Annotated in this window: 105 protein-coding genes and 7 pseudogenes (2 of these 112 only partly in view); 60 read left to right on the top strand and 52 right to left on the bottom strand. The window is 71.0% G+C overall.

The annotated features are described in order from the left end of the window. Positions 1-1,322, top strand: the 3' portion of a protein-coding gene (locus AC067M_RS09510; RefSeq protein WP_478696441.1) for an SDR family NAD(P)-dependent oxidoreductase. Its footprint begins 178 nt before the window's first position; 1,322 of the gene's 1,500 nt are visible here — the last part of the coding sequence; its start codon lies beyond the left edge, outside the window; its stop codon occupies positions 1,320-1,322. A gap of 73 nt (positions 1,323-1,395) precedes the next feature. Here AC067M_RS09510 and AC067M_RS09505 read toward each other — a convergent pair whose 3' ends face one another. Together AC067M_RS09505 and AC067M_RS09500 are read right to left on the bottom strand one after the other, a co-directional pair. Continuing rightward, positions 1,396-2,154 (bottom strand): SDR family oxidoreductase, encoded by a 759-nt coding sequence (locus tag AC067M_RS09505; RefSeq protein WP_478696408.1) that lies wholly within the window; start codon positions 2,152-2,154, stop codon positions 1,396-1,398. 25 nt (positions 2,155-2,179) lie between these two features. Continuing rightward, the gene (locus AC067M_RS09500) at positions 2,180-2,629 is read right to left on the bottom strand and encodes a hypothetical protein (RefSeq protein WP_478696407.1); all 450 of its coding nucleotides are present in this window, start codon (positions 2,627-2,629) and stop codon (positions 2,180-2,182) included. A gap of 461 nt (positions 2,630-3,090) precedes the next feature. Between AC067M_RS09500 and AC067M_RS09495 the strand changes: the two genes are divergently transcribed. After that, on the top strand, positions 3,091-3,264 hold the full coding sequence (locus AC067M_RS09495) for a hypothetical protein (RefSeq protein ID WP_166662192.1): 174 nt from the start codon (positions 3,091-3,093) through the stop codon (positions 3,262-3,264). A gap of 54 nt (positions 3,265-3,318) precedes the next feature. Further along, entirely contained in the window at positions 3,319-3,810 is a 492-nt protein-coding gene (locus AC067M_RS09490) for an N-acetyltransferase family protein (protein ID WP_478696406.1), read from the top strand. Between the two features lie 21 nt (positions 3,811-3,831). Here the strand turns inward: AC067M_RS09490 and AC067M_RS09485 are convergent, their stop codons facing one another. After that, positions 3,832-5,175 (bottom strand): amidase, encoded by a 1,344-nt coding sequence (locus tag AC067M_RS09485; RefSeq protein WP_478696405.1) that lies wholly within the window; start codon positions 5,173-5,175, stop codon positions 3,832-3,834. 407 nt (positions 5,176-5,582) lie between these two features. After that, positions 5,583-6,284 carry a FadR/GntR family transcriptional regulator gene (locus tag AC067M_RS09480; protein ID WP_478696404.1) on the bottom strand — a complete coding sequence of 234 codons (702 nt, stop codon included), beginning with the start codon at positions 6,282-6,284 and terminating at the stop codon, positions 5,583-5,585. 163 nt (positions 6,285-6,447) lie between these two features. Here AC067M_RS09480 and AC067M_RS09475 point away from each other — a divergent pair, with 163 nt between their 5' ends. From AC067M_RS09475 to AC067M_RS09440, 8 genes are read left to right on the top strand one after another with little or no spacing between them, the layout of a single operon-like run. Beyond that, positions 6,448-7,536: a sugar ABC transporter substrate-binding protein gene (locus AC067M_RS09475; RefSeq protein WP_478696403.1), complete on the top strand. Its 1,089-nt coding sequence runs from the start codon at positions 6,448-6,450 to the stop codon at positions 7,534-7,536. Beyond that, positions 7,533-9,032 (top strand): sugar ABC transporter ATP-binding protein, encoded by a 1,500-nt coding sequence (locus tag AC067M_RS09470; protein WP_478696402.1) that lies wholly within the window; start codon positions 7,533-7,535, stop codon positions 9,030-9,032. The genes AC067M_RS09475 and AC067M_RS09470 overlap by 4 nt, the downstream gene beginning before the upstream one ends. Then, the gene (locus tag AC067M_RS09465) at positions 9,025-10,074 is read left to right on the top strand and encodes an ABC transporter permease (RefSeq protein ID WP_478696401.1); all 1,050 of its coding nucleotides are present in this window, start codon (positions 9,025-9,027) and stop codon (positions 10,072-10,074) included. Before AC067M_RS09470 ends, AC067M_RS09465 begins: the two co-directional genes overlap by 8 nt. Positions 10,075-10,103: 29 nt before the next feature. Next, entirely contained in the window at positions 10,104-11,468 is a 1,365-nt protein-coding gene (locus AC067M_RS09460) for an L-fuconate dehydratase (RefSeq protein WP_478696400.1), read from the top strand. Then, positions 11,465-12,220, top strand: a complete 756-nt coding sequence (locus tag AC067M_RS09455) for an SDR family NAD(P)-dependent oxidoreductase (protein ID WP_478696399.1) — start codon at positions 11,465-11,467, stop codon at positions 12,218-12,220. Before AC067M_RS09460 ends, AC067M_RS09455 begins: the two co-directional genes overlap by 4 nt. Next, entirely contained in the window at positions 12,217-13,203 is a 987-nt protein-coding gene (locus AC067M_RS09450) for an aldo/keto reductase (RefSeq protein ID WP_478696398.1), read from the top strand. The genes AC067M_RS09455 and AC067M_RS09450 overlap by 4 nt, the downstream gene beginning before the upstream one ends. After that, the gene (locus AC067M_RS09445) at positions 13,200-13,550 is read left to right on the top strand and encodes an L-rhamnose mutarotase (protein ID WP_478696397.1); all 351 of its coding nucleotides are present in this window, start codon (positions 13,200-13,202) and stop codon (positions 13,548-13,550) included. Before AC067M_RS09450 ends, AC067M_RS09445 begins: the two co-directional genes overlap by 4 nt. Beyond that, positions 13,547-14,386 carry an amidohydrolase family protein gene (locus AC067M_RS09440; protein WP_478696396.1) on the top strand — a complete coding sequence of 280 codons (840 nt, stop codon included), beginning with the start codon at positions 13,547-13,549 and terminating at the stop codon, positions 14,384-14,386. Before AC067M_RS09445 ends, AC067M_RS09440 begins: the two co-directional genes overlap by 4 nt. Here the strand turns inward: AC067M_RS09440 and AC067M_RS09435 are convergent. Further along, the gene (locus AC067M_RS09435) at positions 14,374-15,795 is read right to left on the bottom strand and encodes a lipase maturation factor family protein (protein WP_478696395.1); all 1,422 of its coding nucleotides are present in this window, start codon (positions 15,793-15,795) and stop codon (positions 14,374-14,376) included. The two genes, AC067M_RS09440 and AC067M_RS09435, sit on opposite strands and share 13 nt — an antisense overlap. 121 nt (positions 15,796-15,916) lie before the next feature. On the opposite strand from AC067M_RS09435, the gene AC067M_RS09430 reads away from it, so the two are divergent. Continuing rightward, positions 15,917-18,004, top strand: coding sequence for a SpoIIE family protein phosphatase (locus tag AC067M_RS09430; protein WP_478696394.1), 2,088 nt, complete (start codon positions 15,917-15,919; stop codon positions 18,002-18,004). 47 nt (positions 18,005-18,051) lie between these two features. Beyond that, positions 18,052-18,915, top strand: coding sequence for an Fpg/Nei family DNA glycosylase (locus AC067M_RS09425; RefSeq protein WP_478696393.1), 864 nt, complete (start codon positions 18,052-18,054; stop codon positions 18,913-18,915). 49 nt (positions 18,916-18,964) lie between these two features. Here the strand turns inward: AC067M_RS09425 and AC067M_RS09420 are convergent, their stop codons facing one another. The 3 genes from AC067M_RS09420 to AC067M_RS09410 form a co-directional block, all read right to left on the bottom strand. Continuing rightward, the gene (locus AC067M_RS09420) at positions 18,965-19,621 is read right to left on the bottom strand and encodes a zf-HC2 domain-containing protein (protein ID WP_478696392.1); all 657 of its coding nucleotides are present in this window, start codon (positions 19,619-19,621) and stop codon (positions 18,965-18,967) included. A 143-nt stretch (positions 19,622-19,764) separates the two neighbouring features. Beyond that, the gene (locus tag AC067M_RS09415) at positions 19,765-20,280 is read right to left on the bottom strand and encodes a hypothetical protein (protein WP_478696391.1); all 516 of its coding nucleotides are present in this window, start codon (positions 20,278-20,280) and stop codon (positions 19,765-19,767) included. A 137-nt stretch (positions 20,281-20,417) separates the two neighbouring features. Then, a complete protein-coding gene (locus AC067M_RS09410; protein WP_478696390.1) occupies positions 20,418-20,972 on the bottom strand; it encodes a sigma-70 family RNA polymerase sigma factor in 555 nt (184 codons plus the stop codon). A 211-nt stretch (positions 20,973-21,183) separates the two neighbouring features. Here AC067M_RS09410 and AC067M_RS09405 point away from each other — a divergent pair, with 211 nt between their 5' ends. Then, positions 21,184-22,338: a CapA family protein gene (locus AC067M_RS09405; protein WP_478696389.1), complete on the top strand. Its 1,155-nt coding sequence runs from the start codon at positions 21,184-21,186 to the stop codon at positions 22,336-22,338. Between the two features lie 93 nt (positions 22,339-22,431). Here AC067M_RS09405 and AC067M_RS09400 read toward each other — a convergent pair whose 3' ends face one another. After that, a complete protein-coding gene (locus AC067M_RS09400) occupies positions 22,432-22,893 on the bottom strand; it encodes a universal stress protein (RefSeq protein ID WP_478696388.1) in 462 nt (153 codons plus the stop codon). A gap of 227 nt (positions 22,894-23,120) precedes the next feature. Here AC067M_RS09400 and lysS point away from each other — a divergent pair. Together lysS and AC067M_RS09390 are read left to right on the top strand one after the other, a co-directional pair. Next, positions 23,121-23,531: pseudogene (gene lysS, locus AC067M_RS09395) on the top strand (bifunctional lysylphosphatidylglycerol synthetase/lysine--tRNA ligase LysX); the annotation flags it as partial. 130 nt (positions 23,532-23,661) lie between these two features. After that, positions 23,662-24,606, top strand: coding sequence for a polysaccharide deacetylase family protein (locus AC067M_RS09390; RefSeq protein WP_478696387.1), 945 nt, complete (start codon positions 23,662-23,664; stop codon positions 24,604-24,606). A 55-nt stretch (positions 24,607-24,661) separates the two neighbouring features. Here the strand turns inward: AC067M_RS09390 and AC067M_RS09385 are convergent, their stop codons facing one another. Next, on the bottom strand, positions 24,662-25,330 hold the full coding sequence (locus AC067M_RS09385) for a class F sortase (RefSeq protein ID WP_478696440.1): 669 nt from the start codon (positions 25,328-25,330) through the stop codon (positions 24,662-24,664). Between the two features lie 756 nt (positions 25,331-26,086). On the opposite strand from AC067M_RS09385, the gene AC067M_RS09380 reads away from it, so the two are divergent. Beyond that, positions 26,087-26,530: a hypothetical protein gene (locus AC067M_RS09380; protein WP_478696439.1), complete on the top strand. Its 444-nt coding sequence runs from the start codon at positions 26,087-26,089 to the stop codon at positions 26,528-26,530. A gap of 235 nt (positions 26,531-26,765) precedes the next feature. Here AC067M_RS09380 and AC067M_RS09375 read toward each other — a convergent pair whose 3' ends face one another. Both AC067M_RS09375 and AC067M_RS09370 read right to left on the bottom strand, forming a co-directional pair. Next, entirely contained in the window at positions 26,766-27,530 is a 765-nt protein-coding gene (locus AC067M_RS09375) for a bestrophin-like domain (protein WP_478696386.1), read from the bottom strand. A gap of 15 nt (positions 27,531-27,545) precedes the next feature. After that, entirely contained in the window at positions 27,546-27,674 is a 129-nt protein-coding gene (locus tag AC067M_RS09370; protein WP_478696385.1) for a hypothetical protein, read from the bottom strand. A gap of 754 nt (positions 27,675-28,428) precedes the next feature. Here AC067M_RS09370 and AC067M_RS09365 point away from each other — a divergent pair. The 3 genes from AC067M_RS09365 to AC067M_RS09355 all read left to right on the top strand — a co-directional run bounded on the left by AC067M_RS09365 (position 28,429) and on the right by AC067M_RS09355 (position 32,649). Beyond that, on the top strand, positions 28,429-29,418 hold the full coding sequence (locus tag AC067M_RS09365) for an SCO0930 family lipoprotein (protein WP_478696384.1): 990 nt from the start codon (positions 28,429-28,431) through the stop codon (positions 29,416-29,418). 277 nt (positions 29,419-29,695) lie between these two features. Then, positions 29,696-30,508 (top strand): SAM-dependent methyltransferase, encoded by an 813-nt coding sequence (locus AC067M_RS09360; protein ID WP_478696383.1) that lies wholly within the window; start codon positions 29,696-29,698, stop codon positions 30,506-30,508. Beyond that, the gene (locus tag AC067M_RS09355; protein ID WP_478696382.1) at positions 30,505-32,649 is read left to right on the top strand and encodes a putative bifunctional diguanylate cyclase/phosphodiesterase; all 2,145 of its coding nucleotides are present in this window, start codon (positions 30,505-30,507) and stop codon (positions 32,647-32,649) included. Before AC067M_RS09360 ends, AC067M_RS09355 begins: the two co-directional genes overlap by 4 nt. Before the next feature lie 54 nt (positions 32,650-32,703). Here the strand turns inward: AC067M_RS09355 and AC067M_RS09350 are convergent, their stop codons facing one another. Next, a complete protein-coding gene (locus tag AC067M_RS09350) occupies positions 32,704-33,549 on the bottom strand; it encodes a LysR family transcriptional regulator (protein ID WP_478696381.1) in 846 nt (281 codons plus the stop codon). A 124-nt stretch (positions 33,550-33,673) separates the two neighbouring features. On the opposite strand from AC067M_RS09350, the gene AC067M_RS09345 reads away from it, so the two are divergent. Next, a complete protein-coding gene (locus tag AC067M_RS09345) occupies positions 33,674-34,567 on the top strand; it encodes an NAD(P)H-binding protein (protein WP_478696380.1) in 894 nt (297 codons plus the stop codon). Between the two features lie 9 nt (positions 34,568-34,576). Here AC067M_RS09345 and AC067M_RS09340 read toward each other — a convergent pair whose 3' ends face one another. Continuing rightward, positions 34,577-35,461 carry a LysR family transcriptional regulator gene (locus AC067M_RS09340; protein ID WP_478696379.1) on the bottom strand — a complete coding sequence of 295 codons (885 nt, stop codon included), beginning with the start codon at positions 35,459-35,461 and terminating at the stop codon, positions 34,577-34,579. A gap of 120 nt (positions 35,462-35,581) precedes the next feature. Here AC067M_RS09340 and AC067M_RS09335 point away from each other — a divergent pair, with 120 nt between their 5' ends. The 5 genes and pseudogenes from AC067M_RS09335 to AC067M_RS09315 all read left to right on the top strand — a co-directional run. Beyond that, on the top strand, positions 35,582-36,253 hold the full coding sequence (locus tag AC067M_RS09335; RefSeq protein WP_478696378.1) for a succinate dehydrogenase: 672 nt from the start codon (positions 35,582-35,584) through the stop codon (positions 36,251-36,253). Between the two features lies 1 nt (position 36,254). Continuing rightward, a complete protein-coding gene (locus AC067M_RS09330; RefSeq protein WP_478696377.1) occupies positions 36,255-38,201 on the top strand; it encodes a fumarate reductase/succinate dehydrogenase flavoprotein subunit in 1,947 nt (648 codons plus the stop codon). Further along, positions 38,198-38,944, top strand: coding sequence for a succinate dehydrogenase/fumarate reductase iron-sulfur subunit (locus AC067M_RS09325; RefSeq protein ID WP_478696376.1), 747 nt, complete (start codon positions 38,198-38,200; stop codon positions 38,942-38,944). The genes AC067M_RS09330 and AC067M_RS09325 overlap by 4 nt, the downstream gene beginning before the upstream one ends. Positions 38,945-39,208: 264 nt before the next feature. Then, entirely contained in the window at positions 39,209-39,982 is a 774-nt protein-coding gene (locus AC067M_RS09320) for a GNAT family N-acetyltransferase (RefSeq protein WP_478696375.1), read from the top strand. Further along, positions 39,982-40,740: pseudogene (locus tag AC067M_RS09315) on the top strand (lysophospholipid acyltransferase family protein); the annotation flags it as partial. The gene AC067M_RS09320 and the pseudogene AC067M_RS09315, both read left to right, overlap by 1 nt. A 6-nt stretch (positions 40,741-40,746) precedes the next feature. On the opposite strand, the gene AC067M_RS09310 reads toward AC067M_RS09315, so the two are convergent. Continuing rightward, positions 40,747-41,487 (bottom strand): hypothetical protein, encoded by a 741-nt coding sequence (locus tag AC067M_RS09310; RefSeq protein ID WP_478696374.1) that lies wholly within the window; start codon positions 41,485-41,487, stop codon positions 40,747-40,749. A gap of 46 nt (positions 41,488-41,533) precedes the next feature. Here AC067M_RS09310 and AC067M_RS09305 point away from each other — a divergent pair, with 46 nt between their 5' ends. Continuing rightward, positions 41,534-42,583: an NAD-dependent epimerase/dehydratase family protein gene (locus tag AC067M_RS09305; RefSeq protein WP_478696438.1), complete on the top strand. Its 1,050-nt coding sequence runs from the start codon at positions 41,534-41,536 to the stop codon at positions 42,581-42,583. Positions 42,584-42,661: 78 nt separating this feature from the next. Then, positions 42,662-42,847, top strand: coding sequence for a hypothetical protein (locus AC067M_RS09300; protein WP_478696373.1), 186 nt, complete (start codon positions 42,662-42,664; stop codon positions 42,845-42,847). Positions 42,848-42,878: 31 nt separating this feature from the next. On the opposite strand, the gene AC067M_RS09295 is transcribed toward AC067M_RS09300, so the two are convergent. From AC067M_RS09295 to AC067M_RS09285, 3 genes are all read right to left on the bottom strand, one after another. Beyond that, the gene (locus AC067M_RS09295; RefSeq protein ID WP_478696437.1) at positions 42,879-45,236 is read right to left on the bottom strand and encodes an ATP-binding cassette domain-containing protein; all 2,358 of its coding nucleotides are present in this window, start codon (positions 45,234-45,236) and stop codon (positions 42,879-42,881) included. A 668-nt stretch (positions 45,237-45,904) separates the two neighbouring features. Continuing rightward, the gene (locus tag AC067M_RS09290; protein WP_478696372.1) at positions 45,905-46,918 is read right to left on the bottom strand and encodes an LLM class flavin-dependent oxidoreductase; all 1,014 of its coding nucleotides are present in this window, start codon (positions 46,916-46,918) and stop codon (positions 45,905-45,907) included. 34 nt (positions 46,919-46,952) lie between these two features. After that, positions 46,953-47,162 carry a BBE domain-containing protein gene (locus AC067M_RS09285; RefSeq protein ID WP_478696371.1) on the bottom strand — a complete coding sequence of 70 codons (210 nt, stop codon included), beginning with the start codon at positions 47,160-47,162 and terminating at the stop codon, positions 46,953-46,955. 59 nt (positions 47,163-47,221) lie between these two features. Here AC067M_RS09285 and AC067M_RS09280 point away from each other — a divergent pair, with 59 nt between their 5' ends. Next, positions 47,222-49,345, top strand: a complete 2,124-nt coding sequence (locus tag AC067M_RS09280; RefSeq protein WP_478696370.1) for an NACHT domain-containing protein — start codon at positions 47,222-47,224, stop codon at positions 49,343-49,345. A 60-nt stretch (positions 49,346-49,405) separates the two neighbouring features. Here the strand turns inward: AC067M_RS09280 and rpmF are convergent, their stop codons facing one another. From rpmF to AC067M_RS09260, 4 genes are all read right to left on the bottom strand, one after another. Next, the gene (gene rpmF / locus AC067M_RS09275) at positions 49,406-49,576 is read right to left on the bottom strand and encodes a 50S ribosomal protein L32 (protein ID WP_478696369.1); all 171 of its coding nucleotides are present in this window, start codon (positions 49,574-49,576) and stop codon (positions 49,406-49,408) included. Between the two features lie 87 nt (positions 49,577-49,663). Continuing rightward, positions 49,664-51,262 carry a sodium/solute symporter gene (locus AC067M_RS09270; RefSeq protein WP_478696368.1) on the bottom strand — a complete coding sequence of 533 codons (1,599 nt, stop codon included), beginning with the start codon at positions 51,260-51,262 and terminating at the stop codon, positions 49,664-49,666. Then, a complete protein-coding gene (locus AC067M_RS09265; RefSeq protein ID WP_478696367.1) occupies positions 51,256-51,750 on the bottom strand; it encodes a DUF485 domain-containing protein in 495 nt (164 codons plus the stop codon). The genes AC067M_RS09270 and AC067M_RS09265 overlap by 7 nt, the downstream gene beginning before the upstream one ends. 166 nt (positions 51,751-51,916) lie before the next feature. Then, on the bottom strand, positions 51,917-53,137 hold the full coding sequence (locus AC067M_RS09260) for a right-handed parallel beta-helix repeat-containing protein (RefSeq protein WP_478696366.1): 1,221 nt from the start codon (positions 53,135-53,137) through the stop codon (positions 51,917-51,919). A 199-nt stretch (positions 53,138-53,336) separates the two neighbouring features. Between AC067M_RS09260 and AC067M_RS09255 the strand changes: the two genes are divergently transcribed. Further along, positions 53,337-53,798 carry a phosphatase domain-containing protein gene (locus AC067M_RS09255; RefSeq protein WP_478696436.1) on the top strand — a complete coding sequence of 154 codons (462 nt, stop codon included), beginning with the start codon at positions 53,337-53,339 and terminating at the stop codon, positions 53,796-53,798. A gap of 45 nt (positions 53,799-53,843) precedes the next feature. Here the strand turns inward: AC067M_RS09255 and AC067M_RS09250 are convergent, their stop codons facing one another. Further along, positions 53,844-54,059, bottom strand: a complete 216-nt coding sequence (locus tag AC067M_RS09250) for a dodecin (RefSeq protein WP_478696365.1) — start codon at positions 54,057-54,059, stop codon at positions 53,844-53,846. Positions 54,060-54,272: 213 nt separating this feature from the next. On the opposite strand from AC067M_RS09250, the gene AC067M_RS09245 reads away from it, so the two are divergent. After that, the gene (locus AC067M_RS09245; protein ID WP_478696364.1) at positions 54,273-55,547 is read left to right on the top strand and encodes an extracellular solute-binding protein; all 1,275 of its coding nucleotides are present in this window, start codon (positions 54,273-54,275) and stop codon (positions 55,545-55,547) included. A gap of 9 nt (positions 55,548-55,556) precedes the next feature. Here AC067M_RS09245 and egtD read toward each other — a convergent pair whose 3' ends face one another. From egtD to egtA, 4 genes are read right to left on the bottom strand one after another with little or no spacing between them, the layout of a single operon-like run. After that, complete coding sequence (gene egtD, locus AC067M_RS09240; protein WP_478696363.1) at positions 55,557-56,519, bottom strand: L-histidine N(alpha)-methyltransferase; 963 nt, start codon at positions 56,517-56,519, stop codon at positions 55,557-55,559. Next, positions 56,516-57,307, bottom strand: coding sequence for an ergothioneine biosynthesis protein EgtC (gene egtC / locus AC067M_RS09235; RefSeq protein WP_478696362.1), 792 nt, complete (start codon positions 57,305-57,307; stop codon positions 56,516-56,518). Before egtC ends, egtD begins: the two co-directional genes overlap by 4 nt. Continuing rightward, positions 57,307-58,641, bottom strand: a complete 1,335-nt coding sequence (gene egtB / locus AC067M_RS09230; protein WP_478696361.1) for an ergothioneine biosynthesis protein EgtB — start codon at positions 58,639-58,641, stop codon at positions 57,307-57,309. The genes egtC and egtB overlap by 1 nt, the downstream gene beginning before the upstream one ends. Continuing rightward, entirely contained in the window at positions 58,638-59,945 is a 1,308-nt protein-coding gene (egtA, locus tag AC067M_RS09225) for an ergothioneine biosynthesis glutamate--cysteine ligase EgtA (RefSeq protein WP_478696360.1), read from the bottom strand. The genes egtB and egtA overlap by 4 nt, the downstream gene beginning before the upstream one ends. A gap of 286 nt (positions 59,946-60,231) precedes the next feature. Between egtA and AC067M_RS09220 the strand changes: the two genes are divergently transcribed. Beyond that, complete coding sequence (locus AC067M_RS09220) at positions 60,232-61,065, top strand: TIGR02452 family protein (RefSeq protein WP_478696359.1); 834 nt, start codon at positions 60,232-60,234, stop codon at positions 61,063-61,065. On the opposite strand, the gene AC067M_RS09215 is transcribed toward AC067M_RS09220, so the two are convergent. From AC067M_RS09215 to AC067M_RS09195, 5 genes are all read right to left on the bottom strand, one after another. Next, positions 61,050-61,496, bottom strand: a complete 447-nt coding sequence (locus tag AC067M_RS09215; RefSeq protein WP_478696358.1) for a type II toxin-antitoxin system PemK/MazF family toxin — start codon at positions 61,494-61,496, stop codon at positions 61,050-61,052. The two genes, AC067M_RS09220 and AC067M_RS09215, sit on opposite strands and share 16 nt — an antisense overlap. A 38-nt stretch (positions 61,497-61,534) precedes the next feature. Further along, on the bottom strand, positions 61,535-63,028 hold the full coding sequence (locus AC067M_RS09210) for a flotillin family protein (protein ID WP_478696357.1): 1,494 nt from the start codon (positions 63,026-63,028) through the stop codon (positions 61,535-61,537). A 133-nt stretch (positions 63,029-63,161) separates the two neighbouring features. Further along, positions 63,162-63,380: a hypothetical protein gene (locus AC067M_RS09205; protein WP_478696356.1), complete on the bottom strand. Its 219-nt coding sequence runs from the start codon at positions 63,378-63,380 to the stop codon at positions 63,162-63,164. Positions 63,381-63,415: 35 nt separating this feature from the next. Continuing rightward, positions 63,416-63,859 carry a chloride channel protein gene (locus tag AC067M_RS09200; protein WP_478696355.1) on the bottom strand — a complete coding sequence of 148 codons (444 nt, stop codon included), beginning with the start codon at positions 63,857-63,859 and terminating at the stop codon, positions 63,416-63,418. Between the two features lie 182 nt (positions 63,860-64,041). Then, a complete protein-coding gene (locus AC067M_RS09195) occupies positions 64,042-65,487 on the bottom strand; it encodes an amidase (RefSeq protein ID WP_478696354.1) in 1,446 nt (481 codons plus the stop codon). A 284-nt stretch (positions 65,488-65,771) separates the two neighbouring features. Between AC067M_RS09195 and AC067M_RS09190 the strand changes: the two genes are divergently transcribed. Beyond that, positions 65,772-67,160, top strand: a complete 1,389-nt coding sequence (locus AC067M_RS09190; protein WP_478696353.1) for a glycoside hydrolase family 43 protein — start codon at positions 65,772-65,774, stop codon at positions 67,158-67,160. A gap of 256 nt (positions 67,161-67,416) precedes the next feature. Here AC067M_RS09190 and AC067M_RS09185 read toward each other — a convergent pair whose 3' ends face one another. Continuing rightward, positions 67,417-68,526, bottom strand: coding sequence for a helix-turn-helix domain-containing protein (locus tag AC067M_RS09185; RefSeq protein WP_478696352.1), 1,110 nt, complete (start codon positions 68,524-68,526; stop codon positions 67,417-67,419). 610 nt (positions 68,527-69,136) lie between these two features. Then, the gene (locus tag AC067M_RS09180; protein ID WP_478696351.1) at positions 69,137-70,111 is read right to left on the bottom strand and encodes an alpha/beta hydrolase; all 975 of its coding nucleotides are present in this window, start codon (positions 70,109-70,111) and stop codon (positions 69,137-69,139) included. A 241-nt stretch (positions 70,112-70,352) separates the two neighbouring features. On the opposite strand from AC067M_RS09180, the gene AC067M_RS09175 reads away from it, so the two are divergent. Then, positions 70,353-71,321 (top strand): TerC family protein, encoded by a 969-nt coding sequence (locus tag AC067M_RS09175; RefSeq protein ID WP_478696350.1) that lies wholly within the window; start codon positions 70,353-70,355, stop codon positions 71,319-71,321. Positions 71,322-71,344: 23 nt separating this feature from the next. Here the strand turns inward: AC067M_RS09175 and AC067M_RS09170 are convergent, their stop codons facing one another. Continuing rightward, on the bottom strand, positions 71,345-72,244 hold the full coding sequence (locus AC067M_RS09170; RefSeq protein WP_478696349.1) for an FkbM family methyltransferase: 900 nt from the start codon (positions 72,242-72,244) through the stop codon (positions 71,345-71,347). Positions 72,245-72,518: 274 nt separating this feature from the next. Continuing rightward, positions 72,519-73,082 (bottom strand): NAD(P)H-dependent oxidoreductase, encoded by a 564-nt coding sequence (locus AC067M_RS09165; RefSeq protein ID WP_478696348.1) that lies wholly within the window; start codon positions 73,080-73,082, stop codon positions 72,519-72,521. Between the two features lie 118 nt (positions 73,083-73,200). Between AC067M_RS09165 and AC067M_RS09160 the strand changes: the two genes are divergently transcribed. The 3 genes from AC067M_RS09160 (at position 73,201) to AC067M_RS09150 (ending at position 76,550) form a co-directional block, all read left to right on the top strand. After that, positions 73,201-73,860, top strand: a complete 660-nt coding sequence (locus AC067M_RS09160; RefSeq protein WP_478696347.1) for a TetR/AcrR family transcriptional regulator — start codon at positions 73,201-73,203, stop codon at positions 73,858-73,860. Positions 73,861-73,955: 95 nt separating this feature from the next. Continuing rightward, positions 73,956-75,005 (top strand): LacI family DNA-binding transcriptional regulator, encoded by a 1,050-nt coding sequence (locus AC067M_RS09155; protein ID WP_478696346.1) that lies wholly within the window; start codon positions 73,956-73,958, stop codon positions 75,003-75,005. A 108-nt stretch (positions 75,006-75,113) separates the two neighbouring features. Then, positions 75,114-76,550, top strand: coding sequence for a benzaldehyde dehydrogenase (locus AC067M_RS09150; protein ID WP_478696435.1), 1,437 nt, complete (start codon positions 75,114-75,116; stop codon positions 76,548-76,550). Between the two features lie 87 nt (positions 76,551-76,637). Here AC067M_RS09150 and trxA read toward each other — a convergent pair whose 3' ends face one another. Further along, positions 76,638-77,018: a thioredoxin gene (gene trxA, locus AC067M_RS09145; protein WP_478696345.1), complete on the bottom strand. Its 381-nt coding sequence runs from the start codon at positions 77,016-77,018 to the stop codon at positions 76,638-76,640. Positions 77,019-77,152: 134 nt separating this feature from the next. On the opposite strand from trxA, the gene AC067M_RS09140 reads away from it, so the two are divergent. Continuing rightward, on the top strand, positions 77,153-78,583 hold the full coding sequence (locus AC067M_RS09140; protein WP_478696344.1) for a dihydrolipoyl dehydrogenase family protein: 1,431 nt from the start codon (positions 77,153-77,155) through the stop codon (positions 78,581-78,583). Between the two features lie 416 nt (positions 78,584-78,999). On the opposite strand, the gene AC067M_RS09135 is transcribed toward AC067M_RS09140, so the two are convergent. After that, positions 79,000-79,647: a peptide deformylase gene (locus AC067M_RS09135; protein ID WP_478696343.1), complete on the bottom strand. Its 648-nt coding sequence runs from the start codon at positions 79,645-79,647 to the stop codon at positions 79,000-79,002. A 162-nt stretch (positions 79,648-79,809) separates the two neighbouring features. Here AC067M_RS09135 and AC067M_RS09130 point away from each other — a divergent pair, with 162 nt between their 5' ends. Then, positions 79,810-81,252 (top strand): PepSY-associated TM helix domain-containing protein, encoded by a 1,443-nt coding sequence (locus tag AC067M_RS09130; protein WP_478696342.1) that lies wholly within the window; start codon positions 79,810-79,812, stop codon positions 81,250-81,252. A gap of 95 nt (positions 81,253-81,347) precedes the next feature. Here the strand turns inward: AC067M_RS09130 and AC067M_RS09125 are convergent, their stop codons facing one another. Then, on the bottom strand, positions 81,348-81,695 hold the full coding sequence (locus AC067M_RS09125; RefSeq protein ID WP_478696341.1) for a tetratricopeptide repeat protein: 348 nt from the start codon (positions 81,693-81,695) through the stop codon (positions 81,348-81,350). Positions 81,696-81,831: 136 nt separating this feature from the next. On the opposite strand from AC067M_RS09125, the gene AC067M_RS09120 reads away from it, so the two are divergent. Beyond that, the gene (locus AC067M_RS09120; protein WP_478696340.1) at positions 81,832-82,797 is read left to right on the top strand and encodes a pirin family protein; all 966 of its coding nucleotides are present in this window, start codon (positions 81,832-81,834) and stop codon (positions 82,795-82,797) included. A 131-nt stretch (positions 82,798-82,928) separates the two neighbouring features. On the opposite strand, the pseudogene AC067M_RS09115 reads toward AC067M_RS09120, so the two are convergent. From AC067M_RS09115 to AC067M_RS09100, 4 genes and pseudogenes are all read right to left on the bottom strand, one after another. After that, a pseudogene (locus tag AC067M_RS09115) lies at positions 82,929-84,596 on the bottom strand (heavy metal translocating P-type ATPase). Positions 84,597-84,705: 109 nt separating this feature from the next. Next, positions 84,706-85,002 carry a heavy-metal-associated domain-containing protein gene (locus tag AC067M_RS09110; RefSeq protein WP_478696339.1) on the bottom strand — a complete coding sequence of 99 codons (297 nt, stop codon included), beginning with the start codon at positions 85,000-85,002 and terminating at the stop codon, positions 84,706-84,708. Between the two features lie 206 nt (positions 85,003-85,208). Then, on the bottom strand, positions 85,209-86,054 hold the full coding sequence (locus AC067M_RS09105; protein ID WP_478696338.1) for a DUF5134 domain-containing protein: 846 nt from the start codon (positions 86,052-86,054) through the stop codon (positions 85,209-85,211). A 221-nt stretch (positions 86,055-86,275) separates the two neighbouring features. Then, the gene (locus AC067M_RS09100; protein WP_478696337.1) at positions 86,276-86,644 is read right to left on the bottom strand and encodes a BlaI/MecI/CopY family transcriptional regulator; all 369 of its coding nucleotides are present in this window, start codon (positions 86,642-86,644) and stop codon (positions 86,276-86,278) included. A 261-nt stretch (positions 86,645-86,905) separates the two neighbouring features. Between AC067M_RS09100 and AC067M_RS09095 the strand changes: the two genes are divergently transcribed. From AC067M_RS09095 to AC067M_RS09080, 4 genes are all read left to right on the top strand, one after another. Beyond that, complete coding sequence (locus AC067M_RS09095; RefSeq protein WP_478696336.1) at positions 86,906-87,283, top strand: hypothetical protein; 378 nt, start codon at positions 86,906-86,908, stop codon at positions 87,281-87,283. A gap of 791 nt (positions 87,284-88,074) precedes the next feature. After that, entirely contained in the window at positions 88,075-89,253 is a 1,179-nt protein-coding gene (locus tag AC067M_RS09090) for a PLP-dependent cysteine synthase family protein (RefSeq protein ID WP_478696335.1), read from the top strand. Beyond that, positions 89,250-90,551 carry an MFS transporter gene (locus tag AC067M_RS09085; protein WP_478696334.1) on the top strand — a complete coding sequence of 434 codons (1,302 nt, stop codon included), beginning with the start codon at positions 89,250-89,252 and terminating at the stop codon, positions 90,549-90,551. The genes AC067M_RS09090 and AC067M_RS09085 overlap by 4 nt, the downstream gene beginning before the upstream one ends. A 19-nt stretch (positions 90,552-90,570) precedes the next feature. Further along, a complete protein-coding gene (locus AC067M_RS09080; protein ID WP_478696333.1) occupies positions 90,571-90,738 on the top strand; it encodes a hypothetical protein in 168 nt (55 codons plus the stop codon). Between the two features lie 301 nt (positions 90,739-91,039). On the opposite strand, the gene AC067M_RS09075 is transcribed toward AC067M_RS09080, so the two are convergent. Then, entirely contained in the window at positions 91,040-91,738 is a 699-nt protein-coding gene (locus tag AC067M_RS09075; protein ID WP_478696332.1) for a sulfite exporter TauE/SafE family protein, read from the bottom strand. 121 nt (positions 91,739-91,859) lie between these two features. On the opposite strand from AC067M_RS09075, the gene AC067M_RS09070 reads away from it, so the two are divergent. The 4 genes and pseudogenes from AC067M_RS09070 (at position 91,860) to AC067M_RS09055 (ending at position 96,071) form a co-directional block, all read left to right on the top strand. After that, positions 91,860-92,117 carry a hypothetical protein gene (locus tag AC067M_RS09070; protein ID WP_478696331.1) on the top strand — a complete coding sequence of 86 codons (258 nt, stop codon included), beginning with the start codon at positions 91,860-91,862 and terminating at the stop codon, positions 92,115-92,117. Positions 92,118-92,297: 180 nt separating this feature from the next. Then, a complete protein-coding gene (locus AC067M_RS09065; RefSeq protein WP_478696434.1) occupies positions 92,298-93,773 on the top strand; it encodes an arabinofuranosidase catalytic domain-containing protein in 1,476 nt (491 codons plus the stop codon). A 74-nt stretch (positions 93,774-93,847) separates the two neighbouring features. Then, positions 93,848-94,168, top strand: a pseudogene (locus tag AC067M_RS09060) (non-reducing end alpha-L-arabinofuranosidase family hydrolase); the annotation flags it as partial. Between the two features lie 67 nt (positions 94,169-94,235). Then, positions 94,236-96,071 carry a family 43 glycosylhydrolase gene (locus AC067M_RS09055; RefSeq protein ID WP_478696330.1) on the top strand — a complete coding sequence of 612 codons (1,836 nt, stop codon included), beginning with the start codon at positions 94,236-94,238 and terminating at the stop codon, positions 96,069-96,071. 179 nt (positions 96,072-96,250) lie between these two features. Here AC067M_RS09055 and AC067M_RS09050 read toward each other — a convergent pair whose 3' ends face one another. Then, positions 96,251-96,757 (bottom strand): hypothetical protein, encoded by a 507-nt coding sequence (locus tag AC067M_RS09050; protein ID WP_478696329.1) that lies wholly within the window; start codon positions 96,755-96,757, stop codon positions 96,251-96,253. Positions 96,758-96,850: 93 nt separating this feature from the next. Here AC067M_RS09050 and AC067M_RS09045 point away from each other — a divergent pair. Both AC067M_RS09045 and AC067M_RS09040 read left to right on the top strand, forming a co-directional pair. Then, positions 96,851-97,015: pseudogene (locus AC067M_RS09045) on the top strand (pirin family protein); the annotation flags it as partial. Positions 97,016-97,479: 464 nt separating this feature from the next. Then, a complete protein-coding gene (locus AC067M_RS09040) occupies positions 97,480-99,474 on the top strand; it encodes a spermidine synthase (protein ID WP_478696328.1) in 1,995 nt (664 codons plus the stop codon). 292 nt (positions 99,475-99,766) lie between these two features. Here the strand turns inward: AC067M_RS09040 and AC067M_RS09035 are convergent. The 3 genes and pseudogenes from AC067M_RS09035 to AC067M_RS09025 all read right to left on the bottom strand — a co-directional run. Then, positions 99,767-99,919 (bottom strand): annotated as a pseudogene (locus AC067M_RS09035) (IS701 family transposase); the annotation flags it as partial. Between the two features lie 121 nt (positions 99,920-100,040). Further along, the gene (locus AC067M_RS09030) at positions 100,041-100,940 is read right to left on the bottom strand and encodes a GNAT family N-acetyltransferase (RefSeq protein ID WP_478696327.1); all 900 of its coding nucleotides are present in this window, start codon (positions 100,938-100,940) and stop codon (positions 100,041-100,043) included. 126 nt (positions 100,941-101,066) lie between these two features. Beyond that, positions 101,067-102,395: an IS701 family transposase gene (locus AC067M_RS09025; RefSeq protein ID WP_478696326.1), complete on the bottom strand. Its 1,329-nt coding sequence runs from the start codon at positions 102,393-102,395 to the stop codon at positions 101,067-101,069. Between the two features lie 152 nt (positions 102,396-102,547). Between AC067M_RS09025 and AC067M_RS09020 the strand changes: the two genes are divergently transcribed. The 5 genes from AC067M_RS09020 (at position 102,548) to AC067M_RS09000 (ending at position 107,764) form a co-directional block, all read left to right on the top strand. Further along, entirely contained in the window at positions 102,548-103,204 is a 657-nt protein-coding gene (locus AC067M_RS09020; RefSeq protein ID WP_478696325.1) for an SMI1/KNR4 family protein, read from the top strand. A gap of 777 nt (positions 103,205-103,981) precedes the next feature. Continuing rightward, positions 103,982-104,527 (top strand): hypothetical protein, encoded by a 546-nt coding sequence (locus tag AC067M_RS09015; RefSeq protein WP_478696324.1) that lies wholly within the window; start codon positions 103,982-103,984, stop codon positions 104,525-104,527. 208 nt (positions 104,528-104,735) lie between these two features. Further along, the gene (locus AC067M_RS09010) at positions 104,736-105,491 is read left to right on the top strand and encodes a DUF1775 domain-containing protein (RefSeq protein ID WP_478696323.1); all 756 of its coding nucleotides are present in this window, start codon (positions 104,736-104,738) and stop codon (positions 105,489-105,491) included. Positions 105,492-105,543: 52 nt separating this feature from the next. Next, a complete protein-coding gene (locus AC067M_RS09005; protein ID WP_478696322.1) occupies positions 105,544-106,083 on the top strand; it encodes an N-acetyltransferase family protein in 540 nt (179 codons plus the stop codon). A gap of 85 nt (positions 106,084-106,168) precedes the next feature. Next, a complete protein-coding gene (locus AC067M_RS09000) occupies positions 106,169-107,764 on the top strand; it encodes an alpha/beta hydrolase (protein ID WP_478696321.1) in 1,596 nt (531 codons plus the stop codon). A 117-nt stretch (positions 107,765-107,881) separates the two neighbouring features. Here the strand turns inward: AC067M_RS09000 and AC067M_RS08995 are convergent, their stop codons facing one another. Continuing rightward, entirely contained in the window at positions 107,882-108,532 is a 651-nt protein-coding gene (locus AC067M_RS08995; protein ID WP_478696320.1) for a YceI family protein, read from the bottom strand. Positions 108,533-108,792: 260 nt separating this feature from the next. On the opposite strand from AC067M_RS08995, the gene AC067M_RS08990 reads away from it, so the two are divergent. Then, positions 108,793-109,245, top strand: coding sequence for a hypothetical protein (locus AC067M_RS08990; RefSeq protein ID WP_478696319.1), 453 nt, complete (start codon positions 108,793-108,795; stop codon positions 109,243-109,245). Positions 109,246-109,350: 105 nt separating this feature from the next. On the opposite strand, the gene AC067M_RS08985 is transcribed toward AC067M_RS08990, so the two are convergent. Then, positions 109,351-109,524 (bottom strand): hypothetical protein, encoded by a 174-nt coding sequence (locus tag AC067M_RS08985; protein WP_478696318.1) that lies wholly within the window; start codon positions 109,522-109,524, stop codon positions 109,351-109,353. A 418-nt stretch (positions 109,525-109,942) separates the two neighbouring features. Here AC067M_RS08985 and AC067M_RS08980 point away from each other — a divergent pair, with 418 nt between their 5' ends. Continuing rightward, complete coding sequence (locus tag AC067M_RS08980) at positions 109,943-110,140, top strand: hypothetical protein (protein WP_478696317.1); 198 nt, start codon at positions 109,943-109,945, stop codon at positions 110,138-110,140. A gap of 71 nt (positions 110,141-110,211) precedes the next feature. Here the strand turns inward: AC067M_RS08980 and AC067M_RS08975 are convergent, their stop codons facing one another. Further along, positions 110,212-110,667 (bottom strand): tellurite resistance TerB family protein, encoded by a 456-nt coding sequence (locus tag AC067M_RS08975; protein WP_478696316.1) that lies wholly within the window; start codon positions 110,665-110,667, stop codon positions 110,212-110,214. 76 nt (positions 110,668-110,743) lie between these two features. Beyond that, positions 110,744-111,919 carry an acyltransferase family protein gene (locus AC067M_RS08970; RefSeq protein WP_478696315.1) on the bottom strand — a complete coding sequence of 392 codons (1,176 nt, stop codon included), beginning with the start codon at positions 111,917-111,919 and terminating at the stop codon, positions 110,744-110,746. Between the two features lie 138 nt (positions 111,920-112,057). Between AC067M_RS08970 and AC067M_RS08965 the strand changes: the two genes are divergently transcribed. From AC067M_RS08965 to AC067M_RS08955, 3 genes and pseudogenes are all read left to right on the top strand, one after another. Then, a complete protein-coding gene (locus AC067M_RS08965) occupies positions 112,058-112,447 on the top strand; it encodes a BlaI/MecI/CopY family transcriptional regulator (RefSeq protein ID WP_478696314.1) in 390 nt (129 codons plus the stop codon). Positions 112,448-112,459: 12 nt separating this feature from the next. Further along, positions 112,460-112,682, top strand: a pseudogene (locus tag AC067M_RS08960) (M56 family peptidase); the annotation flags it as partial. A gap of 68 nt (positions 112,683-112,750) precedes the next feature. Next, a protein-coding gene (locus tag AC067M_RS08955; RefSeq protein ID WP_478696313.1) for a WD40 repeat domain-containing protein crosses the window boundary here: on the top strand, positions 112,751-112,773 show its 5' portion. 1,657 nt of this gene lie beyond the right edge of the window; the window shows 23 of its 1,680 coding nt (coding positions 1-23); it begins with the start codon at positions 112,751-112,753; its stop codon lies off the right edge, out of view.

Genomic DNA, 112,773 nt, shown 5'->3' with positions numbered 1-112,773 from the left:
CTGTCAAGCAGCGCCGCCGCCAGGAGCGCCGCGCCGCCAAGACCGCGCACGACAAGGCGGTCACGGAGGCCACGGCTACCGGCTCCGCCCAGCGCATCGACGACGAGACGGAGGGCATCCTGCCCTCGTCGATCACGCAGGAGGGCAGGATCGCGGGAGTGCTCCAGCGCCCGCGCTCCTGCTACACCTGCAAGACCCGGTACGTGGAAGTCGACTACTTCTACCACCAGCTATGTCCCGACTGCGCCGGCGTGAACCGGGCCAAGCGCGACGTCCGCGCCGACCTCACCGGCAAGCGCGCGCTGCTCACCGGCGGCCGCGCCAAGATCGGCATGTACATCGCACTGCGGCTGCTGCGGGACGGCGCGCACACGACGATCACCACGCGCTTCCCCAAGGACGCCATCCGCCGCTTCAAGGCCATGGACGACTCGGCGGACTGGATGCACCGGCTGGAGGTCGTCGGCATCGACCTGCGCGACCCCGCGCAGGCCGTCGCCCTCGCCGACCAGGTCGCCGAGGCGGGCCCGCTCGACATCCTCATCAACAACGCGACGCAGACCGTACGCCGTCTGCCCTCCGCCTACGCCGCCCTCGTCGACGGCGAGAGCGCCCCGCTGCCCGCCGGTGAGCTGCCCGCCCACCACGTCATCGGTGCCTTCAACTCCGGCGCCGTCGACGGACTCGCCGCGCTGCCCGTCGGCATCAGCGGCCTCGACGCGCAGAAGGTCGCCGACCTCGCCCTGGTCGCGGGCAACGCCAGCGTCGCCCGGCACCTCGACGGCACCGCCATCGACGCGGGTGGCCTGGTCCCCGACGTCGTCGACAGCAACACCTGGGTGCAGACCATCGAGCAGATCTCCCCGGTGGAGCTCCTCGAGACCCAGCTGTGCAACTACACGGCACCGTTCATCCTGATCAGCAAGCTGCGGCCGGCGATGGCCGCTGCCGCGAGCAAGGCTTCCAGCAAGCGCGCCTACGTCGTGAACGTCTCGGCGATGGAGGGCGTCTTCGGCCGGGGCTACAAGGGGGCGGGGCACCCGAACACGAACGCCGCGAAGGCCGCGATGAACATGGTCACGCGGACCAGCGCGCAGGAGATGTTCCAGACCGACGGGATTCTCATGACGTCCGTGGACACCGGCTGGATCACGGACGAGCGGCCGCACTTCGACAAGCTGCGGCTCGCGGAGGAGGGGTTCCATGCGCCGCTGGACCTGGTGGATGGGGCGGCCCGGGTCTATGACCCGGTGGTGCGCGGTGAAGCGGGCGAGGATGTCTACGGGGTCTTCCTGAAGGACTACGCGCCGGGTAAGTGGTAGCGATGTCGGGTGCCGGTTGTCTGTGGCCGGGCGCCCACGCGGCGGAGCCGCACACCTCGCACAGCCCCCGTTCCTAGGGTGCTGTGCGGGCCCTGCGTACGTTCGTACCGCCATCCACCAGTAGGTCCGCCCCTGTGATCCACTGTGCCGCGTCCGATGCCAGCCACAGCACCGCTCGCGCCACGTCCTCCGGTTCGCCGATCCGGCCCAGCGGCAGGCCCGACGCGATGTCCGTCTCTCCCGGCTCCCAGACGAAGCGGGCCATCTCGGTGCGTACGAGACCCGGAGAGACGGAGTTGACCCGTACCCCCGGGCCCAGCTCGCCCGCGAGCTGCTGGGTGAGGTGGAGGAGGGCCGCCTTGCTGGTGCCGTAGGCGCCGACTCCCGGGCCGACGTGGGTCGCGCCCTCCGTGCAGATGTTGACGATCGCCCCGCCGTGCTCGCGCATCCAGCCGTGCCACGCGCACTGGACCAGTCGGAGCGGGGCCTCGACGTTGATGGTGAAGGCCTCGCGCCAGACGTCCGGGTCGGCGTCCATGAGGGGGCCGTACGGCTGGTTGGTCGCCGCGTTGTTGACCAGGATGTCCAGTCGGCCGAACGCGCGCAGGCACAGGTCCGTCAACGCACTGGTGTGCCCGTCGTCAGCGACGTTGCCGGCCAGGCCCACTCCGCCCAGCTCGGCGGCGGCGCGCCGTACCTCGTCCGCGTCCCGCGCGCTGACGCACACCAGGGCTCCGGCATCGGCGAGCGCCCGTGCCACCGCCCAGCCGATGCCCCGCGTGGCCCCCGTGACGACGGCGGCCCTGCCGCGTAACCCGTACGACGACGTCATCGGCGTACGGTCTCACGGCGCAGCCTCAATCGACAGCCCCGAGGCGTGAGTTGCGTGCCGCCAGCAGTTCCAGGACCGTGCGCCAGTCCTCCAGCACCCCGGCGTCGAACGCGGCGAGGCGGCCCTCCTCGTGGGCCTGGCGCAGGCTCAGCAGGTCGTCGTCGCCGGACGGGCCGTGCCAGGGGTGATGGAGTACGAGGCGGGCGACGCGTTCGCCGAGCAGCGCCCGTACGGCGTCGGCGGCGTGGGGGCCCGGGGTCGCCGCGCCGTCGGGCCGCAGCAGCCGGCCGACGAGGTGCACCAGACCGGACACCTGGAGTTCCTTGTCGGCGGGGCGATTTCGGCGCAGCAGCGCGGCCGTGCGCAGTGCGTGCTCGTGCAGGTCGACCGAGCGGCCCGCCCGGTCCGGGGTGCCCCGCACGCCCCGGCAGGCGTACAGCAGGTCCATCAGCTCCTCGACGCTGCGCAGTTCCATGCGTCAGTCCTCCCGCGAGACAGCCGTTGCGGTACGCCAGCAGATCATGGCGAGCTTTCGACCGAGCCAACGGCACCTGAACGGCCCGGCGCCCCTGAAGTCACTTTCGGCCGTTGTAGGCCGGTCGGGTGACTTTCAAACGGGGTCATCACGTGGCAAAAGGGTGCGCTTCGTGGCCAAATGCATGCGAGCGACTTGCGATGGTTACACCGATTTTTCAGCCCCATAGAGCGGCTGCCCGCTCATTTGGTTAGTCTGTTAGCCGACGGACAGCAATACCGGGTCCCACCCACACCCATGGTCCGTCATGGGACTCGCCGGTTCACAGCGGCCTGCTCTCCTATGAGTACCGGCGCCACCGCGTCCGAACCGCTTCGACCCAGACCCGAGCGGGCGTCAGGCGCAGGCACGCAGACTGGCCAGTACGCCCCGAGGGTGACCCGACACATAAGGAGTGCGCGGTGACACCGGAGAAGACGAATCGCGAACAGCGCCCCAAGGATCGACCTGAGCGCGCCCGCCGCCGCAGCGGCGAGCTCGGCAGCCTCGACGTGTGGGCGCGCTCGGCCCCCATCCGCCTGGCCGGCTACGAGGACGACCTCGCCGAGCCGCACATCCTGCCCAGCGTGGACTGACCGGGCAGGAGCCTTCGCGATCGCCGACGGCATGGGCGTGCGAGACTCACGCCCATGCTGATCAGGGAAGCCACCGCCGACGACTGGCCGCGGATCTGGCCGTTCTGGCACCGCGTCGTGGCCGCGGCCGAGACCTACGCCTGGGACCCGGACACCACCGAGGAAGCCGCCCGCGCCCTGTGGATGAACCCGGCCAAGCGTGTGTACGTCGTCCAGGACGACACCGACGACACTGCAGCCGTCGTCGGCTCCGCCTACCTCACTCCGAACTACGGCGGCCCCGCCGCCCGCATCGCCAACGCCGGCTTCATGGTCGATCCCGACCACGGCGGCCGCGGCATCGGCCGCGCCCTCGCCGAGCACGTCCTGGCCGAGGCGGCGGCCCACGGCTACCGGGGCATGGTGTTCAACGCGGTCGTCGAGACCAACCCGGCCGTCCGCCTGTGGACCTCCCTCGGCTTCACGATCCTCGGCACCGTGCCGGAGGCCTTCGACCACCCCCGGCACGGCCTCGTCGGACTGCACGTGATGTACAAGGCGCTGTAGGGATCACGACGACTCGGCCTCTCAGTCGAGCGGGGCCGTCCGCCGCCATGGGCGCAGCTCCTCCAACCGCCCAGCCAGCTCGAGGAGTTCCGCTTCCGATCCGGGGCGCCCCACCAGCTGTACGGCGCAGGGGGCGCCCGAGGCGAGCGTGCCGAGCGGCACCGACATCGCCGGCCAGCCGGTGAGGTTCCACGGCGGGGTCAGCGGCGAGTACGCGGCGTTGGCCACGAGGTTGCGCGCCCAGCCCCGCTCGTGCCAGGCCGCCGCCTTCGGGGAGCGACGGGCCAGCGCCGGCGTGAGCAGCACGTCGTAAGCGTCGAAGAACGGCTCCAGGCGCCGGCGCAGCGACTCCCTGCTTCCGCCCCGGCGCACCCAAGGCAGGAAGCGCCGGCCCACGGCTGCGTGCACGCGGGTGCGCCGGGCCAGCAGCCGCGGGTCGAGCCCCTGGGCGTCCACGGCCGTGCCCGCCGTCCAGTGCGCGAGTGAGGTCAGGCTCAGCGACTGCGGGTACGGCGGGTCGGCGCGCCGCACCTGGTGACCGGCCCTGATCAGCAGCCCGGCCGCCTCCCGCGCCGCGTCCGCGTACGGACGGCTGATGGTGACGCCGGCGAGCGGGCTGCGCAGCGAGAGGGCGATCCTGCGCGTGCCGGGCGCGGTACGGCGTACGACGTCGGTGTCCGCGAGGACCGACAGCAGCAGGCGCGCGTCCCCGACGGAGGTCGCCAGCGGACCGTTCTCCGACATGCCGAACCAGTCGCCCTCGCCGATCCCCGCGGGCACCACCCCGTGGCCCGGCTTGATGGTGACCAGGCCGCAGTTGGCCGCGGGGATGCGCAGCGAGCCCATGCCGTCGTTGCCGAGGGCGACCGGCACCAGCCCCGCGGCGACCGCGGCCGCGCTGCCGCCGGACGAGCCGCCCGCCGTGCGCGAGGTGTCCCACGGGTTGCGGGCGGTGCCGTGGACGCCGTCGGTGGTGCCGAAGACACACAGCTCCGGCACGTTCGTCAACCCCACGACCACCGCGCCCGCCGCCCGCAACCGGGCCACCGTGACATGGTCGTCACCGGCGGGCGTGTCCGGCGTCGCCGCCGACCCCACCCGGGTCGACTCCCCGCGCACGGCGAGGTTGTCCTTCACCGCCACCGGCACACCCGCGAGCGGCAGTTCGGCCAGGTCCGCACGGGCGCCCACCTCGTCCGCCTCGGCGAGCGCGGCCTGCGCCCGCACCGTACGGAACGCCCCCACGCGTCCGTCGACCCGTTCGATCCGGGCGAGGTGCTCGGCCACCACCTCACGGGGCGTGGCCCGCTCCTCGCGTACGGCGGCGGCGATCTCGGCGGCGGTCCGACCGACCCAGGTGGTCACGCGGGCTCCTCTGCGGTGAAGGAAGAGTGGGGCGTGCGTACTCGTGAGTATGCAGGGAGAACTGTGCCCCGGAGCGGGCGTGGCGTCGAGGGGGGAGGAGCGCCGGCAGCCGATCAGCGGGTCGGCTCGTGGGAGTGGTCCGACGTCGTTGTAGCCCGTGGCACGCCGGAGGCTTCCGCCAGAGCGCGCGGGACGGCCTGAATCGTGGTGGGCGGGCGCGATTTCGGCGCGGCGCTCTGGAGGAGGCGACGGCACGCGTGTGGTGTGGGAGGGGCTGTCGACCCAGCTCCCGCCGGGGTTGATCACCGCGGTGGTGGTGCGTGCCCACCTGGGCCGTACGAGCCCGGGCATGTCGCCGCAGGGACACACCTCCGGGGACAGCGCGTGAGAGGTGCGTCCCACCGGGCTCACGGGCCGAGTTGGGCCCGTAGCCACGCCTCGACCTCGCCCACGTGCGCGGCCGCCGCCGTGCGGGCCGCCTCCGGATCGCGGGCGGCCAGAGCGCGGTGGATGGCGGCGTGCTCGCGGCGGGTGCGGGCGAAGGCGCCCTCCTCCTGGTAGCCGCGCCAGACGCGGGCCCGGAAGGTGCGGGAGGACAGGCCCTCCAGGATCGCGGCCATGGTCTCGTTGCCGGCGGCCACCGCGATCTCGCGGTGGAAGGCGAGGTCGTGGGCGAGGATCACCTCCGGATCGTCGGAGGCGTTCATCGCCGTCAGGTGCTTCTCCACGGTCGCGAGCCCGTCGGGAGTGATACGGGCGGCGGCCAGCGCGGTCGCCGTCGACTCCAGGATCCGCCGGATCTCGAGGAGTTCCACCAGCCGCGGGCCACGGGACAGGTCGGCCACCACGCCGAAGGTCTCCAGCAGGTCACCCGCCTGGAGCTGGGTCACGTAGATGCCGGAACCGTGGCGGGCCTCCAGCACACCGAGGGCCGTCAGCGCGCGGATCGCCTCGCGCATCGAGCTGCGCGAGATGCCGATCTGGGCCGCGAGGTCGCGCTCGGTCGGCAGCCGCTGACCGGGCTCCAGGCGTCCCTCCGCGATCATCGCCTTGATCTGCTCGATGGCGCGCTGCGTCACCGTGCCCTTCTGCGGGGCCGTCTCCTCCACGCCATTCCTCCAGTCACCGGATGCGCCGCAGTGTAACCACCCGAGTGGTCGGACCACTATGGCCGAAAGGCGGGAAAGCTGGCGTCGAAGGGTGTTCCTGAGGGGAAGTGGTCTGATAAGTATGCGGGCATCTGCTCGAAGACGCTCACTGAGGAGCTGCCAGATGACCGGCAGGACAGTCAGGACAGGGTGGAAGCGGAACAGGACTCCGATCGTCGGCGCGGTGGCCGCGGCGGTCGGCGCCTCGCTCGTGCTCGGCGGGTGCGGCAGCACCAAGGACACCGGCGCCTCCGGCGCCGGAGGCGGGAAAGGCGACGGCACCGGCAAGGTCGGGGTGATCCTGCCCCTGCTGACCTCGCCGTTCTGGCAGTCGTACAACGACTACGTGCCCAAGATGGCCGAGTCGGAGGGCGTCGACACGCTGAAGACGGTCAACTCCAACAGCGACCCCTCCCAGCAGATCACCGACATCAACAACCAGCTCAACCAGGGGGTCGAAGGCCTGGTCGTCGCACCGCTCGACAGCGCCGCCATCGAGGCCGGGCTCGACCAGGCCGAACGCAAGGGCGTACCCGTCGTCGCCGTGGACGTGGCCCCGGACAAGGGCAAGGTCGCCATGGTCGTCCGCGCGAACAACGTCGCCTACGGCGAGAAGGCCTGCCAGTACCTCGGGAAGAACATCTCCTCCGGCAAGGTCGTGCAGATCATGGGCGACCTCGCCTCGGTCAACGGCCGCGACCGCTCCGAAGCGTTCCGCGCCTGTGTGAAGAAGAACTTCCCGAAGCTGAAGGTGCTGGAGATCCCCGCCAAGTGGGAGTCCGACACCGCGGCCTCGAAGCTGGACACCCTCCTCAACGCCAACCCCGACCTCAAGGGCATCTACATGCAGGCCGGCGGGGTCTACCTCGCGCCGACGCTGCAGACCCTCAAGTCGAAGGGGATGCTGAAGAAGGCCGGCCAGGCGGGGCACATCACGATCGTCTCCAACGACGGCATTCCGCAGGAGTTCGACGCCATCCGCAAGGGCGAGATCGACGCCACCGTCTCCCAACCCGCCGACGCCTACGCCAAGTACGGCATGTACTACATCAAGGCGGCGATGCAGGGGAAGACCTTCAAGCCCGGACCGACCGACCACGGCTCCACGATCGTCGAGCTGCCCAGCGGCATCCTCGAGGACCAGCTCCCGGCGCCCCTGGTCACCAAGGACAACGTCGACGACCCCGAGCTGTGGGGCAACACGGTCGGATGAGCACACCACTCGTTGAGGCACGGGGAGTCGTCAAGCGGTACGGCCCCACCGTCGCCCTCGCCGACGGCCGGCTCACCGTGCTGCCCGGCGAGTCCCACGCCCTCGTCGGCCGCAACGGCGCCGGCAAGTCCACCCTGGTCAACGTCCTCACCGGCCTCCAAGCCCCCGACGAGGGCGAGGTCCGCTTCGACGGCGACCCCGCGCCCGCGCTCGCCGACCGCGACGCCTGGCGCCGCAAAGTCGCCTGTGTCTACCAGCACCCGACGGTCGTACCCGAGTTGACCGTCGCCGAGAACCTGTTCATCAACCGCCAGCCGCTGCGCCGCGGTTTCATCAGCTGGCGTCGGCTGAAGACCGAGGCCGCCCAGCTCCTCGGCACCTGGGACGTGCGCGTCGACCCCGAGGCGCGCACCGCCGACCTCAAGGTCGAGGACCGGCAAATGGTGGAGATCGCAAGGGCGTTGAGCTTCGGCGCCCGTTTCATCGTCCTCGACGAACCGACCGCACAGCTCGACAACCGCGAGATCGAGCGGCTCTTCACCCGCATGCGCGCCCTTCAGGACTCCGGCGTCACCTTCCTGTTCATCTCGCACCACCTCCAGGAGGTTTACGAGGTCTGCCAGACCGTCACCGTCCTGCGCGACGCCCGTTGGATCACCACGGCGCCGGTCGCCGACCTGCCGAGGGCGGAGCTGGTGGAGGCCATGGCGGGGGAGTCCATCGAGGTGATCGCCGAACAGGGCCTGCGGGAAAAGGCCGTCGACGACACGGCCCACGTCCTGCTCGCAGCGCGCGGGCTCACATCGGACGCGTACGAGAACGTCGACCTCACCGTCCGTCGCGGCGAGGTCGTCGGCCTCGCCGGCATCAGCGGCAGCGGCAAGATCGAGCTCGCCGAGTCCTTCGCCGGCCTGTACACACCGACCCGCGGAACCGCTCAACTCGACGGTGAGCGCCTTCCCTTCGGGGACGTGCAGGCGGCCCTGGAGGCCGGAGTCGGCTGTGTCCCCCGAGACCGGCACGACCAGGGCCTGGTGACCGGCATGACCATCGGCGACAACGCCACCCTGAGCGTCCTGGAGCGGCTCGGGCGCCTCGGCTTCATCGGCACCGAGCGCAGGCGCGGCTTCGCCGCCGAGCTGATCGACCGTCTCGACATCCATGCCGAGGGCCCGGACCAGCCCGTCTCCGACCTGTCGGGGGGCAACGCGCAGAAGGTCGTCATGGCCCGCGCGCTCGCCTCCGACCCGCGCCTCCTCGTCCTCATCAACCCCACCGCGGGCGTCGACGTGAAGTCCAAGGAGTCCCTGCTCGCCCGCGTGGACAGCGCCCGCGAGGACGGCACCGCCGTGCTCGTCGTCTCCGACGAGCTCGACGACCTGCGCCGCTGCGACCGCGTCCTCGTCCTCTTCCACGGCCGTGTCGTCGCCGAGCACCCGGCGGGCTGGCGCGATCACGACCTGATCGCCTCCATCGAAGGAGTGGACCATGGCTGACACCAAGGCCGGCGCGGACGACACCGGGACCGCCCCGCCGCTCGCCGCCCTCGGCGGCCCGGCTGTGGCCAACGCCCGGACGGTCCTGCTGCGGCGGGCCCGCGAACTCGCCCTCCTGCCCGCCCTGTTGCTGCTCATGGTGCTCGGTGCCGTCGTCAACGACTCCTTTCTCACCGAGCGCAACCTGATCTCGATCCTCGGCGCCTCCGCCGCGCTCGCCATGGTCGTGCTCGCCGAGTCGCTGGTGCTCATCACCGGCAAGTTCGACCTGTCCCTGGAGTCGGTCGTCGGCATCGCGCCCGCCCTGGGCGCGCTGCTGGTCCTGCCCGCGGCCGCCTCCGGCTGGGGCACCGAACTTCCCGCCGGACTGGCCCTGTTGGCCGTCCTCGTCACGGGCGCGGCCGTCGGCGCCTTCAACGGCGTCCTGGTCGTGAAGTTCAAGCTGAACGCGTTCATCGTGACGCTCGCGATGCTGATCGTGCTGCGCGGACTGCTGGTCGGCGCCACCAAGGGAAAGACGCTCTTCGGCATGCCGGACTCCTTCTACTCCCTGGCGACCACCACTTTCCTCACGGTCCCGATGTCGGTGTGGCTGGCCGCGGCCGCCTTCGCGGTCGCCGGGCTCGTCCTGAAGTACCACCGCGTCGGCCGCGCCCTGTACGCCATCGGCGGCAACCCGGCGGCGGCCCGGGCGGCCGGCATCCGCGTGGAGCGCGTGATGCTGGGCGTGTTCGTGGTGGCCGGAGTGCTTGCCTCCGTGGGCGGCCTCCTGCAGACCGGGTATGTCGGCGCGATCAGCGCCAACCAGGGCAACAACATGATCTTCACGGTTTTCGCGGCCGCCGTGATCGGAGGCATCAGCCTCGACGGCGGCAAGGGCACCATGTTCGGCGCCCTCACCGGCGTCCTCCTGCTGGGCGTCGTACAGAACCTGCTCACCCTCGCCCAGGTGCCGTCGTTCTGGATCCAGGCGATCTACGGCGGCATCATCCTCGTCGCCCTCATGATCGCCCGAGTGACCACGGGCCGCGCCCAGGACTGACCCTCCGCCAACCGACTGAAAGGCACCCCGTGTCCCCGACCCCCGCCCGCGTCACCGCGGTCGACACCCACGACATCCGTTTCCCGACCTCGCGCGAGCTCGACGGCTCCGACGCGATGAATCCGGACCCCGACTACTCGGCGGCCTACGTCGTCCTGCGCACGGACGCCGAGGACGGGCACGAGGGGCACGGGTTCACCTTCACCATCGGGCGGGGTAACGAGGTCCAGGTCGCCGCGATCGAGGCACTGCGCGGCCATGTCGTCGGCCGGTCCGTGGAGGAGCTGTGCGCCGACCCGGGCAGCCTGAACCGTGACCTGATCGGCGACAGCCAGCTGCGCTGGCTCGGCCCCGAGAAGGGCGTGATGCACATGGCGATCGGGGCGGTGATGAACGCGGTCTGGGACCTCGCGGCCAAGCGCGCCGCCAAGCCCCTGTGGCGCCTCCTCGCCGACGGCGACCCCGAGTGGCTGGTCGCCCAGATCGACTTCCGCTACCTCACCGACGCCCTCACCCCCGACGAGGCGCTGGCCATCCTGCGCAGCGCCCGTGAGGGAAGACAGGAGCGACAGAACCTCCTGCTCCACCACGGGTATCCCGCCTACACCACATCGGCCGGCTGGCTCGGCTACGACGACGCCAAGCTCACCCGGCTCGCCGCCGAGGCGGTCGCCGACGGCTTCACCCAGATCAAGCTGAAGGTCGGCGCCGACCTCGACGACGACGTACGCCGTTGCCGCGTCGCCCGTCAGGTCGTCGGCCAGGACATCCGCCTCGCGATCGACGCCAATCAGCGCTGGGACGTCGAGGAGGCCGTCCGCTGGACCAAGGCCCTCGCCGAGTTCGACCCGTACTGGATCGAGGAGCCCACCAGCCCGGACGACATCCTCGGCCACGCGGCGATCCGCCGGGCCGTCGCCCCGGTCAGGGTCGCCACCGGCGAGCACGTGCAGAACAGGATCGTCTTCAAGCAGCTGCTCCAGGCGGGCGCCATCGACATCCTCCAGCTCGACGCCGCCCGCGTCGGCGGCGTCAACGAGAACCTCGCCATCCTGCTGCTCGCCGCGAAGTTCGGCGTCCCCGTCTGCCCGCACGCGGGCGGTGTCGGCCTGTGCGAACTCGTCCAGCACCTGTCGATGTTCGACTACCTCGCGGTCTCCTGCACCATCGAGGACCGCACCATCGAGTACGTCGACCACCTGCACGACCACTTCCTCGACCCGGTGGTGATCCACCGAGGTCACTACAAGGCGCCCGCGCTGCCGGGCTTCTCGGCGGCCATGCGCCCGGAGTCGATCGCGCGGTACACCTATCCCGGCGGCACCTTCTGGGCCGCCGACATCGAGGCCGGCATCGAGGCCGCCCTCAAGGCGAAGAAGGGGCACGCGGCATGAGCGACTTCGAGGGTCTTGGCGCCCTGGTGACGGGCGGCGCCTCCGGCATCGGCCGGGCCACCGCGGAGCTGCTGGCCGAGCGCGGCGCCCGGGTCGCCGTACTCGACCTGGACACGTCATCGGTCGAGAAGCCGCTGTTGCCGTACACGGCCGACGTCTGCGACGACGCCTCCGTGCGCGAGGCCGTCGCGGCCGCCGTCACCGACCTGGGCGGTCTGGACATCCTGGTCAACAACGCGGGCATCGGCGCCCAGGGCACCGTCGAGGACAACGACGACGCCGAGTGGCACCGCGTCCTCGACGTCAACGTCGTCGGCATGGTCCGCACGGCCCGCGCCGCCCTGCCGCACCTGCGCGCCTCCGCCCACGCGGCCATCGTCAACACCTGCTCCATCGCCGCCACAGCGGGCCTGCCGCAGCGGGCCCTGTACAGCGCGGCCAAGGGCGCCGTGTACGCGCTGACCCTCGCCATGGCCGCCGACCACGTCCGCGAGGGCATCCGCGTCAACTGCGTCAACCCCGGCACGGCGGACACCCCGTGGGTCGGCCGTCTCCTCGACGCGGCCGACGACCCGGCGGCCGAACGCGCCGCCCTGGAGGCCCGCCAGCCCACCGGCCGCCTGGTCAGCGCCGCCGAGGTCGCGGGCGCCATCGCCTACCTGGCGAGCCCCCTGTCCGGCGCCACCACCGGCACGTCCCTCGCGGTCGACGGCGGCATGCAGGGCCTGCGCCTTCGGCCGGTGGCCCAGTGACCGCCCTGGGCCGCAGCGGCGTCGAGGTCAGCGGCCTCGGCTTCGGCGCCGCCGTGATCGGCAACCTATACACCAAGGTCACCGACGAGCAGGCGTACGACACCGTGGCCGCGGCCTGGCGGCAGGGCGTCCGCTACTTCGACACCGCGCCCCACTACGGCCTCGGCCTCTCCGAGCGCCGCCTCGGCGCCGCCCTGCGCGAGCACCCGCGTGAGCAGTACACGGTCTCGACGAAGGTGGGCCGCCGCCTGGAACCCGCCGACGGCACCGGCGACGACCTCGCCAACGGCTTCGCCGTCCCCGCCACCCACCGCCGCGTCTGGGACTTCACCGCCGACGGCGTACGGCGCACCCTGGAGGCCGGCCTGGAACGCCTCGGCCTCGACCGCGTCGACGTCGTCTACCTCCACGACCCCGACGACCACGCCGAACAGGCCTTCCGCGAGGGCTACCCGGCCCTGGAGAAGCTGCGCGCGGAAGGCGTGATCGGCGCGATCGGCGCCGGCATGAACCAGGCGGAGATGCTCACCCGCTTCGTGTGTGACACGGACGTCGACGTGGTGCTGTGCGCCGGCCGCTACACGCTCCTCGACCAGAGCGCCCTCACCGCCCTGCTGCCCGCGGCACAGCGGCGCGGGACCTCCGTCGTGATCGGCGGCGCCTTCAACTCCGGCCTGCTGGCCGACCCGAGACCGACGGCGACGTACAACTACGCGCAGGCGCCCGCCGAGTTGGTGGAGCGCGCCGTGCGCCTGAAGACGGTCGCCGAAGCCCACGGCACGACCCTGCGCGCCGCAGCCCTCGCCTTCTGCGCCGCCCACCCGGCCGTCGCGAGCGTCCTCGTCGGCGCCCGCACGGCGGCGGAGGCCGACGACGGTGCTGAGCAGTTCCGGGCCCCTGTTCCCGCGGCGTTCTGGCAGGAGTTGCGGGAGAGCGGCCTTCTGCCCCCCGAGGCCCCCGTCCCCACCGAGGAGCCGTCATGAGAGTCGCCCGGCACACCAAGGTCCGCGCCGACCGGATCGACGCGTACGAGGCCGCCCACCGCGAGGTCCCGAAGGAGCTCACCGACGCCATCCGTGCCGCCGGCGCAGTTTCCTGGACGATCTGGCGGTGGGGGTCCCCGCGCGCGAGCGAAGCCGAGCGTGGGGGAGGCACCGGCCTCTTCCACGTCCTGGAGTGCGAGGACTACGCCCACCTCCTCGCCGAACTGGAGAAACTCCCGGTCAACGTGGCTCGGCAGGCCCGCATGGCCGAACCGCTCGACGTGGTGCACGACTACTCCGGCGAAGGGGCCGACGCCGGCCTGCCCGTCGTGTGGGAGCTGCCGTGACCGTCGACGCGCACCACCACGTCTGGGACCTGTCCGTCCGCGACCAGGACTGGATCGAGGGACCCGCACTCCAGCCACTGCGCCGGAACTTCACTCTCACCGACCTCGAACCCGAGGCCCGCGTGGCCGGCGTCGACCGCACGGTACTGGTGCAGACGATCACCGTGCCCGAGGAAACCCCCGAGTTCCTCGCCCTCGCCGCCGGCCACGACCTGGTCGCGGGCGTCGTCGGCTGGACCGACCTGACCCGCCCCGACGTGGCCGACGAACTGGCCCGGCTCCGCGAACTCCCCGGCGGCCGCCACCTCAAGGGCATCCGCCACCAGGTCCAGGGCGAGCCCGACCCGCAGTGGCTGCTGCGCCCCGACGTCCACCGCGGCCTCGCCGCCGTCGCCGACGCGGGCCTCGCCTACGACCTGGTCGTCCTGCCCCACCAGCTCCCCGCCTGCGCCGAGGCCGCCGCCGACCACCCCGGCCTCACCTTCGTCCTGGACCACCTCGGCAAGCCGCCCATCGCCTCCGGCACCCGTGAACCCTGGGCCACCGCCGTCCGCACCCTCGCCGCACTCCCCAACACCGTCTGCAAGCTCTCCGGCATGGTCACCGAGGCCGACCACGCCCACTGGACCGTCCACGACCTGCGCCCCTACGCCGACACCGTGCTGGAGGCCTTCGGCCCGGCCCGGCTGATGTTCGGCTCGGACTGGCCGGTGTGCACACTGGCGGCGACGTACGCCGACGTGCTGTCGGCGGCCGGCGAGTTGACGCAGGATCTGAGCCGCGACGAACGCACGCTCCTCTTCGGGACCACCGCCATCCGCGTCTACGACCTCTGAACCGACACCGCCAACCGCGTCGGCGGCAGAAACTCCCGCACATACGTCCGCTCCCAGCACGCGCCCGTCTCCCGCAGCTCCCGCCAGCTCGTGTAGCGGTAGCGGAAGAGGCGGGCGCGGACATAGCGCGGGGGCTCGTCGGGCGGGAACGGGGAGCGGCGCAGCAGCTTCAGGGTGTCCCGGTCGTTCTCCAGGAGCCGTTCGACCATGGCACCGAACCACGCCCCGGCGTACGCGGGGGAGAGGGCGGCGAACCACATCATCCAGTCCAGCCGGAGATGGTACGGCGCGTACTGGCGCGGCCAGTGCCGTGGATCGCCCGGCTTGCCCTTGAACTCGTACTCGCGCCACTCGGAGTCCTCGCGCGGGGCCTCGTCGTGCGTGCCCTCGACCACCACCTCGTAGCGGACGCGGCTCACGCTCCCGAACGCGCCGTAGGTGTTGACCAGGTGGAACGGGTCGAAGGAGCGGTTCATGACCTGGGCGCGGGAGATCATGTTCACGGCCGGGCGATAGCTCAGGAACACCAGCAGCGCGGCCACGGCCAGGACCACGACCTCGTACCAGAGCGGGGTGTCGGGCAGCGACGGCGCCTCGCCCGGCAGCCGTAGCGCCGACACGGCCAGCACGATGGTGATCCAGTTCAGCCAGGAGAAGTTGCCCGACAGGACGAGCCACAGCTGGGTGACGATCATCAGGCAGGCGGCCGCCGTGGCGATCGGCTGCGGGGTGAACAGCAGGACCGGCACCACGAGCTGCGTGAAGTGGTTGGCGGCCACCTCGACCCGGTGCAGCGGCCCCGGCAGGTGGTGGAAGAACCAGCTCAGCGGGCCCGGCATCGGCTGTGTCTCGTGGTGGTGGTCCAGGCAGGTCAGCTTCCGCCAGCACTCGTCGCCCCGCAGCTTGATCAGACCCGCTCCGAACTCCACCCGGAACAGGATCCAGCGCAGCAGGAACAGCACGAGGAACGGCGGGGCCACCTCGTCGTTGCCGAGGAAGACGGCGAGGAACCCCACCTCCAGCAGCAGGGACTCCCAGCCGAAGCCGTACCAGGTCTGGCCGACGTTGACGATCGACAGGTACAGCGCCCACGGCACCAGCCACAGCAGCATCGCCGCCCACAGCGGCACCAGGGAGTCCAGGCCCGCGATCAGCGCCACCGACACCGCGCAACCCGTCCAGGCGCAGACGGCGAAGAAACGGTCCGAGTAGTGCAGATGGAACAGGCTCGGCGCCCGCCGGAACGGCACACGCCCGACGAACCGGGGGATCGGCAGCATCCCTCGCTCGCCCAGCAGCGCGCGGAACTGAAGGGCCGCCGTGAGGAACGCGACCAGATACACGCAGGCCAGAGCCCGCTGGAAGACCAGCCGGCTCACCCAGTAGTCGGGTGCGGTGAACCACTCCACGGCCTCGCGCTCCTCTTCTGCTCTCCGGCCCCGTCACTCACCGTGTTCCATGCCTCGGACTGGGTAACCCAGGTGTCCCGCCCCACTCGAAGAATCGGGCAAATCCTGGCAAGGTGGGCGCATGGCTGATCGGGGAGCGAGCGCGCTGTCACTCCCGGACGACTGGGCCGCCCACCCGGATCCGATTCTCGCCCTCAACCGCATGGGCAGCTTCGACTGGGACCTGGACACCGGCCTGTTCCACATGGACGCCCGGGCCCACGAGATCTTCGACGTGCGCCCCGACGAATACGACGGCCGCCCGGAGAGCCTGGCTCCGCGGGTCCCGGAGGCGGAGGCCATCCGCCTGGACACCCTCATCGCCCAGGCCATCAAGGACGGCAGCGAGAACTACGGCGCCTACTTCCGCATCCGCCGCCGCGACGGCACCCTGTGCTGGACCCACACCCAGGGCTACATCCGCCGGGACGAGACGGGCCGCCCCCGCCGGATCATCGGCATCGTCCGCGACGCCACCGAGGAGCTGAGGGACCTCGCCGACCGCAGCGACGAGGCCGCCCTCGACGACGCCCGCCGCGAGCAGACCAACGTCGTCCAGCTCACCACGGCCGCCCTCGCGCACGCCCGCACCGTGCGGGACGTCATCGACGTCCTCAAGGACACCCACGGTCTCGCCCACCTCGGCGCGACCAGCCTCGTCATGGGCCTGGTCGAGGCGGGCCGCATCCGCCTGGTCGCCGAGGGCCCCGCGGGCAGCTTCGTGCCCGGCACCCTCGTCACCCGCATCGACGAGCCCTACCCCATGAGCGAGGTCGTGCGCACCCTCAGCCCCCGGTTCATCGAGTCGCCCGAGGAGTTCGCCGCCCGCTACCCCCTCCTGTGGCCGCACATCACCGACCTGAACATCACGTCGGCCGCCTACCTGCCCCTCATCGTCCAGGCCCGCCCCATCGGCGCCATGGGCCTGCTCTACAGCGACCGGCACGGCTTCACCCCCGAGGAACGCAACATCCTCGTCGCCCTCGGCAGCAGCATCGCGCAGAGCCTGCAACGCGCGATGTTCTACGAGCAGGAGAAGGACATCGCCCAGGGCCTCCAGCAGGCCATGCTGCCGCGCACCATCCCCAGCGTGCCCGGCGCCGACATCGCCGTCCGCTACCGGTCCGCCACGATCGGCGGCTCCCTCGGCCGGGACATCGGCGGCGACTGGTACGACCTGATCCCGCTGCCCGGCGGCCGGGTCGGTGCCGTCATCGGCGACGTCCAGGGCCACGACACGCACGCAGCCGCCGTCATGGGCCAGCTCCGCATCGTGCTGCGCGCCTACGCCGCCGAGGGCCACACCCCCGCCACCGTGACGGCCCGCGCCTCGGTCTTCCTGCACGAACTCGACACCGACCGCTTCGCCACCTGCCTCTACGCCGAGGCCGACCTGTCCACCGGCGTGGTCCAGGTGGTCCGGGCCGGCCACATCGACCCCCTCGTGCGGGCGCCTGACGGCACCTGCCGACGCGTCGCCGTCGCGGGCGGCCTGCCGCTCGGCCTGTCCGCCGAGTTCGGCAGCCTCGAATACCCGGTCACCACCCTCGAACTCGACCCCGGCCACACCCTGCTGCTGTGCACCGACGGACTGGTCGAACAGCCCGGCGTCGACCTCGACGACGGCATGAAGACCCTCACCGCCCTCATCGCCACCGGCCCCGACGACGTACGCGGCCTCGCCGACCGGCTGATCGACATCGCCGAGGAACGCGCCGGCGACGACGACGTGGCCCTGCTCCTGCTGCGCCGCCGGGGCGTGGACACCCCACGGCCCGGCGGCCGGCTCCAGCAACTCGTGACCCCCGGCGACCCCGAGGCCCTCACCGGTGCCCGGCACATGATCCGCGCCGCCGTCCGCACGTGGGGTGCGCGGGGCCGCGCCGACGAGATCGAGCTGGCCGCCGACGAACTCATCACCAACGCCCTCATGCACACCGAGGGCTCCGCCATCGTCACCCTGCGGGTCCTGGGCGACTCCGACCGCCGTCTGCGCGTCGAGGTCGAGGACTCCTCCAGCGCCCTGCCGCGCCGCCGCGAGGCCGGGGAGTCCGGCGTCTCGGGGCGCGGCCTGCTCCTGGTCGAGCTCCTCACGGACGAGTGGGGCGTGGAGGCACGGGGCGGCGGCAAGTGCGTGTGGTGCGAGTTCAGGGTGCCCGGCGGCGGCTGAGAGCATCCGGAGCTGAGGGTGTCGGTCCCCGGTGGCACTCTGGACGTATGCCGGAACTGCCCGAGGTCGAAGCGCTCAAGGACTTCCTGACCGAGCGTGTCGTCGGTCACGAGATCGTGCGCGTCCTGCCCGTCGCCATCAGCGTCCTGAAGACGTACGACCCACCCGTCACCGCCGTCGAGGGCCGCGAGATCGCCGCCGTGCACCGCCACGGCAAGTTCCTCGACCTGGAGACGGACGGCGGCCCGCACTTCGTGACCCACCTGGCCCGCGCCGGCTGGCTCCATTGGAAGGACCGCCTCCCCGACGGCCCGCCCCGCCCCGGCAAGGGCCCCCTCGCCCTGCGGGTCGCCCTGGAGACGGGCGAGGGCTTCGACCTCACCGAGGCCGGCACCCAGAAGCGGCTCGCGGTGTACGTCGTACGGGACCCGCACGAGGTCCCCGGCGTCGCCCGCCTCGGCCCCGACCCGCTCGCGGACGACTTCGACGCACGAAGACTCGCCGGGCTCCTCTCCGGGGAGCGTCGCCAGATCAAGGGCGCCCTGCGCGACCAGAGCCTGATCGCCGGCGTCGGCAACGCCTACAGCGACGAGATCCTGCACGCCGCGCGCATGTCCCCCTTCAAGCTGGCCGCCTCCCTGACCCCGGAGGAGACGGACGCCCTCTACACCGCCCTGCGTACCACCCTGACCGAGGCGGTGGACCGCTCCCGGGGTCTCGCCGCGGGCCGCCTGAAGTCCGAGAAGAAGACCGGCCTGCGCGTCCACGGCCGCACCGGCGAGCCCTGCCCCGTCTGCGGCGACACCATCCGCGAGGTGTCCTTCAGTGACTCGTCCCTCCAGTACTGCCCGACCTGCCAGACGGGCGGCAAGCCACTGGCGGACCGGAGGATGTCGAGGCTGCTGAAGTAGACAGCCGCCTGGTGTGCGGTCGGCGCGCCAGTGGCTGTGAGCCGGCACATCAGGGGGCCTTCAGGGTGACGAGCTGCTCGCCCTCCGCCGAGCGGATCTCGTAGCGGAGGATCTCGTCGGCGTGCAGATCGGTCCCGCCCTGCACAGCGGTGGGCCGGGCGTCGTGGCGGGGCACCATCCAGTTGGTGACCGTCCGTTCCGAGCCGTCCCGGCCGACGACGATCAGACGGCAGTTGCGAGGGCCCGCGCCGTCCTTCACCTGCAGCTGCACATTGCTGCCCCAGGCTTCGTCCTCGACCGTGACCTGCGCCCACACACCCGACCGCTCGTCGGTCGCGGTGACCTGCACGGCCTCCCTCTCGCCGCCCCCCGCCGACAGCATCATCAGAGCGGGTCCGGCCAGCGCCACGACCACGGAGGCGGCGACCGCGTACAGCACGCGTCGGCGGCGCGCCCGGTGCCGCGCGGCGACCTCGCCGAGCAGCCGGTCCAGCAGCCGCGGGCCGGCGCCGGCGAACGGGTGCACGACCCGGGGCGTAGCCTGCCGGTACAGCATCAACTGCCGTGTGGGGGGCCCGAACTCGGTGACCTGCGCCGCGCACTGAGGACACTCCATGAGGTGGTCCTCGAAGCGGAAGGCGTCCACTTCGTCCAGCACGCCGAGCGCGTAGGCGCCGGCGTCGTGATGCCTTTCCTGGGACCTCATGCGCAATCCTCGTGCCGTTGGGTGCGGGTGGGGTTGTTACTCCTTGCTCCCATCCGTACGCACCCGGCACCCGAATCACTCAGCCGTACACACAATCGAGACCAAGATATTCGGAGCGGTTCGGCCCCCGGATTGGTCCGGTTCTAAAAAAGATGGATGGCGAGATGTCCGAGGGGCAACCCCAGCTGCCAGGCGGGCGTCCACACCTTCGGCCCCTCGTCCTCACCGACCACCGGAGCACCGCCCGGCACCGCGTTCAGATCGGGGGCGAGCAACTCGGTCTCCTCCAGCCATCGCCAGGCGGCGGCGGCCAGTTGGAGGTCGGGCGCGGGGTCCGCGGACGTGGCCGCCTCGGCCGTCAGTACGGCCATCCGCTCGCTCACCCAGTCCTGCCACGGCTGGTCGTAGGCCGTCAGCGACAGCCAGGTCTCCAACTGGGTCACGACCCGGATGCCCGGGAGCTCGCCGTCGGTGTCGGAGAGGAAGATGGTCAGCGCCAGGGCGTCGCGCCCGGCGCGGAACTCGAACGACGTCGGTGGCATGAGATCGCCGGTCCGCAGTAGTTCGTCGGCGATGTACTCGGCGTACAACCAGGCCATGGGAACCGTGAGTTCGCCGCCGCTGGTGCCGTCCGTGCTCTGATGACCTCTGTGCGGCATTCCTTCCTGCCTTCCTCCGGTGCGTGCGCGTCGCCCGAACCCGGGCCCCCCAGTCCGGAACACGGATAGGGACAGCCGATTACTCAACCGGGGTCCTCAGCAAGGCGCTTTACGGAGGTTTTGCTCTCCCATTGGTTTCACCGCAGGTCGGTCGCGTATCCCGGTAGCACCCTGCGCAGGGCGCGCAGCGCGTAGTACGCGCGGGACTTCACGGTACCGGGCGGAATCCCCAGGGTTTCGGCGGCCTCCGCCACACTCGCCCCCTGGAAGTACACGAGCACCAGGACTTCACGGTGCTCGGGAGTGAGAGTCTTCACAGCCTCCCGCACATCCAGGGTGGCGGCCGACCGCTCGGCGTGGTCCGCGCACACCGGCGCGTGCTCGAGCACCGCGTCGCCGACCTCCGCCGGCCGCGCCTGCCGGGCCCGCCGCGCGTCGATCGCGAGCCGCCGTCCCACGGTGAGCAGCCACGGCCGTACGGAGTCGAAGGCGTCGGCGCGCAGTGCCTCGGGGTGCTGCCAGGCCCGTACCAGCGTCTCCTGCACGAGGTCTTCAGCGCGCTGCCGGTCGCCGTCACTCAGCCTCAGCAGCAGCGCGAAGAGCGGTCGGCCGTGCTCGCGCTGGAGTGCGGCGAGCTCGTGCTCGGCGGTCGTCCCGTTCGTACCGTTCGTGAGGGTGGTTCCGGCCGTCATGCGCGTATGGGACCGCAGGGTGGCGGCCACGGACAGGGGGCGAACGCGGGTCTGCGACGGACGGTCGATCGCGTCGACGAACGGTTCGACGAACGGTCGTATCCCGCCACTCGCGCACACCGGACGGGTGAGTGGGGGCCCTGAGATTGTTTGCGACAGCGGCCAATATCGTACCTATTTGTGCGTAAATATGACCTCAGTGGGGTGAGGAATGATCGCACGCAGACGACAGGTAGCCCTGGCCCTCACGGCCATCCTGGCCTCGGCCGCCGCCTGCCAGGCCCACCGCCACCAACCGCCCGCGGGGCCCGGGCAGCCGGCCCCGGCCGCCGGCACCGGCGCCTTCACCCTCGTCGCCTCCGGCGACGTCCTGCCGCACAGCTCGATCATCGACCGGGCGGGCTTCGACGCCGGCGGCACGGGCTACGACTTCCGCCCGATGCTCGCCGGGATCCAGCCCGTCGTCTCCCGCGCCGATCTGGCGCTGTGTCACATGGAGACCGTGTACGGCGCGAACGGCGACTACACCGGCTACCCCGTCTTCAAGTCACCGCCCGAAGTGGCCGCCGGCCTCGCCTCGGTCGGCTACGACGGCTGCTCCACCGCCTCCAACCACTCCCTCGACGACGGCGCGGCGGGCATCGTGCGCACCCTGGACACCTTGGACCGCGCGGGCGTGCGCCACGCCGGGACGGCGCGCACGGAGGCCGAGGCCGGCGCCGTCACGCTCCTGAGCGCGGGCTCGGCGCGGGTCGCCCACCTCTCCTACACCTACGACACCAACGGTCTGCCGTTCCCGCCCGGGCAGCCCTGGGCGGTCAACCTGATCGACGAGCAGCGGATCCTCGCCGACGCCCGCGCCGCGCGCCAGGCGGGGGCCGACGTGGTCGTCGTGTCGCTGCACTGGGGCACCGAGTGGCAGGAGGAACCCGACGCCCAGCAGCAGAGCCTCGCCCGACGGCTCACCGCCGCCCGCGCGGACGGCCGCCCCGCCGTCGACCTGATCCTCGGCACCCACGCCCACGTCCCGCAGGCGTACGAGAAGGTCAACGGCACCTGGGTGGTCTACGGGATGGGCGACCAGGTCGCCGGCGAGATGTTCAACCACGAGGGCGTCCAGGATCCCCGCGGCAACCAGTCCACCATCGCCCGCTTCACCTTCGCCCCGCCGAAGAAGCCGGGCGGACGCTGGGAGGTCAGCAAGGCGGAGTTCCTCCCCCAGCTCTTCGACGTCGACGCCGGCCGCGTGGTCGACGTCAACCGGGCCATCGCCCGGGGTGCCGAACTGACCGGTGTCCGCGACCGGATCCGGGAGGTCGTACTCGGCCGGGGCGCCGCGAAGGACGGGCTGGTGATGGGGGAGTAGCGGCCCATGTGACGGTGGCCCGGTAGCGCTACGGCCTCGAGGACGAACCGCAGCGCTACGGCCTTGAGCACGAACCGCAGCGCTACGGCACCGCTACGGCACCACCGTCACCGGCCACCGTCCCGCCTTCACCAGACGGATCGCCACCGAACCGACGATCCGGTGCCCCGCCTGCTCCGAGGCCCCCACCACCACGGCGTCCGCCTTCAGTTCGTCCGCGGCCTTCACCAGGCCGCTGTAGGGGTCGCCGTGGAAGGTGTGGAACTCCCAGCGCACGTCGAACACCCCCTTCACCCGCTCGGTGGCGTCCCGTATCTCCCGCAGAAGGTCCTCGGCGATGGCGTCGGTCGTCCCGGCGACCGGCACCCCGAGCGCCGCGCTCGCCGTCATCGCGGGCTGCACGTACACGGCGGCGAGCAGCGCCCGCTGGCGCCGGGCCAGCCCCGCCGCGTAGGCCGCCGCCCGGTAGGACGAGTCGGAGCCGTCCATGCCGACCACGATGACCTTCGGGCCGTCCGTTCCTAGCTCGAACTGATGTTCGTGATGGTTCGTCACGGCAACGAGCGTATCGGAAACCGCAGGTCCGACCGGAGGCCGGGACCGCTCGATGGGCGGGGGCGCGCCGGTGTTCCTGCAGTCGAGGCCCTGAGCGCCACCGTGGCGGCCCCCGCGGCCGAGGACACTCAGGGCCCGAACGACCGCCTCGCGGCGGCTTCCTCAGCCGGGTGCCGGAGGGCTTCGCGGCCTTCTTCGGCTCCCTCGGCCTGCTCTGCGTCCTGCTCCTGTACCGCTCCAACGCCAAGTACCGCCCCGAGTGGTACCCGCGCTTCCTCTGCCACGGCGAGGCCGCCTCCCTCGCCCGCATCGGCCTCGCCTCCGTCATCGCCGAGGGCTTCGTCTTCGTACCGTCCCTGCGCAAACTCCGGGGAAAGGGGCACTCGAACGGCGTGCGGCGGCCCGCGAGCACCGAGGGCCTGCCGCCGCTGTCGGCGCTCGGCCTCGCCGGAGGGGACGAAACCGGGCCCGACGGGCCGGACGCGGACCTGCCCGAACAGGTCCGCGTCCGGCGCTGCGAACGGGAGCGACTGCGCGCCGCCGGCACCAACCCCTACCCGGTCGGCGTCGCACCTCGCACCCACACCCTCACCGAGGTCCGCGACGGCGAGACCGTGACGGTCGCCGGCCGGATCATTCCAGACCCTCCCGTTCCCGTTGGTACGCCGTCGCTGACCCGCCAGCGGAACTGCGCCGGGCGAGTGGAAACGTGCCGCCGTGCCGGTGTCGGTGAGGTGCGTCGGTCTTCCGTCGGGCCACTGATGAGTCATGAAGAAGGATCAGTTGCTCACGCGGCGCCGGGCGTTGCTCGCCGGCGGTGCCGCTCTGGGGGCGGCCGGTACGGCCGGACTGTTCGCACTGGGCACGACGGGCGGGCCGGCCGGTCCCAAGCCCTCGGCGACGGGCGCCACAGCCTCCGCCGGAGGCGCCACCGCCCCCGCCGGAGGCGCCACCGCCCCCGCCGGAGGCGCCACCGCCCCCGCCGGAGGGGCCACGGCTCCCGCCGGAGGCGCCCCGGTGCGTCGCCTCCCGGCGACCCCCTCCACGTACCGCCTCCAGCCCCTGACCGGATACGGCCAGGCGCGCACCACCCCGCGCCGCCCCCGCGTACGGCGCGAGCCGCTGCTGCGTCTGTCCGGGCGCGGCCGCACCATGGTGCTGACCTTCGACGACGGCCCAGACCCCCGCTACACCCCGGGCATCCTGGACACCCTGCGCGAGTACGACGTCCGCGCGATGTTCTTCGTCTGCGGGGAAATGGCCGCGGACCACAAGGACCTGCTGGCGCGCATGGCCGACGAGGGCCACGTCGTCGGCAACCACACCTGGTCCCACCCCCTGTTGACCAGCCTCACCCGAGGACGCATCCGCTCCGAGATGGAAAGCACCTGCGACGTCATCGAGGACGCGTACGGTGAACGCCCCCAGTGGTTCCGCGCGCCCTACGGAGCCTGGAACCGCGCCGCGTTCCAGCTCGGCGCCGAACTCGGCATGGAACCGCTCGCCTGGACCGTCGACACCCTCGACTGGACCACCCCCGGCACCCGCACCATCATCGACCGGGTCGAGTACGGCGCCGCCCCCGGCGTCGTGGTTCTCTCGCACGACGCCGGGGGCGACCGCTCGCAGAGTGTGCGGGCGCTGCGCGCCTATCTGCCGCAGCTGCTGGACGACGGCTACCACATCGCCGTCCCGCGCCGGCAGTACGCGTAGCGGGACGGTACGGGCCTTCGCCGCCCCGGCCGGGGAACGCCCGGCCGGGGAACGCTCAGCGGACCTCGACCAGGCGGGCGAAGGCGACGACGTTTCCGTCGTAGCCGTTCTGCTTGGAGAAACCGCCGCCGCAGGTGATGACCCGAAGCTCCGGGGTGCCCTTGGAGGCGTAGACGCGGTCGCCGGGGAAATTGTTCTTCGCGAAGACCTCGATGCCGTAGAACTCGAAAACGGCGGTCTTTCCGTCGCCCCGCGCCACCTCGACGCGATGTCCCTTCTTCAGCGCCCCGAGTGCGTAGAACACGGCGGGGCCCTGCACGTTGTCGACGTGTCCGACGATGACCGCGGTCCCCTTTTCGCCGGGCGAGACGGCGCCGGTGAACCAGCCGGCCAGGTTCGGGTCCTGCGCGGGCGGCGCGCCGACCCAGCCGTCCGCGTCCAGGCCGACCGGCGTGACGGGCGCGTCCACCTGGATCGCCGGGATCCGCACCCGCGCGGGCACCGCGTACGGCAGCGCCTGCGGGGTGACGAGGGTGCCCGGCGCGGTACGGCTGTCCGCGGCGGCCGCCGACGCGGGCTGCGGCGGCCCGACATCGAACTCGCCCGAACCATTGCGAATGAGCGCGAGACCAGTCAGCAGAACAAGCGCTATCACGCCCCACGGGGCGCGCTTCCTCCGCCGCTCCTCCTCTTCGGCCACCTCGGACAGCTCGAACGCAGACATTGACATACAAGAACGCTAAGTCTCCCGCACGCGACCGGCGACGGGGACAGATGCGAACGGGTGGCCCACGAGCCCCTCGGTGCGCCATCCGAGTCCTCACTGATCAGAATTTTCTGACGGTCCGTGACCTGCGGTGATATCGCCTTGAATGGTTTTCCGACGGCGTGTCACCTCACCAGGACGGACCATTCCCGAAATGCGGTCGCGAGAAAGGCATCTGAGGGTTTTTTCGGGAGGCGCTTTCTCGCCGATCGACCGGGGACGGGTCCCGGGGCGCCTTCCGCGGAGGTTCACATGCGTACTCCTCGTGCCCTGGCGGTCTCAGCCGTCGCGGTCTCCGTCCTCGGCCTCGCCGCCCCGGCGGCCGTCGCGGACGGCATGGGCAACAGCGGCGCCAACGCCTACGTCAACAGTGGCGGCGACGGCGGCGGAAATGGCTCCGGCGGTAATGGTGGCAACGGCGACAACGGATTCGGCGGCGACGGGAACGGTGTCGGCGGCAACGGCAACGGCTTCGGGGGGAACGGGAACGGGAACGGCGGCAACGGTGGCGGGCACGGCAACGGCAACGGCTTCGGGGGGAACGGGAACGGTGGCGGGCGCGGCGACGGTGACGGCTTCGGGGGGAACGGGAACGGGAACGGTGGCGGGCGCGGCGACGGTAACGGCTTCGGGGGGAACGGCAACGGGAACGGGAACGGTGGCGGGCACGGGGGCGGCAACTCCAACGGAAACGGCAACGGTGGCGGAAACGGCATCGGTGGCAACGGCGGTGGCAACGGCAACAGCGGCATCGTCAGCAACATCGTCGCCATGCCCGGTGTGATCGCCCGGGGTGGTCAGCTGACCGTGACGGTGGACGGATGCCCGGGCGGCGGCACGGCCAACTCCCCGGCGTTCACCTCGCCGGTGAACCTGCGCCGGGTCGACGGCACCAACGGGACCGCGAGCGGAAAGGCGACCATCCGCGACAACGCCAACCCGGGGCCGTACAGCATCACGGTCCACTGCAACGGGCGCTCCCCGCTGACCCGCGACGCGGCCTTCACCGTCCTCGGCGGTGTCCGCGGTGGTCTCGGCGGCAGCAGCTCCAGCGGGGCGACGCCGACCGACATGGCCATCGGCGGTGGGCTCGTGGCCCTGGCCGTCATCGGCGGTGGCGTGTTCTGGATGCGCCGCCGCTCCGAGAAGCGCATCTGAGACAGGTCCCCGCCCCGGATCCCAGAAACGGGACCGGGGCGGAGACCTGCGCGGATGGCTGGGCGCCGAGTCACCTCGATGACCGAAACGCCAAGAAGAGGTCCGCGGCACCGCGGTCCCGGTCGCCCGAACGGGGCAGACGCGCGGGCCGGACGGGGGAACGGCGTTCCCACGGCAGGGGACGGCACGGCGTGGTGCCCGCCCCCGGCCGGATCCCCGGGCGCGTGAGCGCCCGTCAGCCCTTGACGCCCGGGAAGAGCGCCAGGAACGGCTCCGCGGACGCCGTGATGCCGCGGCTGTAGGGCGCGTCGAAGTCCCAGATCAGGAAGAGCAGGAAGGCGATCAGCGCGGAGAACAGCCCGGCGAGGACGAGTTCGCGCGGGGTCCGCCTGATCTGGAGAGCGAGGACCATCCCGATGGTGATCACCGCTCCGGCGAGCAGCCCGAACCACACCACGCCGGGCATGGTCGGCTCGATCGAGTTCGAGCGGGACGTGCGCGCCTGGTCCGCGGCGGCCACCTGGTCGACGAGCGGCTGGTATGCCTGCGCCTCGAAGTCCGTCCGCGGCTCGTAGTCGGTGACGTCCGCGCGGACACGCTCCAGCAGCTCGTCACCGCGCTCGGTGAGACGGCCGTCGTCGGCCATCGTCTGCCACTCGGTGGTGACGACGTGTCCGACATAGGTGTTGACATCATCCCGAATACGGTCACGGGCCTCGACGGGATAGACGCGGACACGCTCCGAGATCTCGTGCAGCGCCTGCGCCTCCGCCTGAACGTGGTCCTGGGCCATGCTGCGCGCCTCCCAGACACCGGCGATGGCCAGGCCCAGGACGATGGCGTACACCACGCCGATCCACATCGTCATGTACTCGATGACGTCCGGCGTCTCGGACGGGTCCTCGTCCTCGCCCACCGAGCGGTGCCTCAGGAAGGTGATGACGACCACCACGGCACACGCGGCGGCCATCGCGAGGGTCAGAACAAGCCATTCCGGCACAGGATTCTCCAGTGATCAGCGCGGACGGAGCGCGGCGACGGCGACCACCGCGGGCACCGTGATGAGCAGGACGTGGGTGAGGGGCGACGTTCCCCCGTGTACCGGCGCCTTGCGCGGCGGGGAGTGGTACTCCGGGTAGCTCACCGGCCGTACGGAAGGACGCGGGGCCGGCTCGGGCGTGGCTGACGGTGTGGGGGTGGGCGTCGGTGTGGGCGTCGGGGGCGGGGCGGGCGGCGGAGTGGGTGCCGGGCGGGGGGCCGCGGGCCGCGGTGCCGGTGGGGGCGGGGGAGGCGGCGGGAGAGGCGGTGGCTCGGGTGCCGGTGTGGGCGTCGGCCTCGGCGGCGGGGGTGTGGACTTGGACGGCGTGGGTGTGGGCGTGGGGCTCGGCGTCGGTGTGGGAGTCGGCGTCGGTGTCGGGCACGGCGGCGGGGGTGTCGGTACCGGGCACGGCGGAGGGGTCGGCCAGGTGTGGCTGCCGGCGACCGCCACCGCCTCGATGCCGTTCGGGCCCGTCGAGGCGGACGCGCAGGCGTCGGCCGACGCGGTGCCCGCCGGTGCGCCCACGAGGATCCACGCCAGTGTCATGAGGGCCAACGCCCTTGTGGCGAAAAGGGATCTGGTCGGTTCGGGTGCATGCACGACGAAGATCATGAGTCCTCGCGCGCGAGCACACGCCCGTGCTGCGGGGAGATTGCCCCGAACGAGGGAAGTTCGGCCCCAGGGGTTTGCCGGCACGGCCTTCCGAGGCTTCTCGCAGACCCTCCGGGAGTCTTCTTCACGGTTCTTGGAAAGAAATTTGTGCCGTCGTTGAACACACCCACCGGTCCCCTGCGTACTCATGACCGTGCGGCGGCGCAGCAGGGCGCTGCAACACCCTTGTGATTTTGGGGAGTTGACGATGAAGACCTCCTGGCGGAGCGCCTCACTCGTGGCGAGCGCCGTGGCCGTGCTGGCGCTGACGACGGCGTGCGGTCAGGAATCCGGCACCGCGTCGAGCCAGAACGTGGGCGCCACGGCCGCGGCCGGCGCCGGCACCGTGGCCGGTACCGGTGACTACGGAAGCGTCGGCGCCGGTGGCGCCGGTACCACCGGCGGAACGGCTGGTTCCACCGCTCCCTCAGCCCCCGCCTCCGTGCCTGACGCGCAGGGTGTCGGGGCCGGCAAGCTGGCCGTCTCCACCAACGCCGAACTCGGCGAGGTGCTGACCGACGGCAACGGCATGACCCTCTACCGATTCGACCAGGACACGGCGGAACCACCGAAGTCCAACTGTGACGGCGACTGCGCGACGGCCTGGCCGCCCGTGCCCGCGGACGACGCGGCCGCCGGCGAGGGCATCGACAAGTCCACGCTCGGCGAGGTCACCCGCGCCGACGGCACCAAGCAGCTGACCATCGGCGGCTGGCCGGCCTACCGTTACGCGAAGGACAAGGCCGCCGGAGACGTCAACGGCCAGGGTGTGGGCGGCAAGTGGTACGCGCTGGCCCCTGACGGCAAGAAGGCCAAGGTCTCCGACCTGCCCGGACTGTCCACCCGTAAGGACCCCAACCTCGGTGAGATCGTCGTCGACAAGAACGGCATGACGGTCTACCGCTTCGTCAAGGACAAGGCATGGCCGAAGCCCGTCTCGGCCTGCACCGGTGCCTGCCTGGACAAGTGGCCGGTCGTCGCACCGGTCGAGGCCAACGACACCGAGGGCGTCCAGAAGAAGGGCCTGATGAGCTTCACCCGGCCCGACAACGGCGCCAAGCAGATGACGGTCAACTGCTCGCCGATCTACACCTTCGCGGGTGACAAGGCCCCCGGCGACATCAACGGTCAGGGCGTCGGCGGTACGTGGTACGCCGTGGCCCCCGACGGAAAGCTGGTCGGCGCTCCGGAGCAGTAGAGATCACCTCCCCAGGGCCGATCCTTTGCCCGCTCCGGTGTGACCGACCCCTGGTCCGCCCCCCTCCGCGCCGCACGGAGGGGGGCGGACCGCTGTCGTGGCCGCCTTGTGCGCACGTGTCCCTTTTTCCTGCCGCTTCTCATGCCGCGTCAATTCGGCACGTGCCGCAGGCAGTGACCGGGAACGGACGGTCAATTTCCGTTTCCACTCGTTCTTTTGGCGGGCGATCAGTAGCCTCTGCTCGAACACCGGATCGCCTAGCGCCTTGGAGAGATAGATGGAGCGTCCCGCCTGGGCCCCACGAAGCATCGACATCTCGGTGCCCAGTGTCTCGCGGATCTACGACTACTACCTGGGCGGTTCGCACAACTTCGAGGTCGACCGGGAAGCCGCCCGCAAGGCCATGGAGTTCATGCCGGGACTTCCGAAGATCATGCAGGCGAACCGGGCGTTCATGCGTCGCGCCGTGCGGTTCGCGGCCGACGAGGGCATCACCCAGTTCCTCGACATCGGCTCGGGCATTCCCACCTTCGGCAACGTCCACGAGGTGGCCCAGGCGGCAAGCCCCGGCGCGCGCGTGGTCTACGTCGACCACGACCCGGTGGCCGTCGCGCACAGCCAGGCGGTCCTCGCGGACAACACCGACGCCGTCGTCGTCGCCGCCGACCTCCGCAAGCCGCAGGAGATCCTCGCCGCCCCCCAGGTTCTCGGCCTGATCGACCTGAATCGGCCAGTGGCGCTGCTTCTCGTTGCCATACTGCACTTCGTGGAAGACGCGGATGACCCGTACGGTGCGGTGGCCGAGCTGCGCGAGGCACTCGCGCCCGGCAGCATGCTGATCCTCACGCATGCCTCGTACGAGGGAATCCCGCTGGCACCCGAGCGTGCCGAGGGCGCGGTGGACGTGTACAAGGGCATTCGCAACCCGCTGATCATGCGCTCGCGTGACGAGATCGCGCGGTTCTTCGAGGGGTACGACATGGTGGAACCGGGACTGGTGTCGCCGCCGCGCTGGCGGCCGGAGACGGCTCCGGAGGACGAGGATCCCTATGCCTTCTCCGGTTTCGCGGGCGTGGGGCGTACCGCGTGACCGCGGAGCCGGACGGGCCGGAGGACAGACTGCGCCGGTTCGCGACGATCTGGAGCCGGGCGGTGTTCCCGGTGACGTCGACCTCGCTGACCCGACCCGAGTTCGAGGAGCGACTCCTGCCGCTCGCCCGCCGCCTGAGCGAGGCGCTGCGGGCCAGGGCGTTCGACGCCGAGGCCGCGAGGGCCGTCGGCGCCGCGCTGGTCGACGCGCACTGCACCGACCCGGACGCCCTCAGCCACAGCCTGGACTGCGTCGACGCCTACCTGGTGCTCTACTGCGGCGAGGACGGCCACCAGGAAGAGCTGCGCACGCGCTGCTCCCGGCTGCAGCACGCCATGGCCGCCGGCTTCGCGCGGGCGCTGCGTGAGCGGACGCTGGCCGAGCAGGAGGCCATCGCCCAGGCCGCGTTGCAGGCGCAGGGCGTGGTCGCGCAGGCACTGCACGCGAGCGAGGCCCGCTTCCGCGCGGTATTCGAGGGCGCCGCCATAGGCATCGGCATCGCCGACCTCGACGGCAACGTCCTCCAGGTCAACGGGGCCCTGATGCGCATGTTCGGCGGCTCCGAGCAGAGCGTGCGCGGCCGCAACGTCCGGGACTGGACGCACACCGAGGACGCCCCCCAGGTCTGGCGGCTCTACGAGGAGCTGGTGCGCGGCGAGCGCGAGCACTACCACGTGGAGAAGGCCTTCTGCCGCCCCGACGGAACGGCCCTGTGGACCAACCTGACGGTCTCCTTGCTGCGCGACGCCGACGGCGAACCCCAGTACCAGCTCGCCCTCATGGAGGACACCACCGAGCGCCGGCTGCTCAACCTCCGGCTGCGCTACGAGGCCACGCACGACGCGCTCACCGGCCTGCCCAACCGCACCCTGTTCTTCGAACGCCTGGAGAAGGTGCTGGGCGCGGGTGAGGGGCAGCGGTTCGGGCTGTGCTATCTCGACCTCGACGGCTTCAAGACGATCAACGACAGCCTCGGCCACGCCGCCGGCGACCGGCTGCTCGTCGAGGTCGCCGACCGGTTGCAGTCCTGCGCCACCGCGCCGGGCGAGATGGTGGCGCGCCTGGGCGGCGACGAGTTCGTGGCGCTGACCACCGGCCCCGAGACCCGGCGCGAGGTCGACGAGCTCGCCGGACGCATCATGAACGCGCTGATCGCCCCCGTCAGCGTGGACGGCCGGGAGCTGACCGTGCGCGGCAGCATCGGCATCGTCGAGGGGGCGGCGGGGGAGCGCAGCGCCGCGGAGGTGCTGCGCAGCGCCGACATCACGATGTACCGGGCCAAGTCCGCGGGCGGCAACCGCTTCGAGCTCGCCGACCCGGAGGCCGACGCCCGCGCCATCACCCGCAACGGGCTCACCACGGCGCTGCCGACCGCCCTGGAGCGGGGCGAGTTCTTCATCGAGTACCAGCCGCTGGTCCACCTCGGCGACGGCAGCGTGCGCGGCGCCGAGGCCCTGGTGCGCTGGCTGCACCCGCAGCACGGGGTCCTCGGTCCCGACCGGTTCATCCCGCTCGCCGAGCACACCGGGCTGATCGTCCCGCTGGGCCGCTGGGTCCTGGAGCAGTCGGTGCGCCAGGCCCGTGAGTGGCGGGAACGGCACGGCGGGAACGCGATCACCGGCCCGCTCCGCGTGAACGTCAACCTCTCTCCCTGCCAGCTCACCCATCCGGGCCTGGTGCAGGACACCGTCGACATCCTGGAGCGCGAGGGCCTCCAGCCGGAGGCGCTCTGCCTGGAGGTCACCGAGTCGGCGCTGATCGGCGCCGACGACGATCTGCTGAAGCCGCTGCGCCGCCTCGCGGAGATGGGCGTCGACATCGCCCTGGACGACTTCGGCACCGGCTACTCCAACCTCGCCAACCTGCGCCGCCTCCCGGTCAGCATCCTCAAGCTGGACCGCTCCTTCACCCAGAGCATGCAGCAGTTCCCGGCCGACCCCGTCGACCTCAAGATCGTCGAGGGGATCGTCTCCCTCGCCCACAGCCTCGACCTCGCGGTCACCGTCGAGGGCGTCGAGACCGGCGCCCAGGCCGAACAACTCCGCATACTGGGCTGCGACACCGCCCAGGGCTGGTACTACGCCCGCCCCGGCCCCCCGGAACGCCTGCACGAGCTGGCCCTGGTGGACGCGACGGGCTGAGGGAGGCGTACCGGGCTCAGGGCGGAACCACCGCCTTGTGCCGCCCCACACGGCTCAGCTCGCCGCCCGCTCCCCGCGCTCGGCCGCCACCGCCACCGCCGCCCGTACCAGAGCCGCCGTGGCCGTGGAGCGGGACTGCTGGGGCCAGACGACGGCCAGGACGGCGGGGGGTGCGTCCCGGACCGGGCGGTAGACCACGCCCGGCCGGGGGTAGCGGCCCGCGACGGAGGCGGGCAGCAGGGCGACGGCCTCGCCCAGACCGACGAGCGTGAGCAATTGCGCGAGGTCATGGCCTTTGGCACGCAACTCGTCGATGTACCGGTGCGCCTCGTCCGGGCGCAGCCCCAGGTCGGCGAGGCTCAGCCCGGCCCGGGCGGCGAGCGGATGGGTCACGGAGAGGGCGGCGACGCGCGGTTCGGCGGCCAGGTTCTCGACGTCGAGGCCGGTGCGTTCGTACGGCTCGTAGACCAGGGCGACGTCGGCCTCGCCCCGGCGCAGCAGGAGGGACTGCTCGCGCCAGGCGCACAGCCGGACGGAGACCGGCACCGCGGCGGGGTCGGCCGCGTACCGCGCGAGGATCGCCTCCAGCAGCCCGCCGTCGCCGTCGGCCTTCACAGTCAGCACCACCTTCGGCCCGTCGTCGGCCGCACGCCGGGCCCGTCGCCCGGCGGCCTCCAGCGCTTCCAGCGCGAACCGGGCCTCGGGCAGCAGGACTTCCCCCGCCGGCGTCAGCGCCACGCTGTGGGTGGTCCGCTCGAAGAGTACGGCCCCCAGCTCCGACTCCAGCTGACGGATCGCCCGCGACAGCGGCGGCGACGAGATGCCGAGCCGCTCGGCGGCACGGGCGAAGTTGAGCTCCTCGGCGACGGCGACGAAGTAACGCAGCGGACGCGACTCCACGGGCCTGCCCTCCGATCGGTGTTGCCCTGAGGGTAACAACAGCGAGCGAACCGGTCCTTCAGTTCCGGCCCTCCTGGCAGCAGGCTCAAGGACATCCCAACAAGCCCTGTTCCAGGAGCAGTTCATGATTGTTGTCACCACCCCGACCGGCCAGATCGGCCGTGAGGTCGTCGCCCGCCTCCTCGACGCCCCTCAGGGCTCCGCACCGGTCCGGGTGATCGTCCGCGACCCCGCAGCGCTCGCCCCGCAGGTGCGCGAGCGCGTGGAGGTCGTCCAGGGCTCGCACGCAGACCCCGCCGTACTGAAGGAGGCCTGCCAGGGCGCCGAGAGGGTGTTCTGGCTGGTACCGCCGCACCCCGGCGCCGACAGCGTCGAAGGACACTTCCAGGCCTTCACCGAGCCGCTGTGCGAGGTCATCGAGGCCCAGGGCCTGGAACGGGCCGTGGCCGTCTCCACGCTGGGCCGTGGTATCGCCAGGAACGCCGGGCTGATCTCCGCGGGGCTGGCGATGGACGAGGCGATCGCCGCCACGGGCGTCCACTACCGGGCCCTGTGCCCGCCGTCACTGATGGAGAACGAGCTCCGCCAGGTGGCCTCGATCCGCGACGCGGGGGTGTTCTCGACGTCCCTCGTTCCTGACCGTGTGCTGCGTCTGTGCGCCACCCGCGACATCGGCGCCACGGCCGCCCGACTGCTCCTCGACGACTCCTGGACCGGGCAGGAGGACGTTCCGCTGGTCAGTCCCGACGCCCTGACCCCCGAGGGCATGGCCGGCGTCCTCTCCGAGGTGCTCGACCGGCCCGTCCGCGTCGAGTTCACCACCACCGCGGAGCTCAGGGAGCGGTGGGTCCGTTTCGGCGCGAGTGAGGCATGGGTGCAGGGTTTCGCCGACATGGTGGACGCCCTGAACGCGCAGGGCTTCTACGGCGCCTCGCAGCCCAGCACCCCCGACACCGCGCCCACAACCTTCCGCCAGTGGTGCGAGGAGGTGTTCAAGCCGGCCGCCCTGCAGCGCTGAGCCGGGGACTCATCGCTCCAGCAGCATCCGCTGCAGCTCCCGCGCCGCCCGCGGCGGTGCCACGTCGCTGCGGTGCGCGAGGGCGATCGTACGGTGCAGACCGGGCCGGGCGAGCGGCGTGACCCGCAGCCCCCGGCCCGACCGGGCGGCCACCATGCGCGGCACGACCGCCACGCCCAGCCCGGACCGCACGAACCCGAGCACCGCGTCCATCTCGCCACCCTCCACCGCGAAGACCGGCTCGAAGCCCTCGGCGCGGCAGGCCGCCACGGTCAGCTCCCGCAGGTCGTAGCCGTGCCGGAACATCACAAGACGCTCGCCTTCCAGATCGGCGACACGCACCGTCCGCCGGCCGTTCCCCGGCTTCGCCGCCTCCGGCGACGACACCACCACCAGGTCCTCCCGCAGCAGCTCCACCGTCGTCAGCGCGGGCGACGGCGTGGGCAGCGGCAGGACCACCAGGGCCAGGTCGAGCGCGCCGCGCGCCAGTTCCCGTACGAGGTCGTGCGAACCGCCCTCCTCGATCAGCAGCCGGATGCCGGGATAGCGGTCGTGGAAGGCGCGCAGCACGTCCGGGAGCAGACCGGTGCACAGGCTGGGCGTGGCGCCCAGCCGCACCCGGCCGCCGCGCAGCTGCACCAGCTCCTGCACCTCGTGCCGCGCGGTCTCCGCGTCCGCCAGGATGCGCCGGGCCAGCGGCAGCAGCGCCTCGCCGGCGTCGGTGAGCGTGATGTTGCCCCGCGCCCGCAGGAACAGGTCCGCCCCGAGCTCCCGCTCCAGCGCCTTGATCTGCTGGGACAGCGACGGCTGGGCGACATGGACGAGGTCCGCGGCCCGGGTGAAGTGCCGGGTCTCGGCGACCGCCACGAAGTACTGGAGCTGCTGGAACTGCATCCCACCAGCATAGGCATTGTCTATGGAATCAAGCCGGACCATGTCTTGGACCGATCAGGGCGGCCGGGCCTAGCGTCTTGAGCCATGGCTCTGGCAACGCGAACGGACCGACGGCCGTCGATGGCGCGCACCGTGTGGGACTCCACCCTCGGCAAGAAGACCGTGATGGCGGTCAGCGGCCTGATCATGCTGCTGTACCTGGTCGCCCACATGATCGGAAACCTGAAGATCTACTTCGGGGCCGGCGAGTTCAACGCGTACGGACACTGGCTGCGCACCGTCGGCGAGCCGTTCATGCACTACGAGTGGACGCTGTGGCTGATCCGCGTCGTGCTGGTGGCCGCCGTCGTCGCGCACGCCGTCTCCGCGTACCAGCTCAGCCGCCGCGACATCAGGGCCCGGCCCAGCAAATACGTGCACAAGAAGCCGCGGGCGAGCTACGCGACCCGCACGATGCGCTGGGGCGGGATCATCCTCGGCCTGTTCATCGTCTGGCACATCCTGGACCTGACCACCGGCACCGTGCACTCCGGCGGCTTCCAGGAGGGCCACCCGTACCAGAACGTCGTGGACACCTTCTCCACCTGGTACGGCAACGTCATCTACATCGTCGCGATGCTCGCGCTCGGCCTGCACATCCGGCACGGCTTCTGGAGTGCCGCCCAGACCCTCGGCGCCGGCAGCCGCACCCGCGACCGTGCGCTCAAGATCGTCGCCAACGTCCTCGCGCTGCTGCTCACGGCCGGGTTCATCGCCGTACCCGTGGGCGTCATGACCGGAGTGGTGAGCTGACATGACCTACACCGACTACACGACCGGTGCACCGGTCGTCGACACCAAGGCCCCCCAGGGCCCCGTCCACGAGCGCTGGGACAAGCGCCGCTTCGAGGCCAAGCTGGTCAACCCCGCCAACCGGCGCAAGCACACGGTCATCGTCGTCGGCACCGGCCTAGCCGGCGGCTCCGCCGGGGCCACCCTCGCCGAACAGGGCTACCACGTCGTCCAGTTCTGCTACCAGGACTCCCCGCGCCGCGCCCACTCGATCGCCGCGCAGGGCGGCATCAACGCCGCGAAGAACTACCGCAACGACGGCGACTCCGTCCACCGGCTGTTCTACGACACCGTCAAGGGCGGCGACTTCCGGGCCCGCGAGTCCAACGTCCACCGCCTCGCGCAGATCTCCGTCGAGATCATCGACCAGTGCGTGGCCCAGGGCGTGCCCTTCGCCCGCGAGTACGGCGGTCTGCTCGACACCCGCTCCTTCGGCGGCGTCCAGGTGTCCCGCACGTTCTACGCCCGCGGTCAGACGGGCCAGCAGCTGCTGCTGGGCGCGTACCAGGCCCTCAGCAGGCAGATCGCCGCCGGCAACGTGGAGATGCACCCGCGGACCGAGATGCTCGACCTGATCGTCGTCGACGGGCGGGCGCGCGGGATCGTCGCGCGGGACCTGATCACGGGGAAGATCGACACGTACTTCGCGGACGCCGTCGTACTGGCGAGTGGCGGCTACGGCAACGTCTTCTACCTGTCGACCAACGCCATGAACTCCAACGCCACCGCCGTCTGGCGGGCACACCGGCGGGGCGCCTACTTCGCCAACCCCTGCTTCACACAGATCCACCCGACCTGCATCCCGCGCACCGGCGACCACCAGTCCAAGCTGACGCTGATGAGCGAGTCGCTGCGCAACGACGGCCGGATCTGGGTGCCCAGGGCCAAGGGCGACGACCGGCCCCCGAACAAGATCCCCGAGGACGAGCGCGACTACTACCTGGAGCGCATCTACCCGTCCTTCGGCAACCTGGTCCCGCGCGACATCGCCTCCCGCGCCGCGAAGAACGTCTGCGACGAGGGCAGGGGAGTGGGGCCCGGCGGGCAGGGGGTCTACCTCGACTTCGCCGACGCCATCGGGCGGATGGGCCGCAAGGCCGTCGAGGCCAAGTACGGCAACCTCTTCGACATGTACCAGCGGATCACCGACGAGGATCCGTACGAGGTGCCGATGCGGATCTATCCCGCCGTGCACTACACGATGGGCGGCCTGTGGGTCGACTACGACCTCCAGACCACCGTCCCCGGCCTGTTCGCCATCGGCGAGGCCAACTTCTCCGACCACGGCGCCAACCGGCTCGGTGCCTCCGCCCTCATGCAGGGCCTCGCCGACGGCTACTTCGTGCTGCCGGCGACCATCAACGACTACCTCGCCCGTAACCCGCACCAGGACCAGGTGACCGACGAACACCCCGTCGTGCAGGAGGTGTTGGCGGAGACCCAGGACCGGCTCAACCTGCTCCTGTCCGTCGACGGCGACCGTACCCCCGACTCCTTCCACCGCGAGGTCGGCGAACTCATGTGGGAGTTCTGCGGCATGGCGCGGACGGACGCCGGACTGCGCAAGGCCCTCGAACGCATCCCGCAGATCCGCGAGGAGTTCTGGCGGCGCATCAAGGTGCCGGGCACCGGTGAGGAGTTCAACCAGTCGCTGGAGAAGGCCAACCGCGTCGTCGACTACCTGGAGCTCGCCGAGCTCATGTGCCTCGACGCCCTGCACCGCGGCGAGTCCTGCGGCGGCCACTTCCGCGAGGAGTCCCAGACGCCGGACGGCGAGGCCGCCCGCAGGGACGAGGAGTTCTCGTACGCGGCCGCCTGGGAGTTCACCGGCACGGGCGAGGCCCCCACCCTGCACAAGGAAGACCTGGTCTTCGAGTACGTCCACCCCACCCAGCGGAGCTACGCATGAAGCTCACCCTGCGCGTCTGGCGGCAGAAGAACGCCGACGCCGACGGCACCATGTCCACGTACGACGTGGACGGCATCTCGCCCGACATGTCGTTCCTGGAGATGCTCGACACGCTCAACGAGGAGCTCATCCTGCGGGGCGAGGACCCGGTGGCCTTCGACCACGACTGCCGGGAGGGGATCTGCGGGGCGTGCTCGCTCGTCATCAACGGCGACGCGCACGGGCCGGAGCGCACCACCACCTGTCAGCTGCACATGCGGTCCTTCAAGGACGGCGACACGATCGATGTGGAGCCGTGGAGGGCGTCGGCGTTTCCGGTGATCAAGGATCTGGTCGTGGACCGGTCGGCCTTCGATCGCATCATCCAGGCCGGTGGGTACATCACCGCGCCGACGGGGGCCGCGCCGGAGGCCCATGCGACGGCGGTGCCGAAGCCGGACGCGGACTTGGCGTTCGAGCATGCGGAGTGCATCGGGTGTGGGGCGTGTGTCGCCGCGTGCCCGAACGGCGCGGCGATGTTGTTCACCTCGGCCAAGGTCAACCATCTGAACGTGTTGCCGCAGGGGGCGCCGGAGCGGGAGACGCGGGTGCTGGACATGGTCGCGCAGATGGACGAGGAAGGGTTCGGGGGGTGCACGTTGGCGGGGGAGTGTGCGACTGCCTGTCCCAAGGGGATTCCCTTGATGTCCATCACCAGCATGAACAAGGAGTGGCTGCGGGCCGCGCGGAAGGTGAAGCGGTAGCGCCGCAGGGAGAGCCGTCGTCTTCGGGTGCGGGTGCGGGTGCGGGTGCCGGTGCAGGTGCCGGTGTGCTGTGGCTTGTCGCGCCCACGCGGCGGAGCCGCATACCGATACAGCCCCGCGCCCCTTTCTCGGCGCTGATCCGCTCCTGGGATTCAACCTCCCCACATCCGCTCTCCTGGCGTCCGTCACGTGCTCGCCAACCAGGGTCGGGAGAAACGAGGGGTACGCCACCGTCCCCGAAGTGGCCCGTCCCTGGAGTGAGCCATGACCGGCGTTTCCACGCTCGACCGTCCCCCGCAGAACGTGGCACCCACCCGCTACACCGTGACCCTGGCCCGTGACGAGGACGACGTGCGGGCCGCTCAGCGGCTGCGGCACGAGGTGTTCGCCGGGGAGATGGGGGCCCTGCTGAACTCCCCGCAGCCGGGCCTCGACGTCGACCCGTTCGACGCCTACTGCGACCACCTGCTCGTACGGGACACCCTGACCGGCCAGGTCGTCGGGACGTACCGGCTGCTGCCGCCGGAGCGGGCCGCGGTGGCCGGGCGGCTCTACTCGGAGAGCGAGTTCGACCTCGCGCCGCTGGACGCGATCCGGCAGGGGCTCGTCGAGGTCGGCCGCTCCTGCGTGCACCCCGACCACCGGGACGGCGCCGTCATCAGCCTGATCTGGGCCGGGATCGCCCGCTACATGGTGGAGCGCGGCCACGAGTGGCTCGCCGGCTGCTGCTCCATCCCCCTCGCCGACGGCGGCGTTCTCGCGGCCGGCACCTGGGACCGCGTACGGGAGAAGTACCTGGCGCCCGAGGAGTACCGCGTACGGCCGCTGCTGCCGTGGGTGCCGGACGAGACGGCCGCCGCTCCCGCGCGCACCGAACTCCCCGCCCTCCTGCGCGGCTACCTCCGCCTCGGTGCCTGGGTGTGCGCCGAGCCCGCGCACGACCCGGACTTCGGGGTCGCCGACCTGTATGTGCTGCTGTCGATGCGCCGGGTCAACTCGCGCTACCTGCGGCACTTCCTCTCTCTCGTGCCGGCCTGATGAGCGTCTGGCTTCCCAGCGCGCCCTGCACCCCGCGGGCGTGCGTGGAGGCGACGGGGTCCGCCGCGGCCGTACCGCGCGCCGTACTGCGGTTCGCGGCGGTCGTGGCGCTGATCCTCGCCGGGGTCGTGCTGTCGCCGATCGGCGGGAGGGCACCGGCCGGGGCGGTGCGCTGGTGGTGCCGGGCGATCGTCCGGGCCGCCGGGGTACGGCTCCGTGTCACCGGCGGCGCCGCGCCCACCGGCGGGCTGCTGCTGGTCGCCAACCACATATCGTGGCTGGACATCCCGTTGCTGGCCGCCGTCCGCCCGGCCCGCATGCTGGCCAAGGCCGAGATCCGGCAGTGGCCCGTGGCGGGGGCGCTGGCCGCGCGCGGCGGCGTGGTGTTCATCGACCGCGACCGGCTGCGCGCGCTCCCCGACACGGTCGCGAGCCTCGCGGGGGCCCTCCGCGCCGGCCAGGCCGTCGCGGTGTTCCCCGAGGGCAGTACCTGGTGCGGGCGCGCCCAGGGCCACTTCCGCCGGGCCGTCTTCCAGGCCGCACTCGACGCGCGGGTCCCGGTCCAGCCGGTGCGCATCCGCTACCGGCTCGCCGGGGGCGCGGCCAGCACGGCACCCGCCTTCGTCGGCGACGACTCGCTCCTCGCCTCGGTGTGGCGGGTGGTCGCGGCGCGGGGCCTCACGGCCGAGGTCCATGTGCCGCCCGCGATCGGGGTGGGCGATTGCGCCGACCGCAGGGCCCTCGCCCGGGCGGCCGAGGCGCGCTCACTGGGCCGGACGCATCAGGCGCAGGTCGTCGCCCCAGTCGTCCAGCACCTCGCCGTGCCCGGCCCGGCGGGCCAACCGCTCGACCGTTGCGAACAGCGCCCGCTGAGCGGTCACGTCGGCCGTCGCCGCGATGTGCTCCAGCGTGCCGAGCAGGTCGGTGGAGTCCCAGTCCGGCAGAGGATGGTGGGTGAGCTCCCAGCGCAGGTACTTGTTGTAGGGGCGGGGACGGCGGTCGAGGGCGAAGAGCAGCTCCAGGAGGAAGCCCAGGCTGTCGGCGGCGTCGAGACGCGCGGCCAGTGACTCCCCGTCCCGGGCGTCCTTGACCGACCGGTAGTGCGCGTTGGCGTACGCGTCCAGCCAGGCGTCCACGGCCCGGAACGCCTCCTCTGCGCCCAGGCGTGCCTTGGCGGAGAGGATCCGGTCGAGTTCCCCGTCGAGCCGGTCGAACACGACCCGCGCCCGGGCGAGGGCGTAGCGCTCGAAGCCCGGCATCCCGGCGGCCCGGAAGTCGGCGAGCGCGACGACCAGCACATCCAGCCGTGGCGAGCGGTGACCGGCGAAACGGGTGAGGTCCGTCTCCGCTCCGTCCGTGACCACGACGTACAGATCGTGGTCGGAGTGGTCGGTGGCCATGCCCTCATGGGCCTGCGATCCCTTGAGCACCACACCGACGACGGCGGGGTCGGACGCGGCCCGTTCGACGAACTCCTGGTAGGTGAGGGGTTGTTGGGCGGCCATGGTGAGATCATGGCAGACCAGGTCCGATGCCGTGAGGGGAGTGCGTGTGAAGGGTGGCCCGGCCGGGGAGGCGGTTCTGGTGACGGGCGGCAGCGGGTTCGTGGCCGCCCATCTGGTGCGGGAGTTGCTGGAGCGCGGCTACCGGGTGCGCACCACCGTCCGCAGCACGGCGAACGCGGCGAAGACGGAGCCGCTGCGGGCGATGGGAGCCACGCACCCCGGTCGGCTGGAGATCTTCGAGGCGGACCTGCTGCGTGAGGGGTCCTTCGACGAGGCGATGAAGGGCTGCGCGGTCGTCTTCCACGTGGCCTCACCGTTCCTCATGCCGGAGAAGATCAAGGACGGCCGGCGGGACGTGGTGGAGCCCGCGCTCCTCGGCACGCGCAACGTGCTCGCGAGCGTGGAGCGGACGGAGACGGTCGGCCGACTGGTCTTCACCTCCACCGTCGGCGCGATCTTCGGCGACTACGCCGACGTGCTGGACATGGACGACCGGGTCCTGTCGGAGAAGTACGTCAACACCACGAGCACCGTCGAGAACAACCCGTACCACTACGCCAAAACGGTCGCGGAGCGAGCCGCGTGGGAGGCGGCGGCGGGCCAGGACCGCTGGAGCATGGTCTCCGTCAACCCGGGCCTGATCCTGGGTCCTTCCCTCACCCCCGCCTCGGACTCGGGCAGCCTCTTCCTCCTGGACGAACTCCTCAAGGGCTACTTCTTCTACGGCGCGCCGGACTTCAGCTTCACCACGGCGGACGTACGCGACGTCGCCCTGGCGCACATCGCGGCGGCGGAGCGAACCGACGCCCACGGCCGTTACATCGTGGCGGCGCAGGAGATGACGTCCTTCCACCAGATGTCCCGCATCCTCCGCAAGCACCACCCCCGCAACCTCCGCCTGCCCCGAACAGCCCTCCCGCACTGGCCCGTTCGCCTCCTCGGCCCCGCCTTCGGACTCACCCAGGACTACATCCGCAAACACCTCGGCATCCGCTTCCGTGTGGACAACTCCCGCAGCATCACGGAACTGGGCCTCACCTACCGCCCGATCGAGGAGACGCTCGTGGACCACTACCGGGCGTGGCGCGGACAGTGAGGGGCGGCCCGCAGGCGTGGCCGGCGGATTTCCCTGACAGGATGGCGCTGACCAGCAATGCCAGAAGGGGGGAAGAGCATGGACGTGCTCGTTCTGTCGTGTGTCCTCGCGCTCGTCATCGGGGGGTGCGTCTGTGTGGTGTGGGCGGAGCGGGGCGGCCCGCGCTGGGTGCGCGCGGTGGCCCTCGTCACCGTCGCCCTCGGCCACCTGGTGAGCGAGGCCTCGAGCAAGCGCCGGACCTCGGGCGGCGACTCGGACGACTGAACCGTCCCGGCGGCTCGCCCCGAGGCGGCGGTCAGCCCTTCGGCCGCGTCTCCCGCCTCAAATACGGCGCCGTTCCGCTCCCCTCCGACTCCGCCACCTCCCTCGGCGGCCCCGCCGCGACGATGCGGCCGCCCGCGGTGCCGCCGCCCGGGCCCAGGTCGATGACCCAGTCGGCGCCGGCGACGACGGACATGTCGTGTTCGACGACGATGACCGTGTGGCCGGTGTCGACCAGGCCGTGCAGCTGGCGCAGCAGGACCTCCACGTCGGCGGGGTGGAGACCGGTCGTGGGTTCGTCGAGGAGGTAGAGGGTGTGGGCGCGGCGACCGCGCTGCAACTCGCTCGCCAGCTTGATGCGCTGGGCCTCGCCGCCGGACAGTTCGGTCGCGGGCTGCCCGAGGCGCAGATAGCCGAGTCCGACGTCGAGCAGGGTGGACAGGCTGCGGGCCACGGCCGGGGTGTCCGCGAAGAACTCCGCGGCCCCTTCCACCGTCAGGTCCAGCACCTGTGCGATGTTCCGTCCCCGGTACGTCACTTCGAGCGTCGCGGGCTCGTAGCGCGCGCCGCCGCAGTCCGGGCACGGTGCGTACGTGCTCGGCAGGAACAGCAGCTCGACGCTGACGAACCCCTCGCCCTGGCAGGTCTCGCAGCGCCCTCCCCCAGAGGGGGCACCCCCAGCCACGTTGAAGGAGAAGCGGCCGACGCCGTAACCCCGCGCCCGTGCCTCGTCGGTGGCCGCGAAGATTCTGCGGACGACGTCGAAGAGGCCGGTGTACGTGGCCAGGTTCGAGCGCGGGGTGCGGCCGATGGGTTTCTGGTCCACCGCCACCAGCCGGCCCACGCCCGCCAGGTCCTGTGTGATTTCGCCGATGAGCGTGGACTTCCCCGAGCCCGAGACACCGGTGACCGCGGTGAACACGCCCAGCGGGAACTCGGCCGTCACCCCGCGCAGGTTGTGCCGGGTGACCGGGCCGACCTTCAACTGACCGCGAGGGGCGCGGACTTGCCGCGCGGGTGCGGGGGAGTGGTCGAACAGGTAGCGGGCCGTCGCGGACTCGGACACGGCGGCCAGGTCCGCCACCGGCCCGCTGTGCAGCACCCGTCCGCCGTGCTCGCCGGCGTGCGGGCCGACGTCCACGAGCCAGTCGGCGGCGCGGACCACGTCCAGGTGATGCTCCACCACGAACACCGAGTTCCCCGCGGCCTTCAGCCGCTCCAGCACCGTGAGCAGCGCCTCGGTGTCCGCCGGGTGCAGTCCGGCGGACGGCTCGTCGAGGACGTACACGACCCCGAAAAGACCGGAGCGCAGCTGGGTCGCCAGGCGCAGCCGCTGCAGCTCGCCCGCCGAGAGGGTGGGGGTGGCCCGGTCGAGGCTGAGGTAGCCGAGGCCCAGCTCGACGACGGGCTCGATCCGGGACCGCAGGTCCTGGGTGAGGACCCGCGACGCCTCGTCCCGTGCCGTCAGGTGTTCGGCCAGCTCCGCCAGCGGCACCGCGGCCAGCTCGGCGATCGTGCGGCCCGCGAAGGTGACCGCCAGCGCCTCGGGCCGCAGCCGGCTGCCGCCGCAGCCCGGACAGGGCGCGCTCGTCAGGAACCGCTCCGCCTTCGCCCGCAGGGTCGGGCTCTTGGAGTCGGAGAACGTCTTCATGACGTACCGGCGGGCGCTCATGTACGTGCCCTGGTACGGCCGTTGGATGCGGTCGGCGTCCCGGACGGGGTGCACGGTGACCACCGGCTGCTCGTCCGTGAACAGGATCCACTCGCGTTCTTCGGCGGGCAGTTCGCGCCACGGGCGGTCCACGTCGTACCCCAGCGCGTCGAGGATGTCGCGCAGGTTCTTGCCCTGCCAGGCGCCCGGCCACGCGGCGATCGCGCCCTCGCGGATCGACAGGGACGGGTCGGGGACGAGCGACTCCTCGGTCGTGCGGTGGACGCGTCCCAGGCCGTGGCAGTCCGGACAGGCCCCGACCGCCGTGTTGGGGGAGAAGGCGTCCGAGTCGAGGCGCCCGGCGCCCGGCGGGTAGTCCCCGGCGCGGGAGAACAGCATCCGCAGCGAGTTCGAGAGGTTGGTGACCGTGCCGACCGAGGAGCGGGACGTCGGAGCCGAGCGCCGCTGCTGGAGGGAGACCGCGGGCGGCAGACCGGTGATCTCGCCGACCTTCGGGGCACCGACCTGGTGAATCAGGCGGCGGGCGTACGGTGCCACCGACTCGAAGTAGCGGCGCTGGGCCTCCGCGTAGATCGTGCCGAACGCCAGCGACGACTTGCCCGAACCGGAGACGCCTGTGAACACGGTCAACGCGTCCCGTGGGAGGTCGACGTCCACGCTCCGCAAGTTGTGTTCGCGGGCGCCTCGCACGCGGACGAACGAGTCGGGTGAGCCGGGCATGAGCGGGATCTCCGTACGGGTCTTCGAGGGGCGGCGGGAACTGCGACGGGACAAATTCCCGAGTCTAGGCGACCGCACTCCGTCACGCCCGGTGACCGGCGCGGCTCTCAGGGCCCGAAGCTCCACACATTGCCCACCGGACGGCCGGGGGCGCCCATGGCGTTCCAGTACCAGGGGTCCCACACGTCTCCGTCGGTCTCCGTCTCCGAGAGCCGTCTGCGCTGTTCGGGAGCGGCCGCGGCCGCGGCCAGTCGGCGCAGGGACTTGGCGGCGTGGCTCGTCGAAGATCGCGAAGTGCGACCGTACGGAGGGGACTGTGCGCCGGGGCACGTCGGCGACGTCGGCGAGCAGCAGAGCGCGCGACGGGCTCGGCGTGAAGCCGGCGGCGGACAGCGCCTCGGCGAGGAGCGGCGCGTCGCGGTCGTGGGCGTACACCTTCCACTCGACCGGTTCGACGCGTGCGGCGAAGTCCTCCTGCTGGCGGCGCACCAGCGGCCCCAGGTCCTCCCCCCCCCGCAACGCTTTGTGGACGACGACCCCGTGGGTGCCGTGGACGCGCGCCACCGGCCCGTCCCGCTCGATGAGCACGCCCAGAGGGCCCCAGGGCTGGTCCGACGACGCGAGACCGGGCAGCCGTTGCTCGTACTGCGACAGCAGTGCTTCGGCGGTCACCCGGTGACGTTCTCCCCGTTCACGATCCCGGCCAGCCGCCGGTAGGAGTCCAGCAGCGCCGTACGGTCGTACGTGCTGGTCGTGACGAGGATCTCCTGTGCGCCCGTGTCCTTCAAGAGCATTTCCAGCTCGTCGGCCACCTGCTCGCCGGTGCCCGCGATGTGGCCGGTCAGGCCGGACTCGTAGAAGCCGCGCTCCTTCGCGGTCATCGGCCGGGCCTCGACCTCCTCGGCGGGCGGCAGCGGCGGGAAGGTGCCGTGGGTGCGCGCATACGCCATCGACCAGGCCTCGGACATCAGGATCCGCCGGGCCGCCTCGGGTGTCTCCGCCACGGCGATGGTGCCGGAGACGACGACGTACGGTTCGCTCGCCCAGGGCGACGGCCGGAACCGCGCGCGATAGGTGTCGATCCCGCGCCGCATCCTCTCCCGGTTGCGGAGGTCGCCGATGACCATCGGCAGGCCCGCGTGGGCCGCGATCGTCGCGCCCTCGCCCATGGCCAGCACGAACGGCGGCACGGCGAGCCCCTCCGCGGGCCGCGCGTGGACACCGGTCGGCGACGTGCCCCGGAACCAGCCCAGCAGTTCCTGGAGTTGCCCCGCGAAGTCCTCGGCGTCGTCCCTGTCGCGCCCCAGGGCTTTGCGCACCCCGTCGGTGAAGCCCACCGAGCGGCCGAGCCCCATGTCGATCCGGCCCGGGAAGAGGGACTCCAGCACGCCGAACTGCTCGGCCACGACCAGCGGTCGGTGGTTGGGCAGCATGACCCCGCCGGTGCCGACCCGGATCGTGCGCGTCGCGCCGGCCACGGCGGCAGCCAGAACGGTCGGCGCCGACCCGGCGACGCCGGGCACGCCGTGGTGCTCCGATACCCAGAAGCGGTGGTAGCCGAGCCGCTCCACCTCCTGCGCGAGCCCCACGGTGTCCCGCAGCGCCTCACCGACCGGATGGCCCTCGCGGGTGCGGGAGCGGTCGAGGACGGAGAAGCGGGCCGAGGCGATCACGGAACTCATACAGGGTTCAACACCGGGGCGGTCGAAGGATTCCTCACGGCGCGATGTTGTGGTCGAGCCGGAACAGGTTCCCGGGGTCGTAGCCCCGCTTCAGGGCCGTCAACCGGGTGCGGTTGTCACGGTGGTCGGCGCCGACACGGTGCTGGTCGTCGCCGTCCCCCCCCCCCCGGTGCAGAACGCGCTGACCGCGCCCATCGCCGCCGAGCACATCGCGTCGTCCAGCAGATCGAGCCCTTCGTGTCATCGGTCAACCGGTCGCCGTGGTCGGAGAGTTCCTGCCGAGCGAGGGGTATGCAGCAAGGCATGGCGGACATCGGGGGACGACGGCAACGGGAGCGTCGGCTGTTGGCCGTGGGGGTCGGCACCGTGCTGTTTCTGGGCGCTGCCGCGTACGTGGTCGCGCAGTTGCTGCGCGGTGGGCTCGATCCGGCCGACACGGCCGGTCTGCTGGGTCTGCCACTGTCGGTGGCCGGGCTGGGCGCGGCGGTGGCGGCGCTCCGGCGGCCGCTCGACGTGACGGGCGACGAACTCGTGCGGCAGTGGGCGGCGAGGCTGGCCGTCCAGGTGCAGGAGAGCGAGGGCAAGCTGCGACGGCAGCTTCTCGGCGCGGACACCCGGCGCATCGACCTGCGCTACACGCTGCGGGCGACCCCTGGACGCGGCGCCGACGCCCCGGCGGCGGGCCACACCTTTCGCGTACCGGGTGACCCCGCGCCGGGACAGCCTCCGCCCGAACCCGACATCGCTGAGTTCTTCCGCGCGACCCGCCCCGGGCGGCTCGTCATCGCGGGCGCACCCGGCTCCGGGAAGACGGTTCTGGCGCTGGAACTGGTCGTCGCGCTCGCCGCCGGCCGGGCCGACACCGATCCCGTTCCCGTCCGCATCCCGATGGCACAGTGGGACACCGCCCAGTCACTGACCGAGCTGCTGGAGGAGCATCTGTCAGGGGCTCTGGACTGGCCCCGGCACATGGCGGCCAAGCTGGTCGCCCACGGTATGGTCCTGCCGGTCCTCGACGGCCTCGACGAGATGGACCCGTTGCGCGCGGACGGCTCGGCGGATCCGGCGGCTCCGCGCGCGGCGGCCGCGTTACGGCACCTCAACGCCCACCAGAGCGGACTGGACGCGGGGCCGGTCGTACTCACCAGCCGGATCGCCCACTACGAGGCCCTCATACGGCACGAACCGCTGATCGACTCCGCGCTGGTGCTCGTCTCGCCCGTGGAGTCCGCGCCCGCGCTGTCGTATCTGCGCGAACGCTCCCATGACTCCGCGCGCTGGGAGCCACTGCTGGACCATCTCTCACTTCATCCCACGGGGTGGCTCGCCCGTGCCCTGTCGACTCCCTGGCGGCTCGGACTGACCGCCACCGTCTACCGGTACCGGGGCGAGCCGGCAGAACTGATCGCGCTGCACGACCCGGACGCGCTCGACCGCCACCTGCTGGACCGCTACATCCCCGCCGCCGTCGGGTCCGCGGCCGACGGTAGGGCTCCGGCCCCCTACCACCCCGACCGGGTGCACGTCTGGCTGCACCACCTCACCCGGCATCTGGGGGGAACCGGCGCCGTCGCCCACCTGACCACCGACATCAACGTCCATGCCCTGTGGCCGCTGGCCGGTGCCGTCAAGGTGCGTGTCGCGGACGCGCTGTTGACCTTCTGCTCGATCGCCGCGGTCCTCCCGGCCGCCCGGCTCACACCCCGCCCGGGGGAGGTCGCGGCCTGTGTCCTGGCCCTGGCCGCGGTGTCCGGGCTCGGTGCCGCCCTCGCGCTGCGCCCCAGCAGACTCGACTGGCAGAAACGGCATCTCCCCGGCCTACGGGGACGCTTCCTGCTCGGCCTCGTCGTCAACCTCCTGCTCGGCACGGTCATCGGCACCGCCGTGGGGCTCGCGGTCGGTCTGTGGGCCGCCGCCGCCGGGCATCAGGGCGCGGCCTTGGCCCTGGGCACGGTGCTGGGGCTGGTCGCCGGGCTCACCGCCGGCTTCCGGTTCAGTGTCGCGGCCGGGCTCCGAGGAGCCCCCACGAGGGCCGTGAGCCCACCGGTCGCCCTCCGCGACGACACCGTGTACGGACTCCGCTACGCCGTCGGCACCGGGCTGTGCGGAGGGGTGGCGTTCGGCGGCTCGGCGGCGCTGCTCCTGGAGCCGAGCACGGGCCTGGTCGTCGGGGCGGCCGCGGCGATCGCCTCCGGTCAGGCCTCGGGCCTCAGCGCCGTTCGGCGCTATCTGGTCTTCCTGCTGTGCTCGCGCCGCCGGCTCCCCCTGCGTCTGGGCCGCTTCCTGGACTGGGCGTGCACCGTGGGCCTCATGCGCTACTCCGGTCCCGTGTACCAGTTCCGGCACGCCGAACTGCAGCACTGGATCGCCGCACACCCGCGGCCCGTGGCGCCCCCGACGGGGGTCACGTCGGGAGCCGGACCGTGACCATGGTGTCGAGGCGGGCCACGCCGCCGAGGGGCACCCGCCGGCCGGCGCGGCCCGGCATCAGCCCTCGGGGCGCAGCAGGCCGCGTTCGTACGCCTTCAGCAGGTGCTGCGGGACGAGGTGGCGCACCCCGTCCACCGTGACCGGGACGAGGTGCGGCGTGGTCGTCTTCCACTGGGCGCGGCGGTGACGGGTGTTGCTGCGGGACATCTTCCGCTTGGGGACAGCCATGGGAATCTCCTCGGTGGGCCGGCACCGAGGAACGCTACATGAAAATGAATCCCATTAACAATTGGTGGCCGCGGAGCCGGTGAGGGCTCACTCCTCCGCGACGCCCACCAGCATCCGCACCTCGAACTCCTCGTACGGGGCGCTCTCGCGACGGTCGCTCAGTACCGTGCCGAGCCAGCCGAGGAGGAAGCCCGCCGGGATGGAGATGATGCCGGGGTTCTGCAGGGGGAACCAGGCGAAGTCGGAGTGCGGGTAGAGCGAGGCCGGTGTGGAGGAGACGACGGGGGAGAACACCACGAGCAGGACGGAGCAGAGCAGCCCCCCGTAGAGGCTGAGCTGCGCGCCCAGCGCCGTGAAGCGTTTCCAGAAGAGGGTGTACACCAGCGTCGGCAGGAGCGCGGACGCCGCGATGGCGAAGGCGAGGAAGGCCAGCGTCGCGGTGTTCGCCCCCCAGACGACGAGTGCGAGCAGCATGCCGAGGACGCCGATGAGGACCCCGGCCAGCCGGGCGACGGTGAGCTCCTCCCGCTCGCTCGCCCGGCCCTTGCGGATCACCTCGCCGTAGAGGTCGTGGGCGAGGGACGAGGCCGCGGCGAGGGTCAGGCCGGCCGCGACGGCGAGCAGCGTGACGAAGGCCAGACAGGACAGCAGAGCGGTGAGGACACTGCCGCCCAACTCGTGGGCGAGGAGCAGGATGGAGGCGTTGCCGGTGCGGTCCGTGTCCGCGATGGTGTCCCGGCCGACGACGGCGGTGGCGCCGAGGCCGACGATGCCGGCCGCGAGGCAGACCAGCCCGACCAGGCCCACGGCCCACACCACGGAGGAGCGCAGCACCCCGACGCTGCGCGGGGCGAGCAGCCGCATCAGCACGTGCGGGAGTGCGGCGAGGCCGAGGACGATGGCCAGTTCCAGGCTGAAGAAGTCCACCTTGTTGGTCGTGCTGCCGCCGTAGCGCAGACCGGGTTCGAGGAACTGCAGTCCGTTGCCGCTGCGGTCGGCGGCCGCGGAGAGCAGGGCGCCCGGGTTCCAGCCGTAGTGGTGGAGCACCCAGCCCGCGGTGACCGTGATGCCGACCACCAGCATCACCGCCTTGATGATCTGGATGACCGTGGCGCCGGGCATGCCGCCGAGGGAGGCGTACATGATGACGACGGTGCCGATCACGACCACGCACAAGGTGCGGGTGGCGGGGCTCGGTTCGCCCGTGAACTGGGTCAACAGGGCGACGCTGCCGACCAGTTGCGCCACGAGGTAGAGCGTCGCGACGGCCAGGGTGCACACGGCCAGGGCGAGCCGCACCGGCCGCTGCTGCCGGGGCATGCGCAGCGCGACCGTGTCGCCCAACGTGAACTTCCCCGTGCGGCGCAGGGGTTCGGCGATCAGCAGCATCACCATCATCCAGGCGACGGTGGTGCCGCCGAGATACATCAACCCGTCGTAGCCGGTCAGGGCGACCAGGCCCGTACTGCCCAGCAGGGTCGCGGCGGACAGGTAGTCGCCGCACATGGCGAGGCCGTTGCGCAACGGCGACATGGTGCGGTTGCCGAGGTAGAACTCGCCGATCTCGTCGCGCTGAGGAGCCGTCAGCAGCGCGGTGAACAGGGTGGCCACCACCACCGAGAGAAACAGGACGAACGTCAGCTGAAGACTGAAGTTGTCGACGACGCCGGCTGCGGTCGTCACCACGTGGGGTACCCCCTCGTACCCTGTGCCTGCGAGGCCGGCTCATGTGCGGCCGTCCCGTGTCCGGCCGTCCCGTGTCCGGCCGTCCCGTGTCCGGCCGTTCCGTGCGCGGCCGCCCGGGGGCGCAGGGGCTCATGCCGCAACTGTGACCGGAAGTGGCCGGCGAGCGGGTCGACCTTGGTGCGCATGTGCCGTACGTAGGACCAGGCCGTCACCGCCATCACGACGAACTGCCCGAGACCGAGGGCCAGTCCTAGCGTGAGGTGGCCGACCAGGGGCTGGTTCATCACACCGGACGCGAAACTCGACAGCAGCACGTACAGCAGGAACGCACCGACCGACAGGGCCGTGGCCCGCACCCCGAACCGCAGTCGGGCACGGCGCAGCGAGCGGAATTCCGGATCGTGCGATATCTGCTGCGGACTTATCGGTTCGGCGTTCGGCGCGTGAAATGCGGACGAGTCGTCGGGCCACGGTGAAAATTCGGGCACAAAGGCACCTTCTTTGCTGCTTGTGTGCCCCGCACGGTGCGGGTTTTGTGGGGGGATCGTGAATCCGAATTTCCGGCTGTTCGGATTCCTGTGGATCTGCTGGGTCGAAAGCGGAGTATTGCAGTGGGGTGCTTGAGCAATCAACCGCCGGGTGTGAAATGCGTTGTCAGAACCGGGCGCCCACGGCCGCCCCGTTGCGCGGGACGAGGAACGACGGCGCCGACGGCAGCGAGCCGTCGGCCGCACGGGAACCCATGAGCGGGGCCGGGTCCGTGCTGAGGACGGACGAGGCGTTCCATGTCCCGCCGAGGTTCCAGGAGTTGCCGCTGGCGGCCGTGCCCGACCCGACGGCCGCGGCACGCGCGTCGGCGACGGACAGGTTGGCGGTGAGTACGGCCTTGCCGCCCGAGGTGTCGACGTCGAAGCCGGTGCCCTGGTTGCCGTACGTGCTGTTCCTGCTGAGGGCGAGGGCGCCCGTGTTGCCGTTGTCCGTCAGGCCGTGCGCCGCGTTCTTGAAGTCGGCCGAGTTGCGCACGGTGTGGGCCACCGCGGGCGCCGGGCTGCCTCCCCCGAGCTTGATTCCGTTGCCGTCGCCTGCGAAGTCGGGGAAGCCCCAGCGGTTGAAACCGTTGCCGTGGGCGACGGTGTTCTCGATCAGGACCGGAGAGGTGAACTTCCAGGCGTCGAAGCCGTCGTCGACGTTGTTCCACAGCCGGGCGCCTCGCACGACATTTCCGGTGCCGCTGCCTTCCTTGATGGCCAGCCCGTCCGCGCTCTCGCCGTTCTTGCGCGGGTCGCGGTTGCCGTAACTGTCCAGGTTCAGGATCTGGTTGTTGCCGGAGGCGCCCTGGAGCTGGAAGCCGGACTCGTAGTTGTCGTGGGTGGACAGGCGGGCGAAGACATTGCCGTTGCAGCCGTCGCAGTACACGCCGTACGGCCCGTTGACGATCTCCAGGTCGGAGATGTGCCAGTACGACGCCTCCTGGTGGATCGCCCCGCGCTCGGCCCGCGGGATGCTGCCACCGACGGGGGTGTGGCTCGCGGGGAGCCGCTCGCCGTCGACGATCACACGCTCGCCCTGGTAGGCGCCCAGGGTGATGGGCTGGGACGCGGTGCCGGAGGTGGCGATGGTGATGTTGTCGGTGAGGGCGTACGTACCGCCGCGTACGGCGATGACGTCACCGGGCTTCGCCAGGTCCACCGCCCGCTGGATGGTCTTCAGGGGGCGGGCGAGGGTGCCGGGGGCGGTGTCGTCGCCGTTCGTGGCGACGACGAGCGTCGTGGCTGCCGCGGCCGCCGGGGAGGCGGCGGCTGTGCCCGCCCTCCCCCATGCCGTCACCAGTGCCGCGCTCGCCGGTGCCGCCGTCCAGATCGCAGTGTTGCGCATGGGTCTCCCGTCTCCGCCTGCCTGCCGGTGCCGGTCGTCGCCGGCTGTCGTCGCACGGCAGTGGCCGCCCGGGGCGCGAAGGTTGCCGGGTGCGTAGGGTGGCTCCGTGACGAACAGCAGCAGTCGTGGGGCGGCCGGGAGCAGTCGTGGGGCGGTCGGCGGCAGCCGTGGGGCGGTCGGCGGCAAGCTCCCGCTCGCCGTGTTCGACCTCGACAACACCCTCGCCGACACGGCGCACCGGCAGCGCTTCCTGGAGCGCAAGCCCCGTGACTGGGACGGTTTCTTCGCGGCCGCTCCGCAGGATCCGCCGCTGGCGGAGGGCATCGCGCTGGCCGTGGAGAGCGCTGAGGAGTGCGAGGTCGTCTACCTCACCGGGCGGCCCGAGCGCTGCCGTCAGGACACGCTCGACTGGCTCGACGCGCACGGGCTGCCCGCGGGGCGGGTGTACATGCGGCGCAACGACGACCGCAGGCCCGCCCGGCGGACCAAGCTGGAGATCCTCCGCAGGCTCGCCCGCACCCGGGAGATCCGCGTGCTCGTGGACGACGACGAACTGGTCTGCGCGGACGCCCGACGGGAGGGCTTCTCCGTCGTGCTCGCACGCTGGGCGACCCCCTCCACCGAGCTGAAGGTGGCACAGGAGCGCGAAGGGCGGACCTGAGCGGGCTGTTGGGCCTTATGCGGGCCTGAGGGGCTTGTTGCGCCCTTACTCGCCCTCCTCCAGGCGGAAGCCCACCTTCAGCCCGACCTGCCAGTGCGCGATCTCCCCGTTCTCGAGCTGCCCGCGCACCTGCGTCACCTCGAACCAGTCCAGGTTGCGCAGCGTCTGTGAGGCGCGGTTGATGCCGTTGCGGATGGCCTCGTCGACGCCGTCGGGGGAGGTGCCGACGATCTCGGTGACCCGGTAGGTGTGGTTCGACATGCGGGTTCCTCTCCGTGAGTGCTCACGCGTGTCACGCGTCACTCCACCGTGCCCCAAGCCGCGGCGGCGCGCGAGACGTCGGGGCAATCTCCAGGGCCCCCTTGACCTTCCCCATTGGTCTATACCAAAATCCGGCACACCCGTTCGAGCGCCCGCGCTCATCCCCCACGCCGGGCCCGTGACCCCTGTCCGCCAGACAGAAACAGGACCCCCGTGAGACGTCATCCCCGTGCCCTCGCCTCTGCCGTCGCCGCCCTCCTCGGCCTCGGTGTCAGCGCCTGCGGTCTGGTGCCGCACCTCGGGGCGGACGAACGGCACACCGTCACCGTGTGGCTGATGAAGGACAGCGCGTCGCCGGACTTCCTGCGCCGCTTCACCAAGGACTTCGAACACACCCACCCGGATCTCGACCTCGACATCCGCGTCCAGGAATGGACCGGCATCGGCGCCAAGGTGCAGGCCGCCCTGGAGGCGGACAGCCCCTCCGGCCCCGATGTCATCGAGGTCGGCAACACCCAGGTCCCCCAGTACGTCGACGGAGGCCGACTGCTCGACCTGACGCTGGAGTCGGTGCGGGACTGGGGCGCCCGCGACTGGCTGCCCGGCCTCGCCGAACCCGGACAGCTGAGGAACCACCAGTTCGGCATCCCCTGGTACGCGGCCAACCGCGTCGTCATCTACCGCAAGGACCTTTTCGAGCAGGCAGGCGTCAAGGCCCCGCCCCGGACCCGCGCCGCATGGCTCGCCGCCACCGAGAAGCTCGACTCGGACGGGAACCAGGGCATCTACCTGGCCGGACAGGACTGGTACACCCTCTCCGGCTTCATCTGGGACGAGGGCGGCGACCTGGCGACCGAGCACAACAGCGTCTGGGAGGGCGCCCTGGACACCCCGGCCGCCCTGCGCGCCATGGACTTCTACCGCAGGCTCCAGGCGCTCGGCGACGGCCCGGTCGCCGCCGACGAGGACCACCCGCCCCAGGCCGACGTGTTCGCCCGGGGGAGGACCGCCCAGATCGTGGCGGTGCCGGGACTCGCCCAGGTGATCGTCCAGCAGAATCCCGGCCTCGCGGGCAAGGTCGGCTTCTTCCCCGTCCCCGGCAAGAGCGCGGCCAGGCCGGGTGCCGTCTTCACCGGCGGCTCCGACCTCGTCGTACCGAGGCGGACCGACCAGCACGACGGTGCCGTGGCCGTCGTCAAGGCGCTCACCGGCGCCAAGTGGAACACCGAGCTGGCCCGCGCCATGAACTACGTGCCCAACAAGCGGACCCTCGCCGGGGCGGTCTCCGGCGAGGAGGGGGTCGCCGCCATGGCGGCGGGCGCCGCGCAAGGGCGGGCGACCCCCAGTACACCCGAGTGGGCCGCCGTCGAGGCGGACAACCCGATCAAGGACTACATGACGAAGGTGCTCACCGGGGCGGACCCCGCGACGGAGGCCCGACGCGCCTCCCGACGCGTCACGCAGGAGCTCAAGGTCTCCGTCGGCTGACGCCCCGTGTCACCGCACCGTGCTCAGCGACAGCGCGAACCGCCCTTCGGAGTCGGTCCACCAGTGCGTCAACTCCAACCCGGCCGCGGCCAGTTCGGTGCGCACGCCGTCCTGGCGGAACTTCGCCGACACCTCCGTGCGCAACTCCTCGTCCGCGGCGAAGTCGACGGCGAGGTCGAGGACGGGGACCTTCACCGTCTGCGCGGTACGGGAGCGCAGGCGCATCTCGATCCACTCGTTCTCCGCGTCCCACAGTGCCACGTGGTCGAAGGCGTCGGGCTCGAAGTCGGCGCCGAGCTCACGGTTGACGACGGTCAGGACGTTCTTGTTGAACGCGGCCGTGACGCCGGCCGCGTCGTCGTACGCCCGGACCAGCACCTGCTCGTCCTTCACGAGATCGGTGCCCAACAGCAGCGTGTCGCCGGGGGACAGCAGCGCCCGTACGGACGCCAGGAACCCGGCGCGCTCGAGCGGCAGCAGGTTGCCGATCGTGCCGCCGAGGAACGCCAGCAGCCGGGGCCCGGGCGTGTCAGGCAGGGTCAGCGTGTCGGTGAAGTCGGCGATCAGGGCGTGTACGTTCAGCTCCGGCCGCTCGGCGATCAGAGCGTGCCCCGCGCCGGTGAGGGCGCTCTCGCTGACGTCGACGGGGACGTAGGTGTGCGCGCCGGTGAGCGCGTCGAGCAGATGGCGGGTCTTGTCGGAGGAGCCGGAGCCGAGTTCGACGAGGGTACGGGCACCGGTCGCGGCGGCGATCTCCCCGGACCGGGCGAGCAGGATCTCGCGTTCGGCGCGGGTGGGGTAGTACTCGGGCAACTCCGTGATCTGATCGAACAGTTCGCTGCCGTGTGCGTCGTAGAACCACTTCGGCGGCAGCGTCTTCGGCGTGGCGGTCAGGCCGCGCAGGACATCGACGCGCAGGGCGGCGTCCGTGGCGTCCTCGGGCAGGGTGCGGGTGACTCGGAACGGACTCACGTGCTTGGCTCCTCGGACGGTTCGGGTGCCGTGTCCTCGCTCAGGTCCTTGAGCGGGGTGAGCAGGACGTCGGCGCGGCTCGCCGTGAGCAGGGTGTGGTCGGGGACCTCCTGCCAGCGCGGATCGTCGTCGTAGGGCTCGGAGGCCACGACCGTGCGTCGGCCGGGCTCCGAGAGGTACCAGAGGGTGTCTCCCCATGCGGTCGCGGCGATGGTCTCGCCGTTGGTGAGCAGAAGGTTGAGCCGGGCGTCGGGGGCCGCCGCGGCGACCTCCAGGACGGTGGCGGCGAGCGCCTCCGCCTCGTCGTCACCGGCCCGCAGGCGCGCCAGGACCAGCGCCCACACGAGCGCCGAGTCGTTGCGGGCCTCCAGGAACAGCAGGTCCACCGCGGGGAGGGTGGGCGCGAGCGACGCCAGCGAGCCCGGCCAGCCCGGGACGGCGCCGTTGTGGCTGAACAACCAGGTGCCGGAGGCGAACGGCGCCGCCGCGGCCTCCGCGTCCGCCCCCGCCAGGGTCGCGTCCCGGACGGCGGCGAGCAGGGCACCGGTGCGCACGACACGCGCCAGGTCGGCGAAGGACAGGTCCGCCCAGATCGGCCCGGCCCGGCGGTAGCGCGCGGGCACCGGATCGCCCGGCGCGTACCAACCGACGCCGAAACCATCGGCGTTGACCGTCCCGTACCGCTGCCGCCGAGGCGCCCACGACTGCCGGTACAGACCGTGCGGGGGTTCCACGAGAAGCCGGCCCAGCGGCTCCTCGGGGCCCACGTACGCCACATGACGGCACATCAGACGTCCACCGAGCGCGCGGTGCGGAAGCCGGAGAAGATCTGCCGCCGGATCGGATGGTCCCAGTTGCGGAACGTGCCCCGGCAGGCCACCGGGTCCACGGCGAACGAACCGCCCCGCAGCACCTTGTAGTCGGAGCCGAAGAACACCTCGGAGTACTCCTTGTACGGGAAGGCCTGGAAGCCCGGGTACGGCAGGAAGTCGCTCGCGGTCCACTCCCACACGTCACCGATCAACTGCCGTACGCCCAGCGGCGACTCGCCCTGCGGATAGCTCCCCGCGGGCGCCGGACGCAGGTGCCGCTGGCCGAGGTTGGCGTGCTCGGGCGCCGGGTCGGCGTCGCCCCACGGGTAGCGCATGGAGCGCTCGCCCGCCGGGTCGTACCGGGCGGCCTTCTCCCACTCCGCCTCGGTGGGCAGCCGGCGCCCGGCCCAGCGGGCGTAGGCGTCGGCCTCGTACCAGCACACGTGCAGCACCGGCTCGTCGGGCGGTACGACCTCGGTGACGCCGAAGCGGCGGCGCAGCCACTGCCTGCCGTCGCGGCGCCAGAACAGCGGTGCGTACAGCGAGTGCGCGCGTATGTGGGCCCAGCCGTCCGCGGTCCACCAGCGCTCGTCGTCGTAGCCGCCGTCGTCGATGAACGCCTGGTACGCGCCGTTCGTCACCGGTGTGGTGTCGATGTGGAACGGCGCCACCTCCCGTCGGTGCGCGGGCCGTTCGTTGTCCAGGGCCCACGGCTCGGTGGAGGTGCCCATGGTGAACGGCCCGCCGGGGACCAGGACTTCGGCCGGGCCGGTGAACAGCGGCGCGGGTTCCGGGTCCGGCGCGGTCAGGGCCTGCGGGCCCGTGCGGAGCTGATGGGTGATCAGCATCGTCTCGTCGTGCTGCTGTTCGTGCTGCGCGATCATCCCGAAGGCGAAGCCGGCCTCCGTCAGTCGCGTGCCGTGGAAGTCGGCGCTCTCCAGGACGTCCAGCGCCCGCCCGCGCACGTCCGCCGCGTACCGGCGGGCCTCGTCGGGCGGCAGCAGGGGCAGCGAGGGGCGTTCGGCGCGGGGATGCTCGAAGGCGTCGTACAGGCCGTCGATCTCCGGCCGCATCGCCTCCCGGCCGGCGACCGCCCGCAGCAGCCACAGTTCCTCCTGGTTGCCGATGTGCGCCAGGTCCCAGACCAGCGGCGACATCAAAGGCGAGTGCTGGGCGGTGAGGTCGGGTCCGTCGACACATGTGGTCAGCAGGGTGGTGCGCTCGCGCGCGGTGACGAGTGAGGCCACCGCCCGCTCGCGGACGGTGTCGGCGTCGACGGTGGCTTCGGCGTCGAGGGCGGGCTCGGTCATGTGTGGATGTCCTTCCCGTGCGCGCGACCGTCCGCGTCGCGCAGTTGTTCCAGCAGATCGTCGGCGGGGCAGCGGCCCGGGCGGACGTACCGGTCGAGGAACGCCGTGACGGCGTCCAGAACCTCCGAAGTGGCACCGAGCCGAGGCAGAGCCTCCAGTGCCGCCGTGAAGCACGTGAGGGCGACGTCGTGCAGTTCGGGGTCGGCCAGACCGCGCCGGGCCGCGTCGAGCCACAGCGGGTTGTGCGGGGCCGGCTGCGCCATGGCTCGCTCGGTCAGGCGCTTCACCGCCCGGTACGCCGTCTCGGCGGCCTCCGGGTCGTCGAACAGCGCGGTCGTCACGGCGAGCGGCACGATCCACCCGTCGTCGCCGGGCTGCGCGTCGATCATCCGCAGCTCGAGGTGCCCACGCGGCCGGACCGGCGGGAACAGCGTGGTGAGGTGGTAGTCGAGGTCCTCGCGGGTCGGCTGCCCCGACCTCGTCCACTCCCGGAAGGTGAGCCACTCGGGCACGTCCCACGGGGTGTCCTCGCGCCGAATGCACATCACCGGGGAGTCCAGGACGTGCCGTGCCCAGGCACCGCGCGGTTCGGCGTCGAGCTCGGGTGCGCCCGCGCGGCCCGCACCGATCTCCGTCCACAGCAGTTGGCGGGTGGAGAGCCAGCCGGTGGGCTCGCTGCCCAGCAGGGGGGAGTTGGCGAACGCGGCCACCAGGACCGCGCCCAGCGTGTGGGCCAGCCACCAGCGCCGCCCGACCCCGAGAGGGCCGGGGTCCTCGTGTCCGGCGTCCAGGCAGACCTGGACGGAGGCCGAGGTGCACATCATGGCGCGGCCGGCCGGGCCCGTACGGTCGAGGGCCGCCTCCATGGCGTCGTAGCGCGGCTCCCGCAGGAACCGGCGGGGCGGGTGCCAGGGGTCGGCGCCGAGGCCTACGAGGGTGAGGCCGTCCCGGCGCAGGACCGCGCGGACGGCGTCGAGGTCGGCGGAGACGATGCGGACGCATTCCATCAGGGAGGCGGCGGGCGGCGAGCTGAGCTCCAGCTGGCCGCCGGGCTCGACGGTGAGCGCCGACCTCAGGGGCACGGTCCGCAGGGCGGCGTAGGCCGCTCTGAGTCGTTCGGGTGATACGGGGAGCCGCGGTTCACGCAGCTCGTGGACGAGCCATTCCACCTCCACCCCGACCGCGCGGGGCGGGCCGGTCTTGAAGCAGATCCCCCTGACCAGGGCCTCTACGTCGGCTTCGGTGACAACGGTGCGGTGCTCCGTACAGTCTCCGGCCGAACAGTCACTTGGTGTATCCGACATGTCGGGATCCTCCTGAGATTCCACCATGCCATCGGTCCGGCCTTCATGAGAGCCGGATCGGCATCACTCGTCCCACCCAAGACCCTGGAACCGAATCGCACAAGGGTGCACAACGGCACTTTCAGGACCGGCAGCAGCCGCTTCCCGGGTGTTCTCGTACCCGGGAAACTGCGTTGCACCGCCCGACCAGCATCCCTCACGATGCGTTCATGAGCACGACGGGGGAGAGCGACGGGACGGGGGAGGCAGCGCGGCGCGCGGTCACGGCGCCCACGGGGGTGGCGCCGTGAGCGCGCGGCTGCGCGGCATCGCCCGCGAAACCGAGCAGATCGTGACGGCGGGCGCGTACCGCGCGCCGGACGGGCGCGAGGTGTCCCTCGCGGCGGCGATCCGGGCGGCGCGAGAGGGGACGCGTATGGTGGGCCCGGATCCGGTGCCCGTCCCCGAGACGGCCGACTCGGCTGACGGGGACACGCGTATCGAGGTCACCGGCGAGAGCAGCACGGAGGCGGCCCGCCGACTCGCGCGGGACGGCCCTGTCGCCGTGTTGAACTTCGCCTCCGCCCGGAACCCCGGCGGCGGCTACCTCAACGGCGCCCAGGCCCAGGAGGAGGCCCTGTGCCGCGCCTCCGCGCTGTACGCGTGCCTGGTCGAGGTCCGCGAGTTCTACGACCATCACCGCGCCCACCGCGACCCGTTCTACACGGACCGCGTCATCCACTCACCGTCCGTCCCCGTCTTCCGTGACGACCGCGGCCGCCTGCTGGACGAGCCGTACGCCGCGGGATTCCTGACCTCGGCCGCGCCGAACGCCGGCGTGGTCCTGCGGACGGCCCCCGAGCGCGCGGCCGAGCTGCCGCGGGCCCTGAATGTCCGGGCCGAACGGGTTCTGGAGACGGCCGCAGCCCACGGTTACCGGCGACTGGTGCTGGGTGCCTGGGGCTGCGGGGTGTTCCGCAACGACCCGGCGCAGGTGGCGGGCGCGTTCCGGGCGCTGCTCGACGGACACGGCGGGCGATTCGCGCGCACCTTCGAGCATGTGGTCTTCGGGGTACTGGACCGGACGCCGGGCAGTGTGGTGCGCGGCGCCTTCGAGAGGGCCCTTCAGGTCCAGCCGTAGCGCTCGTGCAACCGGTGCCGCACCAGGTTGAAGCGCATCCGGTCCAGCGCGCACGCCTCCCTGCGCATGCCGTCCTCATGCAGCCTCAGCACCCGGTCGACATCCACCCAGGACTCCCGCCCGGAGCGGTCCCAGGGCCCGCTGCCGATCGCCACCCACTCCCGGTCGCCGTCATGGCGCTTGCTGGAGAGCTGCACGGCGAGGAACGTACCGCCCGCCTCGCGGGCGACGACGAGCACCGGGCGGTCCTTGCCCCGGCCGTCGTTCTCCTCGTAGGGGACCCACGTCCAGACGATCTCGCCGGGGTCGGGGTCGCCGTCGTGCGCGGGGGAGTACTCGGTGCGCACCGGGCCCACCTCGCGGGTGTCGGCCTCGATGGTCGCGGAGGGGCCGAAGCGGCCCGGGACGTTCTCATCAGTAAACGCAGTCACGGGGGCACCTTAAGGGCTGCCCCCGTGACCACGGGTCCTCATCTGTCCTCGACCGGCACCTTCTGCGAGGGCGGGCCCGCGACCCCGTTGAGGGACGGAGGCCCGTTCGGAGTCTGCCCGTTCGGCTGCCCGCTCTGGTTCATGGACGCCAGCAACTGCCGGGCCAGACCCAGTCCGGTTCCGCCCATGGTGAGTGCCTTCGCGAACAACTCGGCCATGCCGTCGGCGCCGTTGAGCAGCACCATGTTGTCGACGTTGCCGAACGCCGATGCCCCGGCCTGGACGATCTCCGGCCACTTCTCGGCGAGTTGCTGCGCGACCACGGCCTCCTGGTTCTCGGCGAGGGCGGCGGCACGGGCCTTGATGGCCTCCGCCTCCGCGAGACCGTGCGCCTTGGTGGCCTCGGCCTCCGCCAGGCCCCTGGCCTGCGCGGCGGCGGCCTCGGCCTCACCGGTGGCACGGGTCGCGGCTGCGGTCGCCGTACCCCGGGCCTTGGTGGCCTCGGCCTCGGCTCCGGCGGCGGTCTTCACCCGGGTCGCCTCGGCGGCGGCCGCGAGCTCCGTCTCCTTCGCCTTGGCCTGCGCCGCCGAGATCCGCGCGTCGCGCTCCGCCTCGGCGAGCGTGCGCTTCTCGTACGCCTTCGCGTCCGCGGGCTTGCGGACGTCGGCCTGGAGCTGCTGCTCACGCCGGTGCGCCTCCAACTCGGCGACCCGGGTCTCCTGGACGACGACCTCCTGGCGGGCGGCCGCGTCGGCGAGGGGCCCCGCCTGACGGGCCTTGGCGCCCGCCTTGTCACGCTCGGCCTGGTAACCGGCCTGGAGGATCTCGCTGTCGCGGGTCGCTTCCGCCATCCGGGCGAACGAGGCCTGCTCCGCCTCCGTGGCGAGACGATTCGCCTCCGCCTGCGCGATGCGCGCGTCCCGCTGCACGGCCGCCGCGTGCGGCATCGCCAGGTTCTGGATGTATCCGGTCGGGTCCTCGATCTCGTGGATCTGCAGCGAGTCCACGATCAGGCCCAGCTTCTCCATCTCCGTGCCGCACGCGGCACGGGTCTGCCCGGTGAGCTTCTCCCGGTCGCGGATCATGTCCTCGACCGTCAACCCGCCCACGATGGACCGCAGATGACCGGCGAAGACGTTGTGCACCCGCTCCGACATCAGCTTCTGCTGGTCGAGGAAACGCCGGGCCGCGTTGGCGATCGACACGAAGTCGTCGCCCACCTTGAAGATGACCACGCCCCGCACCTTCAGCGGAATGCCCTGGTGGGTCACGCAGTCCACCTGCAGTTCGGTCTCGTTCAGGTCGAGCGAGAGCTTGCGCACCACCTGCACCCCGGGCATCACCAGCGTGCCGCGCCCCGTGACGATGCGGAAGCCCATCCCCTCCTCCAGGCCCTCCATGCGGTGCTTGGAGCCGGAGATGACGAGTGCCTCGTTGGGTTCCGCGACCCGCCACATCAATTTGAACAGACCGACCAGAGCGAGGACGGCGACAACCGCCACCCCCGCAACGACGCCGACAACCATCGGCATACGCCCCCTTTGCATGGTGCCCTTACGGCACCGAACGAAGGGAGTGTGCTCCTGCGCGACCTCGGGGTACAGAGGCCGACGGATCCTTGTCGAAACCTTGACGCGTACGGCTCTCAGCTGTGCCGAGGCGGTCTCAACTGTCGTACGCCGGCGTCACGTAGACGGTCCTGGGCGGCAGATGCTCCACGACCATCACCACCGTCCCGGGCGCGATGCGGCCGGTCCCGTTCGCCGGGTACGCCAGGAAGTGCTCGGCCCCGCCCCGCACCCGGACGATCACCTCACCGACGAGCCCGGGCCCGACCGTGCCGGTGACCCGCCCCATGAGCCCGACCAACGACGCGTCCTCCATGGGCACAGGGTAAGGGCCGCCGCGCCCGGAGGGCCTCAGTCCGCCGCGTGATCGGTCGACTTGACGGTCATCGGTGTGTGGGGGCGCGGCTCCCGTCGCACGAGGGAGACCACCGTACGGTGCTCCGGCGTCTTCACCAGGATCTGCGGCGGTAGGCCCGCCCAGCCACCGTGTCCCTCCGCGAGCCGGTCCACCTGACTCCGGTACAGCGTGACGCCCCCGGTGACCGCCTGGGCGCACAGCACCGCCAGGATCCCCGGGCCCAGAATCGACGCGTTCCCCAGCATCTCCGCGACCATCACCAGCACCCCGAGCGGAGCGTGGGCCACCGCGCCCAGACAGGCCGCCATGCCCACCGCCACCGGCACCAGCGGACTGCCCGGAGCGAACCCGACAGGCTCCGCCAGCCGCCCCAGGGCCGCACCGACTCCGGCGTTGGGGTCTAGTGCGCTCGCACCCCTGCGGGCTCGCGTGGTCACATCTCCGGGAGCCGGGAGCCGGGAGCCGGGAGCCGGGAGCCGGGAGCCGGGAGCCGGGAGCCGGGAGCCGGGAGCCGGGAGCCGGGAGCCGGTGGGCCCGCCCGGCTCACACCGGGACAGGCACGGCGCTCACGAGCGGGGCCTTGCGCGCGCACCCCTGGGGGAGCTGCCTGGGCGCGTGCTCACACCGCCGGGGAGGAGTCCGTCACCGCCGTGTGCGGGGGCCAGAGTTCGTGCCAGCGCAGCTCGGACTCCAGTTGGGCGGCGAGCGACAGGAGCAGTGGCTCGCTGTCGGCCGGGCCGAGGAGCTGCGCCCCGACGGGCAGACCGCCGGGTGCGAAGCCCGCGGGCACGTTGACGCCGGGCCAGCCCAGGACGTTCCACGGCCAGGCGTAGGGGCAGGCGGCGATCATGGCGCGGTCGGTGGCGAACCCGCTCAGGTTCAGCATGGCCCCGATCCGCGGCGGGGGAGCGGCCGTAGTCGGGGCGAGGACCACGTCGTACGTCTCGAAGAAGGCGCCGATACGGCGGTGCAGGACCGCTTCCGCTCGTCGCGCCGCCCGCAGCGGTGCGCCGGCGAGCAGCCGGCCCAGCCGGGCGGCCTCGCGGGTGCGCGGGTCGAGCAGCGCGGGGAAGGGCGCCTCGGCGACCCACTCGGCGATCCCCGCGGTCGCCCGGGGGATGAACGTCAGCCCGATCTGCCCGTACGGCGGGTCGGCCTCCTCGACGGTGTGTCCCAACGCGGCGATTTTGTCCGCGAGTTCGACGACCCGGGTGCGCACCTCGGGAAGCAGACGGGCGGGCAGCGCGGTGAACGGTGGTTTGAGCGCGAGCGCGACACGCAGCCGGCCGGGGTCGCGGCCCACCGCGGCAAGGGCGTCGACGGCGGGTGGCCGGTGCGGATCCTGGGCGTGGTTGCCGCTCGCCGCGTCGAGGAGCAGGGCGCCGTCCGCCACGGTCCGGGTGAGCGTGCCGTTGACCGTGATGCCCTGGAAGGACTCGCCGCGCGGCCAGGTCGAGATGCGGCCGCGCTGCGGCTTGATGCCGATCAGATGGGTCCAGGAGGCCGGGATGCGGACCGAGCCGGCCCCGTCGGAGCCGAGGGCTGCCGGCACGAGACCGGCGGCGACGGCGGCCGCCGAACCGCCCGACGAACCGCCCGGGGTGTGCTCGGTGCTCCACGGATTGCGGGTCGCGCCGAACGCGGGGCCCTCGGTGAAGGGCCACTGCCCCAGCTCGCAGGTGTTGGTCTTGCCGACGATCACGGCCCCGGCCGCGCGCAGCCGCCGTACCGCCTCGCCGTCCTCGGCCACCGGTGGGTGCTCGCCCTGGCAGCCGAACGCGGTCGGCTCGCCCGCCACGTCCATGTCGTCCTTGACGGCGACGGGCACCCCGAGCAGCGGGCGGCGCGCCCCGCCGGCCAGTTCCCGGTCGGCCGCCTCGGCCTCGGCGAGCGCCGCCTCGGCCCGGACCACACGGAAGGCGTTGAGGGTGCCCTGCGCCGCCTCGATCCGGGCGAGCGTGCGCTCCACCAGCTCGCGGGCCGACACCTCCCCGTCGGCCAGCGCACGGGCGGTCTCCGCCAGGCCTTCGGCGCGGTCGGCGCGGTCGCCAGGGTCGAGCGTCATGCGGGTACCTCCGGGCACTCCGGGACGGCGTTGTCCTACCGAACGGTAACGTGTGGTGGCGCGATGACGGAACGCCACGCGCGCGCAGGAGAGGTACTCGGGTCCGACATCAGCCGCCGAGAGCAGCGCTCCCACCACAGCTCTCCCACAGGGTCGGTTCCGTGCTGCGCAAACCATTGACGCGCACGTGCCCCACCCCTACCTTTCGATCGACTTTCCGAACCCCGTTCGGGATGTCGAACGACCGAGTCTTTGGGACTCCTCAGCACCAGGGAGAGCCGCACGTGACCAGACGTCCCCCCAGCCCGTCCCGCCGCACCCTCCTGCGCGCGCTGGCAGCCCTGCCCGCCTCGGCGCTCGTGCTGGGCGAGGCGCCCGGCCTGCTCGGCACGGCCCTCGCCGCGGCCCCGCCCAGCGGCTCGGCCACCCGTTACACCATCGTCCCGTTCCTCAACAGCAACGACGGCACGGTCAACGTCTACCAGTCCGACGACGCCACCGACTTCCGCCTGGTGAAGTCCTCGGCGTACACCCCGCCCAGCAACCGCATCCGCGACGCCAGTGTCTTCAAGCACACGGACGGCTTCTACTACATCACCTACACCACGCACACCTGGCAGGACGTCAGCACCACCATCGGCTTCGCGCGCAGCAGCGACCGCGTCAACTGGACCTTCCTGTACGACTACACGGTCCCGATCGCCAACCTGTCCCGCGCCTGGGCGCCCGAGTGGTTCGTCGACAGCGACGGCAGCGTCAACATCATCGTGTCCTGCTCGACCACCAACGACCAGTGGATCTTCACCCCTTACCTGCTCAAGGCCACCAACTCCGCGCTGACCGCTTGGAGTTCACCGGCCGCCCTGTCCGGTATCGGCTCCAACCACATCGACACGTTCATCGTGCGGATCGGCTCGACCTACCACGCCTTCACGAAGAACGAGACGACCAAGTACATCGAGTACGCCACCGCCTCGCGCCTCGCCGGCCCCTACACGATCTCGAAGACCGGCGACTGGGCCGGCTGGGGCAGCTACCGCGAGGGCCCCGCGCTGGTGCAGCTCGACAACGGCGCCTGGCGGATCTTCTTCGACGGCTACGGCGACGGCAAGTACTACTACAGCGACAGCTACGACACCTTCGCCACCTGGAGCGCGCCGAAGGCGCTGCCCGCCATCTCCGGTACGGCGCGCCACTTCACCGTCATCAAGGAGACGGTGTCCGGCGGAGCGAGCCTCGCGAAGAACGTCACCCGTTCCTTCCAGTCGGCCAACTTCTCCACCCGCTACTGGCAGGAGCAGTCCTCGCTCCTCAACCTGCCCGTGGTGAGCGGCTCCAGCAGCAGCGCGGAGAAGCAGGCGTCCACCTTCACCGTCGTCGCCGGTCTCGCCGACGCGAACGGCTACTCCTTCCGTGACGCCGCCGGCAACTACCTTCGCCACTACGGGTTCCGGGGCCGCTTCGACCCCAACGACGGCACCTCGACGTTCGCCAAGGACGCCACGTTCATCGCCCGTACGGGCAGCGCGAGCGGCTCGCTGCGCTTCGAGTCGTACAACTACCCCGGCTACTACCTGCGCCACTACAACTACCAGCTCCGCGTCGACCCGGCCGACGGCACGGACCTGTTCCGGCAGGACAGCTCGTTCGTGCCGGTGACGGCCTGGGCCTGACCTGCACCCCTGCTGACCTGCGCGGTTGTCCTGGTGGCTCCGGAATCCATGGTGCAGCGCGCTGCACCATGGATTCCGGGGGCCCAGGCCGGCCGTCACGGTAGGGAGATGGCCCTGACGGACTGGTCCCCCGAGGACCTCCATCACCTCGCCCGGCGCCGCGCTCTTCCGCCGCCTCGTCGACGACTTCGTCACCCACGCCGAGGGCCCGGTGGAGGCCGGCCCCTCGGCCTGAAGGCGGACGGCCTCTCGACGCTCAGGGGCGTGCCAACCTGCGTATCTCCAGGGCAAGTTGGAGTCTGAGTCGGCCCTGCGGGGTCCGTACCGGCCAGCCGAGCAGGTGTTCGGCGTGGGTCAACCGGTCCTGGAGCGTGGAGTGGTGCACGTTCGCCTCGGCGGCGGCCGCCCGCAGGCTCGCCGTCGTCGCCACGGCGTGCAGCGTCACCAACAGCCAGGGCGCGTCCGCCGCGGCCGCGTCCAGGTCCTGCACGTCGGGCGGCGGCTCGCCCCCTGGTACGACGAGGTCGGCCAGCAGCGCGAGACCGCCGAGCTCGTCGGCGTACACGACCCGCGGGCCGGGATCCTGCGCGGTGCCGTCGGCGGTGAACCGCAACGCGGTGCGCGCGGCGGCCCAGGAGCGGGGCAACTCGGTGAGGGGGACGGCGGGGCCGACACCGGCACGCGGGGAGCCGGGTGGGCCTGAGGCGGGACGGCCGACCGGGGCTTGTGGCTGTGCGGTGGGGAGGGGGGCGCGGGCGCCGGGGCGCCCGACGGGCGTTTCGGCCGGCCCGTGCTGCTCGATCTGCTCGATCTGGTCGATCCGTGCGTCCGCGGGGAGGACCCGTGGCCGCCCGCCGAGCGGGGCGAAGGCGCGGGCCTGTGCGCCCGGGGCCAGTCCGAGGCGGCGAGCGGCGTGCAGCCGGGCCGCCTCGGGGGCCGTGGCGTCGACCACGGTCTCGACGAGGGCGGGGTCGTCGATCGGTGCCCGGCCGCGCGTACGGTCGAGGACGAGCCGTACGGCACCCGCGGCCCGCTCCAGGATCACCGCGTCCACCACACTGGGCGCGGCCCCGGCGCGTTCCAGCCACAGCGCCGGAGCACCGCCCGGCCTCAGCGCGGCGGACGGCCACCGCGGATCCGGTGGCAGGTCGGTGTCGCGGCGCGTGCCGTCCGCCTCGACCCGGACCCGCACCAGCCGGTCCACGTCGACGAGCCGCGCCGCCACTCCGGCGAGTACGGCGGCGCCCCGCACCAGCGCCTCCATCCCCGCCCGGGACTCGGCCAGTCGATCGAAGTAGGCGATGACCTGCACAGCGGCCCCGGCATCCGGGTCCAACGCGGTCAACCGCCCGGCCAGCTCTTTCATGGGCCCATGATGCGCCAGCCGCCGGGCCCTCGGAAGTGCGACGCCGGATCCATACCGGCGCCGGGAGCGCAGGCGCCGCGCCAGTCTGGCCGGGCCCGCCCCGGGATCGGTGTCCCCACGGACGCCGACGCCGGCGAACCGGAACCCGAAGGCTGGTCGCCTCCCATGCGCCGGGGGTGGGCACGCCGACCCTGCGTTGACCGGGTACGCCGGGCCTGTGTCGTTCGGGCGCGCCGGGCCTGCGTTGGCCGGGTACGCCGGGCCTGTGTCGTTCGGGCGCGCCGGGCCTGCGTTGGCCGGGTACGCCGGGCCTGTGTCGTTCGGGCGCGGAGAGCCTGCGTTGGCCGGGCGCGCCGAGTCTGCGTCGATCGGGCACGCAGGGCCTGCGTTGGCCGGGCGCGCCGAGCCGGCGTCCCCGGGGGCTCGGGGCACGGCGCGCCCGTTGGCCGGGCACGCAGGGCCTGCGTTCGCCGGGCGCGCCGAGTCTGCGTCGCCGGGGACACGGGCACGGCGGCGCGCTCAGCACCCGAGGGGCAGGATCAGTCTGGGCCGCCGGGACCACCCGCGCGCCGGTCGGCGTCCGGCCAAGCCCCGCGGCCAGCGCCCGCCCTCACTCCGCGAGCAGCCTCCGCAGCCAGTTCAGTTGGGCTGCTCGGGCCGAGCGGGAGAGGGCGGTCTGGGGGGCGAAGCCGTCGAAGCCGTGGAAGCCGCCGGGCCAGACGTGGAGCTCGGCGACGCCGCCGGCCTGCCAGATGCGGGAGGCGTAGGTGACGACCTCGTCGCGGAAGGTCTCCGCGGAGCCGACGTCGAGGAAGGCCGGGGGCAGGCCGGAGAGGTCGTCGGCGCGGGCGGGGGCCGCGTAGGGGGAGACGTCGAGGCCGCCGCGCAGCTCGCCGAGGAACGCCGTCCACCCCGTCTCGTTGGCCGTACGGTCCCAGATGCCGAGGCCCGCCATCTGCTGAGCCGACGGCGTGTCGTTACGGTCGTCCAGCATCGGGCACATGAGCAGCTGACCGAGCGGGCGCGGGCCCTGGCGGTCCCGCAGGAGCAGCGTGAGCGCCGCGCTCAGGCCGCCACCCGCGCTGGCCCCGGCGACCACGATCCGCTCCGGGTCGGCGCCCAGCTCCTTGGCGTTCTCGGCGGTCCACATCAGCCCGGCGTACACGTCCTCGACCGGCGCCGGGTAGGGGTGTTCCGGCGCGAGCCGGTACTCCACGGACACCACCACGGCGTCGAGCTCCTTCGCCCAGGCCAGCGGCCCGTCCACCCCGACCCGGTTGTTGCCGAGGATCAATCCGCCGCCGTGGACGTGGTAGATGAGGGGGCGCGGACCGGAGGTCGCGGGGGCCGTGGGACGGCAGATCAGCAGCGAGATCGGGGGCGCCCCCTCGGGGCCCGGCACCTCCCGGTCCTCCACCTCGAAGAACCCGTCCAACGTCAGGTCCAGCTCGGCCAGCAGCTCGATGCCGGGGCCCCGGCGGGCGTCGTCGATCTCCTCCGGCGTGATGCTCGGCGAGATCATGTCCTTGATCAGTTCCAGGGCGGCGGCGAGTTCGGGGTCGAACGGGGGCGGGACCGAGGTCATGGCTACTCCTCATGCGGAACGCGGCGGCTCGTGCGGCCCCATGATGAGCGCACGCCCGGCCGCCCGGACCGCCGCCGTACGGCGGAACCTGCCCGCCATTCGGCGGGTCGCCGCCCCCGCTGACCTCGTTTCTTACCAGGGCATGACCTTTCGTTCACCTCCCGGAGGTGGAACGGATCGAGCCATCCGACAACGATGTCCATTCCCCAACAGGATCCCCACAGGCCCCAGGAGTACCTCCGTGAACGTGTCCCTCACCGTCTGGCTACTGACCGTCGTGGCCCTGTGCGCCCTGGTCGGCGTGGACTTCTTGATCGGCCGCAAGCCCCACGAGGTGACCCTCAGGGAGGCGGGGACCTGGACGATCGTCTGGGTCGTGCTGGCGTGCCTTTTCGGCCTCGGAGTGTTCCTCTACGGCGGCGGACAGCCGACCGGCGAGTTCTTCGCCGGCTACATCACCGAGAAGTCGCTGAGCGTCGACAACCTCTTCGTCTTCGTCCTGATCATGGGCAAGTTCGCGGTGCCGACGCAGTACCAGCAGCGGGTGCTGATGGTCGGCGTCATCATGGCGCTCGTACTGCGCGCCGGCTTCATCGCCGCGGGCGCCGCGATCATCTCCGCCTTCTCCTGGGTGTTCTACCTCTTCGGCGCCTTCCTGATCTGGACCGCGTGGAAGCTGGTCCAGGACGCCCGCAAGGAGGAGCACGACGAGGACTACCAGGAGAACAAGCTGCTCAAGGCCGTCGAGCGCCGCTTCGGTGTCGCCGACCGCTACCACGGCACCAAGCTGTTCATCACCGAGAACGGCAAGCGGATCATGACCCCGATGCTGGTCGTGATGCTCGCGATCGGCTCCACCGACGTGCTCTTCGCGCTCGACTCCATCCCCGCGATCTACGGGCTGACCCAGGACCCGTACATCGTGTTCACCGCCAACGCCTTCGCGCTGATGGGCCTCAGGCAGCTGTACTTCCTCATCGGTGGCCTGCTGAGGAAGCTGGTCCACCTGTCGTACGGCCTGTCGATCATCCTGGGCTTCATCGGCGTCAAGCTGGTGCTGCACGCGCTGCACGAGTCCGGGGTCAACGTCCCGGAGATCAGCATCCCGTTCTCGCTCGGCTTCATCGTGCTCGTCCTGGCGATCACGACGTTCACCAGCCTCAGGGCGTCCAAGAAGCTGGAGCGGCAGGCCGAGGCGAGCGGGGCGTAGCGCGGGTCGGTCCGACGCGGGGGTCAGTCCGTCGCCGGGGCCGCGTCCGCGCGCATCATCACGCAGTCGAACTCGATCACCCGGCCCGTGTTGGCCTCACGCGTCACGGGGTACATCCCGGTGATCCCGAAGCCGCCCGCCTCGTAGGTGGCGATCGCCTCGCTCATGCCCGGGCTGCCCTCGTACAGCCGCAGCACGGCGACCTCCGACTGCAGCCCGACGAACTCACCGACGCGCTCACCGGCGCCGGCGAACACCTCCAGGTCGTAGCCCTGGGTGTCCATCTTGAGGAAGGGACGCGGGTCGGTGATCCCGTCGAGGGCCTTCTCCATCATGCCGTCGAGGCGGCGGATCTGGATCTCCTCCGTCTCGGACTTGGCGAACCGCAGATAGCGGTCCTTGCCGTAGTCGCTGGGCGGCAGGACGGAGTTCATGCTGTTCCAGCCGGTGTGGATGGTGCTCGCCGTGTCCTCGCGGCCGAGGCCGTAGTGGTACACCCACCAGTCCGGATCGTTCTCGGCGGCCTTCTGGAGCTTGGCGAAGGTTCCGGCGGTGGGCTCGAAGGACACGATGCGGCCGGTGTAGCCGTGGCGGCGCAGCCGGCGGGCGTACTGGCCGGCGTTGGCGCCCACGTCGAACACGCAGTTCACGCCGTAGAACTCCAGCATGGCGGCCACGTGCTGGTGGCAGAGGTACTCGGCCGCCGCGAGCTGCAGCTTGCGCTCGTCCTGCAGGGCGGCGGGGTCGAGCAGGAGGCGCGCGCCGCTGTCGCCGAGCCTGACACTCGCCGACTGGGCGCCGCCCTGTTCCCCTTCCGCGCGGGACTTGCGGCGCCGCACCACCCAGGTGTCCTCGCCGGCGCCCGTCACCGACCAGCGGCCGTTGTCCCGCGCCACCACGTCCGCGCCCTGGGCCAGGGGCATTCTGAGGCGCCGGTTACGCCGTGAGACCACCGCCGATCCCGGACCGAGGTCGGTCACGTGCAAACCAAGTCGAGGCATCAGAGTCAGCAGTCGTCGATAAAGTGTCTGCATCCGTCCAGCCAATCAGAGATGACGGCCGGTAGTCGCGGGCTTGAACGATTTTTCGGCACCTTGACCCAGAAATCGCTTGCGCGACGTCTCGCAGAGCGATCAGAGGCACGCGGAAAGGGGGCCGGAAGACTCCGGCCCCCGTTCCGCGTGCCTCAGGCGGCGATCACGCGGCGGCAGGCTCGCCCGCGTGGCCGTGCAGGCGCGCGACGACCTCGGTCAGCTGGGCGGCGACCTCGACGTCGTCGGCCGGGTGGGTCTCGGCGAAACGGGTCAGGGAACCGGGGATGGAGAGCTTGATGTCCTCGATCACCTTGCCGCCCGCGATGCCCACGGACTTGCGGGTCTCGTCCTGCGCCCACACGCCGCCGAACTGGCCGAACGCGGTGCCGACCACGGCCACCGGCTTGCCCCCGAAGGCGCCGGCGCCGTACGGGCGGGACAGCCAGTCGATGGCGTTCTTCAGGACGGCCGGGATGGTGCCGTTGTACTCGGGCGAGAAGAAGAGGAAGGCGTCGGAGGCCTGTGCGGCCTCGCGCAGCTTGGCGGCGGCGGCCGGGACGTTGCCCTCGACGTCGATGTCCTCGTTGTAGAACGGGATCTCCGCCAGGCCCTCGAACAGCTCGACCTCCGCACCCTCGGGAGCGAGCTTGACGGCTGCCTCGGCGAGCTGGCGGTTGGTCGAGCCGGCGCGAAGGCTGCCGACGAGCGCAAGAATGCGAACGGACATGCGAACTCCCTGACGTGTGAAACAGTGCCGTTAGATCCGGACCGGGGTCCGTTTAGCTTTTGTATCACTCTAAACGGACCGCGGTCCAGTTTTCTTCCCGGTGCTTTACGCTGTTTTCATGTCCGCCGCCCCGCCGCCGTTCCCGAAGTCGCAACAGTCACTCGCCGCGCCCGAGTTGTTGCAGCTCGGACCCGTCGAGGAGGAGCCCTGCCTGCGCGCCGACGCGGCCCGCAACCGGGCCCGGCTGCTGGAGGCGGCCGCGCGGCTGGTGGCGGAGCACGGCGCGGCCGGGGTCACCATGGAGGCGGTGGCGGTCGCGGCCAACGTGGGCAAGGGCACGGTCTTCCGTCGCTTCGGCGACCGCACCGGCCTGCTGACGGCACTGCTCGACCACTCCGAGAAGAAGTTCCAGGCCGCCTTCCTCGGCGGCCCCCCGCCGCTGGGTCCCGGGGCGCCCCCCGTGGAGCGGCTGCGGGCGTTCGGCTGCGCCCTGCTGCGCCGCTCGGTCGACGAGCTGGACCTCCAGCTGGCGGCCGAACCGAGCCCCGAGCGCCGCTTCTCCGTCCCGGTCCGACAGCTGCACCACAGCCATATCGCCCTGCTGCTGCGGCAGGCGGTGCCGGACGCGGACAGCGAGATCCTCGCCCACACGCTCATGAGCAGCCTCAACCCGGTCCTGATCCACCACCTCACCGGCCGCTGCGGGATGCCGCTCGAGCGTCTGGAGGCGGCCTGGTGCGATCTGGTCGCCCGGGTGACGCGTACGTCGCCCGGGTGACGCGTACGGTGTGAACCGGCACCATATGTGCGCCAGTTCGTAGAAATCCGGACGATGTTCCCCCGCCGGGACCCCCGTTCCCCGCTTCTGCCAAGATGCCGTACGTCATGGTGCAGATACCGAAAACGCCCGCGCCCCTGCCGTCCCCCGCACCGCGCCCGGTACCCACGAGCGCCGATGTGGCCCGCCTGGCCGGCGTCTCGCGCGCGACCGTCTCCTACGTCCTGAACAACACCAGCGCCGTACGGATCAGCGAGCCCACGCGCCGCCGGGTCCACGAGGCGGCGAAGGAGCTCGGGTACGTACCGCACGCGGCGGCCCGCAGCCTGCGCGCGGGACACAGCCGGATCGTCCTGATGCCCGCCCCGCCCGTCCCTGCCGGCCCGCTGTACAGCCGGTTCGTGCACGACTTCCAGCGAGCGCTCAGCCGGCTCGACTACACCGTCGTCCAGTACGGCGTCAGCGGCCTGCGCGGTGACGAGGCCGCCCGGGCATGGGCCGAGCTGCGGCCCGTCGCGGTGCTGGTGCCCGGCCCCGGCATCGGCCCGGACGGGGTGGCCGTCCTCAAGCGGTCCGGAGCCCGGGCCGTGGTGACGCTCGGCGCCGAGCCCGTCGAGGGCGCCCACGCGCTGCTCATGGACCACGAGGGCGTCGGCCGGAGCGCGGCCGAGCACCTCTACGCCCGCGGCCGCCGCCGTATCGGCGTCGTCGTCCCCGAGGAGCGGGGCATGGAGATGTTCTCCCGGCCCCGTCTGGACGGCACCCGCGCCGCCCTGCGCGGCACCGACGCCACCGTGACCGAGCTGCCGCTCGCCCATACGGAGGAGTCCGCGGCCGCCCTCGCCGCCCGCTGGCGGGACCTGGGCCTGGACGCCGTGTTCACGTACAACGACGAGTACGCCATGCTGCTGATGCGTGCCCTGCAGGACGAGGGCGTGCGCATCCCCGAGGACACGGCCGTGATCGGCGCCGACGACCTCATGCTCGGCCGGCTGCTGCGGCCCCGGCTCAGCACCGTCCGCATCGAGCTGCCCTCAGGGCGCGACCTCGCCGGACTCGTCGACCGCGCGGTGCGCAACCCGGGAGCCGAGCCCGAGGCGCGTGAGACATACGGCGCGACGGTGGTGCGGCGCGAGTCGAGCTGAATCACCAGGGTCACACGGTGCTCACCCGGCGTTCCCGCCCGTTAGGCTGTTGAGCGCTCAACCAAAGGGTAGGCGTTCGACCACCGCATGCTGAATCGGAGAGCCGTCATGCCGTTGCTCGACCAGAAGACCTGGCAGTCCCGCACTCTGGCGGGCCCCGAGTACGCCGTCACCGAGCCCGCCACCGGCGACCGGCTCGGCACGGTCACCCTCGCCGCCGCCGAGGACGTCCGCCCGGCCGTCCAGGCGGCCCGCGCCGCCCAGACCGAATGGGCCCGCGTTCCCCACTTCGTCCGCGCCGGAGTGCTGCGCAAGGCCGGTGACCTGTTCGCGGCCCACGCCGAGGAGCTGCGGGAGTGGCTCGTGCGGGAGTCGGGTTCCATAGCCGGCAAGGCGGACTTCGAACTGCACGTCGCCGCCCAGGAGTGCTACGAGGCCGCCGCCCTCGCCTCCCAGCCGGCCGGCCAGGTGCTGCCCAGCGAGGCCCCGCGCCTGTCGTACACCCGGCGGGTCCCCGTGGGCGTCGCGGGCGTGATCGCGCCGTTCAACGCCCCGCTGATCCTCTCGATCCGCTCCGTGGCCCCAGCCCTCGCGCTGGGCAACGCGGTCGTGCTGAAGCCGGACCCGCGCACCGCGGTCTGCGGCGGGCTCTCCCTCGCGGCGGTCTTCGCCGAAGCGGGCCTGCCGGAGGGGCTGCTGCAGGTCCTGCCCGGCGGCCCCGACGTGGGCCAGGCGCTGGTCGCGGACCCGCAGGTACCGGTGATCTCCTTCACCGGCTCCACGGCGGCCGGACGCGCCGTCGGCGAGGCGGCGGGCCGCCACCTCAAGCGCGCCCACCTCGAACTCGGCGGCAACTCCGCCCTGGTCGTCCTGGAGGACGCCGACCTCGACGCCGTGATCTCCACGGCCGCCTGGGGCTCCTTCTTCCACCAGGGCCAGATCTGCATGACGACCGGCCGCCACCTGGTGCACCGCTCCCTCTACGAGGAGTACGTCGAACGGCTCGCCGCCAAGGCCGACTCCCTGGCCGTCGGCGACCCGCACCGCGCGCAGGTCCACCTCGGCCCCCTCATCGACGGCACCCAGCTCGCCAAGGTGCACGCACTGGTCGAGGCGAGCACCGGCGCGGGCGCCAAGCTGGCCGCGGGCGGCACCCACGACCAGCTCTTCTACCGCCCGACCGTCCTGGCCGGCGTCGACGACCACACCCCCGCCTACGCGGAGGAGGTGTTCGGCCCGGTCGCGCCCGTACGGCCCTTCGACACCGCCGACGAGGCGGCGGCCCTGGCCGCGAACAGCCCGTACGGCCTCTCGCTGGGCATCGTCACCCGCGACACGGCACGCGGACTCGACCTCGCCGAGCGCATCCCCACCGGCATCGTCCACATCAACGACCAGACCGTGAACGACGAGGCCGTGGCCCCCTTCGGCGGCATCGCCGCCTCCGGCACCGGCGCCCGCTTCGGCGGCGAGGCCAACCTGGAGGCCTTCACGGAGCTGCGCTGGACGACGGTGCGGGGCGACGTGGCGCCGTATCCCTTCTAAGAGCCTGTTGCGAACGTCCCGTCGTCCGCCCGCAGGGCGGGCGGGACGTTCGCAACACGCCCCAGGCCTGTCCGCCCGGGCCGGGGTTCACTCGGCCTGGGCGTTGGCCTGCTGCTCGGCGATCGACTTGCGGACCTCGTCCATGTCGAGCTTGCGGGCCTGCCCGATGACGTCCGTCAGGGCGGCCTCGGGCAGGGCGCCCGGCTGCGCGAACACGGCGACCTGGTCACGGACGATCATCAGCGTCGGAATCGACTGGATCCCGAAGGCCGCGGCCAGCTCGGGCTGCGCCTCGGTGTCCACCTTGCCGAACACCAGGTCGGGGTTCTCCTCGGCCGCCTTGTCGTAGACCGGCGCGAACTGACGGCACGGCCCGCACCAGGACGCCCAGAAGTCGATCAGGACGAACTCGTTGTCCGTGACCGTCTGGTCGAAGTTCTCCTTGGTGAGCTCCACGGTGCTGCTCATGGCGTGAATCCCTCTTCCTGGGTGTCGGGGGCGAAGCCGTCGGCACAACACGGCCGCACGACCACCTATTCCGCATGGTGTCCGGCGCGCATACCCATGTGGCCACGTCGCACACCACCCACCAGACTGACCCCATGACGGAAACGGAAACCATCGCGTACGACGTCGTGGTGCTCGGGGCCGGGCCCGTGGGGGAGAACCTCGCCGACCGCGCCCGCGCGGCCGGCCTCACCACCGCGGTCGTGGAGAGCGAACTGGTCGGCGGCGAGTGTTCGTACTGGGCCTGTATGCCCAGCAAGGCCCTGCTGCGCCCGGTCATCGCCCGCGCCGACGCCCGCCGCGTGCCGGGCCTCAGCCAGGCCGTGCAGGGCCCCCTCGACGCGGCCGCGGTCCTTGAACACCGCAACTACTACACCTCGAACTGGAAGGACGACGGCCAGATCCAGTGGTTGGAGAGCATCGGAGCCGACCTCCACCGCGGCCACGGCCGTCTCACCGGAGAGCGCACGGTGACCGTCACCGGCCCCGACGGCGAGCGGCGCGTGCTCACCGCCCGGCACGCGGTCGCGGTCTGCACCGGCAGCCGCGCCCAACTGCCCGACCTGCCCGGCCTCGCCGACATCAAGCCCTGGACCAGCCGGGAGGCGACGAGCGCGCAGACCGTCCCCGGTCGCCTGGTCGTGGTCGGCGGGGGAGTGGTGGCCACGGAGATGGCCACCGCCTGGCAGGCCCTCGGCTCCGAGGTCACCGTCCTCGTGCGCGGCAAGGGCCTGCTGAACCGCATGGAGCCCTTCGCCGGCGAACTGGTCGCCGAGGCCCTCACCGAGGCCGGCGCCGACATCCGCATCGGTACGTCCGTGGAGTCGGTGGCCCGCGAGAACGGCGGCGTCGTGGTCGTCACCGACCGCGGCGACCGCATCGAGACCGACGAGATCCTCTTCGCCACCGGCCGCGCCCCACGCACCGACGACATCGGCCTCGACACGGTCGGCCTTCAGCCGGGCAGCTGGCTGTCCGTCGACGACAGCCTGCGGGTGACCGGCACCGACTGGCTCTACGCCGTCGGCGACGTCAACCACCGGGCACTGCTCACCCACCAGGGCAAGTACCAGGCCCGCATCGCCGGGGCCGCCATCGCCGCCCGCGCGTCCGGCGCGGCGATCCCCGAGTCGGAGCCGTGGGGGGCCCACGCCGCGACCGCCGACCACGCCGCCGTCCCCCAGGTCGTCTTCACCGACCCGGAGGCCGCCGCCGTGGGCCTCTCCCTCGCGGAGGCCGAACAGGCCGGCCACCGCGTCCGGGCCGTGGACGTGGACCTCTCCTCGGTCGCCGGCGCCGGCCTCTACGCCGACGGCTACCGCGGACGCGCCCGCATGGTGGTCGACCTGGAGGAGGAGATCCTGCGCGGCGTCACCTTCGTCGGCCCCGGCGTCGGCGAACTCATCCACTCCGCGACCATCGCTGTCGCCGGCCAGGTACCGATCAGCCGGCTCTGGCACGCGGTGCCGTCGTACCCGACGGTCAGCGAGGTGTGGCTGCGGTTGCTGGAGGCCTATCGGGGGTGAGCCGAGGGCTCGGAGGAGGCGGGGGAGGGTGCGCGCCGAACGGTGCGGGCCACCTCCTCGGCGGCCCGAGCCTGCTGCTCCAGCACACGTTGCCCAGGCCGTGGAAGATCCCGACCGCCTCGCGGAGCAGCTCGGCCGCGGCGCCGAACTGCCCGAGCAGCGGGCGCGCCGCGCCGAGATCGGGCAGCGCCTGTCCCACGCCGAGCACGTCGCCCACGTCGTGGAAGGCGGGCGTATCGCCGGGTCGGCGGGCAGCAGCGGCCGTACCTGCTCCTCGGAAGCGGCGTCGCCCAGAACTCCGCGTCGCGGTAGGACAACGCGCCCCTCCCCACAGGCCGATCGCGCCACGGGCCGATCGCGGGTGTCACCCGCCCTCAGCCCGGGGGCCTCAGTCCGGGGTTCTCAGCTCGGGGCCGTCAGTCCGGCAGGCGGAACCCCAGGGCCGCGGCCGCCCGGTCCGGTGTCGCCTGCGCCCAGTACTCGGCCGCCGCCTGGTGCGAGGACAGCGAGCGCAGCTCGGCCCGGTCCAGGTAGAGGACGCCATCGAGGTGGTCTGTCTCGTGCTGCACGATCCGTGCCGGCCAGCCCGTGAACACCTCGTCCAGCGGGCGCCCGTGCTCGTCCTCGCCGGTCAGCCGCACCTCGGCGTGCCGCGCCACCACCGCCTGGTAGCCCGGCACGCTCAGGCAGCCCTCGAAGAACGCGGCACGGGCGGTGCCGACGGGCTCGTAGACCGGATTGACCAGTACCCGGAACGGCTGCGGCACCCGGCCCCGGACCACTCTGATCTCCTCCGGAACCGGCGCCGGGTCCTCGATGACCGCGATCCGCAGCTCCACGCCGACCTGCGGCGCGGCGAGGCCGACGCCCGGCGCCGCACGCATGGTGCGGCGCAGGGCCTCGACGAAACGGGCGAGGAGCGCGGGCTCCAGCTGGCCCTCGAAGCGCTCGGTGCCGTGCCGCAGCACCGGGTCACCGGCCGCGACGATGGGCAACGGGCCGTCGGTGGCGAGGAGTTCCTCGACCCGCTCGGCGAGGGGCGCGCGGTCAGGGAAAGATGCCATCGCGCCAGGATGCCACGGCCTCCCACGACGACCGGTGCGCTCTGGCGTAACGCTCTGGTGTGACGCAGACCACTGAATTCGCCGGGAACTCGGCGGCGCCGCACCCCGACTACTGGAGCGACACGGGCTGAGACAGGCCCCGGACCCCGGAGAAACCCGCCGATGACCACCGCTTCCTCGACCTCCCCCACTTCCGGCTCCGCTCCAGCGGGGGGACCCCCATCGGACGAGGCCCCGCAGCCGAGCGCCCCCGCGCCGACCCCCGGCAGATGGGCCCCGCTGCGTCCGCTGATCCTGCGACTGCACTTCTACGCCGGCGTTTTCGTCGCGCCGTTCCTGCTTGTCGCCGCCGTCACCGGATTCCTCTACGCCGGCGCGTTCCAGGCCGAGAAGCTCGTGTACTCCCACGAGATGACCGTGTCCGTGGGCGAGGCGAAGCTGCCGATCTCGGAGCAGGTGGCAGCCGCCCGCAAGGCCCACCCGGAGGGCACGGTCTCGGCCGTACGTCCCTCCCCCGAGGCCGACGCGACGACCAGGGTGCTGCTGTCCGGTGTCGAGGGCGTCGACCCGACCCACACCCTGGCCGTGTTCGTCGACCCGTACACCGGCAAGGTGCGCGGCGACCTCGAACAGTACGGCGCCTCAGGTGCGCTGCCGCTGCGCACCTGGATCGACGAGTTCCACCGCGATCTGCACCTCGGCGAGAACGGCCGGCTCTACAGCGAGTTCGCCGCGAGCTGGCTGTGGGTGATCGCGGGCGGCGGCCTGGTGCTGTGGTTCTCCCGGCGCCGCGCCCAGCGCAAGGTGCGCGGCACGAGCGGGCGGCGCCGCACCCTGAGCCTGCACGGCAGCGTCGGCGTGTGGGCCGCAGTCGGGTTCCTCTTCCTCTCGGCGACCGGCCTGACCTGGTCGACGTACGCCGGCGCCAACATCGACGAGCTGCGCACCTCGCTCGGTCACTCCACCCCGTCGGTGTCGACGGCAGCGGGCGGCGATCACGCGGGCCACGGCGCGGCGGCCGGCTCCGGCTCCGGCGGGGACGCCGGGCACGGCGTCGGCCTCGACAAGGTGTTGGCGGCCGCGCGCGCCGAGGGCCTCGGCGACCCGGTCGAGATCGTTCCGCCCGCCGACGCCTCCTCCGCCTACGTCGTCAAGCAGGTGCAGCGCAGCTGGCCCGAGAAGCAGGACTCGGTCGCGATCGACCCGGCGACCGGCGAGGTCACCGACGTCCTGCGGTTCGCCGACTACCCGGTCCTGGCGAAGCTGACGCGCTACGGCATCGACCTGCACACCGGCGTCCTCTTCGGCCTGGTCAACCAGATCGCCCTGATGCTGCTGGCGCTCTCGCTGATCCTGCTGATCGTGTGGGGCTACCGCATGTGGTGGCAGCGCGGCCGCGGGTCCGCCTTCGGCCGCCCGATCCCGCGCGGCGCCTGGCAGCAGGTGCCCCCGCAGATCCTCGTCCCGCTGGCGGCCGCCGTCGCCGTCCTCGGCTACTTCGTACCGCTGCTGGGCATTCCGCTGGTGGCGTTCGTCGTGGCGGACGTGGCTCTCGGGGAGATCGCGTACCGGCGGGGGCGGCGGACGTACGGGAAGGCGACGTAGCGGCAGGCACGGGCGTGGCGCCACGCCGTGACAGCGCGCAGGGCCCGGCTCCGTGGGGGAGCCGGGCCCTGCCCGTGTGGAACGGAGGGGTGGGATCAGATCTCGTCGAAGTCGCCCGCGAGGGCCGAGGCGAGGCGCAGGTGCGGTCCTGCCTCCTCGGGGCGCCCCTGGCGTTCGAGGGTGCGGCCCAGCATCAGCCGCGCGTAGTGCTCCACCGGGTCACGCTCGACGATGACGCGCAACTCGGCCTCGGCGCGCCGCAGTTGGGCCGAGTGGTAGTAGGCGCGCGCCAGCAGCAGCCGGGGTCCTGTCTGCTCCGGCACCTCCCCGACCAGCCCGTCCAGGACGCGGGCCGCGGCGGCGTAGTCCTTGGCGTCGAAGAACATCCGCGCGCGCTCCCAGCGCTCCGCCTGTGTTCCGTGGTCGTAGTACGTGATGTCCACGCTGACCTCCTTCGAGGCCGACAACGGAGTAGGTTGGTTCAATATTCCACTATGTGATGGGGGCGGCGCGGGGCCCCTTCGCCGCCGGTCGAGGACGCGCTGACGCGACGGCTCCCACAGGACTAGGTTGGGCGACATGAGCAATCTTGATCGCGAGGCGGTTCCCGCCGTGTGCGGCGGCCGTGGTTTCGTCGTCGCGGAGCCGGTCCGCGAACTTCTCAGCCCTCGCCGCGTGAAGCTCGGCGAGTCCACCGAGGTCCGGCGCCTGCTGCCCAACCTGGGCCGCCGCATGGTCGGTGCCTGGTGCTTCGTCGACCACTACGGCCCCGATGACATCGCCGACGAGCCCGGCATGCAGGTGCCCCCGCACCCGCACATGGGCCTGCAGACCGTGAGCTGGCTCCACGACGGTGAGGTGCTGCACCGTGACTCCACCGGCAGTCTGCAGACGATCCGTCCGCGGGAACTGGGCCTGATGACCTCGGGCCGGGCCATCAGTCACTCCGAGGAGAGCCCGAAGTCCCACGCCCGCCTGCTGCACGGCGCCCAGCTGTGGGTCGCGCTCCCCGACAACCACCGCCACACCGATCCGCACTTCGAACACCACGCCGAGCTGCCGGTGGTCACGGCCCCCGGCCTCAAGGCCACGCTGATCCTCGGTGGCCTCGACGGAGCCACCTCGCCCGGCACGACGTACACCCCGATCGTCGGCGCCGACCTCACCCTGGACCACGGCGCGGACGTACGTCTGCCCCTGGAGCCCGACTTCGAGTACGCCGTCCTCTCCATGTCCGGCGAGGCCCACGTCGACGGCGTGCCCCTGCTGCCCGGATCCATGCTCTACCTCGGCTGCGGCCGCACCGAACTCCCCGTACGCGCCGAGTCGGACGCGAGCCTGATGCTGCTGGGCGGCGAGCCGTTCGAGGAGGAGCTGATCATGTTCTGGAACTGGATCGGACGGTCGCAAGAGGAGATCGCACAGGCCCGTCGGGACTGGATGGAAGGGTCAAGATTCGGTGAGGTGAAGGGGTACGACGGGGATCCACTGCCGGCCCCCGAGCGGCCGCCGGTGCCGTTGAAACCGCGGGGAAGAGTGCGCTGACCTGCGGGAACGCGTCAGCGTTGGAGGCCGCCGGGAGGAAGGCGGTCGGGTAATTCTTACTGCCTTCCACCTGCCTGCCCGGAAGCCGTCCGAACAGCCGGCCGGCTCAAGCCGGTGCGGTTGGCGATTCCCTAGTGTGGCTGTCTGTAGGCAGCTGTGGCAGGACTCTTGCTGACCCAATGCTGACTTTTCTGACACTTCGTCAGGCCGGGGTGAGAGATCCTTTCCCCGGCTTCGGCGCTTGCGTAGGCGTTTGCAGGTTCGGTGGTGTCCGGACCGCTGCCAGCCTGAACCGCCGCTGCGGGACATGTACATGGGAACTGGCAGGGCCGGACACTCGCCGAGGTCGCCAGTTCGCCTTCCTTCACGCCCGGTGCGGTGAACACGTCCTGGAGCTGCATCAGGCCTGTGGTGACGGTGCCGGTCTTGTCGAGGACGACCGTGTCGACGCGGCGGGTGGACTCCAGTACCTCGGGACCCTTGATCAGGATGCCGAGCTGGGCACAGCGTCCCGTACCGACCATGAGGGCGGTCGGCGTCGCTAGGCCGAGCGCGCACGGGCAGGCGATGATCAGGACGGCCACGGCAGCGGTGAAGGCGGCGGTCGCGTCACCTGTGACGCCGAGCCAGGCCCCGAGGGTGGCGGCGGCGATCAGCAGGACCGCGGGGACGAAGACGCCGGAGATCCGGTCGGCGAGGCGTTGCACCTCGGCCTTGCCGTTCTGGGCGTCCTCGACGAGCTTCGCCATACGGGCCAGCTGCGTGTCGGTGCCGACCCGGGTCGCCTCGACGACGAGGCGTCCACCGGCGTTCACGGTCGCCCCACTGACGGCGTCACCGACGCTGACGCCGACGGGCACCGATTCGCCGGTCAGCATGGAGGCGTCCACCGCCGACGCGCCCTCGACGACGGTGCCGTCGGTCGCGATCTTCTCGCCCGGGCGGACGACGAAGCGGTCGCCGACTGCCAACTGTGCGACGGGGATCCGCACTTCGGTGCCGCCCCGCAGCACGGAGACGTCCTTCGCGCCCAGTTCCAGCAGTGCCCTGAGTGCCGCACCCGCCTTGCGTTTGGACCTCGCCTCCAGGCAGCGCCCGGCGAGGATGAAAGTGGTCACCCCGGCCGCGGCCTCCAGATAGATGGAGGAGGAGCCGTCGGAACGGGAGATGGTGAACTCGAAGCCATGCCGCATGCCCGGCATGCGGGCGTCCCCGGAGAGCAGTGCCCACAGCGACCAGCCGAGCGCGGCGAGCGTGCCGATCGACACGAGTGTGTCCATGGTCGCCGTGCCGTGCCGGGCGTTCGTCCAGGCTGCCTTGTGGAAGGGGAACGCGCCCCAGACGACGACCGGGGCGGCCAGAGTCAGCGACAGCACTGCCAGTTGTCGAATTGCAGGGCCGACGCCATCGCCATCAGGACGACGGGCACCGAGAGTGCGAGTGACACGAACAGACGCTGCCGCAGAAAGAGCGACTCGTGGTCCGCAGCGGGCCGAGCGGCCCGGTCCTCGCCCTCGTCACCGCCCGGGGGAGTGGGAGGAGGCGGCTCCGCGGCGGTATAGCCGGTTATCTCGACGGTGGTGATGAGGTCGGCGACTTCGATGCCGTCCGGGTAGGAGATTTTTCGCCTTCTCGGTGGCGAAGTTGACGGTCGCCGTGACGCCGTCCATGCGGTTGAGCTTTTTCTCGATGCGGGCCGCGCAGGAGGCGCAGGTCATGCCGCCGATGGAGAGCTCGACCTCGGAGACGGGCGCGGGTGCCTTGTCGGGAAGCGTCTTCTCGGGAGCCGTGCTGGTCATGGAGATTCTCCTGTCGAAGGCCGGGACGTACGGCGTCCGTATCAGCGGAGCGGCACGTCCCGGCGGGAAGGAAAACGCGTGGTCCGGGGCCGCCTGACCCCGGACGGGCTCACGCCGCGCCGACGAGCTCGTAACCCGCCTCGTCGACGGCGGCACGGACGGCCTCCTCGTCGAGCGGGGCGGCAGAGGTGACCGTCACCTCACCGGTCTTGGCGACCGCCGTTACCGCGGTGACGCCGTCCAGCGCGGATATCTCCTGCGAGACCGCGCCCTCGCAGTGCCCGCAGGTCATGCCGGACACCTTGTAGACGGTGGTGACCCCGCCGCCCTGGGTGTCGGTCGCGGCGCCGGAGTGGCACGAACCGTCGGTGGAGCAGCAGGAGCCGGAGTTCTTCTGGTCGGTCATGGTTTTTCATCCTCGGGTGTCGGTGCGTGGACGCTTCGGGAGGAGCTCATCCCCGCTCCTCCCGAACGACTCGACAATATACCCCCCCGGGGTATCCGCGAGATGTGGGCCCGCCCACATCTCCCGCCTCTGACGATTCCTGCGACGCACTGCGCCCGTCTCGGTCCAGCAGATCTGGCCCGCGCCGTCGCCGGAGCCGTCAGCCGCTAGGCGACCATCATGAGCAGCATGGCGGACATGGTCCCGCCCATGCCGACGTGAGCGGCTAGGGCTGCCTCCGGGGTGGCGCCGGTCCTGCGGCGACGTCCGCCGTGGCGACCTCGTTCCGTGGTGCGTGCCTTGTCCCACACGGAAAGCGTCAGCGACGCCAGAAAGACGACGACCGTGTCCGGCATCGAGAGCAGCCAGCGCCCCCAGCTGCGGCGCCGACCGTTTTCTCGGCCTGCCGTGGGAACGGTCCTGTCGGTGCCGCGCATGCGTGCCCAAACCGATGCGGCGATCGACAGCAGGAAGTAGACGGCGAGCGCGGCGATCACGAAACGCCAGAGGGAAGACGATGACGAGGCGTCCGCTCCTGCGGCGGCGTGACCGCTCATGTGCGCCGCACCCATCCCGTGCGGCGACTCCATGCCGGCCATGCCCTCCATTTCGGCCGAGTGCTGCATGCCCGCCGCGTCTTCCATGCCCGGCATGCCCGGCATCGCGGAACCGTGGCCATGACCGCTGCCCAGCGCGAGGACGGGTCCGGACGACGTGGTCGTCATGGCCAGAGTCATGATCACCATGCCGATGCTGCCCACGATGAGGTGTACCCAGTGGCGGCCTTCCTTCCAGCCGCGTTCACGCGTGTGCTTAACGGCCAGCACTATGGCGCCAAGCCCGAGGAGGGCGAACAACGCCGACCACCACATGCCGAGGCCCCCGTACCAGGCTGCCGTCGCGGGCAGGGCCATGGCGGCCATGCACAGCCCCATCAGCAGGTCACCGCCCGCCGCATAGCGGCTTTCGCCGCTCGTGGTCACGACCCGCACCGCGCCGACGGCGGCGACCATAGCGGAGACCGCCGCTATGGACCAGCTCAGAGTCAGAGTTCCCATGTCCACCCTTCTTTGTGCGTCCCGCTGAGCCACGTGAGTGGTGACTGCTGGGACTTAGTACGCGCCGGGGTGGAGGAGTGCTCAGTATCTGCTAAGTGGGTTAGTAGTCAGGGGCGAAAGGCAGTGAGGGCTTTGCTGATCGGCAGCAGAATGAGTGCCCGATTGGTGAGCCCCGTTCAGGAGCGATCCTTTCGCCCAGCGTTGCGCAGTGCCTTGCGTAGCGCGCTGACCTCTTCCGGGCCCATCTGCTCCAGGAAGTGGGCGAAGGCCACAGGGCGGTCCTCGCTGGCGCCGAGTGCATCCTCCATCAGCGCGGCCGCGTATTGTTCGCGCGTGCGGACTGGAGAGTACGCCCAGGCGCGACCCTGCTTGTCGCGCAGCAGCCAGCCCTTGCTGTACAGGATGTTCGCCACCGTCATCACGGTGGTGTAGGCAAGCGGCCGCTCCTTGTTGATGTCGTCGACGATCTCCCGAACCGTCGCGGGGCGCTTCCAACGCCACAGGCGGTCCATGATCTCCGCCTCGAGTTCCCCCAACCGCCGCATGGTCGCTCCCTGATCGCCGCTCTACGTAGGCTCACAGTAGAACGCACGCTCGGGGCGCAGGTCGGGAGCGTCATGGTCGACCGTCCGGGGCCCTCGCCGAAGCAAACCGGTCATGTGTGTGGCTCGTTAACGCGCTGCGGTGCGGGAGTTGACGGACCAAGGTCTACGAGCCGTTAGTATCACGGCATGATTACGGCTTGGTCACTCCCGCGGCTGGTGCGGGCTCGCGCGTCTGCGGGTCCGTTGCTGCGTGTGTTGGCCATGGCTGTGTTGCTGTTCGGCATCGTGTCCACCCATGGACTGAGCGCCGAGAGCACCAAAGGACACCTGGTGACCAGCGCTGCAGCACCCGTGGCCCTGTTGCACGAGGAGATCCTCGGAGCCGAGGACGAGCAGACCGCGCCCCGGCTGATCGCGACAGGCGAGCAGGGCGGTGGTCATGGCTCCTCGCATACAAGTGAGCACTGCGTCTCCGGCCAGCCGCAGCAGGGTCCTGTGCTGACGCCGCCGCGCTTTGCAGTGTCGGTCAGCGAATCGACCAACGTCGAGCGGGTCTCGGAGAGGCCGAGTTTCAACGAGCCGGCAATGTCTGCAGCGTCGTCGACGGCTCAGAGATTGTCCGTGGTTCAGCAGGTCTAGAAGCAGTAGTCCTCTTCTTCCTTCGGCTGCTCCGGCCACCCCTGTCAACGGGTGTGGGGCCGGCTCGCCGGCTCGTGCACGACGAGCACCGGATCTCCCGCAAATGGAGGTGACTCCGGCTCTGCGTCGTCGAGGCCGTACTACCCCCACCCATGCCTGCCGTCTCCCTCTGCCGTGGCTGCCGCTGTGGCCGAAGGGAGCGAGCGCACGGAGGACCTGTGTCGACACACTCCCGCACCCCCACGCCTGACGTGCGTGCCCTGGCCGACTCGCGTCGGCGGCGCCCACTTCTTGCTCTGCTGTCCGGAGCCCTGCTCGTGGTGCTCGGGCTGTGCGCCCTCACGCACGGGCAGTTCGAAGAGGAGGGGCGGCTGACACCCACCGCCACCACGGCCTCCGGATGGCCCGCGGTGGCGAGCGATGTGGTGCCTCATGGGCCGCATCGACACCATGGGGTCGAGAAGTGTGGCCTGGACGGGGCTGCCCGTACGACGGTTCAGGCCGCTCACAATGCACCCGCTGAGGTCGGGACTGCCGCGTTCGCCGACGTTCCCGAGGCCCTCGTACGGCAGCAGCCCCAGCGTCGGCAGCTCCGAACCCGCGTAAGACGTACGGGTAGAACCGTGCTTGTTCGCACCTCGCGGTGGCGTATCTAGACCTCTCGCTCGCAGCCGGCCCCGCTCGGCTGCCGCGCGACGGCCCCACAGCCTCGGACGGAGTGACCGTCCGCTGTGCGGCTGTGGCGCGTGAAGAACATGCACCGCGTATTCATCGAGCGAGAGCGAAATGACATGCAGTCAATGACGAACACCGCCGCAATGCCCGAGCGGTCCGCTTTGTCGGCGCTGGTGGGCAACACGCCGCTGCTGAGGGTGTCCCAGCCCCTGACGCACCCGGACCGCGGCTTTTGGGCGAAGCTGGAGGGCTTCAACCCTGGCGGCATCAAGGACCGGCCGGGTCTGCACATGGTGGAGCGGGCCCGCGCCCGGGGCGACTTGCGCCCCGGCGCTCGGATCATCGAGTCCACCAGCGGCACTCTCGGACTGGGCCTCGCCCTGGCCGGAATGGTGTACGGCCACCCGGTCACTCTGGTCACCGACCCCGGCCTGGAGATGTCAATGACCCGGCTGCTGACCGCGTACGGCGCCCAGATCAACGTCGTCTCCGAGCCGCACCCCACCGGCGGCTGGCAGCAGGCTCGCCGTGAGCGCGTAGAGCAGCTCATGGCTCAGCACTCGGGTTCGTGGTGCCCGGATCAGTACAACAACCCGGACAACACCACCGCCTACACCCCGCTCGCCCTGGAACTGGCGTCCGAGCTCGGCCACATCGACGTCCTCGTGTGCAGTGTCGGCACGGGCGGCCACTCCGCCGGCGTCTCCCGCGTGCTGAAGCAGCTCTACCCCGAGCTGAAGGTGGTCGGCGTCGACACCATCGGCTCCACGATCTTCGGCCAGCCGGCCCGGCCACGGCTGATGCGGGGCCTGGGATCGAGCATCTATCCGCGCAACGTCGCCTACGACGCCTTCTCCGAGGTCCACTGGGTGGCCCCGGCCGAGGCGGTGTGGACCTGCCGCCAGTTGGCCGGCTCGCACTACGCCACCGGCGGGTGGAGCGTCGGTGCCGTAGCCCTGGTCGCCGGATGGCTGGCCCGGACCCTGCCCGGCGACACCCGAATCGCCGCGATCTTCCCTGACGGCCCCCAGCGTTACCTCGGGACGGTCTTCGACGACGACTACTGCGCCGCGCACGGCCTCCTCGACGCCCCTCCTGCTCCGGAACCGGAGGTGATCGGACGCGTGGACGAGAAGGAGGTCGCTCGCTGGACCCGGTGCGCCACCGTGGTCGACCCGCTTACCCTGGCTGAGCCGGCACAGGAATCCGACGTGCTCGACGCACTGGACCGCAAGGAAGGAACCGGCGAGAACGCCGGGCGCGGCCACGCCGACGCTGTGGAGGAGAGCCGGTGAAGGGCACCCTCGCACAGGTGCGCAGCTACGAACGCAGCGTCCAGCTGTTGATGGTCAATCAGTTCACCATCAACTTGGGCTTCTACATGCTGATGCCCTATCTGGCCGCTCACCTGTCCGGCACCCTCGGACTGGCCGGCTGGATCGTCGGACTGGTCCTCGGCGTGCGGAACTTCAGCCAGCAGGGCATGTTCCTGGTCGGCGGGACGCTCGCCGACCGGTTCGGCTACAAGCCGATGATCGTGGCCGGGTGCGTGCTGCGCACGGTCGGCTTCGCGACGCTCGGCCTGGTCGACTCACTTGCCGCGTTGATTGCCGCTTCCGCGGCCACCGGGCTCGCCGGGGCACTGTTCAACCCGGCCGTCCGGGCGTACCTCGCCGCGGACGCGGGGGAGCGCAGAGTCGAGGCGTTCGCCCTGTTCAACGTCTTCTACCAGGCCGGCATCCTGCTGGGCCCCCTCGTGGGCATGATGCTGACTGGCGTGGACTTCCGCCTCACCTGCCTGGTCGCAGCCGGGATCTTCGCGCTGCTCAGCATCGTGCAGATCCGGGCCCTGCCGACGCGACGGGCTGACGACTCCAAGGGCGGCAAGCCGGGGCAGGACCGCGACGGCGTACTGGCCCAGTGGCGTGGCATCCTCGCCAACCGGCCGTTCCTGCTCTTCTCCGGCGCCATGATCGGCTCGTACGTCCTCTCCTTCCAGGTGTATCTCGCACTGCCGCTGGAGGTACGACGGGTCGGCGGTGACGGTGAGTTCGGCACAGCCGCGGTGGCCGCGCTCTTCGCCGTCTCCGGGCTGAGCACGATCGTCGGCCAGACGCGAGTAACCGCCTGGTGCAAGGCCCGCTACGAGCCGGGCGAGGCCCTGACCCGGGGGTTGGCCGCCATGGGCCTGGCCTTTGTGCCCCTGTTGCTGGCCACCGCAGTGCCCGTCCCGGACTCAGGTGTGGGTCTGTGGCTGCTGGCCGCAGTACCGCCCATGCTGGCCGCGCTGTTGCTGGCCATCGGCACGATGATCGCCTACCCCTTCGAGATGGACACCATCGTCCGCCTCTCCGGCGACCGTCTCGTCGCCACGCACTACGGGCTCTACAACACCATCTGCGGGATCGGCATCACCCTCGGCAACCTCCTCACCGGCGCGGCGCTCGACGCCGCCCGCGAGGCGGGGATGCCCGCGTTGCCGTGGATCTCCTTGTGCGCGCTCGGCCTCGCCTGCGCGGCCGCCCTGTACGGCCTGCACCGTACTGGCCGTCTGGCGACTCCGGCAGCCGAGCCGCGGCCCATCGCCGCCTGACCGACTGACCGCTGACCGTGTGCGGCTGAACTGGATCGGCCGCACACGTGTCGGGCGAAGCGGCTCAGACGGCGACGCGTACGGCAGCTTCCGTGCCGACACGATCCGCCAGCACCTGCTGGAAATCGGCACACTGGGTGAAGTCCTCCTGATCGCAGTCGAGGGCGCATTCGACGAGCTCGAGTGATGCCTGCGCGGCTGCGATCCGGGAACGAAGGCGGAGAGGGAACCCTGGCTCATCTGGAGTGCGGCGAGGGCGATGGCCGCCGCGGTACCGACGAGCGTGGGGGTGGCATCGGCAGCCGCCCTCGCATTCATCGCACGCCGCCGTCTGGTCCGTGTCCGACCGCCTCCCGTAGCCCTACGACCAGCACGAGAACACGACCGACAGCCCGAACCAGCCCCATGCCAGCAACTTCAAGTTGGTGGCCTGTCAATGCCGAACGCCGGTTGCGTGCTATCCGTCGTAGGCCCCGACCGACGTCAGCTCAGTTCAGGGTCTGAGCGGTGTACAGGGCGCCCACGGCCACAGAGAGGGTGCCGAGCAGGAGGCGTAGGGCCCGTTCGGGCGTGCGGGGTTGGAGGCGCGCGCCGAGGTAGCCGCCGATCAGGCCGCCGGTGCCGCAGGCGAGTCCGAGCCACCCGTCGGGGGCGACGTTACCGGAACTCACAAAGGACAGCACCGCATATGTGGCGGCGCCGACGAGGGAGGTGGCGAACGTGGCGGCGAGCGCGGCCGGGGCGACGCGGGCGACGGGCAGGCCACGTCCGGCGAGGATCGGGCCGAGGAGTGAGCCGCCGCCGATGCCGTAGATCCCGCAGACCACCCCGACTGCCAGGGCGAGGCCGGTGAGTGCGCGCGGGTGCAACTCGCCCGCCTGGACTCGGCCCGGCTGCTCACCCCGATCCAGCCCGGCCGAACCTGCAACGGTGAGCGGTCGCTGAAGAGCGCCGCCGAGATGGCCGACCTCGCCGAGGAGGTCGCCCGCGCGGCCGGCCAGGAACACGGCGGGGCCGCGCACCTGCTGGCGACCACCGCCCGCACCGCCTCCGAGTGCCACCTCGACCCGCACTCCGATCTCGGGATCGGCCGGGTGCACTTCCCCGAGGAGCGCGTCATCAGTCTGGCCCCAGGCACGTCCGCCCGGGTGCTGCGCGAGCGGTGCGAGGCGGCGATGGTCCGCCACGACTACGACCGCTCTGCAGCTATGCGGGCCCGCCTGGACGACGAGCTCCCGGTACTGAACACACTGGGCTGGCCCCTCCTACGCCCTGACGGTTGCTCAAGTCGTGGATGGCATACGGGAGATGGGCATCCGCATGCAGGCCCGGGGTTCCGGCGCGGGCTTCCTCGTGCACCTGCTCGGCATCTCCTTCGCGAACCCGCTGGAACACGAACTGCTGATGGAACGGAGGGACTTCCTCCGAAAACCTTCTCGTTATATCTTGACGCGGCCGATGTTATCGCTCACAGTGCCACGTGGTGCGTTCAGTCGCACCACCGGTTGGCTACTCAACACCTACACCCCCACATATTCCTGCACGGCTCGTCCTCGGAAATGTTAGCGCTAACACGTCACTTCCAGGGCAGTTGTCCGTGCGCTGGTGTCGTCGGCGTCCGCGCCGATGCGGCCCGTCTCATGTCGGCGTTCCCAATGAGGGAAGGAAGACGCTATGTCGGTTGGGTTTGCGCGCGTCGCGAGGTGGCGTCGTCGGTGGCGGTCGGGGGTGGCCGCCGCGGCAGCCATGGCGATTGTGGGCGTGTTGCTCGCGGTGGCCACGACGCCGGCGTCGGCCGCCACGGTGGACACCACCGCCTGGTACGTACTGGTGAACCGCAACAGCGGCAAGGCCCTCGACGTCTACAACTACTCCACCGCCGACGGCGCCAACGTCGTCCAGTGGACCCGCACCAACGCCAACAACCAGCAGTTCCAGTTCGTGGACTCCGGCGGCGGCTACTACCGGATCAAGGCGCGGCACTCGGGCAAGGTGATCGACGTGTCCAGCTGGTCGACAGCCGACGGTGCCGCCATCCACCAGTGGACCGACCACGGCGGCGCCAACCAGCAGTTCCGGTTGGCCGACTCCGACAGCGGCTACGTCCGGCTGATCAACCGCAACAGCAACAAGGCGGTCGAGGTCCAGAACGCGGCGACCAACGACGGCGCCAACGTCGTGCAGTACAGCGACTGGGGCGGCACCAACCAGCAGTGGCAACTCGTCCAGGTGGATGGGGGCACCGGCTCCGGCCCGTGCGACATCTACGGCGCAGGTGGTACGCCCTGCGTGGCGGCGCACAGCACAACGCGCGCCCTCTACAGCGCCTACAACGGAGACCTGTATCAGGTCAGACGCTCCTCAGACAACACAACCCGCAACATCGGCGTACTGACCCCTGGCGGCGTCGCCAACGCGGCGGCCCAGGACTCTTTCTGCGCAAACACCACGTGTGTCATCACGGTCCTGTTCGATCAGTCCGGGCGTGGCAACGACCTGTGGTACCAGGGTTCCAGCGTGGTCCCAGGTTCACCACAGAGCCGCCCGGCCGTAGCGACCACCGAATCGCTGACGGTCGGTGGCAGCAAGGCCTACTCGCTATACATCAACCCCGGGAACAGCTACTGGCGCGACGGCCACCTGACGGGTGTCCCGACGGGCAGCGCACCCGAGGGCATGTATATGGTCACCAGCGGTACGCATGTCAACAGCGGCTGCTGCTTCGACTACGGCAACAGCGAAACCACCCGCAAGGCCGACGGGCCAGGTGCCATGGACGCCATCTACTTCGGGACGAGCTGCTGGTTCGGCGGCTGCTCCGGAACCGGACCCTGGGTGCAGGCCGACCTCGAATGGGGCCTGTTCCCAGGTGGCAGCAGCACGTGGAACCCGAACCAGCAGGCGTTCACCAGCAAGTTCGTCACGGCGACACTCAAGAACAACGGGACGTCGCGATTCGCGATCAAGGGCAGCAATGCCCAGGCCGGAAGCCTGTACACCCTATGGGACGGCGCGCTTCCCAACGAGCCCAACGTATACAGCCCGATGAAGAAGCAAGGCGCCATCGTCTTGGGCAGTGGCGGCGACTGCTGCTCACCCGACGTAGGCAATATCAACGATAGCGCGGGCACGTTCTACGAGGGTGCCATGGTCTCGGGCTACCCGTCGGATGCGACCGAAAATGCGGTCCAGGCGAACATCGCCGCCGCCGGCTACCGATGAACCAGACCCGGCCGCCGGCCTGACGGGTACAAGCGGTGCCGCCGCTCTAAGGCGGCGGCACCGCTTCGCCCTGTCAGAACCAGTACCTCATGATCGTCGAAGCGCAGGACTGGCGCGGCCGCTTCTTCCGCTCGTTCACGGCCACCAGCCTCGGCGGCACGTGGACACCGCAGGCCGACACCCAGAGCAACCCCTTCGCCGGCAAGGCCAACAGCGGCGCGACCTGGACCAACGACATCAGCCACGGCGATCTGGTTCGCACCAACCCCGACCAGACCCAGACCGTTGACCCTTGCAATCTGTAGTTCCTCTACCAGGGGCGCGACCCCAGCACCGACGGCATGGACTACGGCCTCCTGCCGTACCGGCCGGGCGTGCTGACACTGCAGCGCTAGAGGTCCGGCTTCTCGGTCCCCGCCGACGCCACCCCTTCATATCCCAACGGAATAAAGGACTCAAACAGTGACATTCACACTTCAGCGGTCGTCGAAACGCGTCCTCGCCTTGACGATAAGCCTTCTATGCATGATGGCATTTCTTCCGGCCGCGGCCCGGGCAGACAACCCGATCGTGCAACACGTTTACACCGCCGACCCGGCACCGCTGGTCTACAACGGCCGGGTCTACCTGTACACCGGACACGATGAGGACAACTCGACGCCGACGTCTTTCACGATGCGCGACTGGCGGGTGTGGTCCTCGTCAGACATGGTGAACTGGACTGATCACGGCTCGCCGATGAGCCTGGCGACCTTCAGCTGGGCCAGCGCGGACGCCTGGGCGGGACAGGCCGTCTACCGCAACGGCAAGTTCTACTGGTATGTGCCGGTGCGAATGTCCAACGGATCGCAAGCCATCGGAGTCGGGGTCTCGGACAGCCCCACCGGGCCGTTCCGCGACGCGCTCGGCGGTCCACTGATCCAGAACTCCGAAATCGACCCCACCGTCTTCATCGACGACGACGGACAAGCCTACCTGTATTACGGCAACCCGAGTCTGTGGTATGTGCGGCTCAACGCCGACATGATCTCGTACTCCGGCAGCCCGACGCAGATACCGCTGACCACCGCGGGGTTCGGCACCCGCACGGGAGATGCGAACCGGCCCACCCTGTACGAGGAAGGCCCGTGGTTCTACAAGCGAAACGGCCTGTACTACATGGTGTTCGCGGCGAAATGCTGCTCTGAGTTCATCGCCTACTCCACCTCGCCCGGCCCGACCGGACCGTGGACGTATCGCGGCACCATCATGCCCTCGCAGGGCAGCAGCTTCACCAACCACGTCGGCGTCATCGACTTCAACGGCGGCTCGTACTTCTTCTACCACAACGGCGCTCTGCCGGGCGGCGGTGGCTTCACCCGGTCGGTCGCGGTGGAGAAGTTCAGCTACAACGCCGACGGCACCATTCCAACGATCAATATGACGACGGCCGGGGCGCCGCAGGCCGGCACGCTCGATCCTTATGTCCGCCAGGAAGCCGAGACCATCGCGTGGGGCAGCGGCATCGAAACCGAACCCTCCAGCGAGGGCGGGATGAACATCAGCTGGATTGAAAACGGCGATTACATCAAGGTCAAGGGCGTAGCATTCGGCGCCGGTGCCAGCTCGTTCACCGCCAGGGCGGCCTCAAGCACCAGCGGCGGCCGAGTTGAGCTGCACCTGGACAGTACTACTGGGCCAACGGTCGGGACATGCACTGTGTCGGGCACCGGAGGCTGGCAGACCTGGAGCACGGTCTCGTGCCCTGTTACCGGTGCGACCGGGACCCACGATCTGTACCTGCGCTTCGCCGGTGGCAGCGGGTACCTGTTCAATATGAACTGGTGGCAGTTCACCACCGGCCAGCCCGCCTTCTCGTCAACCGCCGTCGCCCAGCACAGCGGGTACTGCCTGGACGACCCCAACCAGAGCACCGCCGACGGCACTCAGTACCGGCAGTACACCTGCGGCGCCGGTGAGGAACAGCGGTTCGACTTCCAGCCGGTGCCAGGGGTGGCGGACACCTACTTCCTGGTGAACCACTACAGCGGCAAGTGCCTCGACATCCGCGGCGTCTCCACCGACGACGGCGCGGCGGTCCACCAGTGGACCTGCCACGGCGGCACGAACCAGCAGTTCACGCTGCGGCAGGTCGCCGCCAACGACTACCAGCTCGTCGCGGTGCACAGCGGCAAGTGCGTGGACGTCAGCGAGATCTCCACCGCCGTCGGAGCACTGGTCCACCAGTGGACCTGTGACTCCGCCAGTGCCCTGGCCACCAAGAAGAACCAGGTCTGGCGCCTGACCGGCAAGAGCTGAACCAACACAGGGTCGGGCCCGGGCCGGCAACCCGGCGCCCGACCCTGTCCAGGGCCTTTTGCTGGCCGGGATAGCCGATGTACGCCACTGGACGAGCAGCAGTTTCAGCAGGTCAGGTCAGTTGCAGCGGTGCGGGAGGTGGCGAACCAGTGGCTGTGGGACACCCTGTACGGGCTGCGTCACCCGAGCCGGTGCGCGTCCAGCAGGATCGCCTTCAGCTTGTCGAACGCATTGGACTGCGCGGCCAGGCCCACCCCGTTGCGTTCCATGGTCTGGATGAAGTCCTCGACGACCTTGTGGTCGAACGAGTTCATCCGCCGGCTGCCCAGGAGCGGCAGAAGATGGATGGAGAACAGGGACTCCAGATGCGCCATGGACGCCGGCCCCAGGTCCCGCTCCCGGGCTTTCCACTGCGCCGCGTACTCCTGAAACCGCGTCACCTCGTACTTCGCGACCCGATCCTCCTTCGCCTGACCATGCGTGGCCGCCTTCTTCGCCTTGTAGATTTCCAGCAAACGCTCGGTGGCCTGGTCCTGCGTCGCGAACCCGGACTCCTCCGCCTGCCTCCCCGCCGCCGACCGATACCGGATCTTGTACGAGTGAGGACACTTCGACCACCGCGACCGCGGATGCTCACACTCCTTGAAAAACGACCCCATCCCACGTTGCAACGCAACCGAAGCCATGACCTGCTGACCCCATCGACCGATGCTGACAGTTTGCTGGGTGCCAGAGCTCCAGATCGTTGCTGACCTGCGGAAATACGCGCATGACCAGCTGTGTTCTGGAACTGGATCGGACGGTCGCAAGAGGAGATCGCACAGGCCCGTCGGGACTGGGTGGAAGGGTCAGGATTCGGTGAGGTGAAGGGGTACGACGGGGATCCACTGCCGGCCCCCGAGCTGCCGCCGGTGCCTCTGAAGCCGCGTGGAAGGGTTCGCTGACCTGTGTGAATGGCGCATCGCTGGGTGACAGGCGGGCGACTGGTCGGCGTGCGTTTTCGCCCGCCCCTCGACCGCTCGCGGGAGGACGGCTGGGCGTGCTGCGGGCCCGATGTGCAGTGCTGGGGCATTCCACGGTATGACCGTCTGTGGGCGGCTGAGGCAGGACGCCTGCTCACTCGATGCCAACGTTTCTGACGCATCGTCAGGTAGGTGCGGAGCTCCTCCCGTGACGGCCGCGTGGCGGACAGCGGTTTCGGCGGGTGCGCCGGCGGCCGGACGAGTTCCGCCCTGTCGGGAGTCGTGCCGTGCGCGGTGTCGGAAATCGGCCCGCTTGGCCGAGTCCACAAATTGCTGCGCCGCATACCGGCGAGGCATCTCGACTGATCGCGACGACGATGGCACCGTAAACCCACATGAAGCTGTCCGAAAGTGGGCGAAACCGAAGCTCGGTGCGCTGGAGACTCGTGCTGGCCAGCACCACCATGCTCTTCGTGGAGCTGGCGCTGATCAGATGGGCGGGCGCCAACGTCGTCCATCTCAGCTACTTCTCGAACTTCATCCTGCTGGGATCGTTCCTCGGCATCGGCATCGGGTTCCTGCTCCCCGCGGCGCGCGGACAGTGGCTCAAACGCTGGACACCGATCCCGCTCGCGCTGCTGGTCGTCCTGGTGCGCGAGTATCCGGTGCAGGTACGCCAGAGCAGCGGCGAGGTCATCTACTTCACCGCCGTGAAGACCACCGGCCTTCCCGAGTGGGTCACGCTGCCGGCCATCTTCCTGATGACCGCGGTGATCATGGCCGGGATCGGAAAGATCACCGCCGATCTCTTCCGCCAACTGCCCTCGCTCGACGCCTACCGTTACGACCTCATCGGCAGCCTCACCGGCTCGTTGTCCTTCGCCCTGCTGTCCTGGCTGCGTGCCCCGTCGGTCGTGTGGGGCGTACTCGCTGCCGCGGCCCTGTTGGTCCTCGGAGGACGCCGCAACACGCTGCTGTACGGCATCCCCCTCACGGCGATGGTCGCCGCGCTGTTCCTGGAGTCGACGACATCCGGCATCTCCTGGTCGCCCTACTACAAGATCGAGCTCGAGCCCGCGCCGACCACCACCCGGACGTCGTACATCTCCGCCAACGGCGTCCAGCACCAGAGCACCGCGCCGCTGGCGGTGCTGATGCGGCAGAACTCGCCCTACCGGCAGGCGTACGACGAGACGCCCCGCAACCCGCACAAGCGTGTACTGGTCATCGGGGCCGGCAACGGCAACGACGTGGCGGTCGCGCTGGCACACGGAGCGGAGCGCGTGGACGCGGTCGAGATCGATCCCCGGCTGCAGGAGATCGGCGCACAGCTGCACCCCGCGAGGCCGTACGACGACCCCAGGGTGCACGCCCACATCGACGACGGACGGGCCTTCCTGGAGCGGACGAAGACCAAGTACGACCTCATCGTCCTGGCGCTGCCGGACTCACTGACGCTGGTGTCCGGTGCGAGCAATCTGCGCCTGGAGAGCTACCTGTTCACCCGACAGGCGTTCGAGGCTGCGCGTGATCACCTGGCGCCGAACGGCGCGTTCGCCATGTACAACTACTATCGCAAGACCTGGTTGGTCGACCGCTTCGCCGGGACCCTCGACGACGTCTATGGCCACGCCCCCTGTTTGACCACGTTCAAGAGGACCGCGGCCGTGCTGGTGGCCGGAATGACCACCGCCGACCAGTCCTGCGAGAAGATCTGGCAGCCCAGCGGCGTGGTCCCGGCGGCCGCGACCGACGACCGCCCCTTCCCGTATCTGCTGCACCGGAACATCCCCACGCTCTACCTGGGCGCGCTGGGCGGGATCCTGCTGGTGACTGTCCTGTCGGTGCGCCTGACCGGGGTACGCATCCGCAGCACGTTCCGCTACACCGACATGTTCCTGCTGGGCGCGGCCTTCATGTTGCTCGAAACGAAGAACGTGATCGGCTTCGCGCTCTACTTCGGTACGACCTGGCTGGTCAACGCCCTCGTCTTCTTCGGTGTCCTGCTCGCCGTCCTCGCGGCGGTCGAGGTCCGGCGCAGGCTGCGGCGGGTCAACCAGCTGCTGCTGCAGGTGCTGCTCTTCGGCTCCCTCGCGGTGGCCTGGCTCGTCCCTTCGCACGCCGTGCTCTCGCTGCCCTTCGCCGGACGGCTCGCCGCCGCGATCGCCCTGGCCTTCGCCCCCATCTTCTGTGCCAACCTCATCTTCTCGGACCGCCTCGCGCTTGCCCCGGACCCGACCTCCGCGTTCGGCGCGAACCTGCTGGGCGCGATGACCGGAGGCGCGATCGAGTACCTGGCCCTGGTGACGGGTTATCAGGCACTGCTGCTGGTCGTCGCCGCCCTGTACCTCGGGGCATGCATCGCCATGCGCTTCACCGGGCGCGGGCCGGGCGCGCAGGCGACGCGGGTGCCGGACGAGACAGTGACCGCCAAGACCTAGCGATGTGAGGGCCCCGGGCCGGCTCAGGGCCGTCGCACGGGTGGTGTTCTATGAGCTCCTGCCATATCGCCCGGTCAGAGACCTTGCCCGCTCCAGCCTTGCCAACTGGGCACCCCTCCAGCAAAACGACGTATGAGGCGCATGCCCTCCGGCTTGCCGGAGGGCATGCGCCGATGGCGTGGACCACACGGGCAGGCGGGTGCGACGTGACCCATCGGCCCGCCCGGACCATGTGGTGAGTACGCTGCCCCCCCATGACCGACGACTTAGTACTCCAGTGCGGTTTCGTGACTCATCGAGCGGGTTCGACGGCGGTTCGTCGTCGGTAGTGGCTGCGTCGGGCTGTTGCCTGGTGGCGCCGACGCCAGTTGGACCAGTGCAGCAGCCTGGTCGCGGTCACGGCTGGTGGGCTGAAGACGGCGGCGAGTAGGTGGCGGATTTCCGGAGGCCCAACTCCGCCTCCATCGCCCGCTGTCGATCACACTGTCGGCCAGCCTGCCAGCGGGCACCGACAAGCAGTCCGGACCTGTCATTGGGCCGGACTGCTCACCCCGTGCTACTTCTCGCTAAGCCGTTTGGCCCGCCGGGTGGAAGTTGATGCGTTCGCTGACGACGGGGAAGCCGGCCTTGGTGAAGTTCGCGGCCATGGGGAAGTTGCCCCGGTCCGTCGCTCCGCTGACGAACTCCGCGCCCTGTCCGACGAGGAAGTGGGTGCATTCCGCGAGGAGGTCGTAGGCGTAGCCGTGACCGCGCTGTTCCGGGACGACTCCGATGAAGCCGATGGTCGGTCCGGAGGGGTTGTGAGCCGGGATGTGGATGCCGGCCAGGTCGCCCTCCGGCGTGTGCGCGATCTGCCACCACTCCCGCGGGGAGGGGCACCAGTGGAAGAAGTCGAGTTCCTCCTGGGCGGCCTGATCGAGGCCGCCCTCCTTGATGGTCTTGAGCGCGTGGGCGTCCAGGGTGACGGAATGGATGCGGCGCAATGCGTCGAAGAACACGGTGTCATCGGGTTCGGCGCTGAAGCGCAGGCGTCCGGGCCGCTCGGGCAGACCTCGCTCCGGGGTCCAGCGGTACAGGAAGCGTTCCACCAGGAGTTCGTACCCGGCGGCTCGTGCGGCGGCGAAGCGTGCCTCGGCCGCGGGGCGCAGGTCGGGCTTGTCCCGCCAGCCGCCAGGCAGGTTGATCTCGAGTTCGACTTGCCAGGGGGCAGCGCGCAGGAGTTCGGCCCCCGCCTCCTCCTCGCCCTCGGCCACATCGAACCAGTTGATGTTGACGGGCTCCGAGTCGTCGGGGCCGCCCCACCACGCGCCGCGTGCGACGACCTCGCCGTCGCGTAAGGCGACGCGCTTCCAGTCGGGGCGGAACCGGGTACGGCGATGGCCTTCGCGGGCGCCCAGTGGGTCGGGGAGAGCGTCGAAGAGATGGGCGTCGCTCGCGGAGAGCGCGCGGATGACCGGATCGGTCATGGATTCCTCCGGGATACAGGCTGCTTGGAGCGCTCCCGGTCAGAACTCATGAACCACGCCGGGACAGCGGAAAAGGGAGCGCTGGGAAGGTGTGGACCGCACGGCACTCGCCTCCTTCCGTCCATCTCAGGGCGTGGAGCCACACGGTACGTGAACTTCCGCTGGTCCGTCCACGGTTTCGTGATCTATCCAGTGGGTTCGTCGTCGGTAGTGGCTGCGTCGGGCTGTTGCCTGGTGGCGTCGGCGCCAGTGGGACCAGTGCAACAGCCTGGTCGCGGTCACGGCTGGTGGGCTGAAGACGGCGGCAAGTAGGTGGCGGATCTCCGGGACGGACAGCGTGATCGGATCGCGGCTGCGGACGGGGTGCGTATCCGCGGGCGGTTGGGGGGCCGCGTCGGCGGCGAGGGCGGTCAGGAAGGCCAGGGCGAGCATGACGAGCGTGATGTGCCGATGCCAGGAAATCCAGTGCCGGACCTGATAGTGGTCGAGTCCGACCTGGCTCTTGGCGGCCTGGAAGCACTCCTCCACGCTCCAGCGGGCACCGGCGACGCGGACCAGTTCGCACAGAGGCACTTCGGTGGGTGACCAACACAGGTAGAAGGCAAGTTCGCCGGTGGACCGATTGCGTCGGATGAGCAGGTGCCGATGGCTGCCGGTGCCGATGTGGATCCAGGCCCAGTCGTAGTACCGCGGGCCCTTCGCACCGTTTCCGGCGCTCTGACGGTGCCAGGCCGCGGCGGGCAGGCGGCCAGCGACGGTATCGGCGCGGGCGGGAGTGCGGCCGTGGTTGATCCTCACCCGCGTCGAGCAGGCGACGGCCAGGACATAGCCGGTACCGCGCGCCTCGAGGGCGGCGCGGAGCTGGGGGTCCTGGCCGTAGGCTTCGTCGCCGGTCACCCACGAGGCGGCGATCCCGGCGTCCAGCGCGGCGGCGATCATCTCGAAGGCCAAACGGGGCTTGGTGGCGAACTGCACCGTCTCGGGTATCCCGGCCGCGGTGCGGCGTTCGGGATCATTGGACCAGGAGTGTTCGGGCAGGTAGAGCCGTCGGTCGATCAAGGCCCGTCCCCGGCTAGTGGCGTAGGCGAGGAACACGCCGACCTGGGCGTTCTCGATGCGTCCCGCGGTGCCGGTGTATTGCCTCTGCACTCCTGCCGAGGACCGGCCCTTCTTCAGGAAGCCGGTCTCGTCGACTACGAGAACGCTGCCGTCAGCGCCGAGGTGTTCGGCGGCGTAGGCACGCAGGTCGTCGCGGACCGCATCGGCGTCCCAGCGGGCGTAGCGCAGCAGACGCTGCATTGGTCCAGGCCGCGCATGGCCCGCCTGTTCGGCCAGCTGCCAGCAGTTCTTCCTCTCGACGCTCGACAGCAGCCCGAGCAGGTAGGCGCGGGCCGCGGCCCGGGGCTCAACTCGCCTGAACCTGCCCGCGATCCGGGCCATGACCTGGTCGAACATCGCCCGCCAGCGGGCAGGGTCTACGCTATGGCCCGCGGCCACCGCACGATCTTCAGGAGTCCACACAACCCCCGATGATCATGCGGTGGCCGTTCCCGTTCCCAGCCGGGTCCGCGGCAAGATCGCGAAGTCAGACTGGAGTATTAGGACGGATGCACGCCGTGGTGCAGCCGATCGCCGCCGCCACGCGCACGACGCGGGGAGCGTGGGAACGGATCGAGAACTGGCTGCGCCAGTACGCTCCGACTTCCGCCGCGCTGCTGCGTTCCCCCGCCACGGCCGAGCAGATCGCCGCCGTGGAAGACGCGATCGGGTACCCATTCCCGCCTGCTCTGCGGGTGTGGTACCGGCTTCACGACGGCTCGGCCGGTGTCGACCCATCGGACCCCGTCGGAAGCTACGGGCGCGTCGGCTGGCTGCCTGCCGGCAAGGGCTGGCTGCCCCTTCAGTCCGTCCAAGCACAGTACGAGCTGATGACGCGGCACTGGGAGCGCGAGCCGGGGTTGATCCCGTTTGCCTACAACCCCCGCGACGGTTGGTACGGCTACTACGTCGACGCGCGCGAGGACGAGCAGCCTTACGGCAAAGTCGGAACCTGGGCCGTCGACCAGGAGAGCGAGCCCATCGGCTGGGCCCTTCCTGACTGGCTCGAAGAGATCGCCTCCGCTCTGGAGCAGCGGCGCTGCCTGCGCTCCACGGACGGTACCGAGAACGAGTTCAGTCAGCCGGTCATCCACGAGGCCGGCCTGACGTGGATCGATCCGAGGGACGGCTTCAAGGACGGCATGACGTATCTGCGGGACCTGTAGGAGTAAGCCGACGGTGTACTCGCCTGAGTCTCAGGGGCGACGTGCTGCTCAGCGGGGACGGTGACAGCACCCGTCCGCGCCCGCCCGCGTCGAGCCGGTCATGGGCTTCGGCGATGTTGGAGATCCGCTGAGCAGCCTGGGAAGAGAAGGGGCGGGAAAGGGGGGCGTGCGACCTCCCCAGGTTCACGCCCGCCGCTTTCCCGCCGACTTTCGCCGTCTACCCGGACTCGCGGGACTTACTCGCGGGACATCGCTGATCCTCGCTCGCCCGCAGGCCCGCGACCTGTTCGGGCCTCGGCGGATCCTTGTCGTCGACCGTCACCGGGGGCGAATAGTCGCCAAGTTTCCTTTGCGGTCCGTAGGTGGGGGGTCGGGGGAGGGTGGCCGATGCGCGGGGCGGTGCGGGCGGAATGGTGAATTCCTGTCATGGCGTGTTTTATCCGGCTCGAGGTGGCTCCGTGAACACGTGATCGGCGGGATCGAGGGATTCGCATACGGTTCAGCCGGGTGATCCGCACACGTATGCGAACGGGTGCGGTGACGCCACCTGACGGCTTGACCGACCGTGAGAATGGGTGAATCCGAGCTGTGAGCAAGTACGCGATGCGCCCGAGATGGAGATCCGGCGCGTTGGAGCCGGCGACCGCTGCTGTTCTGCCGGCCGCCCCCGCGGCGACGGCCGCACCGACGCCGCCCCGGCGCCGATCGGCACCGCCACCAACCCGCCCCGGCGCCGACCGGCACCGCCGCCACGTCCGCACACACGGCTGGAGCCACATGCGCGTACACCACACACTCGCCCTCGTCCTCACCGTCGCGGCCCTGACCGCCGGCTGCACGCAGGACACGCGGGAGCCGAAGGCGGCGCGGGACGGGGGCACCGCGTCCGTGTCGCAGCCCCCGGCCTGGGAGGGGAAAGCGGACCAGGAAGACGCGATGGAACGCGCCGCGCGCGCGTTGAGCGCGGTCGAACCCGAGGGTGCCTCGCGGGAGGACTCGGGCATGACAGCTCTGGCGCAGGGGCTGGACAGGACGTTCACCGCGAAGGGCGACCGGCCCTACACCTTCGACATCGCCTGTCAGGCCCCGGCGCCGCACACCCTCGCCCTCACCCTCGCGCGGGGTGACGCGGAGAGTGAGTGGGAGGTGGAGTGCGGCGACCGTGAGGCCGACCAGTTCAACATCCCCGCCGGCGCCCCCTTCACCGCCACCATCACCCCGGCGAAGCGGAACACCGACGGCCTCGTCCTGTGGCGTCTCAACACCGTCGCCCCCGAGGACGTACAGGACTGCGAGGACGACATCACCGAATGCGAGAGCTGACGGACGCGATCCGCACACCGTGCGCCAATCCCGGTGGCTGGATGTCGCCGGCTCCTGCAGCGCCTCCAAGTCTCCCTGTGACGCGGATCACCTGACCGCCTCGGGAACTTTTCTTCCGGGCGTTCCGACTTCCTGAGCGAACCGCAGCAGTTCTCCGGGTCGCGTCCAGCGACCCGGGGGCCGGCCCCGTACCCCTCAGGAGTCCGAAGTGTCCCGCACCAACCTCGCGCACGCGGCGAGCCGCCTCGGCGTTCTCGCGGCGGTCGCGCTCGCCGCCGCCGTCGCGACCGCCGGGCCGGCCTCCGCCCATACGGAGGTCGAGGCCGAAGGCGCCCGCGCCCTCGCCCAGGATGTCGCACTGACCTTCACCGCCGAGTCGGAGTCCGCCTCCGCCGGCATCGCGAAGCTGGAGGTGATCCTGCCCGAGGGCATCACCCCGAGCGACATCACCTACAAGGAAGGGCCCAAGGGGTGGAAGTTGGCCCCCACCGACCGGGGCTACACCGTCTCGGGGACGAAGCTCGCCGTGGGGGAGGACGCCGAGTACGTAGTCTCCGTACGGCAGTTGCCCGATGCCAAGTCGCTCACCTTCAAGACCCTGCAGACCTACAGCGACGGAAAGGTCGACCGCTGGATCGAGCTGGACGACGGTGACGGCTCCAGCGACGGCGACGACCACGGTCACGGCCACCCCGCCCCGCGCCTCGCGCTGAAGGCCGCCGCACCCGGAGCCAAGGTGGTCAGCCCCACCCCCACCGAGGAACCGGCCACCGCTACCGCCTCCGGCTCCGCCGAGCCGACGGCCCCGTCGCCGACCCCGACGACCTCGGCGAAGGCCGCGGCGGACAGCACCAGGGACGACGACGGCATGTCCCTCGGCGTCCCCGTCGGAATCGGCGTGGGGGTACTCGCCCTCGGGGGCTTGGCCTGGTGGCTCAAGAGCCGCCGTACCAGCGCTACCTGACGGCTCGTCACTCCGTGACGGTGAGGAGGATGTCCGGCTAGGGTTGCTCGTCATGCGGCACTTCGGCTCGGACATCCTCACCGTCGCGGACGAACTCACCGCGGCGTACGCCGAGATCTTCACCGCCCCGCCCTGGGAGCACAGGGACGCCTCCGAGACCGCGGCGGCCTTCCGGGAGCGGCTGGAGCAGGACGCGCTTCGCCCCGGCTTCCGGGCCGTCGTGGCCCGGGCGGACAGCGGCGCGATGGACGGCTTCGTCACGGGCTGGACCACCCAGGCCCCGTTCCGCACTGACCGCGCCTACGGCAAGGTGACCGAACGCCTCGGCCCCGACCGGGTGGACGAACTCCTCGTCGGCGCCGTCGAGATCGACGAACTCGGAGTACGGGCACACGCTCGCGGCACCGGTCTGGGACGCAGGCTGCTGTCCGTTCTCACCGACACCACCCCCGGCGGCCGCGCCTGGCTGCTGACGTGGAACCAGGCGCACGACACGCTCGCCTTCTACCGCCGCATCGGCTGGCGGGAGCCCGAGCCCCTGCCGGGCAGGACGACGGACATCGTCGTCTTTCTGTCACCTGCCTCCACCTGATGGCTCATCATTTTCGTTGCCTGGCAGGGAAGTTGGCACCATGCTGTGATCCGTCTGTGAACTCCCGATTCATGGAGGGCCACCCGTGCCGTTCAACGCCCCACTCGCCCCACCCTCGAAGAGCCGCAGAAGACTGGCCGCCGGAGCCCTGCTGACCGCGCTGTTCGGCCAGTTGATCGCCGGGACCGCCGTCGCCGCTCCCTCGGCCGAGCCGGTGTCGCCGGGGCGCATGGCCTGGGAACCCTGTGCGTCACCCTCCGGGGAGGGCACCTTCGAGTGCGCCACCGTCAAGGTGCCCGTCGACTGGAAGCGACCCTGGGGCCCCGGCATCGACCTGGCCCTCGCCCGCCACCGGGCCACCGACCCCGAGCACCGCATCGGCTCCCTGCTGATCAACCCCGGTGGCCCGGGCGGCTCCGGTGTCGACTTCGCGTTCAGGGCGCCCGAGAGCTTCTCGCCCGAACTGCTGAAGCGTTTCGACATCGTCGGCTTCGACCCGCGCGGTGTCGGTCGCAGCAACCCGGTGAAGTGCGACGCGGAACGGATGGCCGCCCAGGCGCAGTTGCTCTTCCCGGACGACGCCTCCTCCTTCGCCGCCCTCCGCGCTGCGAACCGCGCGCTCGGCGAGAGCTGCCGTGCTCTCACCGGACCGCTCGTCGACCACATGGACACCGTGAGCGTCGTGCGCGACATGGAGGCGATCCGGGCCGGCCTCGGCGAGAAGCGGATCAGCTACTACGGCGTCTCCTACGGCACCGGCATCGGCCAGCAGTACGCCGAGCGCTATCCGCACCGCGTCCGCGCGATGACGCTCGACTCCAACATGGACCACAGCCTGGACACCTGGGCCTACCAGAAGACCGAGACCGTCGCGATGGAGGAGTCGTACGGCCAGTTCGCCGACTGGTGCGCCCGTACGACGGCCTGCGCGCTGCACGGCCGGGACGCCCGCGCCCTGTTCGACTCGCTCTACCGGCGCGCCGCGGCCGGTGAACTGGTCCTGCCGGGCGACCCGCCCTACACCGTCACCACCCAGGACCTCCAGAGCCTCGCCTTCGGTTACATGTACGACCCGGCCTCCTGGTTCCAGTTCGCCCAGGAGCTCGCCGACGTGGACGCCGCCGACCCCGCGGCGGCACGGTCCCTCGGGAAGCGCGGCGAGCCGACGGACTTCCCGTACCTCCCGGTCATGTGCCAGGACTACGACTTCGACGTGCCCTCGTACACCACCATCGCCCGCTACCAACGGGCACTCGCCCGCAAGGCCCCCGTCACCCGCCTCAGCTCCCTCGCCTGGACGGACCTGACCGGCTGCCAGGACTGGCCGACCCGGGTGACCAACCCGCCGCACCGGCTCCGTGTCGACGGCACCCCGCCGATCCTGATGACCAACAGCCGCTACGACGTGGCCACCCCGCACCCGTGGGGCGCCGACGCGGCCCGTCAGATCGGCCGCGAGGCGGTGTTCCTCACGTACGACGGCGTCGGCCACGGCGACTACTGGCTGAGCCCGTGCGCCCGTACCGCCATCGACACCTATCTCCTCACCCTCAAGACCCCCCGCAAGAACACACACTGCCCCGCGACCTGGCCGACCACCCCGTCCCTCCAGCGCCAGTCCCCGACCGGCGGCCTCGTCAACCCGCTTCCCGACCTTCTGGGCACAGCGGCACACCGATGAACCGGGGCTCGACGGGGTCCTCCCCCACGCGGCCCTGACACAGGGGGCGGCGCGGCTCTGACCGATCGGGGCCGCGCCTCCACATGGCGGGCGCCACCACGGGCCCGCCCCCTGACGTCAGAGTGCCGCCTGCGCGGGGGTGGCGCGGATGGCGGCGATGTCGAACTGGAGGCGCACCTTCTCGCTCACCATCGCGCCGCCCTCCGCCAGCCTGGCGTTGTATGTCAGGCCCCACTCGGAACGGTTGATGGTGGTGGTCCCGTCGAAGCCGACCCGCTCATAGCCGAACGGGTCGGTGACCTGGCCTATGTACGTGAGCTCCAGGACGACGGGACGGGTCCGGTTCTTGATCGTGAGGTCACCGGTCATGCGGTACACCTCGGGGCTCGCGAGCTCCACCGCGGTACTGGTGAACCGCATTCGCGGATAGGCCGCGGCGTCCAGGAAGTCACGGTGAACCAGGTGCGCGTCGCGTTGCTCCACACCGGTGTCGACGCTGGCGGTGGACAGCACGATCTCCGCCCGCGAACGTGCGGGGTCGTGGCCGTCGAAGTAGAGACGGCTCTCGTACTCCGTGAAGGCCCCGCGCACGGTGGTCACCATGGCATGCCGGACGGAGAAGCCGATCCGGCTGTGGGCGGGGTCGATCATCCACTCCCCGGTCAGCGCGGCGAGGGTGGGGTCAGGCCGGCCGGAGGAGGCCAAAGACGAAGGAGCGGCGGGGGGTGCCGTGCGGCGCAGGGACGCAGCCCGGGTGAACAAGTTCATGATTCACGTTGTTACTGCATGGAGGATATCGCTGCAAGGCTGTCTGAAGCGCGGGCGAGGGCCGAATCGGCATCGACGGGTTTATACGCCGTCAATTCGTGGACCTTTCCTACACGATCCGCACACGCTCGCCACGGAATCATCAACGGGAGAATTCCCCGTACTCGAATACGCCTGAACGGACAGGGGCGTTCACCCGTACCTCCTGTCGTACATCCGGCCGCCGACGTGGCCGGGAACACCCGGATACGGAGAGGTACGTGTTCAAGCAACTGGCGCGCGGAGTCGCCCTGACAGCGAGTCTGGCCCTGCTTCCCCTGGCCACGGCCTGCGGCGGAGGCGACGACGACGCTTCCGCGGACAGTAAGCCGACCACGGTGTCCGCCGCGCCCGCGGCCGGTGTGGTGGCCCCGGCGAAGGTGGAGGTGATCGCCGGACTCATCGGCTGCACCGCCAAGATCCGCATCGACGCGGACGAGTTGCGCGAGGGCGTGTGCCGCTCGAAGAAGGCCGACTACATCATCACCACCTTCCCCGAGGAGAAGTACAAGAACACCTGGCTGGACAGCGCCAGCATCTACGGGGGCACCTACCTCGTCGGCACGCGCTGGGTCGTGGCCGCGAAAGAGGAGAAGCTGAAGGCGGTCCGGTCCGAGCTCGGGGGGACCATCCAGCAGCTGCGGGGCATGAATCCGGCGCCGAGCGCGTCATGACGCCCACCACGTGACGCGCCCGCGACGCCGACCACGACGATGTTGACGGTGTGCCCGGCGCTGCCGGACCACGTCCTGGTCGGTCGAGGAACGACTATCGAGGGGTCATTCGAGTCCCGGTGAACGATGCGGGACCTCGTGATGGCCCCTCAGGGCCTGTGCCGCCTGGAGCTGCATCTGTTCCGCCACCTCGCGCACTTCTGTCACGACGTCACCTTGTTCGCGCACCAGGCTGTCGTAGATGGGCAGACGGTCGATTCCGCTCGAGTGGGGTGTCACTGGGCTGATCCTTCGCTGTAAGTCCGCTTCATGACGCGCCGCCACGTTACACGCCCTCCGGATGTCCGGGATTTCGAGCACATATGGAATATCCAGTAAACCTGCACACCGTTCACGGGCGGGGCGGCGCGGAGCCCCGCCAGTGGTCACGACTAGGTGTTTCGGAATGCGGCGGCAACTCCCGTGCGTGCAGTGGCGTGGCGGGCCGTGTGAAGGAGTCGGTGTGTTCGGTCATCGCGCTGTCACACCAGTGAAGTCGGCCTTCGCAATACGCGCCGGTCGAACTCCGGGCCGCTGGCCGTCCCTTCGTCGGCGTGCTTTGATCCAGCGCGTGGCTCACGTCGCCAGGACGGTTTCCGTGAGGGAATCGGGCGAACTCCGCCATTCACCAGTGTTTATCCGAAGGGAACCGCTCGCCATGAACTTTGCCCCCCAGGTCGAGACCACCGAGATCTCCGACGCCGCCCTGGACGCCGTCTCCGGTGGTCTCGCCGCCGGTGGCGTCGGCGGCCTGCACCTCGAGACGCCGCTCGGCGACGTCTGCGCCGACCTCTCGGCTGTCGGCTCGGCCGACGGGCTCGCGGCGGGCGGCAGCATCCAGGCCGCCGCTCACTGACCACGGCGTACGACCGCCCCACGGGCCCCGGATCAGACGATCCGGGGCCCGTGGGGTTTGTCGCGGGAAGCTCAGAGGTCGAACTCGTGCGGCGGCAGGTCCAGCGTGAAACACGCCTCGCGCACCACGGCCTGCTCGGTCTTGTCGAAGTCGCCGTCCGCGCCGCCGATGACGATGCCGATCTGGACGACGGCACGGGCCTCGGCCGGCTTCTTCTTGGCCTTGGCGATCTCCTGCAGCACGCTCACCTTGCCGAAGTCGAAGTCGGTGGTGAGCTTGTCGAGGTTGGCGTCGAAGCGCCGCTGCAGATCCGTCGCGTCGAAGTTCTGCAGCACTTCGTTGGTGGCGATCAGCTGCGCCACGCGCTGCCTTTCGGAGGGGTCCACGGTGCCGTCGGCGGCCGCGACCAGAGCGCACATCGCCATGCTCGCGTCGCGGAAGGCGCCGCTCTTGAGGTCGTTCTTCTTCGCCAGCAGCTGGGTCTGCATCTGCGTCGCGGATTCCTTGAAGCGGTCCCACAGGGCCATGTGAACTCCATACGCTCGATAGACATCTACAGCAATGTAGAAACTAGCGGCCGGGCGGAGAAGTTCCCCTCCGCCCTCACGAACGTCCGAAAACTGTCGCCGCCTGGCGCATGACCTCGCGCGCGCCCCCGCGCGAGGCGGTCCGGTCATGTGGTGGGGGCGGCTCCCTCCAAAAGGCCCGGTCGAGCCTCGGCTCCACCGCGAAGCGCAGGACCCGACGCATGGGCGGCGTGCACAACACGGTCACGACCGCCGCCGCCACGAGGGTCACGGTGATCTCACCGAGGGGGCCGTGGACCCAGGCGGGGCCGTACCAGTTCCAGCGGCCCGCGCTCACCGCGACGAAGCCGTGCAGCAGATACCCGTAGAGCGTGCCGGCGCCCAGCACGGTGAACCAGGTCCGGCGCCCGGGCACCCAGGCCAGGAAACAGGCCGCCAGAGTCAGGGAGCAGCCGAAGAGGGCCAGTGTCATCACGGGCCCGTACCATGCGGGCGCGCCCAGCTCCACGGCACTGTCGCGGTGGAAGAACCAGGCGTAGTCGAACCGCGGGACCGCCCAGTACGCCACAGCGAGCGCACTGGCGAACACCGGCACGGCCAGGACGCGCACCTCACGACGGCGTACCAGCCGGAAGTGCTCCGGCCGCAGGCACAGGCCCAGGACGAAGTAGGGCAGGAACTGCAGGGTGCGCCGCAGGTCGAGGTCGCCGCCGAGGGACGGTGACAGCGTCGCCAGCGCCGCGATGCCGAGGGCCAACGGCACCGGCCACCGCACGCTCTCCCAGAGGGGGGTGGTCAGCCGCCAGATGAACAGCGCCGCCAGGAACCACGTCAGGTACAGAGGATCCAGCAGACTGATCTGACGGTCCGGGACGTGCTCGGCCCACCGCGTGTACAGGCTGTACGCCGTCTCGAAGACGACGTACGGGACGACGACACCGGTGATCAGGCGCCTGATCTTCCGCGGGCTCGCGTCGAAGCCACGAGAGAAGTAGCCGGAGATGACGATGAACGCCGGCATGTGGAAGGCGTAGACGACCGTGTAGATCGCGGTGACGGCACGGCTGCCGGAGCGCAGCGGCTCCCAGGCGTGCCCCATGGCCACCAGCACGATCGCCAGGTACTTGGCGTTGTCGAAGAAGGCGTCACGCTGCTTGGGGCGCCCGGACGCAGTCGCGGCTCTGCGTGTCCTCCCGTCCGAGGCCGGTAAGGGGACGGCGGGCGGCGCGGCTGGGGTGAGGCTGTCGGGCATCCCGGCCGCCTCACCACTCGCGGCCGGCCCAAACCCGGACGGGAGCGGACGTTGCGCAGCTCACAGCCGGTGAGTCGTGCCGGGGATCCCTACGATGGACTCCTCGTGAACTGCGCGGCGAGGGAAGGGAGACCGGGTGTGACGAACCGGCGGCAGGGTTCCCGGCGCCGGGGACAGGGCGAGCTGGAAGGGCTGGTCCTGGCGGTCCTGCGCGAGGCGGACGGACCGGCGAGCGCGGGCTGGGTGCAGGAACGCCTCGGCGGGGACCTCGCGTACACGACCGTGATCACCATCCTCACGCGGCTGCTGGCGAAGGGTGTGGTGACCCGGGAACGCGCGGGCCGGTCCTTCGCCTGGACGCCGGTGGCGGACCAGGCCGGGCTCGCCGCACACAGGATGCGCAAGGTGCTGGACGGCGAGAGCGACCGGGAAGCGGTACTGGCCAGCTTCGTCACCTCCCTCGAACCGGAGGACGAACGCCTGCTGCGGGAGCTGCTCGGCCGTCCGGAAACGCCCGGGACGGACTGAAGCCGCAGGGGAGTGTTCGTCTTCCTTCCACTGATCCTGCCGCTCGCCGCGTGGCCCGTGGCTCGTCTCGCCCGAACACCACCTCGACCCCCGCACCGCCCCCCGGTTGCTGACCGGACTCGGGTCCGCCATGGCGGCCTGCAGCTCCGTCTGCCTGGGCCTGCTGATGGTGGTGGGCACCGCCCAGCTCCCCGGAAACCCCCTGCCCGGCGGCCGGTCCGACCCGGAGGTGCGCGCGGGTGGTCGCCCGACGGCGCCTGGCTGGCCGGTACGGATGTGGGCTCGGCCGTGCACCTGTGGGACGTGGCCGCACTCAGGGCGGGCGA

The sequence above is a fragment of the Streptomyces sp. NPDC043427 genome, assembly GCF_056436655.1.
Note: the sequence above shows the minus strand (reverse complement) of the source record. Positions and strands in the feature narration are given on the sequence as shown.

What these genes read in the sequence shown, in the direction of transcription:
- AC067M_RS09050 (WP_478696329.1), bottom strand. Translation starts at nt 96,757, where the DNA reads ATGGCTTCGGTTGCGTTGCAACGTGGGATGGGGTCGTTTTTCAAGGAG.
- AC067M_RS09205 (WP_478696356.1), bottom strand. Translation starts at nt 63,380, where the DNA reads ATGGAGGACGCGTCGTTGGTCGGGCTCATGGGGCGGGTCACCGGCACG.
- AC067M_RS09430 (WP_478696394.1), top strand. Translation starts at nt 15,917, where the DNA reads ATGGCTGATCGGGGAGCGAGCGCGCTGTCACTCCCGGACGACTGGGCC.
- AC067M_RS09325 (WP_478696376.1), top strand. Translation starts at nt 38,198, where the DNA reads ATGAAGCTCACCCTGCGCGTCTGGCGGCAGAAGAACGCCGACGCCGAC.
- AC067M_RS09280 (WP_478696370.1), top strand. Translation starts at nt 47,222, where the DNA reads ATGGCGGACATCGGGGGACGACGGCAACGGGAGCGTCGGCTGTTGGCC.
- AC067M_RS09100 (WP_478696337.1), bottom strand. Translation starts at nt 86,644, where the DNA reads ATGCGGCGGTTGGGGGAACTCGAGGCGGAGATCATGGACCGCCTGTGG.
- AC067M_RS09025 (WP_478696326.1), bottom strand. Translation starts at nt 102,395, where the DNA reads ATGTTCGACCAGGTCATGGCCCGGATCGCGGGCAGGTTCAGGCGAGTT.
- AC067M_RS08995 (WP_478696320.1), bottom strand. Translation starts at nt 108,532, where the DNA reads ATGAACTTGTTCACCCGGGCTGCGTCCCTGCGCCGCACGGCACCCCCC.
- AC067M_RS09310 (WP_478696374.1), bottom strand. Translation starts at nt 41,487, where the DNA reads ATGGCCGCCCAACAACCCCTCACCTACCAGGAGTTCGTCGAACGGGCC.
- AC067M_RS09500 (WP_478696407.1), bottom strand. Translation starts at nt 2,629, where the DNA reads ATGGAACTGCGCAGCGTCGAGGAGCTGATGGACCTGCTGTACGCCTGC.
- AC067M_RS09445 (WP_478696397.1), top strand. Translation starts at nt 13,200, where the DNA reads ATGAGAGTCGCCCGGCACACCAAGGTCCGCGCCGACCGGATCGACGCG.
- AC067M_RS09020 (WP_478696325.1), top strand. Translation starts at nt 102,548, where the DNA reads ATGCACGCCGTGGTGCAGCCGATCGCCGCCGCCACGCGCACGACGCGG.
- AC067M_RS09150 (WP_478696435.1), top strand. Translation starts at nt 75,114, where the DNA reads ATGCCGTTGCTCGACCAGAAGACCTGGCAGTCCCGCACTCTGGCGGGC.
- AC067M_RS09385 (WP_478696440.1), bottom strand. Translation starts at nt 25,330, where the DNA reads ATGTCTGCGTTCGAGCTGTCCGAGGTGGCCGAAGAGGAGGAGCGGCGG.
- AC067M_RS09475 (WP_478696403.1), top strand. Translation starts at nt 6,448, where the DNA reads ATGACCGGCAGGACAGTCAGGACAGGGTGGAAGCGGAACAGGACTCCG.
- AC067M_RS09195 (WP_478696354.1), bottom strand. Translation starts at nt 65,487, where the DNA reads ATGACGCTCGACCCTGGCGACCGCGCCGACCGCGCCGAAGGCCTGGCG.
- rpmF (WP_478696369.1), bottom strand. Translation starts at nt 49,576, where the DNA reads ATGGCTGTCCCCAAGCGGAAGATGTCCCGCAGCAACACCCGTCACCGC.
- AC067M_RS09490 (WP_478696406.1), top strand. Translation starts at nt 3,319, where the DNA reads ATGCTGATCAGGGAAGCCACCGCCGACGACTGGCCGCGGATCTGGCCG.
- AC067M_RS09015 (WP_478696324.1), top strand. Translation starts at nt 103,982, where the DNA reads ATGCGCGTACACCACACACTCGCCCTCGTCCTCACCGTCGCGGCCCTG.
- AC067M_RS09320 (WP_478696375.1), top strand. Translation starts at nt 39,209, where the DNA reads ATGACCGGCGTTTCCACGCTCGACCGTCCCCCGCAGAACGTGGCACCC.
- AC067M_RS09285 (WP_478696371.1), bottom strand. Translation starts at nt 47,162, where the DNA reads ATGACACGAAGGGCTCGATCTGCTGGACGACGCGATGTGCTCGGCGGC.
- AC067M_RS09420 (WP_478696392.1), bottom strand. Translation starts at nt 19,621, where the DNA reads ATGAGGTCCCAGGAAAGGCATCACGACGCCGGCGCCTACGCGCTCGGC.
- AC067M_RS09155 (WP_478696346.1), top strand. Translation starts at nt 73,956, where the DNA reads ATGCCGTACGTCATGGTGCAGATACCGAAAACGCCCGCGCCCCTGCCG.
- AC067M_RS08975 (WP_478696316.1), bottom strand. Translation starts at nt 110,667, where the DNA reads ATGGCCCTGTGGGACCGCTTCAAGGAATCCGCGACGCAGATGCAGACC.
- AC067M_RS09335 (WP_478696378.1), top strand. Translation starts at nt 35,582, where the DNA reads ATGGCGCGCACCGTGTGGGACTCCACCCTCGGCAAGAAGACCGTGATG.
- AC067M_RS09465 (WP_478696401.1), top strand. Translation starts at nt 9,025, where the DNA reads ATGGCTGACACCAAGGCCGGCGCGGACGACACCGGGACCGCCCCGCCG.
- AC067M_RS09340 (WP_478696379.1), bottom strand. Translation starts at nt 35,461, where the DNA reads ATGCAGTTCCAGCAGCTCCAGTACTTCGTGGCGGTCGCCGAGACCCGG.
- AC067M_RS08980 (WP_478696317.1), top strand. Translation starts at nt 109,943, where the DNA reads ATGAACTTTGCCCCCCAGGTCGAGACCACCGAGATCTCCGACGCCGCC.
- AC067M_RS09505 (WP_478696408.1), bottom strand. Translation starts at nt 2,154, where the DNA reads ATGACGTCGTCGTACGGGTTACGCGGCAGGGCCGCCGTCGTCACGGGG.
- AC067M_RS09130 (WP_478696342.1), top strand. Translation starts at nt 79,810, where the DNA reads ATGACCACCGCTTCCTCGACCTCCCCCACTTCCGGCTCCGCTCCAGCG.
- AC067M_RS09135 (WP_478696343.1), bottom strand. Translation starts at nt 79,647, where the DNA reads ATGGCATCTTTCCCTGACCGCGCGCCCCTCGCCGAGCGGGTCGAGGAA.
- AC067M_RS09290 (WP_478696372.1), bottom strand. Translation starts at nt 46,918, where the DNA reads ATGAGTTCCGTGATCGCCTCGGCCCGCTTCTCCGTCCTCGACCGCTCC.
- AC067M_RS09360 (WP_478696383.1), top strand. Translation starts at nt 29,696, where the DNA reads ATGGAGCGTCCCGCCTGGGCCCCACGAAGCATCGACATCTCGGTGCCC.
- AC067M_RS09170 (WP_478696349.1), bottom strand. Translation starts at nt 72,244, where the DNA reads ATGCCCCTGGCCCAGGGCGCGGACGTGGTGGCGCGGGACAACGGCCGC.
- egtA (WP_478696360.1), bottom strand. Translation starts at nt 59,945, where the DNA reads ATGTCGGATACACCAAGTGACTGTTCGGCCGGAGACTGTACGGAGCAC.
- AC067M_RS09410 (WP_478696390.1), bottom strand. Translation starts at nt 20,972, where the DNA reads ATGACGGCCGGAACCACCCTCACGAACGGTACGAACGGGACGACCGCC.
- AC067M_RS09405 (WP_478696389.1), top strand. Translation starts at nt 21,184, where the DNA reads ATGATCGCACGCAGACGACAGGTAGCCCTGGCCCTCACGGCCATCCTG.
- AC067M_RS09110 (WP_478696339.1), bottom strand. Translation starts at nt 85,002, where the DNA reads ATGACCGACCAGAAGAACTCCGGCTCCTGCTGCTCCACCGACGGTTCG.
- trxA (WP_478696345.1), bottom strand. Translation starts at nt 77,018, where the DNA reads ATGAGCAGCACCGTGGAGCTCACCAAGGAGAACTTCGACCAGACGGTC.
- AC067M_RS09260 (WP_478696366.1), bottom strand. Translation starts at nt 53,137, where the DNA reads ATGCGCAACACTGCGATCTGGACGGCGGCACCGGCGAGCGCGGCACTG.
- AC067M_RS09250 (WP_478696365.1), bottom strand. Translation starts at nt 54,059, where the DNA reads ATGTCGAACCACACCTACCGGGTCACCGAGATCGTCGGCACCTCCCCC.
- AC067M_RS09345 (WP_478696380.1), top strand. Translation starts at nt 33,674, where the DNA reads ATGATTGTTGTCACCACCCCGACCGGCCAGATCGGCCGTGAGGTCGTC.
- AC067M_RS09365 (WP_478696384.1), top strand. Translation starts at nt 28,429, where the DNA reads ATGAAGACCTCCTGGCGGAGCGCCTCACTCGTGGCGAGCGCCGTGGCC.
- AC067M_RS09105 (WP_478696338.1), bottom strand. Translation starts at nt 86,054, where the DNA reads ATGGTCGCCGCCGTCGGCGCGGTGCGGGTCGTGACCACGAGCGGCGAA.
- AC067M_RS09160 (WP_478696347.1), top strand. Translation starts at nt 73,201, where the DNA reads ATGTCCGCCGCCCCGCCGCCGTTCCCGAAGTCGCAACAGTCACTCGCC.
- AC067M_RS09210 (WP_478696357.1), bottom strand. Translation starts at nt 63,028, where the DNA reads ATGCCGATGGTTGTCGGCGTCGTTGCGGGGGTGGCGGTTGTCGCCGTC.
- AC067M_RS09120 (WP_478696340.1), top strand. Translation starts at nt 81,832, where the DNA reads ATGAGCAATCTTGATCGCGAGGCGGTTCCCGCCGTGTGCGGCGGCCGT.
- AC067M_RS09090 (WP_478696335.1), top strand. Translation starts at nt 88,075, where the DNA reads ATGCAGTCAATGACGAACACCGCCGCAATGCCCGAGCGGTCCGCTTTG.
- AC067M_RS09185 (WP_478696352.1), bottom strand. Translation starts at nt 68,526, where the DNA reads ATGAAAGAGCTGGCCGGGCGGTTGACCGCGTTGGACCCGGATGCCGGG.
- AC067M_RS09470 (WP_478696402.1), top strand. Translation starts at nt 7,533, where the DNA reads ATGAGCACACCACTCGTTGAGGCACGGGGAGTCGTCAAGCGGTACGGC.
- AC067M_RS09415 (WP_478696391.1), bottom strand. Translation starts at nt 20,280, where the DNA reads ATGCCGCACAGAGGTCATCAGAGCACGGACGGCACCAGCGGCGGCGAA.
- AC067M_RS09095 (WP_478696336.1), top strand. Translation starts at nt 86,906, where the DNA reads ATGGCTGTGTTGCTGTTCGGCATCGTGTCCACCCATGGACTGAGCGCC.
- AC067M_RS09295 (WP_478696437.1), bottom strand. Translation starts at nt 45,236, where the DNA reads ATGCCCGGCTCACCCGACTCGTTCGTCCGCGTGCGAGGCGCCCGCGAA.
- egtB (WP_478696361.1), bottom strand. Translation starts at nt 58,641, where the DNA reads ATGACCGAGCCCGCCCTCGACGCCGAAGCCACCGTCGACGCCGACACC.
- AC067M_RS09070 (WP_478696331.1), top strand. Translation starts at nt 91,860, where the DNA reads ATGGGCATCCGCATGCAGGCCCGGGGTTCCGGCGCGGGCTTCCTCGTG.
- AC067M_RS09030 (WP_478696327.1), bottom strand. Translation starts at nt 100,940, where the DNA reads ATGACCGATCCGGTCATCCGCGCGCTCTCCGCGAGCGACGCCCATCTC.
- AC067M_RS09455 (WP_478696399.1), top strand. Translation starts at nt 11,465, where the DNA reads ATGAGCGACTTCGAGGGTCTTGGCGCCCTGGTGACGGGCGGCGCCTCC.
- egtC (WP_478696362.1), bottom strand. Translation starts at nt 57,307, where the DNA reads ATGTGCCGTCATGTGGCGTACGTGGGCCCCGAGGAGCCGCTGGGCCGG.
- AC067M_RS09165 (WP_478696348.1), bottom strand. Translation starts at nt 73,082, where the DNA reads ATGTCCGTTCGCATTCTTGCGCTCGTCGGCAGCCTTCGCGCCGGCTCG.
- AC067M_RS08970 (WP_478696315.1), bottom strand. Translation starts at nt 111,919, where the DNA reads ATGCCCGACAGCCTCACCCCAGCCGCGCCGCCCGCCGTCCCCTTACCG.
- AC067M_RS09180 (WP_478696351.1), bottom strand. Translation starts at nt 70,111, where the DNA reads ATGACCTCGGTCCCGCCCCCGTTCGACCCCGAACTCGCCGCCGCCCTG.
- AC067M_RS09300 (WP_478696373.1), top strand. Translation starts at nt 42,662, where the DNA reads ATGGACGTGCTCGTTCTGTCGTGTGTCCTCGCGCTCGTCATCGGGGGG.
- AC067M_RS09330 (WP_478696377.1), top strand. Translation starts at nt 36,255, where the DNA reads ATGACCTACACCGACTACACGACCGGTGCACCGGTCGTCGACACCAAG.
- AC067M_RS09005 (WP_478696322.1), top strand. Translation starts at nt 105,544, where the DNA reads ATGCGGCACTTCGGCTCGGACATCCTCACCGTCGCGGACGAACTCACC.
- AC067M_RS09390 (WP_478696387.1), top strand. Translation starts at nt 23,662, where the DNA reads ATGAAGAAGGATCAGTTGCTCACGCGGCGCCGGGCGTTGCTCGCCGGC.
- AC067M_RS09065 (WP_478696434.1), top strand. Translation starts at nt 92,298, where the DNA reads ATGGCGATTGTGGGCGTGTTGCTCGCGGTGGCCACGACGCCGGCGTCG.
- AC067M_RS09140 (WP_478696344.1), top strand. Translation starts at nt 77,153, where the DNA reads ATGACGGAAACGGAAACCATCGCGTACGACGTCGTGGTGCTCGGGGCC.
- AC067M_RS09425 (WP_478696393.1), top strand. Translation starts at nt 18,052, where the DNA reads ATGCCGGAACTGCCCGAGGTCGAAGCGCTCAAGGACTTCCTGACCGAG.